96 protein-coding genes, 1 pseudogene and 1 riboswitch (2 of these 98 only partly in view) are annotated in these 115,343 nt (G+C 71.3%); of the genes and pseudogenes, 45 read left to right on the top strand and 52 right to left on the bottom strand.

Going from position 1 to position 115,343, the window contains the following annotated elements; all coding sequences use genetic code 11:
• Positions 1-632: the 3' portion of a nitroreductase family protein gene (locus tag OCT49_RS25850; RefSeq protein ID WP_283854208.1), read on the top strand. Its footprint begins 91 nt before the window's first position; only the last 632 of its 723 coding nucleotides appear in the window; its start codon lies beyond the left edge, outside the window; the stop codon is at positions 630-632.
• Between the two features lie 186 nt (positions 633-818).
• Here the strand turns inward: OCT49_RS25850 and pruA are convergent, their stop codons facing one another.
• Positions 819-2,450 carry an L-glutamate gamma-semialdehyde dehydrogenase gene (pruA, locus tag OCT49_RS25845; RefSeq protein ID WP_283854207.1) on the bottom strand — a complete coding sequence of 544 codons (1,632 nt, stop codon included), beginning with the start codon at positions 2,448-2,450 and terminating at the stop codon, positions 819-821.
• A 52-nt stretch (positions 2,451-2,502) separates the two neighbouring features.
• Positions 2,503-3,429 (bottom strand): proline dehydrogenase family protein, encoded by a 927-nt coding sequence (locus OCT49_RS25840; protein ID WP_283854206.1) that lies wholly within the window; start codon positions 3,427-3,429, stop codon positions 2,503-2,505.
• A 178-nt stretch (positions 3,430-3,607) separates the two neighbouring features.
• Here OCT49_RS25840 and OCT49_RS25835 point away from each other — a divergent pair, with 178 nt between their 5' ends.
• Positions 3,608-4,783, top strand: a complete 1,176-nt coding sequence (locus OCT49_RS25835) for a PucR family transcriptional regulator (protein ID WP_283854205.1) — start codon at positions 3,608-3,610, stop codon at positions 4,781-4,783.
• 26 nt (positions 4,784-4,809) lie between these two features.
• Here the strand turns inward: OCT49_RS25835 and OCT49_RS25830 are convergent, their stop codons facing one another.
• The 8 genes from OCT49_RS25830 to OCT49_RS25795 all read right to left on the bottom strand — a co-directional run bounded on the left by OCT49_RS25830 (position 4,810) and on the right by OCT49_RS25795 (position 15,926).
• Positions 4,810-5,334 (bottom strand): hypothetical protein, encoded by a 525-nt coding sequence (locus OCT49_RS25830; RefSeq protein ID WP_283855948.1) that lies wholly within the window; start codon positions 5,332-5,334, stop codon positions 4,810-4,812.
• A gap of 244 nt (positions 5,335-5,578) precedes the next feature.
• Positions 5,579-6,160, bottom strand: coding sequence for a TetR/AcrR family transcriptional regulator (locus tag OCT49_RS25825; RefSeq protein ID WP_283854204.1), 582 nt, complete (start codon positions 6,158-6,160; stop codon positions 5,579-5,581).
• Positions 6,161-6,239: 79 nt separating this feature from the next.
• Positions 6,240-7,832: a phosphoglycerate dehydrogenase gene (gene serA / locus OCT49_RS25820; RefSeq protein ID WP_283854203.1), complete on the bottom strand. Its 1,593-nt coding sequence runs from the start codon at positions 7,830-7,832 to the stop codon at positions 6,240-6,242.
• Between the two features lie 275 nt (positions 7,833-8,107).
• Entirely contained in the window at positions 8,108-9,109 is a 1,002-nt protein-coding gene (gene ilvC, locus OCT49_RS25815; RefSeq protein WP_283854202.1) for a ketol-acid reductoisomerase, read from the bottom strand.
• Positions 9,110-9,223: 114 nt separating this feature from the next.
• On the bottom strand, positions 9,224-9,751 hold the full coding sequence (ilvN, locus tag OCT49_RS25810; RefSeq protein WP_148839397.1) for an acetolactate synthase small subunit: 528 nt from the start codon (positions 9,749-9,751) through the stop codon (positions 9,224-9,226).
• A 22-nt stretch (positions 9,752-9,773) separates the two neighbouring features.
• A complete protein-coding gene (locus OCT49_RS25805) occupies positions 9,774-11,630 on the bottom strand; it encodes an acetolactate synthase large subunit (RefSeq protein WP_283854201.1) in 1,857 nt (618 codons plus the stop codon).
• Positions 11,631-11,849: 219 nt separating this feature from the next.
• On the bottom strand, positions 11,850-14,684 hold the full coding sequence (locus OCT49_RS25800) for a putative bifunctional diguanylate cyclase/phosphodiesterase (protein WP_283854200.1): 2,835 nt from the start codon (positions 14,682-14,684) through the stop codon (positions 11,850-11,852).
• Between the two features lie 273 nt (positions 14,685-14,957).
• Positions 14,958-15,926: a 2-hydroxyacid dehydrogenase gene (locus tag OCT49_RS25795; protein ID WP_283854199.1), complete on the bottom strand. Its 969-nt coding sequence runs from the start codon at positions 15,924-15,926 to the stop codon at positions 14,958-14,960.
• A 309-nt stretch (positions 15,927-16,235) separates the two neighbouring features.
• Here OCT49_RS25795 and OCT49_RS25790 point away from each other — a divergent pair, with 309 nt between their 5' ends.
• The 3 genes from OCT49_RS25790 to OCT49_RS25780 all read left to right on the top strand — a co-directional run bounded on the left by OCT49_RS25790 (position 16,236) and on the right by OCT49_RS25780 (position 19,051).
• The gene (locus OCT49_RS25790; protein WP_283854198.1) at positions 16,236-17,228 is read left to right on the top strand and encodes an aldo/keto reductase; all 993 of its coding nucleotides are present in this window, start codon (positions 16,236-16,238) and stop codon (positions 17,226-17,228) included.
• A 313-nt stretch (positions 17,229-17,541) separates the two neighbouring features.
• Entirely contained in the window at positions 17,542-18,708 is a 1,167-nt protein-coding gene (locus OCT49_RS25785; RefSeq protein ID WP_283855947.1) for a PQQ-dependent sugar dehydrogenase, read from the top strand.
• A gap of 31 nt (positions 18,709-18,739) precedes the next feature.
• Complete coding sequence (locus OCT49_RS25780) at positions 18,740-19,051, top strand: DUF6191 domain-containing protein (protein WP_283855946.1); 312 nt, start codon at positions 18,740-18,742, stop codon at positions 19,049-19,051.
• Positions 19,052-19,153: 102 nt separating this feature from the next.
• Here the strand turns inward: OCT49_RS25780 and OCT49_RS25775 are convergent, their stop codons facing one another.
• From OCT49_RS25775 to OCT49_RS25765, 3 genes are all read right to left on the bottom strand, one after another.
• Positions 19,154-20,257, bottom strand: coding sequence for an alpha/beta hydrolase (locus OCT49_RS25775; protein WP_283854197.1), 1,104 nt, complete (start codon positions 20,255-20,257; stop codon positions 19,154-19,156).
• 130 nt (positions 20,258-20,387) lie between these two features.
• Entirely contained in the window at positions 20,388-21,644 is a 1,257-nt protein-coding gene (locus OCT49_RS25770; RefSeq protein ID WP_283854196.1) for a serine hydrolase domain-containing protein, read from the bottom strand.
• Positions 21,645-21,748: 104 nt separating this feature from the next.
• The gene (locus tag OCT49_RS25765) at positions 21,749-21,973 is read right to left on the bottom strand and encodes a hypothetical protein (RefSeq protein WP_283854195.1); all 225 of its coding nucleotides are present in this window, start codon (positions 21,971-21,973) and stop codon (positions 21,749-21,751) included.
• A 302-nt stretch (positions 21,974-22,275) separates the two neighbouring features.
• Here OCT49_RS25765 and OCT49_RS25760 point away from each other — a divergent pair.
• Both OCT49_RS25760 and OCT49_RS25755 read left to right on the top strand, forming a co-directional pair.
• Positions 22,276-22,464: pseudogene (locus tag OCT49_RS25760) on the top strand (helix-turn-helix transcriptional regulator); the annotation flags it as partial.
• 435 nt (positions 22,465-22,899) lie between these two features.
• Positions 22,900-24,906, top strand: coding sequence for an NACHT domain-containing protein (locus OCT49_RS25755; protein WP_283855945.1), 2,007 nt, complete (start codon positions 22,900-22,902; stop codon positions 24,904-24,906).
• 157 nt (positions 24,907-25,063) lie between these two features.
• Here the strand turns inward: OCT49_RS25755 and OCT49_RS25750 are convergent, their stop codons facing one another.
• The 13 genes from OCT49_RS25750 to OCT49_RS25690 all read right to left on the bottom strand — a co-directional run bounded on the left by OCT49_RS25750 (position 25,064) and on the right by OCT49_RS25690 (position 42,693).
• Entirely contained in the window at positions 25,064-25,618 is a 555-nt protein-coding gene (locus OCT49_RS25750) for a GNAT family N-acetyltransferase (protein ID WP_283854194.1), read from the bottom strand.
• Between the two features lie 74 nt (positions 25,619-25,692).
• Entirely contained in the window at positions 25,693-27,915 is a 2,223-nt protein-coding gene (locus OCT49_RS25745; protein WP_283854193.1) for an MMPL family transporter, read from the bottom strand.
• Between the two features lie 242 nt (positions 27,916-28,157).
• A complete protein-coding gene (locus OCT49_RS25740; RefSeq protein WP_283854192.1) occupies positions 28,158-30,284 on the bottom strand; it encodes a phosphocholine-specific phospholipase C in 2,127 nt (708 codons plus the stop codon).
• Between the two features lie 147 nt (positions 30,285-30,431).
• Positions 30,432-31,679: an SLC13 family permease gene (locus OCT49_RS25735; RefSeq protein WP_283854191.1), complete on the bottom strand. Its 1,248-nt coding sequence runs from the start codon at positions 31,677-31,679 to the stop codon at positions 30,432-30,434.
• 128 nt (positions 31,680-31,807) lie between these two features.
• Positions 31,808-33,316, bottom strand: coding sequence for an Asp-tRNA(Asn)/Glu-tRNA(Gln) amidotransferase subunit GatB (gene gatB / locus OCT49_RS25730; protein ID WP_283854190.1), 1,509 nt, complete (start codon positions 33,314-33,316; stop codon positions 31,808-31,810).
• A gap of 15 nt (positions 33,317-33,331) precedes the next feature.
• Positions 33,332-33,571, bottom strand: coding sequence for a hypothetical protein (locus tag OCT49_RS25725; RefSeq protein WP_283854189.1), 240 nt, complete (start codon positions 33,569-33,571; stop codon positions 33,332-33,334).
• Positions 33,568-35,070, bottom strand: a complete 1,503-nt coding sequence (gene gatA / locus OCT49_RS25720; protein WP_283854188.1) for an Asp-tRNA(Asn)/Glu-tRNA(Gln) amidotransferase subunit GatA — start codon at positions 35,068-35,070, stop codon at positions 33,568-33,570. Before gatA ends, OCT49_RS25725 begins: the two co-directional genes overlap by 4 nt.
• Positions 35,071-35,075: 5 nt before the next feature.
• Entirely contained in the window at positions 35,076-35,372 is a 297-nt protein-coding gene (gatC, locus tag OCT49_RS25715; RefSeq protein WP_015036350.1) for an Asp-tRNA(Asn)/Glu-tRNA(Gln) amidotransferase subunit GatC, read from the bottom strand.
• Positions 35,373-35,667: 295 nt separating this feature from the next.
• The gene (locus OCT49_RS25710; protein ID WP_283854187.1) at positions 35,668-37,827 is read right to left on the bottom strand and encodes a putative bifunctional diguanylate cyclase/phosphodiesterase; all 2,160 of its coding nucleotides are present in this window, start codon (positions 37,825-37,827) and stop codon (positions 35,668-35,670) included.
• A 318-nt stretch (positions 37,828-38,145) separates the two neighbouring features.
• Positions 38,146-40,338 carry an NAD-dependent DNA ligase LigA gene (gene ligA, locus OCT49_RS25705; protein ID WP_283854186.1) on the bottom strand — a complete coding sequence of 731 codons (2,193 nt, stop codon included), beginning with the start codon at positions 40,336-40,338 and terminating at the stop codon, positions 38,146-38,148.
• Positions 40,339-40,368: 30 nt separating this feature from the next.
• A complete protein-coding gene (locus tag OCT49_RS25700) occupies positions 40,369-41,394 on the bottom strand; it encodes a methionine synthase (protein ID WP_283854185.1) in 1,026 nt (341 codons plus the stop codon).
• A 42-nt stretch (positions 41,395-41,436) separates the two neighbouring features.
• A complete protein-coding gene (locus OCT49_RS25695) occupies positions 41,437-42,126 on the bottom strand; it encodes an SDR family oxidoreductase (protein WP_283854184.1) in 690 nt (229 codons plus the stop codon).
• 27 nt (positions 42,127-42,153) lie between these two features.
• Complete coding sequence (locus OCT49_RS25690; RefSeq protein WP_283854183.1) at positions 42,154-42,693, bottom strand: LOG family protein; 540 nt, start codon at positions 42,691-42,693, stop codon at positions 42,154-42,156.
• Between the two features lie 76 nt (positions 42,694-42,769).
• On the opposite strand from OCT49_RS25690, the gene OCT49_RS25685 reads away from it, so the two are divergent.
• Positions 42,770-43,105: a DUF427 domain-containing protein gene (locus OCT49_RS25685; RefSeq protein ID WP_283854182.1), complete on the top strand. Its 336-nt coding sequence runs from the start codon at positions 42,770-42,772 to the stop codon at positions 43,103-43,105.
• Positions 43,106-43,201: 96 nt separating this feature from the next.
• Entirely contained in the window at positions 43,202-44,002 is an 801-nt protein-coding gene (locus tag OCT49_RS25680; RefSeq protein WP_283854181.1) for an alpha/beta fold hydrolase, read from the top strand.
• A 90-nt stretch (positions 44,003-44,092) separates the two neighbouring features.
• Here the strand turns inward: OCT49_RS25680 and OCT49_RS25675 are convergent, their stop codons facing one another.
• Both OCT49_RS25675 and OCT49_RS25670 read right to left on the bottom strand, forming a co-directional pair.
• Entirely contained in the window at positions 44,093-44,827 is a 735-nt protein-coding gene (locus OCT49_RS25675) for a M48 family metallopeptidase (RefSeq protein WP_283854180.1), read from the bottom strand.
• 183 nt (positions 44,828-45,010) lie between these two features.
• Positions 45,011-45,490 carry an ATP-binding protein gene (locus OCT49_RS25670; RefSeq protein ID WP_283854179.1) on the bottom strand — a complete coding sequence of 160 codons (480 nt, stop codon included), beginning with the start codon at positions 45,488-45,490 and terminating at the stop codon, positions 45,011-45,013.
• A gap of 286 nt (positions 45,491-45,776) precedes the next feature.
• Here OCT49_RS25670 and OCT49_RS25665 point away from each other — a divergent pair, with 286 nt between their 5' ends.
• The 3 genes from OCT49_RS25665 (at position 45,777) to OCT49_RS25655 (ending at position 47,166) form a co-directional block, all read left to right on the top strand.
• Positions 45,777-46,631 (top strand): helix-turn-helix domain-containing protein, encoded by an 855-nt coding sequence (locus tag OCT49_RS25665; protein ID WP_283854178.1) that lies wholly within the window; start codon positions 45,777-45,779, stop codon positions 46,629-46,631.
• A gap of 11 nt (positions 46,632-46,642) precedes the next feature.
• Complete coding sequence (locus OCT49_RS25660; protein WP_283854177.1) at positions 46,643-46,846, top strand: DUF397 domain-containing protein; 204 nt, start codon at positions 46,643-46,645, stop codon at positions 46,844-46,846.
• 119 nt (positions 46,847-46,965) lie between these two features.
• A complete protein-coding gene (locus OCT49_RS25655) occupies positions 46,966-47,166 on the top strand; it encodes a DUF397 domain-containing protein (protein ID WP_283854176.1) in 201 nt (66 codons plus the stop codon).
• 7 nt (positions 47,167-47,173) lie between these two features.
• Here the strand turns inward: OCT49_RS25655 and OCT49_RS25650 are convergent, their stop codons facing one another.
• The 4 genes from OCT49_RS25650 to mnmA form a co-directional block, all read right to left on the bottom strand.
• On the bottom strand, positions 47,174-47,356 hold the full coding sequence (locus OCT49_RS25650; RefSeq protein ID WP_283854175.1) for a restriction endonuclease subunit S domain-containing protein: 183 nt from the start codon (positions 47,354-47,356) through the stop codon (positions 47,174-47,176).
• 257 nt (positions 47,357-47,613) lie between these two features.
• Entirely contained in the window at positions 47,614-48,450 is an 837-nt protein-coding gene (locus tag OCT49_RS25645; protein WP_283854174.1) for an RloB family protein, read from the bottom strand.
• Positions 48,447-49,589 carry an AAA family ATPase gene (locus tag OCT49_RS25640; RefSeq protein ID WP_283854173.1) on the bottom strand — a complete coding sequence of 381 codons (1,143 nt, stop codon included), beginning with the start codon at positions 49,587-49,589 and terminating at the stop codon, positions 48,447-48,449. The genes OCT49_RS25645 and OCT49_RS25640 overlap by 4 nt, the downstream gene beginning before the upstream one ends.
• Before the next feature lie 264 nt (positions 49,590-49,853).
• Positions 49,854-50,984, bottom strand: coding sequence for a tRNA 2-thiouridine(34) synthase MnmA (gene mnmA / locus OCT49_RS25635; protein ID WP_283854172.1), 1,131 nt, complete (start codon positions 50,982-50,984; stop codon positions 49,854-49,856).
• Between the two features lie 61 nt (positions 50,985-51,045).
• Here mnmA and OCT49_RS25630 point away from each other — a divergent pair, with 61 nt between their 5' ends.
• A complete protein-coding gene (locus OCT49_RS25630) occupies positions 51,046-51,726 on the top strand; it encodes an N-acetylmuramoyl-L-alanine amidase (protein WP_283855944.1) in 681 nt (226 codons plus the stop codon).
• A 183-nt stretch (positions 51,727-51,909) separates the two neighbouring features.
• Here the strand turns inward: OCT49_RS25630 and OCT49_RS25625 are convergent, their stop codons facing one another.
• A complete protein-coding gene (locus OCT49_RS25625; protein WP_283854171.1) occupies positions 51,910-53,079 on the bottom strand; it encodes a cysteine desulfurase family protein in 1,170 nt (389 codons plus the stop codon).
• 257 nt (positions 53,080-53,336) lie between these two features.
• Here OCT49_RS25625 and OCT49_RS25620 point away from each other — a divergent pair, with 257 nt between their 5' ends.
• Complete coding sequence (locus tag OCT49_RS25620; RefSeq protein ID WP_283854170.1) at positions 53,337-57,176, top strand: S8 family serine peptidase; 3,840 nt, start codon at positions 53,337-53,339, stop codon at positions 57,174-57,176.
• A gap of 169 nt (positions 57,177-57,345) precedes the next feature.
• On the opposite strand, the gene OCT49_RS25615 is transcribed toward OCT49_RS25620, so the two are convergent.
• The 11 genes from OCT49_RS25615 to OCT49_RS25565 form a co-directional block, all read right to left on the bottom strand.
• A complete protein-coding gene (locus tag OCT49_RS25615; protein ID WP_283854169.1) occupies positions 57,346-58,356 on the bottom strand; it encodes a helix-turn-helix transcriptional regulator in 1,011 nt (336 codons plus the stop codon).
• Between the two features lie 269 nt (positions 58,357-58,625).
• Positions 58,626-59,492, bottom strand: a complete 867-nt coding sequence (locus OCT49_RS25610; RefSeq protein WP_283854168.1) for a thioesterase family protein — start codon at positions 59,490-59,492, stop codon at positions 58,626-58,628.
• A gap of 128 nt (positions 59,493-59,620) precedes the next feature.
• Positions 59,621-60,292, bottom strand: coding sequence for a trimeric intracellular cation channel family protein (locus OCT49_RS25605; RefSeq protein ID WP_283854167.1), 672 nt, complete (start codon positions 60,290-60,292; stop codon positions 59,621-59,623).
• Positions 60,293-60,310: 18 nt separating this feature from the next.
• Positions 60,311-61,552 (bottom strand): ABC transporter ATP-binding protein, encoded by a 1,242-nt coding sequence (locus OCT49_RS25600; RefSeq protein WP_502963487.1) that lies wholly within the window; start codon positions 61,550-61,552, stop codon positions 60,311-60,313.
• 35 nt (positions 61,553-61,587) lie between these two features.
• Entirely contained in the window at positions 61,588-62,688 is a 1,101-nt protein-coding gene (locus OCT49_RS25595; protein ID WP_283854165.1) for an ABC transporter ATP-binding protein, read from the bottom strand.
• Positions 62,685-63,686, bottom strand: a complete 1,002-nt coding sequence (locus OCT49_RS25590; protein ID WP_283855943.1) for an ABC transporter permease — start codon at positions 63,684-63,686, stop codon at positions 62,685-62,687. The genes OCT49_RS25595 and OCT49_RS25590 overlap by 4 nt, the downstream gene beginning before the upstream one ends.
• A gap of 144 nt (positions 63,687-63,830) precedes the next feature.
• Entirely contained in the window at positions 63,831-65,603 is a 1,773-nt protein-coding gene (locus OCT49_RS25585; protein WP_283854164.1) for an ABC transporter substrate-binding protein, read from the bottom strand.
• 95 nt (positions 65,604-65,698) lie between these two features.
• The gene (locus tag OCT49_RS25580) at positions 65,699-66,703 is read right to left on the bottom strand and encodes an ABC transporter permease (protein ID WP_283854163.1); all 1,005 of its coding nucleotides are present in this window, start codon (positions 66,701-66,703) and stop codon (positions 65,699-65,701) included.
• A gap of 578 nt (positions 66,704-67,281) precedes the next feature.
• Positions 67,282-68,061 carry an enhanced serine sensitivity protein SseB C-terminal domain-containing protein gene (locus OCT49_RS25575; protein ID WP_283854162.1) on the bottom strand — a complete coding sequence of 260 codons (780 nt, stop codon included), beginning with the start codon at positions 68,059-68,061 and terminating at the stop codon, positions 67,282-67,284.
• 173 nt (positions 68,062-68,234) lie between these two features.
• A complete protein-coding gene (locus OCT49_RS25570; protein ID WP_283854161.1) occupies positions 68,235-69,017 on the bottom strand; it encodes an enhanced serine sensitivity protein SseB in 783 nt (260 codons plus the stop codon).
• 127 nt (positions 69,018-69,144) lie between these two features.
• Positions 69,145-69,828 carry an AAA family ATPase gene (locus tag OCT49_RS25565; RefSeq protein ID WP_283854160.1) on the bottom strand — a complete coding sequence of 228 codons (684 nt, stop codon included), beginning with the start codon at positions 69,826-69,828 and terminating at the stop codon, positions 69,145-69,147.
• A gap of 160 nt (positions 69,829-69,988) precedes the next feature.
• Positions 69,989-70,086: riboswitch (glycine riboswitch) on the top strand.
• Between the two features lie 141 nt (positions 70,087-70,227).
• Between OCT49_RS25565 and gcvT the strand changes: the two genes are divergently transcribed.
• From gcvT to OCT49_RS25535, 6 genes are all read left to right on the top strand, one after another.
• Complete coding sequence (gene gcvT, locus OCT49_RS25560) at positions 70,228-71,343, top strand: glycine cleavage system aminomethyltransferase GcvT (protein ID WP_283854159.1); 1,116 nt, start codon at positions 70,228-70,230, stop codon at positions 71,341-71,343.
• 92 nt (positions 71,344-71,435) lie between these two features.
• Positions 71,436-71,813: a glycine cleavage system protein GcvH gene (gene gcvH, locus OCT49_RS25555; RefSeq protein ID WP_283854158.1), complete on the top strand. Its 378-nt coding sequence runs from the start codon at positions 71,436-71,438 to the stop codon at positions 71,811-71,813.
• A 22-nt stretch (positions 71,814-71,835) separates the two neighbouring features.
• Positions 71,836-73,095, top strand: coding sequence for a serine hydroxymethyltransferase (glyA, locus tag OCT49_RS25550; protein WP_283854157.1), 1,260 nt, complete (start codon positions 71,836-71,838; stop codon positions 73,093-73,095).
• A 158-nt stretch (positions 73,096-73,253) separates the two neighbouring features.
• Entirely contained in the window at positions 73,254-74,636 is a 1,383-nt protein-coding gene (locus tag OCT49_RS25545; RefSeq protein ID WP_283854156.1) for an L-serine ammonia-lyase, read from the top strand.
• Between the two features lie 109 nt (positions 74,637-74,745).
• Positions 74,746-75,018, top strand: coding sequence for a hypothetical protein (locus tag OCT49_RS25540; RefSeq protein WP_283854155.1), 273 nt, complete (start codon positions 74,746-74,748; stop codon positions 75,016-75,018).
• Complete coding sequence (locus OCT49_RS25535) at positions 75,015-75,407, top strand: type II toxin-antitoxin system VapC family toxin (RefSeq protein ID WP_283854154.1); 393 nt, start codon at positions 75,015-75,017, stop codon at positions 75,405-75,407. The genes OCT49_RS25540 and OCT49_RS25535 overlap by 4 nt, the downstream gene beginning before the upstream one ends.
• Positions 75,408-75,484: 77 nt before the next feature.
• Here OCT49_RS25535 and OCT49_RS25530 read toward each other — a convergent pair whose 3' ends face one another.
• Positions 75,485-76,525: a hypothetical protein gene (locus OCT49_RS25530; RefSeq protein WP_283854153.1), complete on the bottom strand. Its 1,041-nt coding sequence runs from the start codon at positions 76,523-76,525 to the stop codon at positions 75,485-75,487.
• Positions 76,526-76,697: 172 nt separating this feature from the next.
• Between OCT49_RS25530 and OCT49_RS25525 the strand changes: the two genes are divergently transcribed.
• Positions 76,698-78,533 carry a caspase family protein gene (locus tag OCT49_RS25525; protein WP_283854152.1) on the top strand — a complete coding sequence of 612 codons (1,836 nt, stop codon included), beginning with the start codon at positions 76,698-76,700 and terminating at the stop codon, positions 78,531-78,533.
• A gap of 2 nt (positions 78,534-78,535) precedes the next feature.
• Here the strand turns inward: OCT49_RS25525 and OCT49_RS25520 are convergent, their stop codons facing one another.
• From OCT49_RS25520 to OCT49_RS25500, 5 genes are all read right to left on the bottom strand, one after another.
• A complete protein-coding gene (locus OCT49_RS25520; RefSeq protein ID WP_283854151.1) occupies positions 78,536-81,370 on the bottom strand; it encodes a CHAT domain-containing protein in 2,835 nt (944 codons plus the stop codon).
• Between the two features lie 130 nt (positions 81,371-81,500).
• Complete coding sequence (locus OCT49_RS25515; RefSeq protein ID WP_283854150.1) at positions 81,501-82,175, bottom strand: RES family NAD+ phosphorylase; 675 nt, start codon at positions 82,173-82,175, stop codon at positions 81,501-81,503.
• 3 nt (positions 82,176-82,178) lie between these two features.
• Positions 82,179-82,868 (bottom strand): hypothetical protein, encoded by a 690-nt coding sequence (locus OCT49_RS25510; protein ID WP_283854149.1) that lies wholly within the window; start codon positions 82,866-82,868, stop codon positions 82,179-82,181.
• Positions 82,859-83,953, bottom strand: coding sequence for a macro domain-containing protein (locus OCT49_RS25505; protein WP_283854148.1), 1,095 nt, complete (start codon positions 83,951-83,953; stop codon positions 82,859-82,861). Before OCT49_RS25505 ends, OCT49_RS25510 begins: the two co-directional genes overlap by 10 nt.
• Before the next feature lie 266 nt (positions 83,954-84,219).
• On the bottom strand, positions 84,220-85,512 hold the full coding sequence (locus OCT49_RS25500) for a cytochrome P450 (protein WP_502963419.1): 1,293 nt from the start codon (positions 85,510-85,512) through the stop codon (positions 84,220-84,222).
• Positions 85,513-85,938: 426 nt separating this feature from the next.
• On the opposite strand from OCT49_RS25500, the gene OCT49_RS25495 reads away from it, so the two are divergent.
• The 3 genes from OCT49_RS25495 to OCT49_RS25485 all read left to right on the top strand — a co-directional run bounded on the left by OCT49_RS25495 (position 85,939) and on the right by OCT49_RS25485 (position 87,557).
• Positions 85,939-86,271 (top strand): hypothetical protein, encoded by a 333-nt coding sequence (locus tag OCT49_RS25495; RefSeq protein ID WP_283854139.1) that lies wholly within the window; start codon positions 85,939-85,941, stop codon positions 86,269-86,271.
• A 241-nt stretch (positions 86,272-86,512) separates the two neighbouring features.
• The gene (locus OCT49_RS25490; protein ID WP_148835891.1) at positions 86,513-86,824 is read left to right on the top strand and encodes a pore-forming ESAT-6 family protein; all 312 of its coding nucleotides are present in this window, start codon (positions 86,513-86,515) and stop codon (positions 86,822-86,824) included.
• A 358-nt stretch (positions 86,825-87,182) separates the two neighbouring features.
• Positions 87,183-87,557: a DUF6507 family protein gene (locus OCT49_RS25485; protein ID WP_502963418.1), complete on the top strand. Its 375-nt coding sequence runs from the start codon at positions 87,183-87,185 to the stop codon at positions 87,555-87,557.
• 247 nt (positions 87,558-87,804) lie between these two features.
• On the opposite strand, the gene OCT49_RS39865 is transcribed toward OCT49_RS25485, so the two are convergent.
• Positions 87,805-87,996 (bottom strand): hypothetical protein, encoded by a 192-nt coding sequence (locus OCT49_RS39865; RefSeq protein ID WP_349632804.1) that lies wholly within the window; start codon positions 87,994-87,996, stop codon positions 87,805-87,807.
• 33 nt (positions 87,997-88,029) lie between these two features.
• Between OCT49_RS39865 and OCT49_RS39860 the strand changes: the two genes are divergently transcribed.
• From OCT49_RS39860 to OCT49_RS25380, 21 genes are all read left to right on the top strand, one after another.
• Positions 88,030-90,048, top strand: coding sequence for a dermokine domain-containing protein (locus tag OCT49_RS39860; protein WP_349632803.1), 2,019 nt, complete (start codon positions 88,030-88,032; stop codon positions 90,046-90,048).
• Positions 90,029-90,676 carry a pentapeptide repeat-containing protein gene (locus OCT49_RS25475; RefSeq protein WP_283854146.1) on the top strand — a complete coding sequence of 216 codons (648 nt, stop codon included), beginning with the start codon at positions 90,029-90,031 and terminating at the stop codon, positions 90,674-90,676. The genes OCT49_RS39860 and OCT49_RS25475 overlap by 20 nt, the downstream gene beginning before the upstream one ends.
• Positions 90,677-91,279: 603 nt before the next feature.
• Positions 91,280-91,612: a hypothetical protein gene (locus OCT49_RS25470; protein WP_283854139.1), complete on the top strand. Its 333-nt coding sequence runs from the start codon at positions 91,280-91,282 to the stop codon at positions 91,610-91,612.
• Positions 91,613-91,805: 193 nt separating this feature from the next.
• Complete coding sequence (locus tag OCT49_RS25465; protein WP_283854145.1) at positions 91,806-94,466, top strand: YwqJ-related putative deaminase; 2,661 nt, start codon at positions 91,806-91,808, stop codon at positions 94,464-94,466.
• Entirely contained in the window at positions 94,466-94,837 is a 372-nt protein-coding gene (locus tag OCT49_RS25460) for a toxin-antitoxin system YwqK family antitoxin (protein WP_283854144.1), read from the top strand. The genes OCT49_RS25465 and OCT49_RS25460 overlap by 1 nt, the downstream gene beginning before the upstream one ends.
• A 149-nt stretch (positions 94,838-94,986) precedes the next feature.
• A complete protein-coding gene (locus OCT49_RS25455; RefSeq protein WP_283854143.1) occupies positions 94,987-95,757 on the top strand; it encodes a hypothetical protein in 771 nt (256 codons plus the stop codon).
• Positions 95,758-95,844: 87 nt separating this feature from the next.
• Positions 95,845-96,213, top strand: coding sequence for a toxin-antitoxin system YwqK family antitoxin (locus OCT49_RS25450; RefSeq protein ID WP_283854142.1), 369 nt, complete (start codon positions 95,845-95,847; stop codon positions 96,211-96,213).
• Between the two features lie 108 nt (positions 96,214-96,321).
• A complete protein-coding gene (locus OCT49_RS25445; protein ID WP_283854141.1) occupies positions 96,322-96,801 on the top strand; it encodes an SUKH-3 domain-containing protein in 480 nt (159 codons plus the stop codon).
• Positions 96,802-96,927: 126 nt separating this feature from the next.
• Positions 96,928-97,713, top strand: coding sequence for a hypothetical protein (locus OCT49_RS25440; RefSeq protein WP_283854140.1), 786 nt, complete (start codon positions 96,928-96,930; stop codon positions 97,711-97,713).
• 553 nt (positions 97,714-98,266) lie between these two features.
• Positions 98,267-98,599, top strand: a complete 333-nt coding sequence (locus tag OCT49_RS25435) for a hypothetical protein (protein ID WP_283854139.1) — start codon at positions 98,267-98,269, stop codon at positions 98,597-98,599.
• 20 nt (positions 98,600-98,619) lie between these two features.
• Positions 98,620-98,931, top strand: a complete 312-nt coding sequence (locus tag OCT49_RS25430) for a pore-forming ESAT-6 family protein (RefSeq protein ID WP_148835891.1) — start codon at positions 98,620-98,622, stop codon at positions 98,929-98,931.
• 70 nt (positions 98,932-99,001) lie between these two features.
• Positions 99,002-99,415, top strand: coding sequence for a DUF6507 family protein (locus OCT49_RS25425; protein WP_283854138.1), 414 nt, complete (start codon positions 99,002-99,004; stop codon positions 99,413-99,415).
• Positions 99,412-101,889: an ADP-ribosyltransferase gene (locus OCT49_RS25420; protein ID WP_283854137.1), complete on the top strand. Its 2,478-nt coding sequence runs from the start codon at positions 99,412-99,414 to the stop codon at positions 101,887-101,889. The genes OCT49_RS25425 and OCT49_RS25420 overlap by 4 nt, the downstream gene beginning before the upstream one ends.
• Positions 101,889-102,290: a hypothetical protein gene (locus OCT49_RS25415; RefSeq protein WP_283854136.1), complete on the top strand. Its 402-nt coding sequence runs from the start codon at positions 101,889-101,891 to the stop codon at positions 102,288-102,290. The genes OCT49_RS25420 and OCT49_RS25415 overlap by 1 nt, the downstream gene beginning before the upstream one ends.
• Positions 102,291-102,292: 2 nt before the next feature.
• On the top strand, positions 102,293-103,087 hold the full coding sequence (locus OCT49_RS25410; RefSeq protein WP_283854135.1) for a DUF6508 domain-containing protein: 795 nt from the start codon (positions 102,293-102,295) through the stop codon (positions 103,085-103,087).
• Positions 103,088-103,297: 210 nt separating this feature from the next.
• A complete protein-coding gene (locus OCT49_RS25405) occupies positions 103,298-103,609 on the top strand; it encodes a hypothetical protein (RefSeq protein WP_148839336.1) in 312 nt (103 codons plus the stop codon).
• 102 nt (positions 103,610-103,711) lie between these two features.
• Complete coding sequence (gene eccD / locus OCT49_RS25400) at positions 103,712-105,085, top strand: type VII secretion integral membrane protein EccD (RefSeq protein ID WP_283854134.1); 1,374 nt, start codon at positions 103,712-103,714, stop codon at positions 105,083-105,085.
• Between the two features lie 53 nt (positions 105,086-105,138).
• Complete coding sequence (locus tag OCT49_RS40165; RefSeq protein WP_502963417.1) at positions 105,139-106,917, top strand: MinD/ParA family ATP-binding protein; 1,779 nt, start codon at positions 105,139-105,141, stop codon at positions 106,915-106,917.
• Between the two features lie 61 nt (positions 106,918-106,978).
• Entirely contained in the window at positions 106,979-110,950 is a 3,972-nt protein-coding gene (gene eccCa / locus OCT49_RS25390) for a type VII secretion protein EccCa (protein WP_283854133.1), read from the top strand.
• A gap of 85 nt (positions 110,951-111,035) precedes the next feature.
• Positions 111,036-112,454, top strand: coding sequence for a DUF6177 family protein (locus OCT49_RS25385; RefSeq protein WP_283854132.1), 1,419 nt, complete (start codon positions 111,036-111,038; stop codon positions 112,452-112,454).
• A gap of 588 nt (positions 112,455-113,042) precedes the next feature.
• Positions 113,043-114,050: a terpene synthase family protein gene (locus tag OCT49_RS25380; protein ID WP_502963416.1), complete on the top strand. Its 1,008-nt coding sequence runs from the start codon at positions 113,043-113,045 to the stop codon at positions 114,048-114,050.
• Between the two features lie 164 nt (positions 114,051-114,214).
• On the opposite strand, the gene OCT49_RS25375 is transcribed toward OCT49_RS25380, so the two are convergent.
• Positions 114,215-115,343, bottom strand: the 3' portion of a protein-coding gene (locus OCT49_RS25375) for a PucR family transcriptional regulator (RefSeq protein ID WP_283854131.1). Its footprint extends 140 nt past the window's final position; 1,129 of the gene's 1,269 nt are visible here — the last part of the coding sequence; its start codon lies off the right edge, out of view — the gene reads right to left on this strand; its stop codon occupies positions 114,215-114,217.

The raw sequence follows: 115,343 nt of genomic DNA, 5'->3' as shown, positions 1-115,343 counted from the left end.
AGCGGATCGCGGCCGACGAGTCGCTCGCGCGCGCCGCCCGTCTGCGCCTGCGGATGGACGGGCGCAGGACCGTACGCCGGTTCTCGTCCGATCCCGTGCCCGAGCAGGTCGTCCGGGACGCGATCGCCTGCGCCGCGACCGCCCCGTCCGGGGCGCACCAGCAGCCGTGGACCTTCGTCCTGGTCAAGGACCCCGAGGTGCGGCGGCGCATCCGGGAGGCGGCCGAGCACGAGGAGCGGATCAGTTACGACGGGCGGCTCGGCGAGGAGTGGCTGGCGGCGCTGCGCCCGCTGGGCACGGACGCCGTCAAGGCCCACATGACGGACGCCCCGGCCCTGGTCGTGGTGTTCCAGCAGAGGTACTGGGTGGGCGAGGACGGCACGAAGCACAAGCACTACTACGTCGACGAGTCGGTCGGGATCGCCGTCGGGATGCTGCTGACCGCCCTGCACCTGGCAGGTCTGGCGGCGCTGGTCCACACCCCGAGCCCGATGCGGTTCCTGCGCGAGGTGCTCGGCCGCCCGGAGAACGAGAAGGCGTTCGCGGTGATCCCGGTCGGGTATCCGGCCGAGGACTGCCAGGTGCCGGACCTGGTGCGCAAGTCGCTGGACCAGGTGCTCGTGGAAATCTGATCTCCGGTCCCGGAGCCTTCCGGGCCCCTCCGAAAGGTTCCGGCACAAGACGCCGGGACAGGGCTCTGGGAACAAGACTCCGGGAGAAGGCGCCGGAACATGGAAACCGCCTCCCGGCCGGCAGGGGAACCGGTCGGGAGGCGGAGTTCACGGCGGGGCGCCGGGGGTGGCGGCGCCCCGGGGGTGTCAGCCCTGGTGGGGGTAGGTGTAGTCGGTCGGCGGGACCAGCGTCTCCTTGATGGCCCGGGTCAGCGTCCAGCGCTGGAGGTTCTGCGGGGCACCCGCCTTGTCGTTCGTGCCCGAGGCACGGCCGCCGCCGAAGGGTTGCTGGCCGACGACGGCGCCGGTCGACTTGTCGTTGATGTAGAAGTTGCCCGCGGCGTACCGCAGCTTCTCCATCGTGTGCGCGGCCGCGGCGCGGTCGTTCGCGATGACGGAGCCGGTCAGCGCGTAGTCGGAGACCGACTCCATCTGCTCCAGCATCTCGTCGTACTTGTCGTCCTCGTAGACGTGCACGGCGAGGATCGGGCCGAAGTACTCGGTCGTGAAGACCTCGTTGGCCGGGTCGGTGCACTCGATGACGGTCGGGCGGACGAAGTAGCCCACCGAGTCGTCGTACGTGCCGCCCGCGATGATCGTGCAGGACGGGTCCGACTTGGCGCGGTCGATCGCGGCCTTGTTCTTGGCGAAGGAGCGGTCGTCGATGACGGCGCCGATGAAGTTCGACAGGTCGGTGACGTCACCCATGGTGATGGAGTCGACCTCGGCGGCGAACTTCTCCTTGAAACCGGAGTTCCAGATGGAGGCCGGGATGTACGCCCGGGAGGAGGCCGAACACTTCTGGCCCTGGAACTCGAAGGAGCCGCGGGTCAGCGCGGTCTTCAGGACGGCGTGGTCGGCCGACGGGTGGGCGACGACGAAGTCCTTGCCGCCGGTCTCGCCGACGAGCCGCGGGTAGGTGCGGTAGTTGGCGATGTTGTTGCCGACCGTCTTCCACAGGTGCTGGAAGGTGGGGGTCGAGCCGGTGAAGTGGATGCCGGCCAGGTCGCGGTGGTTCAGGGCCACCTCGGAGACGGCGATGCCGTCGCCGGTCACCAGGTTGATGACGCCCTTGGGCAGGCCGGCCTCCTCCAGGAGCTGCATCAGCAGCACGGCGGCGTGGGTCTGCGTCGGGGACGGCTTCCACACCACGACGTTGCCCATGAGGGCGGGGGCGGTGGGCAGGTTGCCCGCGATGGCCGTGAAGTTGAACGGCGTGATCGCGTAGACGAAGCCCTCCAGCGGGCGGTGGTCCATGCGGTTCCACACGCCCGGCGCGTTGGCCGGGGGCTGCTCGGCCAGGATCTGGCGCGCGTAGTGCACGTTGAAGCGCCAGAAGTCGACGAGCTCGCAGGGGGTGTCGATCTCGGCCTGCTGGGCGGTCTTGGACTGGCCGAGCATCGTGGAGGCGGCCATCGTCTCGCGCCACGGGCCGGCCAGCAGCTCGGCGGCGCGCAGGATGATCGCGGCGCGGTCGTCGAAGGACATCGCGCGCCACGCCGGGGCGGCGGCCAGCGCGGCGTCGATCGCGTCCTGCGCGTCCTTCTGCGTGGCGTTGGCGAAGGTGCCGATGACGGCCTTGTGGTTGTGCGGCTGCACGACGTCGAAGCGCTCGCCGCCACCCATCCGCTTCTCGCCGCCGATGGTCATCGGAAGGTCGATCGGGTTCTCGGCGAGCTCCTTGAGCTTCACCTCCAGGCGGGCACGCTCCGGGCTTCCCGGGGCGTAGGAGTGGACCGGCTCGTTGACCGGCGCGGGAACCTGGGTCACAGCGTCCATGAGTGCCTTGTCTCCTTGGTGTCGGCGGGGATGGGGGCGGCCTGGGGCCGGTTCAGCCCTTGGTGAGGATGGAACGGCCGAAGAACATCAGGTTCGCCGGCTTCTCCGCGAGACGGCGCATGAAGTAGCCGTACCAGTCGGTGCCGTACGCGGTGTAGACCCGCATCCGGTGGCCCTCGGCCGCGAGGCGGAGGTGCTCGTCGCTGCGGATGCCGTACAGCATCTGGAACTCGTACTCGTCCAGTTTGCGCCCTGCCTTGCGTCCCAGCTCCTGGGCGATGGCGATCAGACGCGGGTCGTGGGACCCGATCATCGGGTAACCCTCGCCCTCCATCAGGGTCTTGAGGATGCGGACGTACGCCTTGTCGATCTCGGCCTTGTCCTGGTAAGCGACGGAGGCGGGCTCCTTGTAGGCGCCCTTCACTATGCGGACGCGGCTGCCGGCGGCGGCCAGGCGGCGGGCGTCCTCCTCGGTGCGGAACAGGTAGGCCTGGATCACACAGCCGGTCTGCGGGAAGTCCTTCCGCAGCTCCTCGTGGATGGCGAACATCGAGTCGAGGGTGGTGTGGTCCTCGGCGTCCAGGGTGACCGTGGTGCCGATCGCGGCGGCGGCCTCGACGACCGGGCGGACGTTGGCGAGCGCCAGCTCGTGCCCGCCCTCCAGCGCCTGGCCGAACATGGAGAGCTTGACGGACATCTCGGCCCTGGTGCCCAGGTCCAGGCCCTTGAGGCGCTCGATCAGCTCCAGGTAGGCGTCCCGGGCGGCGGCGGCCTGCTCGCGGGTGGTGATGTCCTCGCCCACCACGTCGAGGGTGACCTCGAGGCCCTTGGCGGCGGCGTCCTCGATGACCGGGACGACCTGGTCGACGGTCTCACCGGCGATGAACCGGTCGACGACCTGCTTGGTGCCAGGTGCCGCCGAGACGAAACGACGCATCTTGTCGCTGCGGGACGCGGCGAGAATCACGGGACCCAGCACGGGCACCTCCACGGAAAGTACGAACGAAGGCCATACCGGGACATGGGGAACAGACCGGTACGGCACGGAGAACCACCGTGAAATCTAAGGATCTCCCCGATCGTGTGCCATCGACAGCTGTCACGCATCCGTTCCCCGGTTCTCAGACATTTGTCTGAGGGGGTGCGAGAATGGCCGGGTGAAGGGCGATTACCAGGAGCTGGTGGACGAGATCTCCGGCCTGCTCGGCGCTCCGGCGACGCTGGAGGACCGGGATTTCGCGCTGGTCGCCTTCGGCGCGCACGACAGCGACGACGACAGCGCGATGGACCCGGTCCGCACCCGCTCGATCCTGACCCGCCGCTCCACCCCCGCGGTCCGCGCCTGGTTCGAGGGCTTCGGCATCACGCGCGCCACCGGCCCGGTCCGCATCCCGGCCGCCCCGGAGGCCGGGGTCTTCCGGGACCGGCTCTGTCTTCCCGTACGCCATCGGAGCGCCGTGCTCGGTTACGTGTGGCTGCTCGACGCCGAGCCGGGGCCGACCGACGAGCAGCTGAAGGCGGCGATGGAGGTGGCGGCCCGGATCGGGGCGCTGCTCGCCGCCGAGGCGCGGGCGGGCTCGGACCCGTCCCGCGAGTTCGGCGCGGTCCTGACCGCGGGGCGGGGCTGGCAGCGCGACATGGCGGTGGCCGCGCTGCACGAGGCGCTGGGGCCGGACGCGGAGGGGCTGCACGCGGTGGTGTGCGTGACGCCGTGGCCGGACGAACCGCCGTCGGTCCGTACGGTGCCGTCGGCTGCGGCGCTGGCCTCCGTCCCGCTCCCGGACGCCGGGCTCCCGGCGCTGGCCACGCTGGTCCGGCTGCGCTCGGCCGAGGTCCTCGCACCGGCCCTCACCGCTGCGGAGCGGCTGCGTTCCACCGTCGGCCGGGACGCCACCGCCGGGATCTCCGCCCCCCGCCGGGGCCTCGCGGACCTGGGCGCGGCCTGGCACGAGGCGGCGGGCGCGGCCCGCGCCGCGGCGGCCGAGTCCCGCTTCGGCCCGATCGCCGGTTGGCCCGCGATCGGCCCGTACCGGCTGTTGACCGCGCTTCCGGCGGGGGCGGCCGCGGACTTCGCCGTCCGCGCCCTGCTCACCCCCGCGCACAAGGAGCTGGCCCACACCGCCGAGGTGTTCCTCGACTGCGCGGGCCAGGCCTCCCGGACCGCCGCCGAGCTGGGCGTCCACCGCCAGACGCTGTACTACCGGCTCTCCCGGATCCAGCAGCTCACCGGACTCGACCTGAACGACGGCGAGGACCGGCTGCTGCTCCACATGGCGCTCAAGACCGCGCGCCTGCGGACCGTCCGGGGCCCGGCGGCCCCGCCGACGTCCTGACGTCCTGGATCACCGGCCGGCCCCGGTCACCCGTCGTCGGTGTCCGGGGCGGTGACGGGCCGGAGGCTGACGAGGGCGGCCAGCACCAGCGGCGCGTCCCCGTCGCTGTGGCCCACGCCCAGCGCGACCCAGCGGCCGGTGCCGACGACCGGACCCCAGACCGTCAGGTCCCCGTAGAGGTCCTCGGAGAACAGCGCCTCGAACAGCGGCTCGACCTGGACGCCCCGTTGGCGGCGCAGCATCGGCACGTGCAGGGGCACCACCCGGCGCGGACCCCACTCGCGGTCCAACTCCGCCGCCAGATCGGCGAGATGGGACTCGGACGCGTCCACGGCCTCGTTCCACTCGGGTCCGTGCACGCCGGTCAGCGAGTCGCCCTCCCAGAGCGGGACGATGCGGAATCCCGGGCCGGTGGTGGTGGTCCACTCCCCCGTGCCCGGCTCGCCCTCGGCCACGGTGGGACCGGCCTCCGGCACCGGGCCGGCCAGCAGTTCCCGGACGTCGGCCAGTGCTCGGGCGAGGGCGAAGGTCTCCCCGGCGCGGGCGCTCACGGGGCGGTCCGGCGGGTCGGGGCCGTCGCTCCGGGAAGCGGTTCCGTGAGCCGCACCGGCCTCGGCGACCGGTGTCCGGCGCATGCCGGGCGCCTCCCGCCCCCGCATCCCCCGACCCGCTCCGGCCGGGAGGCCCGAAGGCCCCGCACCCTGTCGTTCATGTCCCTGCTCCCCCTTCGTCGCCCGGAACCGCCGCACGGTTCCGCCGTGCCGCCGGACCGGGGCGCCCCCGCCCCCGGCACGGTCAGGACTCCCACCCCTCCAGTACCGCCTGCAGACCATCCGTCAGATCCTGTGCGGACGGCGCGGATTCGCCGTCCATCAGCCACTGCACCATCACGCCCGTGAGCAGCGCCTGGCAGAACAGCCCGGCCACCCGCGCCTTCTCGGGGTCCTTCTCCGGGTCGATGCCGAGCATGTTCCCGGCAAGACTCCCGCGGCCCTCGCGCTGCGGGCCCAGCAGGGCCTTCCGCAGCTCCGGGTCCTGGTCGATCCGGGAGACGACCTCCATCTGGAGCCGCCAGACAGGCCGGGTCTCCTCGAAGCCGTCGATCACCCGCTGCCAGGTGTCGCGGAACTGGTCGAGCGGCGGCCGGGACGCCCCGTCGCCGTCCGCGTCCCGCTTCTCGGTGAGCGCATCGCCCCACTCCTCCGTCACCTTGAGGAAGGCGAGGTTGAGCAGAGCCTCCTTGGAGCCGTAGTGGTAGCCGATGGAGGCGAGGTTCGTGCCGGAGGCGGCCACGACGTCGCGCGCCGTCGTCCGCGCGTATCCCTTCTCCAGCAGGCAGCGCTTGGCGCCTTCGAGCAGGTCCTCACGGTGTCCCATGACAGCAGCGTACCCGGCGCCCAGACGTCCGTATAAGACGGTTGTCCGGATTCCGGGTACGTGCTGGAGCCGGGACCGGTCAGTCGGTCAGGTTCACCGTGCGGGCCGAGGCGGCACCGATCTCCGAGGAGATCTCGGCGAGCACCGCGGCCGGGACGTCGTCGTCGACGGTGAGCACGACCAGCGCCTCGCCGCCCGCGCCCGTCCGCGAGACCTGCATGCCCGCGATGTTCAGGCCGGCCTCGCCGAGGATCCGGCCGACCGTGCCGACGACGCCGGGGCGGTCCTCGTAGCGCAGCACGACCATGTGGTCGGCCAGCGCCAGGTCCACGTCGTACTCGCCGACGGCGACGATCTTCTGGAGGTGCTTGGGGCCGGCCAGCGTGCCGGAGACCGCGACCTCCTCGCCGCCCGAGAGCGTGCCGCGGACGGTGACCACGTTGCGGTGGTCGGGCGACTCGGAGCTGGTGGTGAGACGGACCTCGACACCGCGCTCCTGCGCGAAGAGCGGGGCGTTCACGTACGACACGGTCTCGTCGACGACGTCCTCGAACACGCCCTTGAGCGCGGAGAGTTCGAGCACCTTGACGTCGTGCTGGGTGATCTCGCCGTACACCTCGACGTCGAGGCGGACCGCGACCTCGCCCGCGAGCGCGGTGAAGATCCGGCCGAGCTTCTCGGCGAGCGGCAGGCCCGGACGCACGTCCTCGGCGATCACGCCGCCCTGGACGTTGACCGCGTCCGGCACGAGCTCGCCGGCGAGGGCCAGGCGCACGGACTTGGCGACCGCGATGCCCGCCTTCTCCTGGGCCTCGTCGGTGGAGGCGCCGAGGTGCGGGGTGCAGACGACCTGGTCGAACGCGAACAGCGGGGAGTCCGTGCAGGGCTCCTTCGCGTACACGTCGAGGCCGGCGCCCGCGACGCGGCCCTCCTTGAGCGCGGAGGCGAGTGCCGCCTCGTCGACGATGCCGCCGCGCGCGGCGTTGACGATGCGCACCGAGGGCTTCACCTTGTGCAGCGCCTCGTCGCCGATCAGGCCGATCGTCTCGGGGGTCTTGGGCAGGTGCACGGTGATGAAGTCGGCGACCTCCAGCAGCTCGTCGAGCGAGAGGAGCTTGACGCCCATCTGCGCGGCCCGCGCGGGCTGCACGTAGGGGTCGTACGCGACGATCTTCATGCCGAAGGCCGACATGCGCTGGGCGACCAGGACGCCGATCCGGCCGAGGCCGACGACGCCGAGGGTCTTCTCGCTCAGCTCGACGCCGGTGTACTTCGAGCGCTTCCACTCGCCGTTCTTGAGGGCGGTGTTGGCCTGCGGGATGTTGCGCGCGGTGGCGACCAGCAGACCGCAGGCCAGCTCGGCGGCGGTGACGATGTTGGAGGTCGGGGCGTTGACGACCATCACGCCCGCCTTGGTGGCGGCGGAGACGTCCACGTTGTCCAGACCGACGCCCGCGCGTGCGACGACCTTCAGCTTCCCGGCGGCGGCGATGGCCTCGGCGTCGACCTTGGTGGCCGAGCGGACCAGGATGGCGTCGACGTCGGCGATCGCCGGGAGGAGCTCGGCGCGGTCCGCGCCGTTGCAGTGCCGGATCTCGAAGTCCGGGCCCAGGGCGTCAACCGTGGCGGGCGACAGCTCTTCAGCGATGAGTACGACAGGTTTCGAGCTCACGTGAGTCCTCACAGTTCCAGTGCGGACGGCCGTCCCGACGGCCGCAGGCGTGGAGGGGCTTGCCGCGTGGAAGACGCACGACACTGTGGGCCTGACGCGTGTATGTGTGGAGCAGTGTAGTCATGTGACCGGAGGCGCACTGCGCCCCCTCGGAAGGATCACCCACACGGGGGTGGACGACTTGTACACACGTACGGCGCGCCGCTTCTTCCGGCGGTGGAACGACGGGAACGCCCCGGGGGCGGGCCGCAGGGCCCGCCCCCGGGGCGCCGGTGTCACGCGTCCTCGTCGTTGACCCAGCTCATGAGCTTGCGCAGCTCGCGGCCCGTGGTCTCCAGGAGGTGGTCGCTGTCGGCCTTCTTGTACTCGTTGTACTTCTTCAGACCGCCGTGGTACTCGTCCATCCAGTTCTTGGCGAAGGTGCCGTCCTGGATCTCCGCGAGGACCTTCTTCATCTCGGCCTTGGTGGCGTCGGTGATGATCCGCGGGCCGGTGACGTAGTCGCCCCACTCGGCGGTCTCCGAGATGGACCAGCGCATCTTCTCCAGGCCGCCCTCGTACATGAGGTCCACGATGAGCTTCAGCTCGTGCAGGCACTCGAAGTACGCGATCTCCGGCTGGTAACCGGCCTCGGTCAGGGTCTCGAAACCGGCCTTGACCAGAGCGGCGGTGCCACCGCAGAGGACGGCCTGCTCACCGAAGAGGTCGGTCTCGGTCTCCTCGGTGAAGGTCGTCTTGATGACGCCGGCGCGGGTGCCGCCGATGCCCTTGGCGTACGACAGGGCGAGCGCCAGGCCGTTGCCCGAGGCGTCCTGCTCGACGGCCACGATGCACGGGACGCCGCGGCCCTCCTCGTACTGGCGGCGGACCAGGTGGCCCGGGCCCTTCGGGGCGACCATGCAGACGTCGACGTCGGCCGGCGGCTTGATGAAGTCGAAGCGGATGTTCAGGCCGTGGCCGAAGAACAGCGCGTCGCCCGCCTTGAGGTTGTCCTTGATGGACTCCTCGTAGACCTGGGCCTGGATCGGGTCCGGGACCAGGATCATGATGACGTCGGCCTCGGCGGCGGCCTCGGACGGGGTCACCACGCGCAGGCCCTGCTCCTCGGCCTTGACCTTGGACTTGGAGCCCTCGTGCAGACCGACACGGACGTCGACACCCGAGTCGCGCAGCGACAGCGCGTGGGCGTGACCCTGGCTGCCGTAGCCGATGACCGCGACCTTGCGGCCCTGGATGATGGACAGGTCGGCGTCGGCGTCGTAGAACAGCTCGGCCACTGGGTTTCTCCTTGGTGTGCAGGTGTTGCGTCCCACCGTACGGCGGGTGCGTCGAATACGTTTCGGGGTCTTGCCATGCGGGCGGCGGATCCGGGACCCGTCCGGCGGAGGGTCCTACGCCGTACGGTCCAGGGCGCGCAGCGAACGGTCGGTGATCGAGCGCGCGCCGCGCCCTATGGCGATGGTGCCCGACTGGACCAGCTCCTTGATGCCGTACTGCTCCAGCATCTTGAGCATGGCCTCCAGCTTGTCGGCGCCGCCGGTCGCCTCGATCGTGACGGCCTCGGGGGAGACGTCCACGGTCTTGGCCCGGAACAGCTTGACGATCTCGACGATCTGGGAGCGGGTCTCGTTGTCGGCGCGGACCTTCACCAGGACGAGCTCGCGCTGGATCGCAGCGGACGGCTCGAGTTCGACGATCTTCAGGACGTTGACCAGCTTGTTGAGCTGCTTGGTCACCTGCTCCAGTGGCAGGTCCTCGACACTCACGACGATGGTGATGCGGGAGATGTCGGGGTGTTCGGTGGTACCGACCGCGAGCGAGTCGATGTTGAAGCCGCGGCGGGAGAACAGGGCGGTGATCCGGGCGAGGACACCGGGCTTGTTCTCGACCAGGACGGAGAGCGTGTGCTTGGTGGACATGGAGTCGGTCTCTCTCTGTCTCTCAGTCGTCTTCGTTGTCGCCGAAGTCGGGGCGGACCCCGCGGGCGGCCATGACCTCGTCGTTCGAGGTACCGGCGGCGACCATCGGCCACACCATGGCGTCCTCGTGGACGATGAAGTCGATCACGACGGGGCGGTCGTTGATGGAGTTGGCCTCTTCGATGACCTTGTCCAGGTCGGCCGGGTCCTCGCAGCGGATCGCGTGGCAGCCCATGGCCTCGGACAGCTTGACGAAGTCCGGGACGCGGGTGCCCTTCGCCGGGGCGCCCTCGGTGTCGGCCCCGGAGTGCAGGACGGTGTTGGAGTACCGCTGGTTGTAGAACAGGGTCTGCCACTGGCGGACCATCCCGAGCGCGCCGTTGTTGATGATCGCGACCTTGATCGGGATGTTGTTGAGCGCGCAGGTGGTGAGTTCCTGGTTGGTCATCTGGAAGCAGCCGTCGCCGTCGATCGCCCAGACGGTGCGGTCGGGCATGCCGGCCTTGGCACCCATCGCGGCCGGGACCGCGTACCCCATCGTTCCGGCGCCGCCGGAGTTCAGCCAGGTGGCGGGCTGCTCGTACTGGATGAAGTGCGAGGCCCACATCTGGTGCTGGCCGACGCCCGCCGCGAAGATCGTGCCCTCGGGGGCGAGCTGTCCGATGCGCTGGATGACCTGCTGCGGCGAGAGGCTGCCGTCCTCGGGCAGGTCGTAGCCGAGCGGGTAGGTGTCGCGCCAGCGGTCGAGGTCCTTCCACCAGGCGTCGTAGTCGCCGACGTGGCCGTCGGTGTGCTCGGCCTGGACGGCCTGGACCAGGTCGGCCAGGACCTCGCGGGCGTCGCCCACGATCGGGACGTCGGCGGCGCGGTTCTTGCCGATCTCGGCCGGGTCGATGTCGGCGTGGACGATCTTGGCGTACGGGGCGAAGCTGTCCAGCTTGCCGGTGACGCGGTCGTCGAAACGGGCTCCGACGGCGACGATCAGGTCGGCCTTCTGCAGCGCGGTGACGGCGGTGACCGCACCGTGCATGCCCGGCATTCCGACGTGCAGCGGGTGGCTGTCGGGGAATGCGCCGAGCGCCATCAGCGTGGTGGTGACGGGCGCTCCGGTGAGCTCGGCGAGGACCTTCAGCTCGGCGGTGGCCCCGGCCTTGATGACGCCGCCGCCGACGTAGAGCACCGGGCGGCGGGCCTGGACGATCAGCTTGGCGGCCTCGCGGATCTGCTTGGCGTGCGGCTTGGTGACCGGGCGGTAGCCGGGCAGGTCCTGGGTGGGCGGCCAGCTGAACGTGGTCTTCGCCTGGAGGGCGTCCTTGGCGATGTCGACGAGGACCGGGCCCGGACGGCCGGTGGAGGCGATGTGGAACGCCTCGGCGATCGTGTGCGGGATGTCCTCGGCCCTGGTGACCAGGAAGTTGTGCTTGGTGACCGGCATCGTGATGCCGCAGATGTCGGCTTCCTGGAAGGCGTCCGTCCCGATGGCGCTGGAGGCGACCTGGCCGGTGATCGCGACCAGCGGGACGGAGTCCATGTGGGCGTCGGCGATCGGCGTGACCAGGTTGGTGGCGCCGGGGCCCGAGGTGGCCATGCAGACGCCGACCCTGCCGGTCGCCTGGGCGTAGCCGGTGGCGGCGTGTCCGGCGCCCTGCTCGTGGCGGACCAGGACGTGGCGGACCCGGGTGGAGTCCATCATCGGGTCGTACGCCGGGAGGATGGCGCCGCCGGGAATGCCGAATACCGTGTCGGCGCCCACTTCCTCCAGGGAGCGGACGAGGGACTGCGCGCCCGTGACGTGCTCGACGGTGGCGGCGGGGGACCCGCCGTTACGGGCCCGCGGCTGGGGGTGGTGGGCCCCGGTGGCCTGCTCGGTCATCGGCATTCTCTTCTCGAAGCTGAGGGTTCTTGCGGGTTTTTTGAGATGTTTTGCCTGGTGTCAGTGCAACAAAAAACCCCTCGTGCCGTGAGGCAAGCGAGGGGAGCGCGTCGGTGGGGTCCTGCAGAGTGTCGAGCGAGGGACTCTGCTTCAGCCGACGCGCTTTCCAAGTACGAGAATTCGGGTGCGCATGGCAATGACCCTCTCTCCGACGCACTCACCATGTCAAGTGGGTGGGACGGTCGTCTCGACATGTGAACCGCCCGAACGGGTGAAACCCCCGGTCAGAACCGGTCTCCCGGTGCCGGTGCCGGGCACCGGGAACTCGCCGCGGGCCAGGGCGCGGCGCAGCCGGTACTCGTCGAGCGGGCCGGAGAACGCCATCCCCTGGCCGTGCGTGCAGCCCATGGCGCGCAGCGCGAGGACCTGCTCCGGCGCATCCACCCCGTCGGCCACGGACTGCATGCCGAGATCGCAGGCGATCCGCAGGAGACCGCTGGTGATCTTGTGCAGCCGGGCGGACTCCACGACGCCGTCGACGAGGCCGCGGTCGAGTTTCAGTACGTCGATGGGGAGCCGGCGCAGGGCGTTGATCGCGGCGTAGCCGCTGCCGAAGCCGTCGAGCGCGATGCGGACACCGAGGCGGCGCAGGGCCACGAGGCGTTGCTCCAGTTCGTCGAAGGAGATCCGGGGGTCGCTGTCGGCGACTTCGATCATGAGGGCTCCGGAGGGCAGGCCGTGCCGGGTGAGCAGCGCCTCGACGGAGCTGAACGGGAGCCCCTTGTCGAGGAGTCTGCGGGCGGGGAGCCGCACGGTCACGGGGACCGGGTGCCCCGCCCTCGCCCGTTCGGCGGCCTGTGCGACGGCCTCCTCCAGGAGCCAGCGGCCGAGTTCGGCGGTGCGGTCGTTGTCCTCGGCGACGCGGAGGAACTCGGCCGGGGTGAACAGGATGCCCTGGGCGGAGCGCCAGCGGGCCTGGGCGGTGACGGCGGCGACCGTGCCACTGGCGAGGTGCACCACGGGCTGGTGGAGCAGGGCGAACTCGCCGTCGCGCAGTGCGGTGCGCAGCCGGGCGGAGAGCTCGGAGCGGCGCACGACCTCGGCCTGCATCTGCGGGGCGTACAGCTCGACGCGGTTCTTGCCGCCCGCCTTGGCGCGGTACATGGCGAGGTCGGCGTTGCGCATGAGGTCGCTGGGGCTGATGCCGGGCTCGGCGAAGGCGACCCCGATGGAGGCGGCGACCCGCACGTCCCCGCCGCCGATCCGGTACGGCTGGGAGAGGGTGACGCGCAGCCGGTCGGCGATCTCGTGGACCTGGCACTCCCGGGCGCCCTGGTCGCGGGTGCCGTCGCCGAGGATGATCGCCGCGAACTCGTCGCCGCCGAGCCGGGCCGCGGTGTCGCCGGACCGGACGGACTGCTGGAGGCGGTGGGCGGCCTGGACGAGGAGTTCGTCGCCCGTCTGGTGGCCGAGGCGGTCGTTGACCGATTTGAAGCCGTCGAGGTCGATGAAGAGCACGGCCGTGCCCTGGTCACCGGCCCGCCGGCCGCCGAGGGCCTGACGGACCCGCTTGGTGAACAGGGCGCGGTTGGGCAGGTCGGTGAGCGGGTCGTGCTCGGCGTTGTGCTGCAACTGGGCCTGCAGCCGCACCCGTTCGGTGACGTCGCGGCTGTTGAGGATCAGGCCGCCCTGATGGCGGTTGACGGTGGACTCGACGTTGAGCCAGTCGCCCGTGCCCGAGCGGAAGCGGCACTCGATGCGGGTGGTGGGTTCCTCGCCCGGCGGGGCGGCGAGGAACCGGCGCACTTCGTGGACCACCCGCCCCAGGTCGTCCGGATGGATGATCGAGGAGAGCTCGGCCCCGACCAGCTCGTCGGCGTCGCGCCCGTACACCCCGGCGGCGGCGGGGCTGACGTAGCGCAGGACGCCGGTGGGGGCGGCGATCATGATGACGTCGCTGGAGCCCTGCACCAGGGAGCGGAAGTGGTTCTCCTTCTGCGCCAGTTCCTGGGTGAGGGCGATGTTGTCGACGAGCATGATGCCCTGCCGGACCACCAGGGCGAGCACCACCGCGCAGCCGGTGAGGACCACGACGCGGTCCACCCGGCGGCCCTCGATGACGTTGTGGAGGATGCCGAGGGTGCAGACGGCGGCCGCGAGGTACGGCGTCAGCGCGGCCAGAGAACTCGCGACGGGGCGGCTGGCGGACTGCGGGGGCTCCGGTGGCGGGACAGCGTTGTCCGCCGCTCTGTTGGCACCCCAGGGGGCGTACGCGAGGAGCAGGGAACCGGCGAACCAGCCCGCGTCCAGCAACTGTCCGGAGTGGTAGCTCTGCCGCAGCAGCGGCGAGGTGAACAGGGCGTCGGACAGGACTGTCACGGCGAGCGCGGCCACGGCGGTGTTCACCGCGGAACGGTCGGCGCCGACCCGCCGGAAGTGCAGGGCGAGCACCATGGAGACCAGCACGATGTCGAGCAGCGGGTAGGCCAGCGAGAGCGCCGCGCGGGCCACGCTCGGGCCCTCGGCGTCCGCCAGGTGGGCGGTGTGGGCGAGGGCGAGGCTCCAGGAGAGCGTGAGGAGCGAGCCGCCGATCAGCCAGGCGTCCAGCGCGAGACAGACCCAGCCGGCTCTGGTGACCGGGCGCTTGGCGAGGACGAGCAGCCCGACGATGGCGGGCGGCGCGAAGCAGAGGAAGAGGGCGTCGGCCGCGGAGGGGGTGGGCACCTCGCGCCCGAGCACGACCTCGTACCAGCCCCAGACCGCGTTGCCCCCGGCGGCCATGAGCGAGGAGAACGAGAACAGCAGCCAGGCCGGCCGGAACCGGCTGCCGACGGCGCGCGCGTAGAGGAAGCAGGAGACGGCGGCGATCAGCGCGGCCGCGCTGAGGCCGAAGTCGCCCATGAAGACCGACAGTTGGCGTGATCCCCAGCCGAGGGCCGCGCCCACGGCATAACCGGCGCAGAGGAAGCCGAGCAGGAGCTGCCAGAACAGGGCGGAGGGGCCGCACGCGGCCGACCGGCGGGAGAGGAGCGCGCCGAGGGCGTCGACCGGCGCGCTCACCGGCGCGACCCCGATACCGCCGGATGTGCCCTCACCCGGCGCCCCGCCGGTCCCCGTCGACTGCCCCGTGGTGTCGGATCGTCCACCCATCGGCCGTGCATCGCCCATCGCCCCCTCGCGTGTCGCGTCCCCCGGCGCCGTCCCTTCCACGACGCAGCGCCCCTTTCGGGACGATACACCAGAGTCGTCACTCAGGGACATAGTTCCTCTACTCTCCGTGACGACCTGGGGCGTTGTCCGCACGCTGCGCAGTCACGGGGATCCGCAGCGTGGTCATTCGGTGGTGCGCACGACGTTCCGCAGCGGCTCGCCCGCGGCGAACCGGCTCAGCTGTCCGGCCATCAGCCGCTTGGCGCGCGGCAGGAACGCCGAGGTGCTGCCGCCGACATGGGGCGTGATCAGGACATGGGGAGCATGCCAGAGGGGGTGCCCGGCGGGCAGCGGTTCCGGGTCGGTGACGTCGAGGGCGGCGCGCAGCCGGCCGGACTCCAGTTCGGCCAGCAGCGCCGCGGTGTCCACGACGCCGCCGCGCGCGACGTTCACGAGCAGCGCCCCGTCCCGCATGGCGGCCAGGAAGCCGGCTCCCACCAGCCCCTGCGTGGACGGGTTCAGCGGGGTGGACAGGACGACGACATCGGCCTCGGGCAGGAGTGCGGGCAGATCGTCGAGTGCGTGCACGGGGCCGCGCGCGGTCGTCCGCGCGGAGCGCGCGACGCGTGCCACCCGCGCGCACTCGAAGGGCGCGAGCCGGTCCTCGATGGCGGAGCCGATCGAACCGTAGCCCACGATCAGCACGGACTTGTCGGCGAGCGCGGGGTAGAAGCCCGACCGCCACTCCTCCTCGTCCTGGCCGTGCACGAAGCGGGGGATGCCGCGCAGGGAGGCCAGGATCAGGGCGAGGGCGAGCTCGGCGGTGGACGCCTCGTGGACCCCCTTGGCGTTGCACAGCCGCACCCCGGCGGGAAGCAGTCCGAGACCGGGTTCGACGTGGTCGATGCCCGCCGAGAGGGTCTGCACCACCCGGACCGACGTCATGCCGCCGAGCGGACGGACCGCGACCTCCTCCCCCTTCATGTACGGCACGACGTAGAAGGCGCAGTCGGCGGGGTCGGCGGGGTAGTCCGGGCCGCCGTCCCAGAAGCGGTAGTTGAGCCCTTCGGGAAGCCCGTCGATCTCGTCGGCGGTGAACGGCAGCCAGACGTCGGGGGTTGTCGTCACGTCGGAAGTCTTCGTCGGAGTCATGATCAGGAGGCTAGGACATGCCTCCCGGGGGCGATCGGTGGAGGCTGCGCGAGGGACGCCGGGCGGCAGAGGTTACTTTGGGTGCGGTGTGGTCCCGTGATCGCGGGACACGAACCCGGTCGTCGAACTGCCGTCGTCGCCCGCAGGGACGCCGTGCGGCGTCCGGCGCGCGCGGTCGCGGGGCGCCGGGGAGTTCCGGGGCCGGGACAGGGGTCCCCCCTGCCCTGACGGAGCCGGGAGCTCGGGGAAGCGCCGGGCGTCCGCGACGGACGGCGGTCCGGTGGCGGGGCCCAGGGAGGGTACGGGGAGTTGGAGCGCAGGAGTCTCGGTGCGGCGGCGCTCGCCGTGGGGGCGGTCGGTCTCGGCTGCATGCCGATGAGCTGGGCGTACAGCGCGTCACAACAACGCGGTGACCGTGCGTTGCGGACGGTGCACGCGGCGCTGGACGCGGGGGTGCAGCTGCTCGACACCGCCGACATGTACGGCCCCTTCACCAATGAGCTGCTGGTGGGGCGGGCGCTGAAGGGCCGTCGGGCCGACGCGTTCGTCTCCACCAAGTGCGGGCTGCTGGTGGGTGATCAGCACATCGTGGCCAATGGCCGTCCCGGTTACGTGCGGCGGGCCTGTGACGCCTCGCTGCGCCGGCTGCAGACCGATGTGATCGACCTGTACCAGTTGCACCGGGCCGATCCCGAGGTGCCGGTCGAGGAGACCTGGGGGGCGATGGCGGAGCTGGTGACCGCCGGCAAGGTGCGGGCGCTCGGGCTCTGCGCGGTCGGGGCGCGGGCCTCGCGGCGGCCGGGGGCGCGGATGTACGACGAAACGATCCGTCAGCTGGAGCGGGTGCAACAGGTCTTCCCGGTGAGCGCGGTGCAGGCGGAGTTCTCGGTCTGGTCCCCGGAGCCGTTGGACGCCCTGCTTCCGTGGTGCTCGGCGCGGGGGGTGGGGCTGCTGGCGGCCATGCCGCTGGGGAGCGGCTACCTGACGGGCACGCTCACGCCGGGGCAGGGCTTCGAGCCGGACGATCTGCGGGCCCGGCATCCCCGGTTCACGGCGGAGATGATGGCGGCGAACCAGCCGGTGGTGGTCGGGCTGCGGCGGGTCGCCGAGCGGCACGGGGCGACCGTCGCGCAGGTGGCGCTGGCCTGGGTGCTGCGGCAGGGACCGCACGTGGTGCCGGTGCCGGGGACGAAGCGGGAGCGCTGGGCGGTGGAGAACGCGGGGGCGGCCGGGCTGGAGCTGACCGCGCGGGACCTGGCGGAGATCGCCCGGCTGCCCGGGGCCCAGGGGTCGTGGGACTGAACCCCGGCGGGTGGCCGCGGGTTTCCCGGCCGGGGGCTTCCGTTTTCGGGCATCGCTTTCGGGCGTCGCTTCCCGACGCCGTTTTCGGGTGTCGCTTCTCAGCACCGTTTCCCGGCGTCGCTTTCGGCGGCGGACGGGGACAATCGACGGGCGCCGGGAACCCCGAAGGGGGCGACGGTGTTTGAGGAGTGGTCAGGTGTCCGTCGAAGGGATCGGTTCTGTGCGCGGTGTTCTGTTCGGATCTGTACGGGGCCCGGCGGGGCCCGGCGGGCGGTGCCGGGGCCCGCGCCGCGGTGCGGTGCGGCGGGGGACGCTGGCCGCGCTGGCCGCAGGTTCGCTGGTGCTGACCGCGGGGTGCTCCGGGGATGGTTCCGGCGGCGCGGCGGGCACCGGCCGGACGCCGACGGCCGCCTCCTCCCCCGCCGCCCCGTCCCCGTCGCCCTCCCCGTCCGCCACGGTCTCCCTGCCGCCCGCGAAGGGCTCGGTGAAGGTGGTCTCCACGCTCACGGAGGGCCTGGAATCGCCCTGGGGCCTGGCGGCGCTGCCCGACGGCGACCTGCTGGTCTCCTCGCGCGACAAGGGCACGATCACCCGGATCGACGCGAAGAGCGGGAAGAAGACCCTGCTGGGCTCCGTGCCCGGGGTGGCCCCGGGCGGTGAGGGCGGGCTGCTGGGGATCGCGGTCTCCCCCACGTACGCCTCGGACCATCTGGTGTACGCGTACTTCACCACCGAGTCCGACAACCGCATCGCGCGCATGCAGTACGACGAGGACGGCACGGTGCCGGGCCGGCTGCTGGGCGCCCCGGACACGATCCTGCGCGGCATCCCCAAGGGCGCGATCCACAACGGCGGCCGGATCGCCTTCGGGCCGGACGGCATGCTGTACGCGGGCACCGGCGAGACGGGGGACGACGGCCTCGCGCAGGACCGGGAGTCGCTGGCAGGCAAGATCCTGCGGATGACGCCGGACGGGCAGCCGCTGCACGGCAACCCCGAGGCCGACTCCGTGGTGTATTCGTCCGGGCACCGCAATGTGCAGGGGCTGGCCTGGGACGGGCACAAGCAGCTGTGGGCGTCGGAGTTCGGGCAGGACAGCCGGGACGAACTGAACCGGATCGTGCCGGCCGGGAACTACGGCTGGCCGGAGGTCGAGGGCGAGGCGGGCCGTAAGGATTTCGTCGACCCCGTGGCCCAGTGGAAGCCGTCCGAGGCGTCCCCCAGCGGGATCGCCTTCGTCAAGGGCTCGATCTGGATGGCGGGCCTGCGCGGTGAGCGGCTCTGGCGCATTCCGCTGTCCGGCAAGGAGACCGGGGAACCCCTGGCGGCCCCGCAGGCGTTCCTGGAGAAGAAGTACGGCCGTCTGCGCACCGTGCTCGCCGCGGGCGGGGACAAGCTCTGGCTCGTCACGAGCAATACGGACGGCCGCGGCACCCCCAAGCCTGGAGACGACAGGATCCTGGTGCTGGAGGTGCGGTAGCGGCCACGACAGGGGAAAGGGCGTGCGGCTGGTGTTCAACTTCTTCGAGGAAATCTTCGCACCGGGCCGCAAGCACACCGTCGAGGAGCAGAAGCGGCTGGAGCTGTCCCGGGTGGACCTCGGCATCGGCGACCCGGGCCGCGGGCCGGTGGACCTTGCCTCGGGCAAGGTCACCATCCGGTCGTCCGGTACCTCCGGAGCACGGGAAGAGGGGTCGTCCGGGGCGAGAACCGCCCCGGACGACCCCGGTTCCGCCCCCGGTGCGGGGCCCGATCCCTCCCCCGATCCCGGATCGGACCCCGCCGCCGGTCCCGGTGCCGTCCCGGGGCCCGGCCCGGGGTGACGGGCCCGCGTGCGTGACGCGGGCCCGCCGCCTCGGCCGGGCCGCCTCGGTCTGGCCGGTTCAGTCGGCCCGGTTCAGCCTGATCGCCTCGGTCTGGCCGGTTCAGCCGGCCCGGTCGAAGGAGTCCTGGAGCCGGGGGACGTAGTCGGCGATGGCGGGTGCCCAACAGCCGTAGTTGTGGCCGCCGTTGCAGGTGGGCGAGAGCGACGAGCCGTTGCCGTAGTCGACGAGGCGGCTGTTCAGGCCGAGCTTGTCCATGCGGGCCTTGACGTTCCTGGAGGCGATCGCGGTGAAGTGGTCGATCAGGTCGTTGTCACCGGTGTAGAGCGTGACGTCGGTGTCGGCGAGCTTGGCCAGGTTGACCGGGGCGGCCGGGTCGATCGCCTTCCAGATCCGGTCCGCGTCGAGGATCGGGTACGGGGAGCCGAAGATCGCGTCGCTGTCGACGACCGGGCCGTACCCCGTGCACTCGCCGGTGCCGGGCGGGGTGGAGCTGCTCAGGGCGCACCAGGCTCCGGGCAGGTTGAGCTCCGTGGCCAGGACCGCCGCGCGGACCTCCGCCATGCCGAAGTCGATGCCGCCGGACAGCGAGGCGACGTGGCCGAAGAGGTCGGGGCGGGCCTCGCCGTAGTGCAGGGCGCCGAAGCCGCCCATCGACAGGCCGACGACGGCCCGGTGGTCCCGGTCGGCGAGGGTGCGCAGGTTCGCGTCGATGAAGGGGACGACCTGCTTCAGGTGGAAGGTCTCCCAGTTCGCCGCGCCCTCGGCGGTGTTCTGCATGAGCCAGTCGGCGTACCAGCCCTTCCGGCCGCCGTCCGGCACGACGGTGATCATCGAGTCCGAGCGCAGGGCCGGGACGGCCGCGGCGTCGTCCGGGTTTCCGGGGCCGCCGTGCAGGAAGTACGTCACCGGCCAGCGCTTGCCGGGCTCGTTGCGGTAGCCGCTGGGCAGGAAGATCCGGATCTTGCGCGGTCCGGCCACCTGCGAGGTGGTCACGGTGATGGTGAAGTCGTTGTCCGAGTGCACCTCGGTGCCCCCGGCGACCTGGGTCAGGCCGAATCCGTCGGACAGCACCGGAGGAGGGGCGGCGCCCTCGGTGCCCTCGGCGTGCGCGAGCGGGGTCGCGAGGGTCGCGGTCATGGCCAGCGCGGCGGCGGCGACGGCCGTCCGGGTCCGGGTCCGCCAGGTGGTCGGCTGCGTTCTCATAGGGTGTCCTCTCCGAGAGCGGATGGCTCTCACGGGTGAGTGGGGGTCGGTCGGGGTCGTTGACGCGGCCCGGCCGCCGGGCCGCGTCAACGACCCGGTCGCGCGGGAAGCGCCCTTCCGGTCGCGGTGCTCAGAGCGCGCAGAACGCATCCGTCATGGCCTTGCCCGTGTGGGCCTGCCCCGGCGTGCCGCCGAGCAGATGGAACTCGTTGTTCGCGTGCGCCACCTGCTCGGTGCCGTCCTCACTGCTCAGCCACGCGCTGAAGTAGCCGAGCACCGCGCCGCTGTGCCCCCAGGCCGACTTCCCGCAGGGCAGCTTCACCTGCCTGATGCCCAGCCCGTACCCCATGTCGCCGCTCACCGGGACGGTGGTCTTGAGCTCGGTCATCTGCGCGGGCGCCAGGAGCTTTCCGGTCAGCAGCGCCCGGGAGAACGCGGCCAGGTCGTCCATGGTCGACACCATGGCCCCGGCGCTCCCGAAGACCTGCACGTTGGAGACCGTTCCATCGCCGATGAGGATCGCCCGGATCACGTAACCATGGAGGTAGTTGCCGTAAAGCGCGGGGTCGGACGTGGGGAAGCTGGTGTCGCGCAGACCGAGCGGTTCGATGATGCGCCGCTGGATCTGGGTGGCCGCGTCCTCACCGGTGACGGCCTTGATCACCATGCCCGCGAGTACGTAGTTGGTGTTGGAGTACTCGAACTTCTCGCCCGGCTCGGCGGTCGGCGCGCGCATGCCGAGGGCGACGTCGACCAGGTTCTGCGGCGGGTAGACCTCCCTCGGGTTGGTGTTGAGGAAGTACGGCCCGTTGATCTGCAGGGACTTGAAGTAGTCGGGCAGGCCCGAGGTGTGGTTGAGCAGCTGACGGATCGTGATCTTCGAGCCGTCGTAGCCGTTGGCGGCGGCCGCACCCGGCAGCCACCGGTCGACGGTGTCGTCCAGCGAGAGCTTCTTCTCGCCCTCCAGTTGGAGCAGCACGGTGGAGACGAACGCCTTGGTGTTGCTGCCGATCCGGAACTTGGCCTTCGGATCCGCGGGCCCCTTGGTGGCGCGGTCGCCGACGCCCGCGTGCACGTACTGGGTGGTGTCGCCCTGCCGGACCATGCCGATCACGCCCGGGTACCCGTCGGCGACCCCCTGCCGGGCCCCGGCCTGCAGGATGTCGGCCGGGGTCTGGGCGGCGGCCGGGGAGCCGGTGGACGAGGTGCCGGTGGACGGGGCGGCGGCGACGGCCGTGCTGGCCCCGGTCATCAGGAGGCAGACCGCGGTGGCCGCCGGCAGCAGCCGGCGCCAGTACCCGCGCGTCGGCGAGGGGCGCCGGGCCGCGCCGTCGCCACCCACGGCCCCGGTGTCCGTCGGGATACGAGCCCCGGAAACATCACGCATGCTCATTTTCTTTTCTGTCCCTCTCAGTCGGTCGGTCATTCCAGCTGTTCGGTGGAAGCCGGATTCGTTCCGGACTCCGGGCGAAAACGGACGGGCCGAAACCCCTATCGCTGACAGGCGGCCGCGATGATCAGCAGAAGGACGACGATTCCCAGCACCTGGAGGCATCCGCCGCCCTCCGGGTTCTTCCGGTTGACCTCCACGTGGCCGCCGGGGGGAATTCCGGGGTGCTGTTTCTCGTAGTGGTCGAGCTGGCGGTCCGCCCCCTGGGACTCACTGACCCACGGCGTCTTGAAACCGCATTCGCCGCACCAGAACCGATATGCCATGTCAACTCCTCATGTGTCGCAGCAGGAGAAATTCATGAGAGGCGATCAGGTCCGGCGCCGGGCCCGTCCGGGCCCTGTGGTCCGCCCCGGCCCGTCGACGATCCGCCGTCGGCCGGCCGCGTGTTCCCTCTGCTTCTCGGAGATCCTGCGAAGTGCACCGCCCCGCGTCGGCGCACCGACCGGGCACCACTGATCGTGGAGTTCACGCTGCTCGGGGAACAGGCCATACGACCGGCCATGCATGACCGGTCGTCACGGTAGGCTCATGACCGGCCGCGCTCGGTGGTGGAGAGGATGTCCAAGTGGCGGATCAGCTGGGCACGTTGTTGCGTCGGCTGCGCACCCGGTCGGGACTGACGCAGGAACAGACGGCGGAACGGTCCGGGGTGAGCGTGCGCACCATCCGCAGACTGGAGACGGGCAGATCCAGCGATCACCGGCTGGGAACGGTGAACCTGCTGGCGGACGCCCTGGAGGCCGGACCCGAGGACCGCCAGAAACTCGTGGCCTTGCTCGCGGGAACGCGGAGCGGGCCGGATTCCGGGGATTCCGAACCGGCTGACGAGTCCCCCTCATCGAGTTCCGCTGAGAATTCTGCTGCGGATTCCTCGACGATTACCGCGACGAGTACCGTGACCGCATCCGTTCCCGCGCAGAATTCCAGGCAGGGCCTTGAGCAGGAATCCGGTCAGGAATCGGCTCGGGAATCGGATCAGGACCCGGCTCAGGAATCCGAACGGGGATCCGGGCCCGGTTCCGGGGCGGCTTCCCGGAGGAAGTCCGGCCCGGGATCCGGGGCCGATCGTTTCGCGTCGCCGTTACGCGGCCCCCTCCTCGCCGCCGCCGACGAACTGGCGCAGGAGATCAGGCGCCGTTGGCAACGCGAGGAGGAACACCGCCGGGTCCACGACCCGTTCCCGTTGCCGGTGCGCTGGCAGGACGCGCCCGATTCCCTGACCGACCATTCGGTGAACATCCAGCGGTTGCCGCCGGGAGCGACGCCGGGCCTGATGGACCTGAGCGGCGACCTCGGCAGTGTGGCGGAGGTCTACCGGCGGATCGGCTCGGAGCGGCTGGTGGTTCTCGGCCGGGCCGGGTCCGGCAAGTCGATCCTGACGATCAGGTTCGTCCTGGACCGGTTGGAGACCCGGGCACCGCACGACCGGGTGCCGGTGATCTTCGGCGTCGGTTCCTGGGACCCCACGGCCGTCGCGCTGCGGGACTGGCTGATCGACCGGCTGGTGCGCGACCACCCCCATCTCACCCGTCGGGCGCCCGACGGGTCGACGCTGGCCACCGCGCTGGTCGACAAGGATCTCGTGCTGCCGGTCCTGGACGGCTTCGACGAGATCGCGGAAGGGCTGCGGAGCACGGCCCTGGAGGAACTCAACTCCACCTCGATCCCGCTCGTCCTGACCAGCCGGCGCGACGAGTTCGCCGAGGCCGTCCGGGAGGCCGGGGCCCCGCTGGTCTGGGCCGCCGGTCTCGAACTGACCGACCTCACCCTCGATGACCTCGACGACTACCTGCCCCGGACGGCCCGGCCGGTCCCCCACGGCGACGGCGGGAGCACGGCGGTCTGGGCCCCCGTGCTGGAGGAACTGCGCGCCCGGGAGGGTGGGGAAACCACCCCTCTGGCCAGGGTCCTGAGCACCCCGCTCATGATCATCCTGGCGCGGACGATGTACAGCGAGGCGCCCGACCGGAATCCCGTCGAGCTGCTGGACACCGAACTCTTCCCCGACGAGAACTCCCTGGAGGAGCATCTGCTGGCGGGCTTCGTGCCGACGGTCTACCGGCGTCGCGTCGCCGAGCGGAGCGCCACCGGTCACCGGGAGCGGCACCGCGATCCGGAGCGCGCCGAGCGCTGGCTCGGCTACCTCGCCCACCACCTGGCCCGGCTCGACCGCGACCAGCAGGACCTCGCGTGGTGGCGGATCGGCGACTCGCTGCGGCTGTCCACGCGGCTGTTGTCGGTGGTGGTGGCGTCGGCGCTCTGCGTCACCCTCTCCGAGTGGCTCATCAACCTGGTCAACCTGCCGTTCCCGATCGGTCAGGGTCTCCTGCTGGGCGGTTTGCTGGGAGTGGCCGCCGGTCTCGCCTTCGGGTGCGTCCACGCGGTCCTGGCCCGGTTCGGCACCACGGCCTTCGAACCGGCCCGGGTACGACTGCGGCTGCGGTTGCCCGGCGCGGGCGCCGGCGTCGGCCGCAGACCGGTCCGTACGTTCGTCGCCCGGTTCGGCGCCGTTCTGCTGGGCGGATCCGTGATGGGCGTCGGATGCGCGTCCGCCTTCACCCTCCAGAGCTGGCTGTTCCACGAAATCCCGCTCACGGACGAGCTGGTGATCAGGAGAACGCTCATCAACATGCTGGTCCTCGGGCTGATCTTCGGGGCGGGCGCCGGACTGGTCTTCGGGCTCCTGGCCGCCCTCGAAGCACCGCTGGACGTGGCCTCCGCGGCGACCCCGGCCGGTCTGCTGGCCTCGAACCGCGCGACGGTGGTCCGGCAGGTTCTCGTACTGGCGCCGATGCTCACCGCGACGATCGCGGTCGGCGGGCATCTGTTCACCGACCTGCTCGACGGAATCCTCGGACCCCTGATCTGGAGGACGGAGGACGGGATCGTCATCGGCGCCGTCGGCGGGCTCGGCGGCACGTGCTCGTACGCGCTCTCGTTCACCGCCTGGGGGCGGTGGCTGGTCCTGGCACGGGTGTGGCTGCCGTTGACCGGCAAGCTGCCCCGGGACACGTCGGCCTTCCTGGACGACGCCTACCGCCGGGGCGTACTGCGCCGGGCCGGCGCGGTGTACCAGTTCCGCCACGTCCGGCTCCAGCACCACCTCGCCCGCTCCTACCGCGAGCACCAGCGCAAGTACGCGCCGGCCAGGTTCGGTGCCGGGGCGCAGCGGGCGCAGACGGTCCGGAGCAGGTGAGCCGGGGAGGCGCGGCACTCGTGGGGCGGGGAGGCGGCCCGGAGCAGATCAGCCGGCAAGACGCCGCGCCCGTGGGACGGCACGCCGGGAAGGCAACCCGGCACAGATGAGCCGGCAAGGCGCGGCGCCCGTTCGACGGTGCGCCGCGCCCCCGCCCTCAGTCCTTCCGCGCCCGCCACTCCGGGGCCAGCACGGACCAGATCTCCGAGTCGTGCCGCTCGCCCCGGTACGGGTAGCTCTCGCGCAGCACCCCGTCGCGCTTCATGCCGAGCCGCTCGGCCACGGCGACGCTGCGCCGGTTCGCGGCGGAGGCGATCCATTCCACCCGGTGCATGCCGCGCTCGTACACCGCCCAGTCGATCAGCTTCCGTGAGGCCCGGGTGATCAGGCCGCGCCCCTGCGCCGCCGGTTCGAGCCAGCAGCCGACCTCGCAGTTCCCCGACTCCGCGTCGAAGATCCGGAACAGGACGCCGCCGACCAGCGTGCCGTCCAGCCAGATGCCGTAGATCCGGCCCGTGTCGGCCGCCTGCTTCTCCGCGTACCTGCCGAGCAGGGCGCGCGCCGACTCCAGGTCGGTGGCGAAGGAAGCGAAGGGGATCCAGGGATCGACGAGTTCCCGGGCCCGGTCCATGTGGGCGAGGAACTCCTGTGCCTGCCAGATCTCCAGCGGACGCAGTTCCGCTCCGTCGTCACCCAGGGATATCGCGAACATCGTGCTCCTTCTCGGACTTCTCGGATCTCTCGGGCCTCTCGGGCCTCTCGGACCTCTCGGACCTCTCGGACCGCTCACATCGTCTTCGCGGCCCCCACCGCCCCATCCTCGGCCGGTTGTGCCGCCTGCGGGATCCTCGCATGCGGCACCGGCCGACCGGGAGGCTCGATGCTGATCCGCGGCAGCAGCCGGTCCAGCCAACGCGGCAGCCACCAGTTCGCCCCGCCCAGCAGATGCATCAGGGCCGGGACCAGCAGCGTGCGCAGGACGAAGGCGTCGAGGGCGACGGCGGCGGCGAGCGCGATGCCGAACATCGCGATGACCCGGTCCCCGCTGAGGACGAACGCGAGGAAGACCGAAATCATGATCACCGCCGCGGAGTTGATCACCCGGCCGGTCTCGGCGAGGCCGACCCGGACCGCCCGGCAGTTGTCGCCGGTCTCCAGCCACTCCTCGTACATCCGCCCCACCAGGAACACCTGGTAGTCCATGGACAGCCCGAAGAGCACGGACACCATGATCACCGGCAGGAACGGTTCGATGGGGCCCGCGCTGCCCAGCCCCAGCAGCTCGCTCCCCCACCCCCACTGGAAGACCGCGACAACCACCCCGAACGAGGAGGCCACGGCGGCCACGTTCATCGCCGCGGCCTTCAGCGGGATGCCGATCGACCGGAAGGCCAGCAGCAGGAGCAGACAGCCGAGCCCCGTGACGACGCCGACGAAGAGCGGGAGCTTGCCGACGATGATCCCGGCGAAGTCGTCGTAGCTCGCGGTCACTCCCCCGACATGGGCCCGGAGCGAGGTGTTCTGCGAGGCCTGGGGCAGCACGTCCGTGCGCAGCCGGTCGACCAGCTCGCTGGTCCGCTCCGACTGCGGCGACGTCTTCGGGACGACGGTGACGAAGGCCGTTTCGCCGTCGGCGCTGTACGTGACCGGGGCGGCCGAGGCCACGCCCTCGGTGGCCCGCAGCGTGGCGGGCAGGCCGTCCATCGCCAGCCGGTCGTCCGCCCCGTCCAGCCGGGCGACGATCGTCAGCGGCCCGTTGACGCCCGGCCCGAAGCCGTCGGCCAGCAGGTCGTACGCCTTCCGGGTGGTGGACGAGGCGGGGTTGTTGCCCTGGTCGGCGCTGCCCAGGTGGAGCGAGAAGGTGGGCAGGGCCAGGACCAGCATCACCACGGCGGCGATCCCGCCGAGCAGCTTGGGGTGACGTTCGACGAAGGCCGACCAGCGGGCGGCGAAGCCGGTGGGGAGTTCGGGCTGCGGCCCGTGCTCGGCGAGTCCGCGCCGCTCGCGCCGGCTCAGGGCCCGCATCCCGATGAAGGACAGCAGGGCGGGGAGCAGGGTCACGGACGCGGCCACGGTCAGGACGACGGTGAGCGAGGCGGCGACGGCCACGCCGTTGAGGAAGCCGAGTCGCAGGATCAGCATGCCGAGCAGGGCGATGCAGACCGTGGCCCCGGCGAAGACCACCGCCCGGCCGGTCGTCGCGACGGCGTCCTGCGCCGCCTCGGTGACCGTCAGACCCCTGCGCAGCCCTCTGCGGTGTCTGGTGACGATGAACAGCGCGTAGTCGATGCCGACGCCGAGCCCGATCAGCATGCCCAGCATGGGGGCGAAGTCGGCGACGGTCATCAGATGGCCGAGCAGCACGATGCCCGCGTAGGCCGTGCCGACGGAGACGAGGGCGGTGGCGATGGGCAGCATGCTGGCGGCGAGCGAGCCGAAGGCGAGGAACAGGACGACCGCCGCGACGACGACGCCGACGGCCTCACCGAGATGGACGGACGGCGCTTCGGTGAGGGCGACCGCCGAGCCGCCCACCTCCACCCGGAGGTCTTCGCCGGCCGCCGCCCTCGCGGTGTCGACGAGGGCCTGTGCCTGGGCCACCGGGATGTCGTCGACCTGCCGGTCGAAGGTGACCGTGGCGTAGGCGGTGCGTCCGTCCTCGCTGATCTGCCCGGCGCCGGCGGCCCCGTAGGGTCCGGTGACCGAGCCGACCCCGGGCAGTTCCTCGACCTCGTGCAGGGTCCGGGTCATCGTCTGGCGGACGTCGTCGGCCCGCACGGTGGAGTCGGTGGTGTGCCAGACGATGGTGTCCGTGTCCCCGCCGAGGTCGGTGAAGCCGTTCGCGAGGAGTTCGGTGGCCCGGCCGGACTCCGTGCCGGGCACCTCGTAGTCGTTGGAGTACGCGGAACCCGCGAATCCCGCCGCGGTGGCTGCTCCGCCGAGGGCGACGAGCCAGATGAGGACGGCGATGAGGCGGTGCCTGATGCACCAGCGGGCGATGGCGGCCACGGACGTGCTCCCTGCCGGTTCGTGGCCCTTCGCCGGGACAAAACATGAATTACCCGCAAAGAGCACATGACCTGAGGACTGTCACTCTGGCAGCCGATCGTGATCCTTTGTCCCTTTCGTGGCCTTATTCACATGGGACTCGTACGGGCTTATACGGAGCACATATCAGCTGATACGGGCTCATATGGGCTCCGGGCGGGGCGCCGAGCCGTCCGTCGGCGCCCCACCGTCGGGCCCCGACGTCAGCCCGAGACGCTCGCCCGGCCGTTCTCGATGTGCCCCATCAGGCGGCGCCGGAAGGCGTCGTCCCCCTCGACGGTGACGGCCAGGTCGTACCAGCCGTGCGCGTCGGCCGCCGAGTGCACCACGGTGCGGCTGCGTCCCGGCTTGACCTTGACGGTCCGGGACCGGCCCCGCAGGTCCGCCTCGTCCACGTACCCCAGGGGGCGCACGACGAAGGTGAGCACCGTGCTGCTTGTGTTGCGCAGGGTGAGGTGCAGGTTCCGCCCGTGGGCGTCGATCCGCGAGGCGACCTCGGCCCCGGCCGCCGCGCCGCCCTTCGCGGGCCCGGCGAACTCGCGCCGGAAACCGTTCGGCCCCGTCACCGTGAAGCGGTACGCGTCGCCGGCGAGCGGCACCGTCCACCGGTCCGTGCCCCGCACGTCCCGGTGCTGCGGCACGGGGAACTCGCCCGCGTACGGGTACAGCGCGAAGTGTGCGGACGAGCGGCCCGTGTTGCTGAGGTCCACCCGTACCGCGCCGTCCGCCAGCTTCGCCTGCGCGTCCGGCTGGTACGGCAGCGGGCGGGCCGGGCGGGTGCCGGGCTCCTGCACCGGCATCTGCTGCACGGCCGGCGGCTTCGGCGACCAGCGCCCGCTGAACGGCGGGATGGCGGCCGGCTGCTCCACGTCGGGCCTGCGCCGCCCGCGCCCGAAGTCGAACGCGGAGGTCAGGTCGCCGGTGACGGTGCGCCGCCACTGGCTGATGTTGGGCTCCGCCACCCCGGTCCAGCGCTCCAGGAAACGGATCACGGAGGTGTGGTCGAAGACCTCGGAGCAGACGTAGCCGCCCACCGTCCACGGCGACACGACCAGCAGCGGCACCCGGATCCCGAGGCCGGTGGGCTTGCCCTCCCACCGCTCCTCGGCCACCTCGGGAGGCGCGACGGGCGGCGGCACGTGGTCGAAGAAGCCGTCGTTCTCGTCGTAGTTGATGAGCACGGCGGTGTGCCGCCACACCTCGGGGTGCTTGCCCAGCGCGTCCAGGACCTTGTAGACGATCGTCGCGCTGTGGATCGGCGAGGAGACGCTCGGGTGCTCGGAGTCGACGGCCGACGGCACCAGGTACGAGACCTCGGGCAGGGTGCCCGCCGCCACGTCCTTGGCGAACTCCTCGGCCAGCTTCCCGGTCTCCACCCGGCGCAGCGCCCGCTCGAAGAGGCTGCGCTCGGTCTTGTCCAGGGTGGCGACGCCCTCCTCCAGCAGCCCGAACAGCCGCTGCCGCTCCGCGTCGTCGGCGGCGCGTATCGCGGCGTAGAAGGACTCCATGTACGTGTGGCCGCCGGTCCTCGCCAGCGCCTTGCGGGCGACCGCCTTGAAGGTGGCGAAGAACTCGATCTGGTTGTCGGTGAAGTTCTCCCACTCGGTGTAGGTGCGCCAGCTGCGCCCGGCCTTCTCCAGCCGTTCCGCGTAGGTGCCCCAGTCGTACCCGGGGTGCGTGCCCTCGGCGTACGCGTCGTTGCCGACGGCCCGCTTGCCGTTCGGCTCGTGGCCGGTCTTCCCGCTCCACAGGTGGTTGCGGTTGGGGCTGGTCGAGGTGTGGATGGAGGAATGGTAGGCGTCGCAGACCGTGAAGGTGTCGGCCAGCTCGTAGTGCAGCGGGATGTCCCGGCGGTCGTAGTACGCCATGGTGGCGGCCGTCTTCGCGCTCACCCAGTTGTTCATCCACCCCCCGGCCCACGCCTTGCCGCCGCCGCTCCAGGAGTGGTCGAGGGCGCCGATGTACTGGAGGTCCTTCTTCTGCGCCTCCGCCGCGTCCCGCACCGGGAACGGCAGCACGGAGCCGCCCAGCGGGGCGGGCTGCTCGAAGACCGGCCTGCCGGAGGGCAGCTCGACGGCGTTGCGGTCGCCGAAGCCCCGCACGCCCCGGAGCGTTCCGAAGTAATGGTCGAAGGAACGGTTCTCCTGCATCAGGATCACCACGTGCTTGATGGCTCCGAGCCCGTCCCGGCCGCCGGCCCCCGCCGGGTGGGCCGGCTGCGCGGCGATCGCGGCCTGCAGCGACGGCGGGAGCAGCGACCCCGCCGCCGCGGCACCGAGTGCGCCGCCGCCGAGCGCGAAGAGCCGGCGCCGTGAAATGTCCGTGGTCAAGATGGGCCTCCCGAGTCCTGATCGTTCAGCCGGGAAGCTAGCCAAGCCCGGTGGCGCGGGGAAGGACTTCGTACGGCTCCGTGGTGAACGTCCAACAGGTCGGCCGGGAAGTCCAACCCCGACCGCCTCCGGTCCCGCCGGGGCCCCTCACACCCCGATCAGTTGCAGCGCGCCCCACAGCGCCACCGTCGACGCGCCCAGGGTCGCCGGTACGGTCAGCAGCCCGAGCCGGGTGAAGTCGCCGAGCTCGGGCGGGGTGCCGTGGGCGTGCAGGATGCGGCGCCAGAGCAGGGTGGCGAGCGAGCCGACGTAGGTGAGGTTCGGGCCGAGGTTCACGCCGATCAGGGCGGCGAGCAGCGGTCCGGGCCCCGCCGCCGCGACGACCGGGAGCAGGGCGAGTATCGCGGGCAGGTTGTTGATCAGGTTGGCGAGGACGGCCGCCACCGCGGCCACCGCCAGCAGTTCGGGCAGCGAGGAGCCGTCCGGCAGGAACGCGTCGATCCCGGCGCCCAGGCCGTTGTCCACCACCGCCCGGACCACGACGCCCAGCGCGAGGACGAACAGGCAGAACAGCGGGTGGGCTGAGCGAACGATTCTGCTGACGGTGGTGTCGCGCCTGGCCAGTGCGCGGACCGCCAGCACCCCGGCGCCCGCCAGCGCCGCCCACAGCGGTTCCGCGCCCGCGAACGAGGTGATGACGAATCCGCCCAGGGTGAGGGCGAGGACGACGAGCGTGAAGACGGGGACGGCCGGGCGGGCCTCCTCCGGTTCCGGCGGGTGCGCGCCCGCGGCCAGGTCGGTGGCGAAGAACCGGCGCAGGACGGCGTACTCGACGGCGATCGCGGCCAGCCACGGCAGGGTCATCAGCGCGGCGAACCGGGTGAAGGAGAGGCCGCTCGCGGTGAACGCCAGCAGGTTCGTGAGGTTGGAGACCGGCAGCAGCAGGGACGCCGAGTTGGCGAGGTGCGCGCAGGCGTGGACGTACGGGCGGGGGCGGGCGCCCACCCGGGCGGCGGTGGCGAGGACGACCGGGGTCAGCAGGACGACGGTCGCGTCCAGGCTGAGCACGGCGGTGATCGCGGAGGCGACGAAGAAGACCCCGCCGAGGAGGGGGCCGGTCCGTCCCCGGCAGGCGCGCGCGACCAGGTCGCCGGCGGCCTTGAACAGCCCCTCGTCCGCGCAGAGCTGCGCCAGCACCAGGATCGCCGCGAGGAACCCGACGACCGGGAGCAGGCTGTCCACCTGGGCGCGGGCCTCCGGCCACGGAACCGCACCGGCCACGACGACCAGCACGGCGGCGGGTACGGCGGCGGTCGCTTCCGGCAGCCCCCGCGGGCGCAGTACGGCGAAGGCCAGCACGCCGAGCAGGAGGGCGACGGAGACGGTCTCGGTCATGACGGTGTTCAACGGGCTCTCCGGACACAGGTGAAGGGGCGGTGCACCGGTGATCGGTGTGCACCGCCCCTCCGGGGACGTGATTCACGGCTTCCCCGGCCGTGCGGGACGGCCGGGGCGCGGGCGGATCAGCCCTCGACGCCGAGCTTCTCCAGGATCAGCTCGCGCACGCGGGCCGCGTCCGCCTGGCCGCGGGTGGCCTTCATGACCGCGCCGACGAGCGCGCCCGCCGCCGCGACCTTGCCGCCGCGGATCTTGTCCGCGATGGCCGCGTTGGCGGCGATGGCCTCGTCCACGGCCGCGGACAGCGCGCCCTCGTCGGAGACGACCTTCAGGCCGCGCTTCTCGACGACGGTGTCCGGGTCGCCCTCGCCCGCGAGGACGCCCTCGATGACCTGGCGGGCCAGCTTGTCGTTGAGGTCGCCCGAGGCGACGAGCTCGGCCACTCTGGCGACCTGCGCCGGGGTGATGGGCAGCTCGTCGAGGCCGCGGCCGGTCTCGTTGGCGTTGCGGGCCAGCTCGCCCATCCACCACTTGCGGGCCTGGTCCGAGGGGGCGCCCGCGTCGGTCGTGGCGACGATCAGGTCAACCGCGCCGGCGTTGAGGATGGACTGCATGTCGTGCTCGGAGACGCCCCACTCCTCCTTGAGCCGGTTGCGGCGCAGCCGGGGCAGCTCGGGCAGCCCCTTGCGGAGCTCCTCGACCCACTCGCGGGCCGGGGCGACCGGCACCAGGTCGGGCTCGGGGAAGTAGCGGTAGTCCTCGGCGTTGTCCTTGATACGGCCGGATGTGGTGGAGCCGTCCTCCTCGTGGAAGTGCCGGGTCTCCTGCACGACCGTGCCGCCGGAGGACAGCACCGCGGCGTGGCGCTGCATCTCGAAGCGGACGGCGCGCTCGACGGAACGCAGCGAGTTCACGTTCTTCGTCTCGGAGCGCGTACCGAACGTCTCGGTGCCGTGCGGGCGCAGCGACAGGTTGACGTCGCAGCGCATCTGGCCCATCTCCATCCGGGCCTCGGAGACGCCGAGCGCCTTGATGAGCTCGCGGAGCTCGGCGACGTACGCCTTGGCGACCTCGGGGGCGCGGGCGCCCGCGCCCTCGATCGGCTTGGTGACGATCTCGATGAGCGGGATGCCCGCGCGGTTGTAGTCGAGCAGGGAGTGGGACGCGCCGTGGATGCGGCCGGTGGCGCCGCCGACGTGGGTCGACTTGCCGGTGTCCTCCTCCATGTGGGCGCGCTCGATGTGGACCCGGAAGACCTCCCCGTCCTCCAGCTGGACGTCCAGGTAGCCGTTGTAGGCGATCGGCTCGTCGTACTGGGAGGTCTGGAAGTTCTTCGGCATGTCCGGATAGAAGTAGTTCTTCCGGGCGAAGCGGCACCACTCGGCGATCTCGCAGTTCAGCGCGAGGCCGATCTTGATGGCGGACTCGACGCCGATCTCGTTGACGACCGGGAGGGCGCCGGGCAGGCCGAGGCAGACCGGGCAGGTCTGGGAGTTGGCGTCCTGCTTGAGCTCGGTGGAGCAGCCGCAGAACATCTTGGTCTTGGTGCCGAGCTCGACATGGACCTCCAGGCCCATGACGGGGTCGTAGGACGCGAGCGCGTCCTCGTACGACACCAGGTCGGTGACAGTCACGGTGAAACTTCCCTCTCAGCCCAGCAGTACGTCGTCGTCGCCGATGCGCTTGAGCTCGCGCAGCAGCAGGGCGACGCCGGTGGCGATGGCGGCGGCGGAGACAACGGCGTCGACCAGTCGGAGCGTGTCGTGCTCGGCACGCGCCTTCCGGGCCTGCTTGAGCACGCTGACCGCCCCGAAGGCGGTGGTGCCGATGGACAGGTAGGTACCGGTCTTGGACTTCTTGAAGCCCTTGGCCTTGGTCAGTGCACTCACAGTGACGGAGCCTCCTCCAGCAGCGGGTGTCCCCACTTTTTCACGAAGGCGGCCTCGACGGCGGCTCCGACCTTGTACAGCCGGTCGTCCTTCATGGCGGGGGCGATGATCTGCAGTCCGACCGGCAGCCCGTCCTCGGGGGCCAGGCCGCAGGGCAGCGACATGGCGGCGTTGCCCGCGAGGTTGGTCGGGATGGTGCACAGGTCCGCGAGGTACATCGCCATCGGGTCGTCGGCGCGCTCGCCGATCGGGAAGGCGGTGGTGGGCGTCGTCGGGGAGACGATGACGTCCACCTGTTCGAAGGCCTTCTCGAACTCCCGGGTGATGAGGGTGCGGACCTTCTGCGCCGAACCGTAGTACGCGTCGTAGTAGCCGGAGCTGAGGGCGTACGTGCCGAGGATGACGCGGCGCTTGACCTCGTCGCCGAAGCCGGCCTCGCGGGTGAGCGCGGTGACCTCCTCGGCGGACTTCGTGCCGTCGTCGCCGACCCGCAGGCCGTAGCGCATGGCGTCGAAGCGGGCCAGGTTGGAGGAACACTCGGACGGCGCGATCAGGTAGTACGCCGACAGGGCCAGGTCGAAGGACGGGCAGTCCAGCTCGACGATCGTGGCGCCGAGCGACTTCAGCAGCTCGACCGACTCGTTGAAGCGCTGGACGACACCGGCCTGGTAGCCCTCGCCGGCGAACTGCTTGACGACGCCGACGCGCATGCCCTCGACGCTGCCGTTGCGGGCGGCCTCGACGACCGGCGGGACCGGGGCGTCGATGGACGTGGAGTCCATCGGGTCGTGCCCGGCGATCGCCTCGTGCAGCAGGGCCGCGTCCAGGACGGTACGGGCGCAGGGCCCGCCCTGGTCCAGGGAGCTGGAGAACGCCACCATGCCGTAGCGGGAGACGCCGCCGTAGGTGGGCTTGACGCCGACGGTGCCGGTGACGGCGGCGGGCTGGCGGATGGAGCCGCCGGTGTCCGTGCCGATGGCGAGCGGGGCCTCGTACGAGGCGAGGGCGGCCGAGGAGCCGCCGCCGGAGCCGCCGGGGATGCGGGTGAGGTCCCACGGGTTGCCGGTCGGGCCGTAGGCGCTGTTCTCGGTGGAGGACCCCATGGCGAACTCGTCCATGTTGGTCTTGCCGAGGATGACGACGTCGGCGGCCTTCAGCTTCTGGGTGAGGGTCGCGTCGTACGGCGGGATCCAGCCCTCGAGGATCTTGGAGCCGACGGTGGTCGGCATGTCCTTCGTGGTGAAGATGTCCTTCAGCGCGAGCGGGACGCCGGCCAGCGGGCCGAGCTTCTCGCCGGCCGCCTTCTTCGCGTCGACGGCGCGGGCCTGCGCGAGGGCGCCCTCGCGGTCGACGTGCAGGAAGGCGTGGACCTTCTCGTCGACCGCGTCGATCCGGGCCAGGTGGGCCTCGGTGACCTGGACGGCCGTCAGCTCGCCGGAGGCGATCCGCGCGGCGATCTCGGCGGCGGTGAGCTTGATGATGGTGCTGTGGTCCGTCATGGCTGTTAGTCCTCCCCCAGGATCTGCGGCACCTTGAAACGCTGCTGCTCCTGGGCCGGGGCGCCGGAGAGCGCCTGCTCGGGGGTGAGCGACGGACGGACCTCGTCCGCGCGCATGACGTTGGTCAGCGGCAGCGGGTGGGAGGTCGGCGGTACGTCTTGGTCGGCGACCTCGGAGACGCGGGCGACCGCGCCGATGATGTCGTCGAGCTGTCCGGCGAAGTGATCGAGCTCTTCGCCCTTCAGCTCCAGACGCGCCAGCCGGGCGAGGTGGGCGACCTCCTCGCGCGTGATGCCAGGCATGCAGCGATCCTCAGGGGTTGGTGTGTGGTTTTGGCCCAATCCTATGGGGTAGCCCGCCGCCGCTCCCGCCACCCGGGCGAACACCCTGATCGGACCAGGATTTCCCCGGCCCCCTGCACCTGGCCACCCGGCCTGCCGCGCCCGGCCGCCCCGGCCCGCCCACCGTGCCCCGGCCCGCCGCATCCGGCCGCCCCGCCCCGCCGCGTCCCGGCCCGCCCTCGTGCCCCGGCCCGGCCCGGCCCGCCGCGCGGGACCGAGCGGGGCGGGACCGGGCGGGGCGAGCCGGGGCACGGCCTCAGGTCGTGGCGGGGCGGGAGTCGATTGCCCGGCCGGAGGGCCGCTGTTCCAGCTCCGGGGGCGCACCGGCGGCTGCGGCGGCGGCCGCGGCCGCAGCGGCCAACTCGGCGGGCCGGCGCCAGCCGTGCTCTCCCCGCGCCCGGAGCCAGGCCGTCGTCTCCTGGGGCGGCATCGCCGCGGCGACCAGCCACCCCTGCACCGCGTCGCAGCGCAGGTCCCGCAGCCGCTCCCAGGTCTCGTCGTCCTCGACGCCCTCCGCGACGACCAGCAGGCCCAGCGAGTGCGCCAGGTCGATGGTGCAGCGGACGATCTCGGCGTCCTCGTTGTCGACGGCCAGCCGGGCCACGAACGACCGGTCGATCTTCAGCTCGCTGACCGGCAGCCGCCGCAGGTGGACCAGCGAGGAGTAGCCGGTGCCGAAGTCGTCGAGGGACATCTTCACGCCGTGTCCGGTCAGTCCGGCGAGCGTGTCGGCGGCGCGCTGCGGGTCCTCCAGCAGCACGTGCTCCGTTATCTCCAGCTGCAGCGCGCCGGCCGGGACGCCGTGCCGGGCGAGCCGAGCCGCGACACCGCCCGCGAAACCGGGGGTGTGGACGTCGCGCGGGGAGACGTTGACCGCGACCGGGACGAACAGGCCCTGCGCCCGCCACCGGGCGACCTGGGCCAGCGCCGTCTCCAGCACGTACTCCGTGAGGTGCGGCATCAGGCCGGACGACTCGGCGATGGCGATGAACTCGTCCGGGGGGACCCGCCCGCGCTCCGGGTGCACCCAGCGCACCAGCGCCTCCAGGCCGGCCACCTGGCCGTCGAAGCGGACCTTCGGCTGGTAGTGCAGCTCGACCTCGCCCGCGTCCAGCGCCCGGCGCAGGTCGCCCAGGAGTCCGAGCCGGTCCGGGGTGTTGCTGTCCCGCTTGGACTCGTACACCTCGACACCCGTACGGTCGCGCTTGGCCTGGTACATCGCCACGTCCGCGCGTCTGAGCAGCCCCTCGGCGTCCAGTGCGTGGTCCGGGTGGACGGCCACCCCGGCGCTGGCCTCCAGCACCAGGGTCAGGCCGTCCAGGTCCAGCGGGGAGGACAGCTCGGCGACCAGGTGGCGGGCGACCCGCTGGGCGCTGGTGATGGAGTCCGCGGTGGGCAGGAGCACGGCGAACTCGTCGCCGCCGAGCCGGGCGGCCTCCGCCCCCCGGGGCAGCGCGAGTCTCAGCCGTTCGGCTATCTGCAGCAGCAGCCGGTCCCCCGCCAGATGGCCGAGAGTGTCGTTGACCGCGCGGAAGCGGTCGAGGTCGATCAGGACGAGGGCGGATCTGGTGCCGGTGGACTCGGCGTCCTCCAGCGCCGTCCAGGTGCGTTCCAGCAGCCACTGCCGGTTGGGCAGGCCGGTCAGGGGGTCGCGCAGTTGTTCCTCGGCCCGGGCCCGGGCGATCCAGAGCGCGGAGTCCAGGGCGATCAGCGGGACCGCGAAGAGCGGCAGGAGCAGGGGGGTGGCCATCGCGACGACGCAGATCAGCGGCGCGATGCCGAACAGGGCGAGGGCGACGAGCCCCTGGCGCAGCAGGGTGCTGCGGGCGATGGTCGGCAGCCCGCCGCCCTGGGGTGTCCTCGCGTACCACAGCAGGACCCGGGTCACCAGAAGATAGGTGGAGGCGGCCAGGAGTACTTCCGGTACCGCGGCGATGCCCCAGTCGAGTGGCTGCCAGGGCGACTCGACGGTCTGCGCCTCGCCGAACGCGGCGAGCACCAGGGCGGCCGCGCCGATGCCGAGGATGTCGACGGCGCCGTGCAGCAGCCCTTGCCACCAGCGGTGTCTGCGGGCGACGCCGACCAGGACGACGACGATCAGGCTGACCAGCCCGGCGGGCACCCAGCCGTAGAGCAGCAGCACGGCCAGGGTGAGCGCGGCGCCGGAGCCGGTCCCTCCCCACCAGCGGTCGCGGCCGAGCGCGACCAGGTGGCCGACGATGATCCCGGTCAGGACGGCGAGCGCCCAGCCGGGCTCGCCGTCGGGGAAGAGCGCGCGCCCCTCGCTCACGGTCCGGTAGAAACCGGTCGCGAGCTGGGCGACGGCGATCACCACGAAGACGGCCCCCACTTTCGGCGTGAGGCCGACGAAACCTTGCAGCCGCGACACCGGTGCGGCGCTCTCGGTCGGTTTCATTCCGTCCCTCTCACAGCCGGCGGTGCCGATGTCACCCGATGGTTCCGCTCCATGCCGCGCTGCCCGGTTTCCCACCCCGCGGCCGAACACGGCAGGTGTACGTCTCAACAGTAGGCCGGGAAGGGCCCCTACGGGCAGCGCTCGGACGCTGTTGCCCGAATGCGAACCGACCATCCGTCAACATCTGGTATGCGCCGATCGGGTGAACCCACCCCCAGGGCGACCTGCTTGTCCAGATTGATGGCGAGACGCCCCTTGTTCACCCTTCTGTTCGTGCGGCCTGTTCCCCCTCCGCCCGGCCTGTCCGGCCTCCGCCGGTCACCCGGCCGGCTCCTCGGCCCGTACGGCCGCCTCGCGCGCCGCGTCGGGCCCCTGTTCGAGGAGGACGGCGAAACCGTCCTCGTCCAGCACCGGCACCTTCAGCTGCATCGCTTTGTCGTACTTCGAGCCGGGGTTGTCGCCGACGACCACGAAGGCGGTCTTCTTCGACACGGATCCCGTCACCTTGGCACCCAGCTTCTGGAGCGCCTCTTTCGCTCCATCCCTGGTGTGCCCGTCCAGCGTGCCGGTGACGACGACGGTGAGTCCGTCGAGCGGGCGCGGCCCCGTGTCCTCCCCCGGCTCCTCGTCCGCCATCCGGACCCCGGCCTCGCGCCACTTGCGGAGGATCTCCCGATGCCAGTCCTCGGCGAACCACTGCTTCACGGAGGCCGCGATGACCGGCCCGACCCCGTCGGCGTCGGACAGCTCCTGCTCGGTCGCCTCCTCGATCCGGTCGATGGAACGGAACTGACGGGCCAGCTCCGCGGCGGCGACCGGGCCCACGTGGCGGACGGAGAGACCGGTGAGGATCCGGGCCAGCGGGGCGTTCTTGGCCGCGGCAATGGCGTCGAGCATGGCGAGGGCGTTCTTCCTCGGTTCGCCCTGCTGGTTGGCGAAGACCAGGGCGGTCTTCTCCTCGCCGGTCTCCGGGTCGCGCTTGGGCAGCCCGCTGACCGGGTCCAGGACGTAGGCGCGGATCGGCAGCAGTTCCTCGATCGTCAGTCCGAACAGATCGCCCTCGTCGTGCAGCGGCGGCTCGTCGGGTTCGAGCGGCCTGGTCAGGGCGGCGGCCACGACGTAGCCGAAGTGGTCGATGTCGAGGGCCTTGCGGCCCGCGAGGTAGGCGACCCGCTCGCGCAACTGGGCGGGGCAGGAGCGGGCGTTGGGGCAGCGGAGGTCGATGTCGGCCTCCTTCATGGGCTTCAGCGCCGTACCGCACTCGGGGCAGTGCGTCGGCATCACGAAGGCCCGCTCGGTGCCGTCGCGCAGGTCGACGACCGGGCCGAGGATCTCCGGGATCACGTCGCCCGCCTTGCGGATCACCACCGTGTCCCCGATGAGGACGCCCTTCGCCTTCACCACGTTCTGGTTGTGCAGGGTGGCGAACTCGACCTCGGAGCCCGCCACTTCCACCGGCTCGACCTGCGCGTACGGCGTGACCCGGCCGGTCCGGCCGACGCCCACCCGGATGTTGACCAGTTTGGTGTTGGCCTCCTCGGGGGCGTACTTCCAGGCGATCGCCCAGCGCGGGGCGCGCGAGGTGGAGCCGAGCCGGCCCTGGAGCGGGATCTCGTCGAGCTTGACGACGACGCCGTCGATCTCGTGCTCCACGGAGTGGCGGTGCTCGCCGAAGTGCGCGATGAACTCCCTTACCCCGTCGAGGGAGTCCACCACCTTGTTGTGCCCGGAGGTGGGCAGGCCCCATTCGTGCAGCAGCTCGTAGGCGTGCGAGAGGCGGTCGATGTCGAAGCCCTCGCGGGCGCCGATGCCGTGCACCACCATGTGCAGCGGCCGGGTGGCGGTGACCTTCGGGTCCTTCTGGCGCAGTGAACCGGCCGCCGCGTTGCGCGGGTTGGCGAAGGGTTTGTCGCCCGCCTCGATGAGCCGGGCGTTGAGCCCGTCGAAGGCCGCCATCGGGAAGAAGACCTCGCCGCGGATCTCGACCAGCTCCGGGATCCGGTCGCCCTTCAGCCGGTGCGGGATGCCGGCGATCGTGCGGATGTTGGGGGTGATGTCCTCGCCGGTGCGGCCGTCGCCCCGGGTCGCGGCCCGGGTCAGCAGGCCGTGTTCGTAGGTGAGGTTGACCGCCAGACCGTCGACCTTCAGCTCGCACAGGAAGTGGTGGTCGGCCGTGCCGACCTCCTTCGCGATCCGCTCGCCCCAGGCGGCCAGCTTCGCGTCGTCGAAGGCGTTGTCCAGCGAGAGCATCCGTTCGCGGTGCTCGACGGAGGTGAATTCCGTGCGGTACGGCCCGGCGACCTTCTGGGTCGGCGAATCCGGCGTGCGCAGCTGGGGGTAGGTGTCCTCCAGGGCCTCCAGCTCGCGCATCAGCCGGTCGAACTCGGCGTCGCTGACGACCGGCTGGTCCTTCACGTAGTACCGGAAGCGGTGCTCCTCGATCTGCTCGGCGAGGAGTGCGTGCTGCTCCTGGGCCCGTGCGGGCACCGCCGTCTGCTGTTCGCCGGCCATCGTCTCGTCCTCCCGTTGCCCGTTGCCCCGTTACTCAGGGTTGTCCGCGAGGGATCTCGCGGCCCGGACGCAGTGGGCGAGCACGGCGCGCGCGTACGCGGGCGAGGCACCCGCGAGCCCGCACGACGGGGTGATGACCACGGACTCCGACAGGGTCCCCGGATTCAGCCCCAGCCTGCGCCACAGCGTCCTGACACCCATGACGCTACCGCCCGGGTCCGACAATCCGCCCGAGGCCGGGTCCGTGCCCGGCACCACCCCGAGGAGGAGCCGGGTGCCGCCCTCGACGGCCTCGCCGATCGCCTCCTCCTCACGCTCGGTGAGCAGCGCGAGGTCGAACGAGATGCCGTCGGCCCCGGCCCGGCGCAGCAGCGCGAACGGTACGCCGGGGGCGCAGGTGTGGACGAGCGTCGCCCCGTCCCCGGCCGCCCCCAGGACGTCGCGCAGGGTGCCCTCCACGATCTGGCGGTCCACGGCCCGGTGGGTGCGGTAGCCGCTCGCCGTCCTGACCTGTCCGCGCAGCACGGCGGTCAGCGACGGTTCGTCGAGCTGGAGGACCACCTGGGCGCCGGGCACCCTGCGCCGTACCTCCGCGAGGTGGGCGCGCAGCCCCTCCGCCAGCGAGGCCGCCAGGTCGCGGCAGGCCCCGGGGTCGCCGAGGACGGCCTCGCCGCCCCGGCGTTCCAGGGCGGCGGCCAGCGTCCAGGGGCCGACGGCCTGGACCTTGAGCGGTCCCTCGTACCCCTGGGTGAACTCCTCCAGGGCGTCCAGGTCCTCGCCGAGCCAGGACCGGGCGCGGCGGGTGTCGCGACCGGGCCGGTCGCTGATCCGCCAGCCGCTGGGCTCGACGTGGCCGTACAGTTCGACGAGCAGCCCGACGGTCCGCCCGATCATGTCCGCCCCGGGGCCGCGGGCGGGCAGTTCCGCCAGGTACGGCAGGCCCTCGCCGCCCGCGAAGGAACCGGTGACGGTCTTCGCCGCCTCCCGGGCGTCTCCCCCGGGCATGGATCCGATCCCGGTGGCCGGGCAACCCCTCAACTCGTTCTTCTCGCTCACAGGGGGAAGCCTAGGGCGTGTTTCGGAGGTCCCGGGTTCCGGTCAGCGGCCGGGGCGCACCGTCAGGTCGTTGACCTCGGCGTCACGCGGCAGGTCGAGGGCCATCAGGATGGTGGTGGCCACCGACTCCGGGTCGATCCAGCGGGAGGCGTCGTACTCCTTGCCCTCCTGCTGGTGGACCTTGGCCTGCATGGGGCTGGCAGTGCGCCCCGGGTAGACGGAGGTCACCCGGACGCCGTGCTCGTGCTCCTCGTGGCGCAGCGAGTCGGCGAGTGCCTTCAGGCCGTGCTTGCTCGCGGCGTACGCGCTCCACTCGGCGTGCGCCACGAGGCCCGCGCCGGAGTTCACGAAGAGCACGTGCCCCTGGGAGACGCGCAGTTGGGGCAGGAGGAGGCGGGTCAGCTCGGCGGGCGCGACCAGGTTGGTGTTGAGCTGGAAGTGCCACGCCTTGGGGGTGAGGTCGCCGACCCTGCCGAGTTCCACGACCCCCGCGACGTGCAGCAGCGAGTCGATCCGCTCCGGCATCGCCTGCTGGGCGAAGGCCCAGGACAGCCGGTCCGGGTTGGAGAGGTCGCCGACGAGCGTGCGGGCCCCGGGGTGGAGCGCGGCCAGTTCCTTGGCGCGGGCCGCGTCCCTGGCCAGCAGCACGGTCTCGTCGCCGCGCTCCAGGAGTCGACGGGCCACGGCTGCGCCGATGCCGGAACCGGCGCCGGTGATGACATGAGTGGGCATTTCCTCATGATCTCACCCGCCGCCGCGTCACTGCAGACCGGACCACTCCTCCAGGTGGGCCAGGGCGCCCACGCCATCCTTCGCGAAGAACACCAGGTCGGTGAGCGGGATCGGCAGGAAGCCCTCGTCCTCCATGCGCTGGAACTGCTGGCGCAGCCCGTCGTAGAAGCCCTCCGTGTTGAGCAGGACCACCGGCTTGTCGTGTTTGCCGTGCTTCTTCAGCTCCAGGATCTCGGTCGCCTCGTCGAGCGTCCCGGTGCCGCCCACCATGATCACGATCGCGTCGGCCTTCTCCAGGAGCAGCGCCTTGCGCTCGGCGAGGTCGCGTGCGATCACCATCTCGTCCGCGTCGGCCCGTGCCTTCGCCGCCAGGAAGTCGACCGACACCCCCACCAGCCGTCCGCCCGCCTCCTGCACCCCGTCGGCGACGACCTTCATCAGTCCGCTCTCCGAACCTCCCCAGACCAGGGTGTGCCCGCCCCTGCCGATCAGTTCGGCGAATTCGCGGGCGGGCCGGGTGTAGCGGTCGTCGAGGTCGGCGGCGGAGAGGAAAACACAGATCTTCATGCAGACACGGTAAGGGCCGCCGCCGACATCTCCGGCGCCGGGGAAGAAACCGGCCGACCGTGTGGCTGAAGCCCGTATGGCTTCCGTATCAGGACACCGCATCACGGTCGAGCCCGGGACCACACACGTACGTGTGGTCCGTGACGGGCTCGTACTCGCCGAGAGCCGCCGTCCGCTCGTGCTGCGCGAGACGGGCTGTCCGGTTCGTTACTACCTGCCGCCCGAGGACGTCCGCACGGACCTCCTGTCCCCTTCGGGGACCCGTACCCACTGCCCGTTCAAGGGGGACGCCTCCTACTGGTCGCTGCCGGGTGCGGCGGATCTCGTCTGGGCCTACCAGGAGCCGAAGGACGAAGTCGCCGCCATCAAGGACCACTTCTGCTTCCACGACACCGGGACCGTTGCCGACTGACCCTCAAAGTACGCCCCTGACCTGGGCAATCGAAGATTCCCAAAAAAACTTCAGCCGGACCGATGAGTTTTTCCGGGGCCGGCGGTCCACCCTCGCATGGACAAGATTCTCTCCCGCGACGGCACCATGATCGCGTACCGGCGGCGGGGCGAAGGACCGCCGGTGGTCCTGGTGGGCGGGGCCCTGGGCACGGCGGAGACCGAGGCTCCGCTGGCACGCCTCCTCGCGCCCCGCTTCCACGTCGTGACCTACGACAGGCGCGGACGCGGCGCCAGCGGTGACAGCGGGCCGTACGCGGTGGAACGCGAGATCGAGGACCTGGCCGCCGTCGTCACCGCGGTGGGCGGCCGGGCGTCGGTGTTCGGCGTGGGCGCGGGCGGGGCGCTGGCCCTGGAGGCGCACGCGGCCGGGCTCCCCGTCGACCTGCTGGCGGTGTACGAGCCCCCGTACACGCCGGGCGCCTCCGGCCTCCAGTACAAGGCGTGCTGCACCTCCCGGCTGCACCGGCTGCTGTCCTCCGGGGACCGCGCCGGGGCCGTCGAGCTGTTCCTGTCCGTGACCGGCGTACCGGCCGACATGATCGCCCGGATGCGGCGCGCCCCGCTGTGGAACGGCCTGGTGTCGATGGCGCACACCCTGGCGTACGACGACGCGCTGCTCGGCGACGGCTCGATCCCGGCCGAGCGCTTCGCCTCCGTCACGGCGCGCACCCTGGTGGTCTGCGGCGGCGCCAGCACCGCCTCGGCCCGACGGTCCACCCGCGCCCTGGCGGACGCGCTGCCCCGGTCCCGCCACCGCACCCTGACCGGCCAGACCCGCGAACTGGCGCCGCAGGCGGTGGCCCCGGTCCTGACGGAGTTCTTCGCCCGGGACGTGTACGCCCACCAGGCGTCCTGATCCCACGACCCGCTCCGCGCGGTCCCGCCCGTACGGGGGTCGGACGCGACCGCGCGGGGCGTCTGCGATGCCGCCTTCACTTGAGATGTTTCACCGCACGGCCCCGCGCCACAGCTCGGGCTCCACCTCGGCGAACTGCTTCTCCCGTGCATCCGCGTCCGGCAGGACGAGCCGCACCTCGCGCCGGAACGCAGCGCCGTGACCGGCCGCGCGCAGGTGGCAGAGTTCATGCACCAGGACGAGGTCGACCAAGGACGGCGGCAGTTGCAGCACCGCCCAGTGGACCGTGATCGCACCGTCCGGGCGCAGGGCCCCCCACCTCGGCCCGAGATCACCTGCCTCGACCTGTGGTGTCGGCAGCCCGACGCGGGACGCGTACGAGGGCAGCCGTCCGGAGAGCCACCGGGTGCCGCACACCTCGTACCACTGGGCGATCCGGTGTGCGCCCTCGTCGGTCGTGCGCGGCCGGGGGAGCTCCAGCCACCCACGGTGGAGTCGCACGCGGCTCGCTTCTTCCGGTGGCAGCAGCCTCAGCCGATGGCGTCGTCCCAGATAGGCGAAGCCGGTGCCACCGATGAGTTCCTTGACCGGCTCGGCCGGCCGGGTCCGCCTTCGCCGGACTTCGCGCGCCAGCCGCGGCAGCCGTGTCCGTACGGCCCGCGCGACCGCGGCCGGATCGGCGTCCGGTGGCACGGCGAACAGCACGTCCCCGTCGTCCGTGACCTCGATGCCCAGGGTGCGGCGCCGGGGCCGTACGACGACCTGCCACGTCCACTCCCCCGGCACGGGGAGCGCCGCGATCGCCCGGTGGACGGGAGTGCTCATGGAGGCATTCCTACCACCCGGCCGACCGGTTTTCCGGCGCCGCCCCTCCCCGCGGTTCAGCGCTCGTTGTGCGCGCCGTACCGCAGGAAGTCGTCCCGCCGCTCGACCGCCGGCTCCATAGCGGGGCGCGGAGCCGACCAGGGCGGGAGCGGGCCCGATAGCCCGGGATGGGACGGGTGGCGGTCAGGTGGCGAGCGCCAGCTCGAACCAGATGGTCTTGCCGCCCGTGCCTAGTTCGCCCTCTCCTATGGCACACCCGCCCCATCGGTCGGCGACGAGTTCGAGAATGGCCATCCCCCGCCCGGCCTCGGCCTCCGGCCCGGCGGCCGGCGTGTACGGCTTGGGCAGATCCGGACTGAGGTCCCAGACGCTGACCCTGAGCACGGTGTGCCGCCACTGGAGCCGAACCCCGGCCGGCCCCAGGGCGTACCGCACGGAGTTGGTGGTCAGCTCGGACGTCAACAACTCGGCGCGGTAGGCGAGTTCGGCCAGCTCGTGAGCTCCGAGGATGGCCCGGAGGGCGGTACGGGCGATGCGGGGGCCGCGCGGGTCGCGGGGGAAGACGAGTTCGTAACTCCAGGGGTCGGCGAACGGAATGGGGGCGGGGTAGTGAGGGGCGTACGAGCTGTCGGGGGCGTGCGGGGCGGGATGGTCGGTCCTCACGGGCACCTCCTGGGGTGCGGGGCGAGTGGGTGAAGTGGGCGGTGCATCAGGGGTGGTTGCGGATGCTGTGCCGCGAGTGACGGTGGCAGTGCCGGTCCGGGCCTGCTTCCCGGGCGGGCAGGGCGGATCGGTGCGCTTCCATCCTGCGGACTGTGGCGCAGCTCATAAGCTAGAGCACAAGAGCTCACATGTGACTAGAAATTCACGAACGAGTGAGTGCAGGGCTCACGTTGGACCGCAGAGCGTGAGCCCTGCAAGACTGTGCAGGCTTGACGAGAGAGGACCCATGGCCCCACGGAACGCACTCACCAACCGCCAGCGTCGCCTGGCCGTCGAAATCCGACGCATGCGTGAGCGCGCAGGCATATCGATCCAGGAAGCGGCGGCGCTGCTCGGTTCGGACCGCACCATGATCTCCAACATCGAAGCAGGGCGCACTGGCCTCAGCGAGGACCGCACGCGCCAGATCGCCTGCCACTACGGGTGCGCGGATTCCCCATTGATTGATGCGCTGGCCGAGATGGCAGGCGGCCGTCGCACCCGCCACTGGTGGGACGAGTACCGGGGCAAGCTTCCGGACGGACACCTGGAAGTCTCTGAGATCGAGCACTTCGCAACCCGCATCCGCACAGCCCAGACGGTGCATCTGCCCGGCCTCTTCCAGACCGAGGAGCACGCCCGAGCAATCTTCGATCTCTCCGTACCTCCGCTACCGAGGCTGGAAGTCGAGCTGCGCGTCGCACACCGCATGAGCCGCCAGACCGTTGTCACTGGCGAGAGTCCGACTCCCTACCTCGGCATCGTTCACGAGGCCGCGCTACGGCTTGAGTTCGGTGGACGCGAAGTCGCCCGTCGGCAACTCGCCTACCTGGCAGATGCATCCGAACTGCCGCATGTAACCTTGCGGGTCATCCCGTTCCGCGCAGGGGCCTTCCACGGTGCTGGCCAGTCGATCCTGTATGCCGAAGGCCCGGTCGGACAGCTCGACACGGTCCAGTTGGACACATCGTTCGGCGGTCACTTCATTGATGCGCCGACGCCCCTGGGGAACTACCGTTCTCTTCTCGACCTGATGGAGGGATCAGCCCTCCCACCCGATGAATCGCGCGATCTCATCCGGTCAATCGCCCGCGAACTGTGAGAGGTTCCACCGTGTCCGAACATGACTGGCAGCGCTCGTCGTTCTGCTCAGGCGGCGGCAACAACTGTGTCGAGGTTGCCGCGGCGCCCCAGAGCAGCCACATCGTTCTGCGCGAGAGCGAGAGCCCGGACATCGTTCTGGCCGCCAGCCGAGGCGCCATGAGTGCGCTTCTGCTCAGCGTGAAGGCTCGTGATGCCGGGCAGGGCCACCGGTAAGAGTCATGGCCTTGGTGTAGTCACCCTGCCAGCGAGCAGATCTTCGCAGGCACCTCGCTGAACCGTACGCAATTTCGCGATCTGGCTATCGTTGAAGAAATTTGAGAGTGGTGTCAGCTTTGTCCGAACTGAAGTGGCTCAAGTCGTCATTCTCCGAGGCGTCAGGCAACAACTGTGTTGAGGTTGCGATGGTGGATGCAAACGACATCGCCCTACGCGAGAGCGAAAGCCCGGCTGTTGTCATATCGACGAACCGAGCTGCGCTGCGCGCGCTGATTCTCGGAGTGAAAACGACAGGGGCAGGTTCTGGCCACCTCTGAGATTCAGTTACGCAGCCATGGCGTGAGCCCCACCGCTCAACAGCCCCTCCACCACACCAGACTGAGCTGCCCGCAGCTTGGCCACCACCGCCCGCTGTGCAGCGATTCGCGCGTCGAGCAAGGCCACCGCCTCGACCGCTTTGCGCTGCTCCTCGATGCTCGGCAGGGGAATCTGCAAGGCCTCGACCACACTCGCACTGATCTTGACCGTGCTTTCGCTGGTCCCCCTCGTCTCCGACTGTACGGCTGTCCGAATGGTCCTGGAAATCAGGGCGCGCTCAAGATACGAGGTGAGGAATACAGGTGCCGTTCGAGCTCGGGCAGGGTGATTCTGGCCACGCGCCATTCCTTCGTACGTACGGTGAGCGGATCGGAGTGCTCAGGGAAGCGTAGACGTCCTGCGGATGCGACGCGGACCGATGGCCGGATCGGGCGGGAACCGCGCGATCAGGCGTCCACGATTTCGAGGCTCACCAGCAGCCGCCAGACATCGGTGGACGGGTCTCGGTCGAGAACCGGGCAGTCGTCGGCGTGGCCCGAGTGCGGGATCAGCGGATCGGGGCGCTCGGGGGCGCCGGGCCACTGGTAGGAGTCCTTCCGGGTGGACTTCGCCCTGCATCTGCCGTGCTCGCACTGGGCGACCATGGACCGGGCGTGACGGACGGCGGTGGACTCCTTCTTCTTCAGCGCTTCGCGGCGCCCGTCCTTGACTCTCTTGTCATTGCGCCGGTCGAAGTTCTTGAAGGCCGGGTCCGCCTGCCGCAGCGCGTCCACCACATCCTTGCTGTCCCCACCGCGGCTGCCGCCGAACGCCTGGAAGTGGAGCAACAGCCACAGGTCGAACGAGGGGTGCGAGAAGCAGATCTGGGTGCCGTGCTCGGCCGCCAGGTCCAGCGCCTCGGGGATGTCGTGGTGCTGGTCGCGGTCGAAGAGGGCCCATGCCTCGTCCTCCGCCGCCTTCTCCTGGACCTTGGCGACCGCCCTGGCGGGGGTCAGCCCGTTCTTGGCATAGACGGGCTGGATACGGAATCGCCGTCCGCCGGTGAGGCTGCCGTCCCCGAAGCGTTCGTTGAGGTGGTTGAGGTAGTCCGGCTCGGTGGACTCGCCCTCGCAGCCGATGTACAGCACCCGTTGCGCCCGCGTATCGGCCGGAGGCGGCGGAGCGGGCGCCTCCAAGGGCTTCTCCTCGCCCTTCCGGCTCTTGCGCTTCGGCCGCCGAGGCGGCTCGTCCGACTGCTCCTGACCGCCGTGCTGTCCTTGCTGCTGCCCGCCCCGCGTACTCACGCTGTCGCCTTCTCCTCCTGCCAGGACAGTTCGCGGGCGATCTCCCCCGCGCTGACTCGGGGCACTCCGCCGTAGCGCCCGCGCAGATAGCCACGTTCCAGGTTCTCGCCGTCCTTCGGATGGGCAGCGGTCACGGGGTAGAGCTCGGTCGCGCCCGACCTGTTCTTGATCGCGATCCACACCTGTTCGCGGCCGAGCGGGCGGTCCAGCACCTCGCTGCCCAGCAGGGTCGCGTCGTGCGTCGTGAAGATCAGCTGTGCGTTGCGCGGGTTGGCCTTCGGGTCCTGGAAGATCCGTACGACCTCCGCCGCCAGGGTCGGGTGCAGGCTGGAGTCCAGTTCGTCCACGAGGAGCACCGCGCCCTTGTCGAGCACCGTGAGCATCGGGCCGAGGAAGGCGAACCAGGCGTGTGTGCCGAACGACTCCTCGGTGAGGAAGTCCAGCGGGGTCTCGTCCCCGTCCGCCGTGCGGTGGCGCAGTCTCACCGCACCGGTTTCCGGGTCGACGTCCATCCCGGTGATACCGAGGTCGGCTGCGGCCAGCAGGTTCATGACGCGCTCGCGGTAGCCGTCCTTCACGTTCTGCTCGATGAGCTCCTGGGTCCATCTGGTCCGGTGCTCGACGTCCGCGCCGGGCGTCACCAGCCACAGGTTGTCCAGGAACCAGCGATGCAACGCGGACAGCTGTGGGTCGTTCAGCGTGGCACCCGTGGACAGGAACAGAGCATCGGGGCGGGTGAGCGCCACCAGGTCGTCACGGCGGCCCTTGAAGCCGTCGCCCTCGAAGACGAACTCGCCGCCTTCCGCTTCGGGGCGTCCCGCCTCCCGGTCGAACCAGATCTCGCGCTCCCCCCGGGGGTAGGCGTGCAGCCATTCCGCCTCGACTCGCTCGTCCGAGAGCTCGAAGCCGTAGGTGAACCGGGTCCGGCTACGGCCGAGGGTGAGGTCCACCTCGTAGAGGCTGGTCTCTTCCGCGGATTCCCGGTCGAGCTTGAAGGGCTTGCGGGGCACCCCTGGTGTCTTCGCCCAGTCGGCGAAGGATGTGCGGACAGCGGCGCGCATGTCGCGCAGCGCGCTGAGCATGTTGCTCTTGCCCGCCGCGTTGGCTCCGAAGACCCCCAGTACCGGCAACGCCGACACTTCGCGTCCTTCATGGCTCAGTCCGGTCGCACGCGCGCGGCTCTCCCCGGATTTCGAGCCGATCAACGACAGCTCGCACTCATCACGGATGGAGCGATGGTTGGCCACCCGGAAACGCAGCAGCACCCTCGGCCTCCCGACAGGACGGGGAGGCTGACCCCGTCCGCACGTACACCACCTGCGGACGATCCGCAGGTGCAGCCTATGCCGCCGCTCCCTGCCGTGCCAGCCCCGTCCCCCTCGGCCTGCGGCGCCTCGGCGGGGTCAGCCGGGCGTCGCCGCGGTCTGCCGCCGGGTCGTCGTCGCGATCGTCGCCGAGCCGACGACGCGGGTGCCGTCGTACAGGACGACCGCCTGGCCGGGGGCCACGCCGCGGACCGGTTCGGTGAAGGCGACGTGCAGGGTGCCGTCGATGAGTTCCGCCGTGACCTCGGTCTCGCCGCCGTGGGCGCGGAGCTGGGCGGTGTACGTGCCGGGGCCGGACGGGGCGGTGCCGCACCAGCGGGGCCTGATCGCGGTGAGGGCGGTGACGTCGAGGGCCTCGGCCGGGCCGACCGTCACCGTGTTGTTCACCGGGGAGATGTCCAGGACGTAGCGCGGCTTGCCGTCGGGGGCGGGGTGGCCGATGCGCAGGCCCTTGCGCTGGCCGATGGTGAAGCCGAAGGCGCCCTCGTGGGTGCCGACCTTCGTGCCCGACTCGTCGACGATGTCGCCCTCGGCCGTGCCGAGCCGGCTCGCGAGGAAGCCCTGGGTGTCGCCGTCGGCGATGAAGCAGATGTCGTGGCTGTCGGGCTTCTTGGCGACGGCGAGCCCGCGCCGCTCGGCCTCGGCCCGGATCTCCTCCTTGGTGGTGAGGGTGTCGCCGAGCGGGAACATCGCGTGGGCGAGCTGCTTCTCGTCCAGGACCCCGAGCACGTACGACTGGTCCTTGGCCATGTCGGAGGCGCGGTGCAGCTCGCGGCTGCCGTCCTCGTTCAGCACGACGGTGGCGTAGTGGCCGGTGCACACGGCGTCGAAGCCGAGCGCGAGGGCCTTGTCGAGCAGCGCCGCGAACTTGATCTTCTCGTTGCAGCGCAGGCACGGGTTGGGGGTGCGCCCCGCCTCGTACTCGGCGATGAAGTCCTCCACGACGTCCTCGCGGAACCGTTCCGCCAGGTCCCAGACGTAGAACGGGATGCCGATGACGTCCGCCGCGCGGCGCGCGTCGCGGGAGTCCTCGATCGTGCAGCAGCCGCGCGCTCCGGTGCGGAAGGACTGCGGGTTCGCGGAGAGGGCGAGGTGCACACCGGTCACGTCGTGGCCCGCCTCGGCGGCGCGGGCGGCGGCGACGGCGGAGTCGACACCGCCCGACATGGCGGCGAGCACGCGGAGGGGGCGCTGGGAAGTCTGAGTCATAGCTCCACCAGGGTACGGGGCCCGGGGAACTCGATGCTCATGGATGAGCGTTGTGGATCACATGGACAGCAAGGGGAGGTCGGGCGCCCGAGGGTCCGCGAAGGCGGGGGCCGGGCGCGGCATCGGCCGGCGCGGGCTGCTGATCGGCGCCGCCGCCACGGCCATGGGCACGGCCGTGCTGGCGCGGGACGAGCTGGAGCGCGCCTGGTGGCGGCTGCCGGGGATCGAGAAGCCCCGCAAGCCGGGCGCCGTGGACTTCGCGCGCGCCGAGTGGATATCGGCCTCCCCGGCGAACTGGCGGCGGGCCGACCGCCCCGACGACTACCGGGTCGACCGGGTCGTCATCCATGTCACCCAGGGCAGCTACCGGAGCGCGGTGAAGGTCTTCCAGGACCCGGGGCACGGGGCCGCGGCGCACTACGTGGTCCGCAAGGACGGCCATGTGGCGCAGATGATCCGTGAACTGGACGTGGCGTTCCACGCGGGGAACAGATCGTTCAACGAACGCAGCGTCGGCATCGAGCACGAGGGCTTCGTGGACCGGCCGCAGGACTTCACGGCGGCGATGTACGGGGCGTCGGCGCGTCTGACGGCCGCGATCTGCGACCGGTACGGAATGCCGGTGGACCGGGAGCACATCGTCGGGCACGTGGAGGTGCCGGGCACGGACCACACCGACCCGGGGAAGCACTGGGACTGGGACCGTTACCTGAAGCTGGTCCGGGCGGCGCGGACGGCCTGAGCGGCGGTGCGGAGGGTCTGACCAGCGGTGTGGACGGCCTGACCGGCGGTCCGGGCCGCGCGGACGGGGCGGCCCACCCACGCCCCGCGCGTCGCCCAGCGCCCGTGCCTGCCGGCGCCCACGCCTGCCCGTGCCAGTCGGCGTCTGCGCCACCGGTGCACGTGTCACCGGTGGCCGTGGCGGTCAGCTGAGTCCGGCCGTGCGGGCCCGTTCCACCGCCGGGCCGATCGCGCGGGCCACCTCGTCCACGTCCTGCCCGGTCGACGTGTGGCCGAGCGAGAAGCGCAGGGTGCCCCGGGCCAGGTCCGGGTCGGTGCCGGTGGCCAGCAGTACGTGGCTGGGCTGGGCGATCCCGGCGGTGCAGGCCGAGCCGGTGGAGCACTCGATGCCCTGCGCGTCCAGCAGCAGGAGCAGGGAGTCGCCCTCGCAGCCGGGAAAGCTGAAGTGCGCGTTGGCGGGCAGCCGGCCACCGGGGGCCGGGTCGCCGCCGAGTACGGCGTCGGGCACGGCCGCCCGCACCGCGGCGACCAGGTCGTCGCGGAGTCCGCCGATCTCCCGGGCGAACTCCTCGCGCCCCTCGGCGGCGAGCCGTCCCGCGAGGGCGAAGGAGGCGATGGCCGGCACGTCCAGGGTGCCCGAGCGGACGTGCCGTTCCTGGCCGCCGCCGTGGAGCACGGGCACGGGCGTGTACTCGCGGCCCAGCAGCAGCGCGCCGATGCCGGACGGGCCGCCGATCTTGTGCCCGCTGACCGTCATCGCGGCCAGCCCGGACCGGGCGAAGTCGACTTCCAGCTGCCCGAACGCCTGCACCGCGTCGGCGTGCATCGGCACGCCGAACTCGCGTGCCGTGTCGGCCAGTTCGCGTACCGGCATGACGGTGCCGATCTCGTTGTTGGCCCACATCACGGTGATCAGCGCGACGTCGTCGGGGTTTTTGAGGAGCGCCTCGCGCAGCACGTCGGGGTGGACGCGCCCGTACGGGTCGACGGGGAGGTACTCGACGTTCGCGCCCTCGTGCTCGGCGAGCCAGTCGACGGCGTCCAGCACCGCGTGGTGCTCGACCGGGCTGGCCAGGACGCGCGTGCGGCGGGGGTCGGCGTCGCGGCGGGCCCAGTACAGGCCCTTCACCGCGAGGTTGTCCGCCTCGGTGCCCCCGGAGGTGAAGACCACCTCGCTGGGGCGTGCGCCGAGGGCGTCGGCGAGGGTCTCCCTCGACTCCTCGACGGTACGGCGGGCCCGGCGCCCGGCGGCGTGCAGTGAGGACGCGTTACCGGTGACGGCGAGCTGGGCGGTCATCGCCTCGATCGCTTCCGGAAGCATCGGCGTGGTCGCGGCGTGGTCGAGGTAAGCCATGGTGGGCTCGATTCTACGAGCCCGTGGCGGGGCGTACGGCGGGCGCATGGCTCCCCGGGGATTCCCCGAGGATTCCCCGGCGATTCCGCGTGATTTCGCGTGATTCCGCCCGTGCGCGCGGTGGGGCGCACCGTGTCGTTTTGGCGACATGTCGCAAGCACGGCACCGAAGAGGTCTGGTGCGGCGATCAATGGGGGCCCCAGTCTTGAGCCGCACCGCGTGTCCGTTTCCTTGCCTCGCCTCCTGGAAAGGTTCCGATGCACATACGGCATCGCTCTGCCGCCGTTCTGGCGACAGGCGTCCTCATCGCCACCCTGTCCCCCGTCTCCTCCGGCGCGAGCGCCGCCCCGGCGCCCGCCGCCGTCGGCGCGAACTCCGCCGACCGCCCCCAGGTCAGCTCCGTCACGCTCGTGACCGGTGACCGGGTGCGGCTGGAGACCTTCCCCGGTGGCCGGAAGGCCGTCTCCGTCGAGCCGGCCGCGGGCGCTTCGCAGGCCGACTTCGCCCAGCTGGAGATCGACAAGCAGTTGTACGTGCTGCCCCGCGCGGCGCTCCCGTACATCTCCTCCGGCAAACTGGACCGGCAGCTGTTCAACATCACCGCCCTGATCGAGCAGGGTTACGACGACGCCCGCACCTCCGCCATCCCGCTGATCGCCCGCTACACCGGCGGCACGGACCCCACGGCCAAGGGGGCGCCCACCGGTTCGCGCAAGGGCCTGGTCATCAAGAGCCTGCGCGGCTCGGCACTGAAGGCGGACAAGAAACAGGCCGGGCGCTTCTGGAAGGCCATCGACGACGACGCGCTCGCCAAGAACGGCGCCAAGAGCGGTGCGAAAAACACCTCCAAGAACTCCGCCTCCAAGGACTCCGCTTTCGAGAACGCGGCCTTCGAGGGCGGCATCGAGAAGCTGTGGCTGGACGCGAAGGTCCACGCCTCCCTCGATCGCAGCACCGCGCAGATCGGTGCGCCCGAGGCGTGGCGGGCCGGCCACGACGGAACCGGCGCGACCGTCGCCGTCCTGGACACCGGCGTCGACGCCACCCATCCCGACCTGGCCGGGAAGCTCGGCGAAGTACGCAACTTCACCGACGAATCCACCGCGAACGACGGCCACGGCCACGGCACCCACGTCGCCTCCACCATCGCCGGCAGCGGCGCCGCCTCGGGCGGCTCGCGCAAGGGCGTGGCCCCGGGGGCACGGCTGCTGATCGGCAAGGTGCTCGACGACAGCGGCTCCGGCCCGTACTCCGCCATCCTGGGCGGCATGGACTGGGCCGCCCGCTCGGGCGCCGACGTCGTCAACATGAGCCTGGGCGGCCCGGCCACCGACGGCACGGACGTGCTCAGCCTCGTCCTCGACGACCTCAGCGAGGAGACCGGCACCCTCTTCGTCGTCGCGGCGGGCAACACCGGCGCTGACTACACGGTGGGCTCCCCAGGCACCGCGGCGAGCGCACTGACCGTGGGCGCCGTCGACCGCGACGACAAGCTGGCCCCCTTCTCCAGCCGCGGCCCGCGCGCCGGGGACAACGGCGCCAAGCCCGACCTCACCGCTCCCGGCGTCGGCATCGTCGCCGCCCGCGCGGCCGGTACGTCCATGGGCAGCCCGGTGGACGCGGATCACACCGCCGCGTCGGGCACGTCCATGGCGACCCCGCACGTGGCGGGTGCGGCGGCGATCCTGGCCGGGCGCCACCCCGACTGGAGCGGCCGGCAGCTCAAGGACGCGTTGATGAGCACGGCGCGCACCGCCCCCGACCAGACGGTCTACGAGCAGGGCACCGGCCGGGTGGACGTGGCCCGCTCGGTGCGCCAGCAGGTGCGCGCCACCGGCACCACCACCTTCGGCTACCTGCAAGCGGACGCGGGCCCGCAGCAGGTGGGCGTCACCTACACCAACGACGGCGACGCACCCGTCACGCTCGCCCTGGACACCACCTTCGACAAGTTCTACGGTTCCCCGGCCCCGGCAGGCGTGGTGAGCGCCCCCGCGCAGGTCACCGTGCCCGCCCACGGCACCGCCGACGTGACCGTGACCCTCGACGCGCCCGCGCTGCCGGAGGGCGTCTACGGCGGTCGCCTCACCGCCACCACGGCCGACGGGCAGACCCTCGCGCACACCGTTCTCTCCGTGACGAAGGACCCGGTCACGCACAAGGTCACCATGCGCGGCGTGGACCGCGCCGGGCAGCCGGCGACCGTCTTCCCGCTGATCCTGCTGGGCCCCACGGGCCGCTTCGACATCGTCCACGAGGTGCCGGCGGGGCAGAGCCTGACGGTGAACGTGCCCGAGGGCATGTACTACCTGCACGGCGTCATCACGAAGAGCACGGTGGACAACGTCACCAACAGCCTGGTGGTCAACCCCCGACTGCGGGTGAGCGGCGCCACGGACCTGGTGCTCGACGCGCGCGAGGCGGTCCCCGTGAAGATCCGGACCCCCCGGCCGGCCGAGCAGCGCGGCCCGGTGGTCTTCTCCACCCACTGGAAGACCGGCGACCGGGAGTTCGCCGGCTTCTTCACCAGCGGCCACAGTGGCGGACAGCTCCTCCACGTCACACCCACCGAGGAGTTCACCGAGGGCACCTTCGAGTTCACCTCCCGCTGGCAGCTGACCGCACCGATGCTCCGCGCCCGCGCGCGCTCCGGCACCGCCGCGACCGACGCCCCCGTCCGGCTGCTCCACAACTCCCCCGCCGTGGAGGGCGTGCGGCGCCTGCGGGTGGTGGACGCCGGGCACGGGCGCCCCGAGGACTACGCGGCGCTGCGCGCACGGGGCATTGACGTCCGCGGAGCGGCGGTGCTCGTGGAACTGGAGGAGGTGGAGTACGACGAGGCGGTGACCTCGGCCGCCCGGGCCGGAGCCGCGGCCGCCATCACCACCGCCGGCGGCAACCGGTACGCGACCGCGTCCTGGCAGCCGGTGAGCCCGCGACTGCCCGCGATCGGGCTGTACGCCTCCCCCGCCACCGCGCAGCGACTGCGCGCGCCGGGCACCGTGCTGGAGCTGAGGGGAACCCCGGCAAGCCCCTACCTCTACGACGTCGTGCAGGTCTCCCGACAGCGCGTCCCCGAGCACGTGGTCCACGAGGTCGGGCCGAAGAACACGGCCACCGTGGTCTCGCGCTACCCGGACACGGGCGGGGCCCGCTACGTCACGGAGAGCCGGCCGTCCTGGCGTCCGTGGGAGGGGGAGGAGGTGTACCTCTCCGTGCAAGCCCGGTACGTCCGCACCGGCCAGGTCCGGACGGAGTACCTGAGCGGCCCCGCCGACACCCGGTGGCTGCACTGGGTCAACCCCCGCACCACCTGGGCGATCCAGGCACTGGGGACCGGCATGTTCGGCCCCCTGCGCACCTACCGGCCCGGTGAGCACGCCACGGAGAGCTGGTACGCCCCCGTGGTGCGCCCGGCGATCCCCCGGGGTGCCGAAGGGCTCGCCCAGCGCAAGGGCGACCAACTGACCATAACGGTGCCCGAGTTCGTCGACACCGCCTCCGGCCACTACGGCTACGCCCTGCCCCGCAAGGACGCCGGCACCCCCCACCCCGACGAGACCCGCGCCGTGCTGCGTCGCGACGGCGAGATCCTCGCCGAAGGCCCCCGGGCGTGGGGCACCTTCCCCGCGGGCGGGGACGACGGCCGCTACCAGCTGGACCTGGACGTGAAGCGCACCGCCCCCGAGGGCACCCTCTCGCGGGCCACCAGCACCCGCTGGTCGTTCACGGCCCCCCGCCCGGCCGGGGGCGAGGAGTCCCTGCTCCCCCTCCTCCAGCTCGACTACGACGTGGCCACCGACCTGCGGGGCTCCGCCCCCGGCTCCAGGTCCTTCGCCTTCGGGGTGAGCGCCCGCCACCAGGAAGGCCTGACGGGCCGTTCCGTGAAGGGCATGGAGGTGTCCGTCTCGTACGACGACGGCGCGCACTGGCGGGCGGCGAGGACCTCCGCCCGGGGCGACGGCGCCTACCGGGTCCGGGTCACCCACCCCGCGACCGCCCGCACCAGCGGGTACGTCACACTGCGGGTCCGCGCCTGGGACGACGCGGGCAATGAGGTGACGCAGGAGATCGAGCGGGCGTACGCGCTGAGGTAGTACGCGGGAGCCGGAAGCCGCGACCGGGACCGGGGCCGGTCGCGGCTTCCGTGCGTCCTGCGACAGCCAGCCGCCACGGCATCCAGTCGCCACGGCAGTCGGGCGCTACGGCAGCCAGGCTCCACGCCGGCCAGTCGTCACGACAGCCAGGCACCACGACAGCCGGCCCCTACGGCAGCCAGTCGCGCCGCGCCGCCTGCCACACCAGCTGCGTACGCGTCTTCGCGCCCGCCCGCTGCATCAGCGCGGTGATCCGGCGCTGCACCGTGCGGTGGCTGACGCGCAGTTGGGTGGCGATCGCCTTGTCCGCCACGCCCGCGACGACCAGGGAGAGCAGATAGCGCTCGTCGTCGGCGAGGCTGCCGCCCGGTCCCGTGCCGCCGGCGAAGCCGGCCAGTTCGCCCGCCTCCGTGACGTGCAGCGGGGTCCCCGCCGCCCACTGGATGTCGAACAGGGCGACGAGGGCGTCCAGGAGGGTGCTGCTGCGGATGATCGCGGCGGTCGGCTCACCGCGGACGCCGGTCGTGCTGCTCGGCATCAGCGGGCAGACGGCGACGGAGCTGTCGACGATGACCATGCGCACGGGGAGGGTGCTGGTGGCGCGGGCCGCTTCCCCGGCGCGGATGCCCTGGGCGACGTTGTCGACCATGCCGGGCTGTTCCAGGCAGGCCCGCTCGTAGATCGCCTCGTAGCGGATGCCCTGGGCGAGCAGCTCGAACTCCTCGTCGTTGTCCTGGGCGCGCAGCGCCACGGGATCGGCCTTGCAGAACCACCGCAGGTCGCTGCGGGCCCCGTAGGCGAGCTGGCGCAGCTGCTGACGGATGGCGCCGGCCCCGGTGATCACCTCGACCAACTGCCCGGCGTCATGGCGCCGGCCGCCCGCCCGGTACTCCTCGGCCAGCTGTTCCACTCCGCGCCGCGCCCACTCCAGCGCTTCCTGGCCGCGCGCCAGCAGAGGTTGTAACGCCACGTCCGGCGGGACGGGGACGTACCGCATGCCGTCGTCGCCCGGCAGCCGCCCGACCAGCCCTTTGTCGTGCAGCGAGGACAGGAGCGACACCGCCTCGCGTTCCGGGATGTGGAGCCGTTGGACGATCTCGTCCACGCCCGCGCCCCGTACCTCCACCAGGTGGCGGTAGACCCGCTCCTCCGCCGCCCCGATCCCCGCTATCTCCAGCAAGCGCTTTCTCCCTCCCCGCGACCCACCCCGGACGGACGCCCCCAACGGGCCGTCCATGATCGAACAGAATGCGGGCGGCCCTGCCGGACGATCAAGAAGGCCGCACGGTTTCCGCGAGCCCGATGCGGGCGTGCGGCGGGGCACATGGCGCCCCGGGGCCCGCGCACCGCGGCGGCGGCCCCGGCCCGTCCGCACGCACGCGCCGGAACCCGTACGCACGCGTCGGGGCCCGCCGGAATCCGGCGGGCCCCGACGGGGATCGTGGTGCTTCAGGAACGCGACGCCCTGGCCAGCTGGCGGGACTGGGCCACCAGCCGGTCCGCGCTGTCCCAGACGTCCGCGTCCTCCTCCAGGAAACCGCCCGCGAGGTTGCGGGTGGTGATGGAGACCCGGAGCGGGCCCGGGGCCGGGCGGCAACGGACGTGGGTGGTCAGTTCGATGGTGGGCGTCCAGCCCTGGAGGCCCAGCTCGAAGGCGGTGGGCGGCAGCGCGTCCACGGTGAGGAGCAGCGAGAGCGGGTCGGCGTCGCGGCCGTCCGCGAGGCCGAACCAGCCGCGCATCTCGCCCTTGCCCGAGGGTGCGCCCACGGCCCAGCCGACCGTCGCCGGGTCCAGCCTGATGTCGATCCGCTCGGTGATGGCGGAGCTGCCGGGGATCGGGGCCGGGCCGTCGCTCGCGCCGAGGCAGTGCTCCAGCGGCGGGATGGCCGGCGGCTTCGCCGAGGTGCGGACCTCGTCGGTCAGGGCGTCCAGGTCGCCGTAGGTGGCGAGGACCCGGATGCGCTCGACCTCGGAGCCGTCCTCCGCGTACTGGAAGAGGGACGCCTGGCCGGTGGAGAGGGTGCGGCCGGTACGGACGGTCTGGGTCCGGATCACCGCGGGGCCGGGGACGGACGCGGTGAGGTAGTGCGCGGAGACGGAGAAGGGGTCCGGGTGCGGCAGGGCCTCGCCGAGCGCGCGGCCCAGCATGGCGAGCAGATAGCCGCCGTTGACGGCGTGGATGATCGTCCAGCCCGCGGAGAGTTCGGCGTCGTAGACGCCCTCTTCCCGGAGGGTGACGGCGGTGTCGCGATCGAACTCGCTGTCCCCGATGGTCGCCTGCGCGGTCCGTGCCGCCTGCTCTGCTGCCTGTGCCATGCGACGCACCGTACACCGATTTCATTACTGAGCGGTAGCTTTTTATGACCGGAAAAGGGCGGCCCGGGCCCGGCACGGTCCGGGTCCGGCTCCGGCACGGTCCTGGTCCGGATCCCGCACGGCCCGCCTCAGGCGGTCGCGGAGCCCTCCTCGGCCCTCGCGGACTTCCGGTTGTAGGCGCGCGGGGCCCGCCAGTGGTAGCGCATCGCCAGCAGCCGCAGCACGAAGGCGACGATCACCGCGGTGCCGCTGGTGAACGCGTTGAGCGCGCCGAAGCGGATGCACAGGACGATCATCATGGCGCCGACCATCGCGGGCACCGCGTACAGGTCGCGGTCCCAGCGCAGCAGCGAGGGCACCTCGTTGGCCAGTACGTCGCGCAGCACCCCGCCGCCGACCGCGGTGGCCAGCCCGAGCGTCGCCGACGCGGTGAGGCCGAGCCCGTAGTCGTACGCCTTGACCGTGCCCGTCACGCAGAACAGCCCGAGGCCCGCCGCGTCGAAGACGTTGACCCCCACCTGGATCCGCTCGACGTGCGGATGCAGGAAGAACACCAGGGCGGCGGCGAGGAGCGGGGTGGTGAAGTAGCCGAGATCCGTGAACGCCGCGGGCGGGATCGCCCCGATGACGATGTCACGGAACAGCCCCCCGCCCAGCGCGGTCACCTCGGCGAGCACCGCGATGCCGAAGACATCGAAGTTCTTGCGTACGGCGAGCAGAGCGCCGGAGATCGCGAAGACGAAGATTCCGGCGATGTCGAGCGCATGCTGGACGGAGGGCGTGAACAGTTCGTTGAGCACCGGGCAATTGTGCCGGTACTACTCCTTGGGGTTGTCCTCCGGCGTATCGGACGATGTGGTACCACTGTCCGCCCCGGTACCGGGATCGGCCTCGTCCGCCGCGGCCCCACCACCGGACTCGGACTCCGACTCCGGCTCGTCCGCCGCGGCCCTGCGCACCTCGACGATCTCGATGGCCTCGCGCGCCTGGGCCGTCACCTCCTCGCCGGGCACCTGGTCGGGCGCGTTCTCCGGGTGGTGGCAGGCCACCTGGTGCCCGGTCTTCAGCGCGGCCAGCGGGGGCTCCTGCGTCTTGCAGACCTCCGTGGCCTTCCAGCACCGGGTGTGGAACCGGCAGCCGCTGGGCGGTGCGATCGGCGACGGCACGTCGCCCTTGAGCAGGATGCGCTCGCTCTTGGCCGACCGCCGCTTGGGGTCCGGGATCGGGACCGCCGAGAGCAGCGCCTTGGTGTACGGGTGCATCGGCGCCTTGTAGAGCGACTCGCGGTCGGCCAGCTCCACGACCTTGCCGAGGTACATCACCGCGATCCGGTCCGAGACGTGCCGGACGACCGACAGGTCGTGGGCGATGATCACGTACGTGAGGCCCAGCTCGCGCTGAAGGTCGTCGAGCAGGTTCACCACCTGTGCCTGGATCGACACGTCCAGCGCCGACACCGGCTCGTCCGCCACGACCAGCTTCGGCTTGAGCGCGAGCGCGCGGGCGATCCCGATGCGCTGGCGCTGACCGCCGGAGAACTCGTGCGGGTAGCGGTTGTAGTGCTCGGGGTTGAGGCCCACCACCTCCAGCAGCCGCTGCACCTCCTTCTTGACGCCGCCCTCGGGCGTGACGCCCTGGAGCTTGAAGGGGGCGCCCACGATCGTGCCGATCGTGTGCCGGGGGTTCAGCGAGGAGTACGGGTCCTGGAAGATCATCTGCATGTCCCGGCGCATCGGACGCATGCCGCCGACGCCGAGGTGCGTGATGTCCCTCCCCTCGAACTCGATCTTCCCCGCGGTGGGTTCGAGCAGCCGGGTGATCAGCCGGCCCATCGTCGACTTGCCGCAGCCGGACTCGCCGACGACGCCCAGGGTCTCGCCCGAGTGCACCTCGAAGTCGATCCCGTCGACGGCCTTCACGGCACCGGTGGTGCGCTGCAGCATCCCCTTCTTGAGGGGGAAGTGCTTCTGCAGCCCGGTCACCTTGAGCAGCACCTCGCGGGAGGCGGCGTCCCCGGCCGGCGTCCCGTTCCCGGCAGACCTCTGCGCCGGAACGTCCACGCCCTTGTCCTCGCTCGTCACGGCCTTTTCCTCGCTCACAGCTTGGGCGCAATCTCTTCGGTCCAGATACGCTCCCGCTGCTCCTGCGACATGTGGCAGGCCGCCCAGTGCCGGCTGCCGACCTCCTGCAGCTCGGGCCGTACGGTGCGGGTGACGTCGTCCTTGGGCACGTCCGCGTACGGGCAGCGCGGGTTGAAGGCGCAGCCCGACGGGATGTTGATGAGCGACGGCGGGGAACCCTTGACCGGGATGAGCCGGTCGGTCTGGTCGCGGTCGAGGCGCGGCATCGAGCCCAGCAGGCCCCAGGTGTAGGGGTGCCGGGGCTCGTAGAACACCTTCTCGGCCGGTCCGCGCTCGACGCAGCGTCCGCCGTACATCACGAGGATGTCATCGGCGAGCTCGGCCACGACGCCCAGGTCGTGGGTGATGATGATGACGGCGGAGCCGAACTCCTTCTGCAGGTCCCGGATCAGGTCGAGGATCTGCGCCTGGACGGTCACGTCCAGGGCGGTCGTCGGCTCGTCGGCGATCAGCAGTTCGGGGTTGTTGACCAGCGACATGGCGATCATCGCGCGCTGGCGCATGCCGCCGGAGAACTCGTGCGGGTAGCTGTCGACGCGCTTGTCGGGCTGCGGGATGCCGACCCGGTCGAGCATCTCCACCGCCCGTTTGCGGGCGGTCTTCTTGTCCACGGGGTGGTGGACCCGGTACGCCTCCACGATCTGCTTGCCGATCGTGTAGTACGGGTGCAGCGCGGACAGCGGGTCCTGGAAGATCATGGCCATCTCGCGGCCGCGGAGCCTGCGCACCTCGTCGGGGTCGGCGGACAGCAGTTCCTTGCCGTCCAGCCAGATCTCGCCGGAGACCTGCGCCTTGCGCTTGCCGTACTGGCCGGCGGTGTGCAGGCCCATGATGCCCAGCGAGGTGACGGACTTCCCGGAGCCGGACTCGCCGACGATGCCGAGGGTCTTGCCCTTCTCCAGCTGGAAGCTGAGCCCGTCGACGGACTTGACCAGTCCGTCGTCGGTCGGGAAGTGCACCCTGAGGTCGCGTACTTCGAGGAAGGCGGAGGGAGCGGACGATCCGGCCCGGGTGGGTTCCCCCAGCGCGGCACCGCTCTTGTTCAGTTCGGTCATCCCAGCCTCACTCGCGGGTCGATGACGGCGTACAGAATGTCGACGAGGAGGTTGGCCACGGCGATCGCGAGAGCCGCGAACAGGGTGACGCCGAGGATCACCGGCAGGTCCTTGTTGCTGATGGCCTGGACCGCCGCGAGCCCGAGCCCCGGCAGGTTGAACGTGGACTCGGTGAGGACGGCGCCACCGAGGAGCACGCCGATGTCGAGGCCGAAGACGGTGAGGATCGGCGTCATCGCGGAACGCAGCGCGTGCCGGGTGATGACGGTGCTCTCGCCCAGGCCCTTGGCGCGGGCGGTGCGGATGTAGTCCTCGCCGAGCACTTCGAGCATGGTGGCCCGGGTGAGGCGGGCGTACATCGCGGCGTTCAGGAACGCGAGCACGATCCACGGCAGGATCAGGGTCTGGAACCAGGTTCCGATGCTGTCGTCCGTGGAGAGGTTGTCGGCGATCTTCACCCAGCCGAAGTTGTGCACGAACAGGCCCATGGCGACCATGCCGGTGAAGAAGATCGGCAGCGAGACGCCGGCCAGGGCCGTGGTCATCGCGGCGCGGTCCCAGATGCTGCCGCGGCGGAGCGCGGACACCACACCGGTGGCGACACCGCCGAGGAGCCACAGGACACAGGCACCGGCGGCGAGGCCCCCGGTGACGGGCAGGGCGTCCTTGAGGGTGGTCCAGACCGGGACCTCCGTGCGGAAGGAGTACCCGAAGCAGGGAGCGGCGCAGTGGGTGACGTCGTCACCGTTCGCGTAGTCGCGCCCCATCGGAATGCCCTTGACGAAGTCCCAGAACTGGACGAGGAGGGGCTCGTCGAGACCCAGTTTGACCCGGATGCCCTGGAGCTGCTCGACACCCGTGGCCTTGCCGGCGAAGAGGACTGCTACGTCCTGGCCCGCCCACTTGGGCAGCATGAAGAAGATGGTGAAGGTCGCGAGCAGTACGACGAGCACCATGATGACTACGGCGAACAGGCGCCGGATGAGATAAGCAAGCACTGTGTGCGGCCCGGCGGTGGCCGGGAACCCCTTGTGGGGGCTCCCGGCCACCGCCCCGGCCATCACCTGCCCTTCGGACTGGCGGGTTTCGGCGGCAGTGGAACAGTCAACCGGGTTGACTGCAGATGCTGTTGGCTCCAGCGATTACTTGACGACGCCGAGCGAGACGTAGTCGTAACGGCCGTTGTAGGCGTCGGACATGTAGGCGTTCGTCAGACGGCTGCCGCGCCAGGTGATGTTCTTCTCGTAGATGAAGGGCATCCAGTCGGCCTGGTCGAGGATCCGCTTGTCGAGCTCCTTGTAGATCTCACCGGCCTTGACCGGGTCGGTCTCCGCGATCGCCTTGTCGAACAGCCCGTCGATCTTCGGGTCGTTCAGCTGCGACTCGTTGTAGTTGCCGGTGTCCGCGAGGAAGCGGCTGTCCCACAGCGGCTGGCCGAAGCCCTGGCCGGACGGGAAGTCCGGGCCCCAGCCGCTCATCGTCATGCCGTAGCCGCGCTTCTTCACGACGGACGGGGAGCCGGTGATGCTGGACGCCTCGGCGCCGTCGATCGGGTCGACCTCGACCTTGATGCCGACCTTGCCGAGCTGCTCCTGGAGCGCCTCGGCGGTGTCGACCTCGCCCGGGTTGTTGGTGCGGGCGGTGAGCTTGGTGGTGAAGCCGTTCGGCTGGCCGCACTGCTTCAGCTCGTCCTTGGCCTTGACCAGGTCCGGCTTGCCCTTGCGGGCGAGGACGCCGTACGGGTCGTAGTCGCTGTGGCCCTTGATGGAGGCCGGCAGGGTGCTGTTGGCGATCGCGCCACCGGCGATCTCGCCGCCGCGGGTCTGCTGGAGACCGGCGAAGTCCGTGGCGTAGAAGACGGCCTTGCGGCAGTGGACGTCGTCGAACGGCTTGGCCGTGTGGACGAGCGCCACGTAGCGGACGAAGGACGTCTGCATGTTGTCGACGCTGTCGCGGTGCTTCTGGACGGCGGTGACGCGGCCGGACTGGGTCATGCCGGTGCCGTTGAGGTCGACGTCGTAGTCGCCCTCCATCAGCTTCTTGTCGTTCTCCTCCAGGTTGGCGGAGATCGTGACGGTGATCTTGTCCGGGAGCGCGGCGCGAACCGGGTCCGAGGACTTCTGCCACTTGTCGTTGCGGACGAGCACGATGCTCTTGCCCGGCTTGTACGTCTCGAACTTGTACGGGCCGTTGGAGAACGGGCGCTGGGTGTACTTCGCGCCGGTGTCCTTCTCGGCCTTCACGGGCGAGCCGGACGGCATGGCGAGGAACTGCTCGAAGTCACCGTTGGGCTTGGGCAGCTTGAAGACGATGGTGTTGTCGTCCGGGGTCTCGATCGCCTTGAGGCCGAGCTTGTCCGGGGACTTGTCCTTGTACGGGCCCTTGTACTCGCCCTTGGGGTCCAGCGTCTGCATCAGGTACTGCGGGCCACCGGTGATGGTGTCCGTCGCCCAGATGCGCTCGATGCCGTACTTGACGTCCTTGGAGGTCAGCTTGGAGCCGTCCTCCCAGGTCAGGCCGTCACGCAGCTTGTACGTGTAGGTCTTGCCGCCGTCGCTGATCTCACCGGGGCCGGTGGCCAGGTCGCCGACCAGCTTGGTGGACGCCGCGCCCGGCTTGGTGTCGTACGTGACCAGCTGGCGGGTGTAGAAGCGCATGAAGTCCCAGGCCATGCCGTAGTAGGCACGCTGGGGGTCGGCGGAGTCGAGGTCCTGCTTGCCGACGAACTTGAGCGTTCCGCCCTTCTTGGTGGACGGGTTGGCGACCTTGTTGAACGCCGCGTTGAAGCCGGCGCCCTTCGACTTGCCGCCGCTCTCGCCGTCGTCGCCGCCGCCGCACGCCGTGGTGGTCATCAGCGCCGCGACCACGAGGGCCGCACCAGCGGTGAGCCGTCGTTTCGAGGTAACTGTGGACATTTTCTCGCAACCTCCGAGATCGCGGTCCCAGGCCGTTGTTTGCCGGAGAACCATGGGAAAAGCCACCTGACGATGCGGCAGGGGCAAGTCGTGGGTTATCGGGTCCCCTTGGGGTCCAGGGCGTCGCGCAGCCCGTCCCCGAAGAGGTTGAAGGCCAGTACGGTGATGAAGATCGTCACACCGGGGAAGACCATGAACATCGGGTCGTGCTCGTACGTCTCCAGGGCGTCCCGCAGCATTCCGCCCCAGGAGGCGGTGGGCGGCCGGACACCGGCGCCGAGGAAGCTGAGGGCCGCTTCGGTGAGGATGTTGGTGGGGATCATGAGCGTCGCGTAGACGGTGATCGGCGCCACCAGGTTCGGCAGCAGTTCGCGGAAGAGGATGTGCACCCGTCCGCCGCCGAGGCTGCGCGCGGCTTCCACGTACTCGCGTTCGCGCAGCGAGAGCGTCTGGCCCCGGACGATGCGTCCCACGTACGGCCAGCCGAAGAAGCCGATGACGGCGACGAGGACGGCGATGCGCACGCCGCTGCCGGTCAGTCCGAGCAGGTCGTCGGGAAGGACCGAGACCAGGGAGATGATGAAGAGGAGCTGCGGGAAGGACAGCAGCACGTCCATGACCCGGCTGATCGTCGCGTCCACCCAGCCGCCGAAGTAGCCGGCGATGATCCCGAAGAGCGTGCCGAGGGCGACGGCGACCATGGCCGCCAGGAACGCCACGAGCAGCGAGATCCGGGCGCCGTAGACGATCCGGCTGAAGACGTCGCGCCCCTTGTTGGGTTCGACGCCGAACAGGAAGTCGCCGCTCACCCCGCCGAAACTGCCCATGGGGAGGTTGGTCAGCGGGTCGAGCTTCTCCTGGTGGAACTCGTTCGGCGGGTGCCCGAGCAGGCTCACGATCAGCGGTGCGAAGACCGCCACCAGGACCAGGAGGAGCACGGTGATGCCGCCCGCCAGCGCGACCTTGTCCTGCTTCAGTCGGTTCCAGGCGATCTGCTTGAGAGAGCGGCCCTCGACCTTCTTCGCCCCGGAGTCGGCCGCGGGACCGCCGGCCGCGACCGGATCCGCTTCCGTGGTCGGCTCTTGCAGTGGTGCCGTCATCGTGGCAAGGACCCCTCTCAACCGGCGGTGGCCGGGCCGAACTGGCCGCTGTGGCGGCGCGATCAGTCAGTCGTACGCAGAGGCGGCAAGACGCCCTTGCTGCGGGAGTCTTCATTGCCGTCACTACAGGTAGCCAGAGCGTCAGGCGAATGGATGCCTAACCGTGATGCGGTCTGGGGGGTTCCGTTATCCGGACGGAGGTGAACGCCCCTCGAACACGGGCCAGTTGAAACAGACCGGGGCACGCGGGGGAATTGGCCCCGCTTTCGTCACCAGTCGCACCCAGGCATGACCAGTGGGTAAATCCCGGACATGACGGGCGAGATGACCAGGAAAGCTGCGAACTCATCAGGCCGGAAAGGCACTTGGACACGCATGCACACATCTCGGCAATACCGGACGTACGGGGATCGATGCGGCGGGAGGCGGCGGAGGGCGGGGCGGCGCCCGGGGAACGGGGCGGCGCCCCGCGGGCGCGCGGGCCCGGGGGCCTGCGGAGTCAGGGACAGGTGGGCTCAGGGTCGGCGGGGTCAGAGGCCGACGGAGTCAGGGACAGGTGGGCTCAGGGACCGGCGTGGTCAGTACGTGCGCTGGGGCGGGTAGCCGTAGCCTGCGGCGGGGGCGGCCGGGGCGTGGGCCTCGCGGTCGTAGAACGGCCGGGCGTTGGCGCGCAGCCACATCGCGACCGGGTCGTACTCGTCGGACATCGCGACGGTGGAGACGGGCAGGCCGTCCGGGACCGCGGCGATCGACTGCTGCATCATCGCGCGCACCGCGTCCACCGAGAGGGGGCTGGTGTCGTAGAGGTCGAGGCCGATGGCGAGGTACGGAGCGCCGAGCGCGGGCTGCACCCAGGCGCGGCGCAGCGAGCGGATCGCGGGGGTGCGGTGGGCGTTCTGCGCGAGCTGGGCGTAGAACTGCGGGATCTCGATGGCCGGCTCGGTGAGCCGGAGCGGGCCCGCGGGCATCCGGTCGAGGCCGGTGGCGATGCGGCGCAGGTCCAGCCAGGGGATGCCGACACCGCCGCCCGGGGCGTGCGGGTTGAGCCAGATGCCCCAGCGGTCCGGGAAGAGGGCGCGGGCGATGTCGCCGCCGGTGACCACCTCGTGGGCGCGGTTCCAGCCGCTGGCCGAGAGCTCCTGCGCGGAGGTCACGCAGGGGGCGTAGCCGAGGCCGTCGACCTCCATGTTCCCGTACTGGGCGTCGGGCGAGCCCGGCGCACCGTGCCACAGGAGCATCCAGACCCGGTCGTTCGCGAGGGCCTGCAGCAGCGCCTCGTACGCGTCGTAGCGCCCGGGCGTCACTTGGCGCAGCATGTGCTCGACCTGCCCGGCCGCCGCGGTGCCTGACGCACTCACCTGGTCCCGCCCCTCTTCGACTCCACTGTGTCGGCCCACCGCGCCCCGGGCCTCCGGGCGCGGCCCGATGCCGAGGCACCAGCCATGAAACCAGCTTATGCGCCGGTCCTGACACCGGCTTGACACCGCGGGCCGGAGGCGCGCGGTCCGGTCCGGGGCCCTGGAACCCCGTCCTAGCGGTCTGCCCGCTGGTAGAACGGCCGGATCCTCTCCCGCATCCAGTCGCCCACCGGGTCCTGCGCCACGTCGAGCAGGACGAGATTGACCGGCCAGGGCACCTCGACCCGGCCGAGGGCGCGGCCGAGGGCGGCCATCGGGGCGTCCATCGGGGCGTTGAGGTCCGCGCCCTCCCCGCCGGAGAGCTCCACGCCGATGAACAGGACGGGGTCCTCGCCCTCGATGCTGGCCAGGGTCCGGCGCGCGGTGAGCACCACGCCGCTCTCCTCGAACTCGCCGGCCGCCGCGGAGAGGAAGTCGACGGGCTCCTCCTTCCAGTCCGGCTCGTACAGCCGGACCCGGCCGCCACTGGCCGGGCCGTCCAGCGGGGTGCGTCCGGTCCGGCAGAGCTCGGCCACGGCGGGCGGCGGCAGCGGCATCCCGACCGCGCCGCCCGGGTTCACGGCGATGCCGAGCTGCGGGGGCAGGCCGCGGGCGAATTCGCGGGCGGGCGCGACGGCGAAGGACATGTGGGCGCCGACGCAGGCGAGGAACTGCTGCTCGGAGCTGAACACGGGGACGTACGGGGCGCCGTCGATCTCCATCGTCGGCAGGTCGAGGTCCGGGGAGTCGGGTCCGCCGCCGTTGGGCAGGGGCACCCAGACCTGGTTGCGTCCGAGCACCTCGACGAGCCGTCCGCCCGCCTCCGGGCTGCCCACCGAGGCCATCAGCACCTCTTCGAGCTCGTTGGCCGGCCATCCGCCCTGCGGATGGGACTGGACCTGCGCCGGAATGTCCACTGCTTCCCCTTCTTGCCCGAGCCTTCCGGCAGAAGGTTAACGCCCGCCGCCGCGACCGCCCCGATCCCTCGAACCCCCGGTCGACCGGCCCCTCGGCGCCCCGCCCGGCCGACTGCGCCCCGGCCGCTCAGCTCCCGGGCTCGGTGAATCCGATCCGGTCCAGTCTTCCCGCCGCCTCCCGGTCCAGCAGCACCGCCGAGGCGCAGCCGGGCGGCAGCAGGCCGGTCTCGGTGGCCCGCAGCAGCCGGGCCACGGCCCTGCGGTGCCGGGCGAACGCGTAGCCGGACACCCCGCGCCCGCGCTCCCGCTGGCCCTCCCTCGCCGTCTGCGGCGTGACGTCGAGCAGGATCAGGTGCAGGCCGCGGCCCCGGCGCCGGGCGTCCCGGGCCAGCCAGCCGCGCACCCACGCCTGGGTGCCGCAGTCGTGGACGACGACGGATCCCCCCGAGCGCAGCGCCCGCCGCAGCCCCCAGTAGTGGGCGGCGCGGACGAGCGGGCGGTAGAGGGCGTACGGGAGTAAGCGGGGCATCATCCCCGCCCAGCGTTCGCGGGTGTCCTGCGAGTCGATCGCGTGCGCCGTCGTCACCGTCCGCCGGATGAGCGTCGACTTGCCGCTGCCCGGCAGCCCGGAGACCACCACCACGTCGCCCGGCGCGAAGTCCAGGGCGCGCGGACCGCCCCCCGTCCGCTCCCGCAGGTCCCGCACGACGGGCGCGTGCGGGCCGAGCGCCTCCCTGGCCGGAGCTCCCGGCTGTGCGGGCATCGCTCCGTGCGCGATGCCCGCGGTCGTCGCGTATCGCCGCAACGTCATCACCCTCCCCCTGTACGGGTCACCCCACGTATGCCCCTGAAGTGTAAAGAAAAGGTAATGCGAGACAATGGTCCGCACCGCCGAATCCCGCAGGGGGACCGACGCCCCACTCCGGCCCGATGCGTGCGATGATGACCCGGCCAACTACATACAGGCCGTTTGAATCCGCGCGGGAGAGTTCCGGTGACCGCGCGTGCCGGGCGCCGAAGGAGCAAGTTCCTCCCTTGAATCTCTCAGGCCCCGTACCGTGCGGATGAGGCAGATCTGAAAAGCGGGCCGCCCTGCGGCTCCACCCAAGGTGCAAGCCGACCCCGTTCAGGGGCTCCCGGCGAACCTCTCAGGTTCCGATGACAGATGGGGAGGGATCGTCCTCGTCGTCATGCCCCGGGAGTCACGTCCATGAGCACCGCCCCCCGTCTCACCGCCCTCGATGCCCTGCACCGTTCGCTGGGTGCGACCATGACCGATTTCGCCGGCTGGGACATGCCCCTGCGCTACGGCAGCGAGCGCGACGAGCACCACGCGGTCCGCACCCGGGCCGGCCTCTTCGACCTGTCGCACATGGGTGAGATCACCGTCACCGGCCCCGAGGCCGCGGCCTTCCTGAACTTCGCGCTGGTCGGCAACATCGGCACCGTCGCCACCGGCCGCGCCCGCTACACGATGATCTGCGCCGAGGACGGCGGCATCCTGGACGACCTGATCGTCTACCGGCTCGGGGAGACCGAATACATGGTCGTCGCCAACGCCGGCAACGCCCAGATCGTGCTGGACGCGCTGGCCGCGCGGGTCGGGGGCTTCGACGCCGAGGTGCGCGACGACCGCGACGCGTACGCGCTGCTCGCCGTCCAGGGCCCCGAGTCCCCCGCCATCCTGGCCTCCGTCACCGATGCCGACCTGGACAACCTGAAGTACTACGCCGGTCTGCCCGGCACCGTCGCCGGTGTCCCCGCGCTGATCGCCCGCACCGGCTACACCGGCGAGGACGGCTTCGAGCTGTTCGTCGCCCCCGAGCACGCCGAGCAGCTGTGGAAGGCGCTGACCGAGGCGGGCGCCTCCCGCGGCCTGATCCCGTGCGGGCTCTCCTGCCGCGACACGCTGCGCCTGGAGGCCGGCATGCCGCTGTACGGGCACGAGCTGACCACGGCGCTGACCCCGTTCGACGCCGGTCTCGGCCGGGTCGTGAAGTTCGAGAAGGAGGGCGACTTCGTGGGCCGCAAGGCCCTGGAGGCCGCCGCCGAGCGCGCCGAGACCGCCCCGCCGCGCAAGCTGGTCGGGCTGATCGCCGAGGGCCGCCGGGTGCCCCGCGCCGGCTTCTCCGTCGTCGCCGAGGGCCAGGTCATCGGCGAGGTCACCTCGGGCGCCCCCTCGCCCACCCTCGGCAAGCCGATCGCCATGGCGTACGTGGACGCCGCACACGCCACGCCCGGCACCACGGGCGTCGCCGTGGACATCCGGGGCACCCACGAACCGTACGAGGTCGTGGCCCTGCCGTTCTACAAGCGCCAGAAGTGACCCCCGCGCCTCCCCAAAAGTGACGTATTCGCGTCTCACGCCTTAAGACCACCGTTCATCAGCACTCCCCCGCGTACAGGAGAATTCAGGTCATGAGCAACCCCCAGCAGCTGCGTTACAGCAAGGAGCACGAGTGGCTGTCGGCCGTCGAGGACGGTGTGGCCACGATCGGCATCACCGAGTTCGCCGCCAACGCGCTCGGCGACGTCGTCTACGCCCAGCTCCCCGAGGTCGGTGACACGGTGACCGCGGGCGAGACCTGTGGCGAGCTGGAGTCGACCAAGTCGGTCAGCGACCTGTACTCGCCGGTGACCGGCGAGGTCACCGAGGCGAACCAGAGCGTCGTGGACGACCCGTCGCTGGTGAACTCCGCTCCCTTCGAGGGCGGCTGGCTGTTCAAGGTACGCATCGCGGAGGAGCCCGAGAACCTGCTCTCCGCCGACGAGTACACCGAGTTCTCCGGCAACTAAAGAGACCCCAAGGGACCACCTGATGTCGCTTCTCAACTCCTCCCTCCACGAGCTGGATCCGGACGTCGCCGCCGCCGTCGACGCCGAGCTCCACCGACAGCAGTCCACCCTCGAGATGATCGCCTCGGAGAACTTCGCTCCGGTCGCGGTCATGGAGGCCCAGGGCTCCGTCCTCACCAACAAGTACGCCGAGGGCTACCCCGGCCGCCGCTACTACGGCGGCTGCGAGCACGTCGACGTCGTCGAGCAGATCGCCATCGACCGGATCAAGGCGCTGTTCGGCGCCGAGGCGGCGAACGTCCAGCCGCACTCCGGCGCGCAGGCCAACGCCGCCGCGATGTTCGCGCTGCTGAAGCCGGGCGACACGATCATGGGCCTGAACCTGGCCCACGGCGGTCACCTGACCCACGGCATGAAGATCAACTTCTCCGGCAAGCTCTACAACGTGGTCCCGTACCACGTCGACGAGACCGGCGTCGTGGACATGACCGAGGTCGAGCGGCTGGCCAAGGAGTCCAAGCCGAAGCTGATCGTGGCCGGCTGGTCCGCGTACCCCCGTCAGCTGGACTTCGCCGCGTTCCGCCGGATCGCGGACGAGGTCGGCGCGTACCTGATGGTCGACATGGCGCACTTCGCCGGTCTGGTGGCCGCGGGCCTGCACCCCAACCCGGTGCCGCACGCCCACGTCGTCACCACCACCACGCACAAGACCCTCGGCGGTCCGCGCGGCGGTGTCATCCTGTCGACGCAGGAGCTGGCCAAGAAGATCAACTCCGCGGTCTTCCCGGGTCAGCAGGGCGGCCCGCTGGAGCACGTGATCGCGGCCAAGGCGGTCTCCTTCAAGGTCGCGGCCTCCGAGGAGTTCAAGGAGCGCCAGCAGCGCACCCTGGAGGGTGCCCGCATCCTCGCCGAGCGTCTGGTGCAGCCGGACGTCACCGAGGTCGGCGTCTCCGTGCTGTCCGGCGGCACGGACGTGCACCTGGTCCTCGTCGACCTGCGCAACTCCGAGCTGGACGGCCAGCAGGCCGAGGACCGGCTGCACGAGATCGGCATCACGGTCAACCGGAACGCCATCCCGAACGACCCGCGCCCGCCGATGGTCACCTCGGGTCTGCGGATCGGCACGCCGGCCCTGGCCACCCGTGGCTTCGGGGCCGAGGACTTCACCGAGGTCGCGGAGATCATCGCGGCCGCGCTCAAGCCGTCCTACGACGCGGACGCGCTGAAGGCCCGGGTCGTCGCGCTGGCCGAGAAGTTCCCGCTGTACTCCGGCCTGAAGTAGTCCGGACAAGTTCTGGTAAGACGCCGGAACGGGGCATCGCGCACACTGGTCGGTGAGCGCGGTGCCCCATCCCGTGCCCCGCCGCTCCCCGGACCGGCCGGCCCGTAACCCGCACCACCCGGCAGACAACGACGTCTACCAACCCTGAGGAGTCACCCGTGGCCATCTCGGTCTTCGACCTGTTCTCGATCGGCATCGGCCCGTCCAGCTCCCATACGGTCGGCCCGATGCGCGCCGCCCGCATGTTCGCGCGCCGGCTGAAGAACGACGGTCTGATCGCCCACACCGCCTCGATACGGGCCGAGCTCTACGGTTCGCTCGGAGCGACCGGGCACGGCCACGGCACGCCCAAGGCCGTCCTGCTCGGCCTGGAGGGCGAGTCGCCCCGCACCGTCGACGTGGAGAGTGCCGACGAGCGGGTGGAGCACATCCGCGCCACCGGCCGGATCAACCTCCTCGGCATGCACGAGATCGCCTTCGACGCCGACGAACAGCTGGTCCTGCACCGTCGCAAGGCACTGCCGTACCACGCCAACGGCATGACGGTCACCGCCTTCGACCAGGACGGCGGGACGCTGCTGCACAAGACGTACTACTCGGTCGGCGGCGGCTTCGTCGTCGACGAGGACGCGGTGGGCGAGGACCGGATCGTCCTCGACGACACCGTGCTGAAGCACCCCTTCCGCACCGGCGACGAACTGCTGCGGCTCTCCCGGGACACCGGCCTGTCCATCTCCTCGCTGATGCTGGAGAACGAGAAGGCCTGGCGCACCGAGGACGAGATCCGCTCGGGCCTGCTGGACATCTGGCGCGTCATGCAGGCCTGCGTCTCGCGCGGCATGTCCCGCGAGGGCATCCTGCCCGGCGGTCTCAAGGTCCGCCGCCGCGCCGCGACCACCGCCCGCCAGCTGCGCGCCGAGGGCGACCCGCAGACCCACGCGATGGAGTGGATCACCCTCTACGCGATGGCGGTCAACGAGGAGAACGCGGCGGGCGGCCGGGTCGTCACCGCGCCGACCAACGGCGCCGCGGGCATCATCCCGGCCGTGCTGCACTACTACATGAACTTCGCGGCCGGCGGCGCCACCGAGGCGGAGAAGGAGGACGGCGTCGTCCGCTTCCTCCTCGCCGCCGGGGCCATCGGCATGCTCTTCAAGGAGAACGCCTCCATCTCCGGCGCCGAGGTCGGCTGCCAGGGCGAGGTCGGCTCCGCCTGCTCCATGGCCGCGGGCGCCCTCGCCGAGGTCCTCGGCGGCACCCCCGAGCAGGTCGAGAACGCCGCCGAGATCGGCATGGAGCACAACCTCGGCCTGACCTGCGACCCGGTCGGCGGTCTCGTCCAGATCCCCTGCATCGAGCGCAACGGCATGGCTGCGGTCAAGGCCGTCACGGCGGCGAAGATGGCGCTGCGCGGCGACGGCAGCCACAAGGTCTCCCTCGACAAGGTCATCAAGACCATGAAGGAGACGGGCGCGGACATGAGCGTGAAGTACAAGGAGACGGCGCGGGGCGGGCTCGCGGTGAACATCATCGAGTGCTGACGGGGACGGGCCCGGCCGCACGCTTCATCCCTTCGGTGCGGTCGGGCCCTCCGTTCCCACGCGGAACGATCACCCACTCAATAACAAGAGTCTTGTTAAGCTCGGCTCCATGGATACCTCCCCGGCTCCCGGCGAAGGGCCCGTCCGGCCCGTATCGGTCTCGCTCCACGAAGGCACCATCGCCGCCCTCAAGGCACGTACGGGCAAGCGAGGCATGTCCGCCTACGTCGAGTCCCTCATCCAGCGCCAGCTGGAACGGGACCGGCTGCGCGAGCTCATCGAGGACGCGGAAGCCGAGCACGGCCCGGTCGACCGGTCGGCCGTCGACGCCAAACGAGCGGTCCTCCGCGGCGAGACGGCCGACTCGGCGGACGCCGCGTGAGCGGCACGCTCGTCCTGGACTGCGAAGGCCTGTCCGGACTGGTACGACGCACACCCGAGATCACCGAGTGGCTGGCCGCGGCCGAGGCCGAGGACCTCCGCGTCGTCACCAGCTCCGTCACACTCGTCGAAGCCCGCGACCCCAAGGTCAACCAGGCCCGCTTCGACTACGCCGTCTCCCGTGTGAACGTCATTCCGCCCGACGAATCCATCGCCCGCCGCGCGAGCAAGCTCCTGGCCACGGCCGGACTGCACGGCCACAAGTACGCCCTCGACGCCATCGTGGCCGCCACCGCGCTCACCTCACCGGCCCCGGTGACCGTCCTGACATCGGACCCCGAAGACCTCCTGATGCTCTGCGGGCCCGGCGTCCGCATCATCAGGATCTGAATCATCGGGATCTGATCCGCGAGGCCGCGCCCCGGTCCGCTCAAAGCCTTTCCGGCCCGCCGCGCGGGCGTCCGCGGTCACGGCACCGGGCGGCCCCGCAGGGTCACGCCGTACCTCGTGCGCAGCCGGTCGATCTCCCACCACGCCACCGCCGACACGGACGCCGGGCCGCCGATCAGGGCGCAGATCCGGATGAGCGGCGGGCCCGGCGGCATTCCGCCCATGACCAGGTTGACGGCCGCCAGTTCCCACACCAGCACGCCCGTCAGCAGGGCCGGGAGCGCGGCATGCACCTCGGAGGTGCCGAACACGGTGCGGACCACCGTCGCGGAGGCGAACAGGACGAAGAAGAACGCCCAGATCACCAGGGCGAACAGGGAGAACCCGACGAGCGGGGCGAACCAGTGGCCCTCCATGCTCTGGCCGACGAACACCATGACCGCGAAGAGCAGCGGCACGGCCGTGAACGCACCGAAGTACTGGAGGGCCAGGCGCATGGAGGGGCGCAGCCGGGCCCGCATGCCCGCCCGGGCGGTCACGGGCACCATCCGGAACAGGATCGTGATCACCAGGGGCGCGGTGAACAGCAGCAGCCACGGGGTGACGGCGAGCCGGAGCACGTACTGCTCCTGGACCTCCTCGAAGTCCGCCGCGGTGCCGTAGACGACGAGGATCAGCAGGGACATGGCCAGCGCGGTCCAGGCCCTGGCCTTCTGCACCCGGATCACCTGCGGGTCCACGATGCGGCGGTGGGCGTGCGGGGGGAACCTCAGACGTGCCTGCCGACGGGCCGAGCGGGCCAGCGGATAGGACACCAGCAGGACCACGACGAAGGGCAGGAAGCAGAGGACGAGCACCGCCCACACGCACCCGTGGACGGGCAGCCGGCGCAACAGCTCCGCCAGCGAGGGCCAGTCGCCGTCGCGGAACTCCTGCCACAGCGAACGGGGCGGTGCGTACGGGCCGTACGGCGGCCGGCCCGGGGGCGGGTACGGCCCCGGGTAGGGGTAGGGGTACGGAGGAGGGCCGGGCTGCGGCGGCACGCCGGGCGGCGGGGGCGGCTGTCCCCCGTTCGGCTGCCATGCCGGGCCGTACGGGTTGTGTCCCCCGAAAGTCACGCCGTTTTCCTTCCTGAGCCGTGGGAAGCATGGGGTGCGGAACGATCCTGGTGGTTCTTCACCCCCAGTCAACATTCCACGCGACGGCCGGACACGCGGTTGCACGCGGCTGCCCGGCAGCCGCCCCGAAAACGCCCCGACCGTGCCCCGACGGCCCTGGCAGGATCACCGTATGCGAACCGTGTACGCACTTCTGGTGGGCATCGACGACTATCCGGACAAGCCGCTGAGCGGCTGTGTCAACGACGTGGTGGAGGCGGAGAGTTGGCTGCGCGAACAGGGCGGCCCGAGGGTCTCGGTCCGGCGGCTGCGCGACGCGGAGGCGACCAGGGCGGCCATGGTCGACGCCATCGGGACGCACCTGGGGCGCAGCGGTCCGGGTGACACCGCGCTGTTGTGGTTCAGCGGGCACGGCAGCGAGCACGAGAGCGACGGTCCCCGTACGGCGACCGGCATGAGCCAGGCGCTGGTGTGCGCCGACAGCCTCGACGAGGGCGGGCAGCCGCTGCTCCGGGACACCGAACTCGGCGCCCTCCTCGACGGGATCGCGGCGGGCGGCGCCCATGTCGTGGCCGTCCTCGACTGCTGCCACGCCGGCGGGGCGAGCCGCAAGCCCCCGCCCGGTACGCGCTCGCGGGGGGTGGTCTGGCGGCCGTGGTGGCGCACGGCCGGTACGCGGGCCGCGGGGGCGTCGGGGACCGGCCCCCGTCGGCATGTGCTGCTCGCCGCGTGCCGGGAGCAGGAGTCCGCGTACGAGGCGCTGGTCGACGGCGAGCCCCGCGGGTACTTCAGTCATTCGCTGGTGCACGCGCTGCGCCGGCTCGGCCCGGCCGCCGCGTACGGGAAGGTGCACTCCCTCGCCGAGGAGCGGGTGCGCAGCCGGCAACCCGCGCAGCATCCCGAACTGCGCGGCCCGGACCACCTGCGTTTCCTGCACGGCGACGCGCTGCCCGTACCGCCGTTCCTGCTCCGGCACACGGTGGCGGGGTGGGAGGTCAACTGCGGTTCCGTGCACGGGCTCCGGTCCGCGGGGGCCGAGTTCACCCTGGCCGACGAGTACGGCGACCGGCGGGCCGCCGGGCCCCGGACGGTGGTCGTGCGGACGGTGCGCCCCGAGTCGTCGCTGGTGGAACCGGTCGGTTGGGTGCCGGGACCGGACGATCTCACCACGGTGTACGGGGTGAGGCCGTCGGCGCTGGCGTTCCCCCCGGCCGCAGTGACGGTCGTCGGGGATCCCGCCGCCGTCGACATGATGACGGCGGTCGTGGAGGGCACGCCGCTGCTGTCCACCGGCGGGCACGGGCTGCCGCTGCGGCTGGAGGTCGGGGCGGGCACGGCCCGGGTGACCGGGGGCGACGGACATCCGGTCGCCCCGCTGCCGCTGCGGTCACCGGCCGACGCCGCCCGGGTGGCCGACTGCCTGTGCCACATCACGCATTGGCACCTGCTGAAGGACCTGACGAACCCCGACCCGTGGCTGTCGTCGCTGGTGCGGGTGACGGTCGAGCCGCTGGTCGGCGACCTGCGGCACACGGCGACGGGCGAGATCGTGTGCGCGTACACGCCGGACGGCCGGGAACCGCAGGTGATGGTGCGGATCCACAACAACTCCCCGCTCATGCTGTGGGGCGTGCTGCTCGATCTGACGGACGACTACGAATCGTCGCCCGGCCTGTTCGAGGGCGACTTCGTGGCGCCCGGGCACGCGGGGACGGCGCGGCGCGGAGAACCGGTGTGGCTGCGGCTGCCGCCCGGCCGTTCCCTGGTGCGGGGCTCGTTCGCCCGGGACTGGCTGCGGCTGGTCGTCGCCGAGAACGAGCTGAATGTCGCTCCGTTCCGGTTGCCGGCCTGGTCCCCGGGTGGCATGGCGGGGCGCGGCGGCGCGGCCCCGGAGGGCGGGTTGCTGCGGCTGGCCCAGCCGCCCGGTCCCCGGACCGCGGGCGGACCGGCCCACGACGTGGGCCGGTGGGGCACCACGGCGGTGGCGATCCGCACCGAGCTGCCCTGACGTCACCGGCCGAGGTGGGTGAACCCGGCCCAGCCGGTCGGGTCGACGGCGTCGATCATCGGGACCCGTGCCGCCATGTCCGCGGGCATCCCGGCCGGTGCCCTGCGGCCCTCGTCGAGCATCCACAACTGGGCGTCGCGCAGGGCCTGTCCGGGGGTCCGGCCCTCGCGGCGCATGTAGTGGTGGGTCATGTACATCAGTACGGACGTGGCCTCGTCCGGCACCGGCCACAGGGAGCCGAGCACCGAGCGCGCGCCCGCGACGAGGAACGCGGTGGACAGGCTGTACGCCTCGTCGTGGCCGTGCCCGGACACGTTGGTGCTGCACGCCGCGAGCACCACGAGTTCCAGGTGGCGATAGCGGGCGGTGCCCTCGGTCAGTTCCTCGGCGTTCAGGTTGCCGCCGGACAGTTTGAGGTACGCGCTGTTGCGCCGTCCCCGGCGCACCTCGCCGTGGCAGGCCAGGTGCAGCATTCCGCCGTGCTGTCGGCCCAGCCGGTCGGTCACGGCGGCGGGCGTGGCGGTGCCGGGGCCGAGGAACTCGCCGTCCGGGTAGAACGTGCGGAAGATGGCCCCGGCCTCCTTGCCCGCGTGGTACAGGTCGCGGGTCGGGTCGCCGACGACGAGGGCCTGCCGGATGCCGGCGGAGGGCCGGCCGGCCACCTCGCACAGCAGGCGGGCGGAGGGGGTGTACGAGATCTCCGCCTCGTGGCACGCGTAGCGCGGTGCGCCGCGACGGCCGGGCAGGCGCGCGGCGTGCCAGGGCACGGCGCCCAGTTCCGCCATCGGTACCAGCACCACGGCCGGGGTCCGGCCCGCCCCACCGGGCAGCGCCTTGAGCAGGGGGCCCATCACCGCCCGCCCCGCCCACGCGCACAGCCGCTCCAGCGCGGTGCGGCCCTCGTCCGGGGTGGGAGGCTGCGGCCTGGGCGCGCTCGCGACGGGCGGTCCGCCCGCGGTGCGACCGGGTGCCCCGGCTGCTTGGTATTCCGTCAGCTCGCTTGCGGAGAGGGTGAGTTCGGGTAGCCGGAGGGCCTTGGTGGTGCCGTCGGCGAGGACGATCAGCGCCGTTCCGGGCACGCCGTCGCCGCCGGGCACCAGATAGACCAGCGCGGCACGGCCCATGGTGCGCAGCGCCCGGCCGATGTCCGCGAGTCCGGGGACGTCCAGCAGTTGCCGGCGGTGCGGGGACGCGGCGAGGGCCTGGAGCACCCGGCGCCGCAGCCGGCTGGAGGGGCCCGGGGCGGTGCGCGGGGCGGGCATGACGGCCCCCGGCTCCGGGTCGGGCGCGGCGCCGCCCGCGGTCCGCCACTCGGCGGCCAGGTCGTCCTGGCCGAGGGCGTGCAGCATGTCGGGGACGGTCGTGGCGACGGTCGCCGCGTGCAGGACGAGGCCGCGCCCGGCGTCCAGGGCGCGTACGGCCTCGTCGTGGACGCGGTCGGTCAGGCACCAGCGGGCCACGTCGAGCGCCTGTTCACCGGCCCGGCGGCCGGTCTCGGCGGCGTGCGCGGTACCGGACTGGAGCAGGACGTTCCAGGTGGCGGCGCGCAGGGCGTCGAGGCCGACGCGGCGGGATTCGGCGTGGTTGAGGCGGGTGGCCCGGGCCCCGAGCACCTGGTTGTCGGCGCGGACCCGATAGCCCGAGGCCAGGGTCATCCCGAGGGAGTTCCCCATCGGGTGTGCCGGGCCGCCGGCCAGGCGCAGGGTGTGTTTCAGCCAGGAGATGCCCTGGTCGATGTGGGCGGGGCGGTCGGGGCCGGGGACCGACGCCATTCCGCCGAGCATGAGGTGGGCGGAGCCGAGCGCCTGGGCGTTGCGGATCCAGCGCTCGTCGTCGGGTTCGAGGAGGTCCAGGGCGTCGTGGAGCAGTTCCATGGCCTCGAGGGCGCCCCTGGCGTTGCCCGCGAACAGGGCTCTGGCGGCACTGCTCATGCCCGCCTCGCCGAGCCGGTCGGCCTGCCCCTCGCGCGGCAGCAGCGCGACCTGCCGCCGTACCTCGTCCAGGTCGGGGGTGGCCACCATGCCGGAGGCGTCGGGCAGGAACCGTCCGGTGCGCCGGCCGCGCAGGAGCTCCAGGTTGGCCCGGGCGACGTCGAGGTTGGACTCCATCCCGAGCCGGTCCATGTGGTCGGGAGGCAACTGTGCGACGACCTCCTCCAACTCGCCGATGTGCCGGGCGAGTGCGGTCTCGTCCTCGCGCCGGGTGGCCTGGTGCGAGCGGAACACGGCGAGTTGCCCGTCGATGCCGAGGCGTGTCCCGGCGTCGAAGGCCGGCGAGTCCCTCAGCCGGGCCATGTCCTCCACGGCCGAGTCGAAGTCGTCCTCGCCGCCGCCGTTCTGGGCGAGGTGGGCGCGGATTCCGGCATGGGCCAGGTCGAGCGCGTCCTGTTGCGGGCTGTCGGGCGGGAAGGCGGCGCGGGACTGCTCGATCCGGACGAGCGCCGCCTCCATGTCGGCGGGGTCCTCGATCCGTTGCAGCCCGGACGTGCTGCCGATGGTCGTGACCGTGGCCCGCCACTGGCCGTCCGGCCCGTGGGCCCCGGCCTCGGCCATGAGTTCGTCCAGCTGTTGCTGGTCGCCGACGTGCCGGTGGTACCGCAGCATCGGCAGGACGGCGAGGATCTGCCCGGCGCGCATGCCCGACATCGCGGTGCCGCGCGGAAGGTTCCTCCAGTCGGTGTGCAGCCGCTCCCAGGCCTCGTCGGCGGTGGCGCAGCCGAGCCTGTCGAGGACCAGGTCGGTGGCCCGGGTGAGGTCCTGGGCGTCGGTCCTGCCCCCGGTCAGCGACTGCTGGATCTCGTACAGGATCGACTGGAGGTCGTACGGCTTCGCCTGCATGTCCAGGGCCTTTCGTGTGGGTCTTGCCGGGCTCGATCCGAAGAAAAAGGTCCCGGGGCGTGTTCCGGAAGTCCCGGCCGGCCGGGAAACGCCCTGGAGCATCCGTAGTCCCGTCCGGCCGGGAAACGCCCTAGAGCATCCGTCCCCGCTGTCGTGGCGCGGCCTGGGTGCGGTACGGGGCGAGGACCCCGTTCAGCCATCGCTCGCCGTCCTCGGTGCCGAAGTCGATCCGGGCGGCGCCGGTGGGTTCGAGGGGCGGTTCGCCGCACCGGTCCTGGAACAGGACCGCCACGCGGTCGGCGGGCTCCCGTTTGGAGGGCCAGACGAAGCCCTGGGCCCAGGGGGCGGTCCTGCGGCGGATCCAGTGGCCCCAGTCGCGGGTCTGCGGGTAGTCCGCGCCCTCGGCGTGCACCAGCCACGAGTCCTGCGCGACCGCCGCCAGGTCCCTGCCGGACATCAACGGCACCACGTCCACGTCGGTGGCCAGGCGCAGGAAGGACAGGCTGCGGTGCTCGAAGGAGGCACGCGGGAGCAGGCGCGTGCCGCCGTCGCCGTCAAAGGGGATCGAGCGCAGCAGCACCTCGCACACGGCGGCCCCGGTGCCGAACCCGATGTAGAGGAAGCCGTACTTCTCGTACGGGGTGCTGTCGAAGCGTCCGCCGTGGTAGAAGGCGTGCGCGGGCCGGGGGTTGAAGGCGAGCGCGTCGCGGTGGGTGGCGTGGACGCGGTAGGCGGGGGTGCCGGCGGGCAGGGTGACGCGTTCCGGCTCGCCGGGCAGTTGTTCGGGGGGCGGGTACTTGGGCACGGTCTACCACTCCCCGCCCGTGACGGTGAGCGTGCGTGCCGCGCCCAGGAGTTCGGGGTCCCGGCCCTGCCCGAGGAGGCCGGCGGGCGCGGTGCCCGTCCACGCGTTCGCGGAGAGCCACCAGTCGGCGGCGCCCCAGGGGTCCCTCTCGGGGTGCAGTACGTCGGCCACCTCCAGGACGACCTCCCACGGCATGGTTCCGGTCTCGAACTGGAAGGTGGGGAGCTGTCGTTCGCCGTTCTCGCGGGTCAGGACGATCAGCCGGGGATCGACGGGCCCCGGCCCCTGCGGGCTCGACGCCGGTGCCCGCAGCAGGCGTTCGCGGACCGGGCCCAGGAGCGGGCCGACCATCGGGTTGTCGTCGATCACGAGCATGCAGAGGTCCAGGGCGTCGAAACCCTGGTGGACGGCGGACGGTGAGGTGCCCACGAACCGTCCCGGGCCGCCGACACCGCGGAGCCGGGCCGCCTCGGCGTCCGGAAGCGCGGCGAGCACGGCCCGTACCGCCCGGTCCGCCGCGCCGTGACCGGCCCCTTCATGATCACGGACGTCCGGGGCGTGTGTCCGCAGAGCGATGCGTACGTCGACCAGCAGGGCGCGTAACTCCTGGTGCGCGCCGGGGGCGAGCAGCGGTCCGAGCCGGGGCCAGTCCGCCGCGACGACGGCGAGCATCGCGAAGGGGTTCACCCGCATCCGTGTCCTTCCCGTTCCTCGGGCCCGGCCGGTGGGCCGGGGTCGGTCCGGCCGCCGAGCACCTCCGTCACCAGGTCCGCCACCAGTGGTCTGCGGACGACCAGGTGCAGTTCGCGGTCCCGGTCGGCGTCCGCCGCCAGCGCCGTCCACAGGGCGCTGACGCTGCTCTCCGGTGCCAGCCCGCCGCGTCCCGCGCCGAGGAGGGGGAAGCAGACGGATCGCAGCGGCGGGGTGTGGGCGTCGCGTTCCCCGGACATCAGGGCGAGTGCGCGGGCGGCCGCGGCGGCGACGTTCTGCGGGGTGACCTCGTAGTCGTTGGTGCCGGGTCTCGGGACGGCGACCACCGCGTGGTAGATGCGGCGGACGCCCTGTTCCGCCAGGGCGCCCGGCCCGGTGGGCGCGACGGTCCCGGGCAGGACGGGGCGGTGCAGCACGCCGTGCTTCCCTCGCCATTCGGCCAGGTCGTCGTGGACGGGGTCCTCGACCACGTCGCCCGCCGCGTCGCGCACCGCCCCCGCCCGGCGCAGCGACGCCGACACGGACGCCTTGTACATCTCCGGAAGCCCCAGATGCGTATTGCTCGGGGAGACGATCACGTCGACGTTGCGCAGGAGTTCGGCGGGGTGGATGTGCAGGGTGATGGTCAGCGGTCTCCCGGACCGGGTCAGGCGCAGGGTGCGGTGCTGCAGGTGCGGGGCCGGCATGACGCCGGTCCGGGCTGCGTCCCGGTTCCCGGTGTCGGCGATGTTCCCGGTGTCGGCGATCCAGCACACCCACTCGGCGACCTGACCGAGGACCATCTCCTCCTGGCTCTTGCGGAAGCGCTCCACACTGAGGCCGTACACCTGGGCGGCGAGGCGGCGCCGGTCGGCAGCCGCGCGGTCGCGCAGGCCGGGCGCCAGTCCGAGCGTGCGCCCGGCCGCCTCCCGGAGATCGCCGTCCAGCCGCGAGACGGCCGCCCGCAGCAGGTTCTCGACCTCGACGGGCCAGGCATCGGTCACGGCGCCCGGCACCGACGCGGCGGCCCGGCGCAACAGGGGCAGGTCGAGCCCTCGGAGCCGTACCAGCCCCTCCAGGCGGACCATCTTCACCTCCTGCAAAACCGACGCAACGTCAAATGGTCCGGCACGAGTTGACATGGGCCCATGATCGTGCGGCGGCAACGGCACCACAAGCTCGTGCCGGGCCGCCCGTTCACGTCAGGCGTCGGCGGGGTGCCCGCCGGGCCGGCCGCGGGTCGGCTTCGGGGCGTCATCGGGTCGGCGGCGAATCCCCGGGACCGGGACCGGCGGGAGCCCAGCGCGCGAGGGGACCGGGGCACGACGGAGGCGAGCACCGCTCCGGCTCGGTCTCAGCGCAGGTGCACCGGCAGCGACTCGATCCCGTACACGATCGACACCTTGCGGAAGGAGAGGTCCTGCGGCGGGACGGCGAGCCTCATCCCGGGGAACCGCCGCACCAGGGCCGGGTAGGCCGCGCGCAGTTCCATGCGGGCCAGTTCGGCGCCCACGCAGCGGTGGATGCCGTGGCCGAAGGCGAGGTGGCTCGCGGAGGGGATGCGGTCCAGGTCGAAGCGGCCGTCGTCCTCGACGTACGAGGCGTCGCGGTTGGCGCCGCTCAGCGAGCAGAGCACCATGTCGCCCCGGGGAATGGTCACGCCGCCTATCTCCATGTCCCGGCGGGCGAACCGGGGGAAGGCGATCTGCACGGCGGACAGGTAACGCAGCGCCTCCTCGACGAAGGGCGCGATCACGGTGTCGTCCGTGCGTATTCGCTCGAAGACGTCCCGGTCCCGGAGCAGGACGAGGGAGCCGAGGGCGATCGTGCTGGCGGTCGTCTCGAATCCGCCGGTGAGCACCCCGTCGGCGAGGCCCGCGAGTTCCTCGTCGTCGACGTCGTCACCGTGCTCCCGCACGATCATGCCGAGCAGGCCGTCGCCCGGGTTCTTCCGCTGTGCCCGGACGACACCCCTGAAGTACTCCAGCGACTCCGACATCGCTCCGAACGGCGCGGTCGCGTCGCCGAAGAGGTCGAACCGGTCCATGGCCAGTTTCTGGAAGTCGTGACGGTCCTCGTACGGCACGCCGAGCAGTTCGCAGATCGTGAGGGAGGGGATCGGCAGCGCGAACCCCTGCACCAGGTCGACCGGGCCGCGCGAGGCCGCCATCGCGTCCAGGCGCTCCTCGATGATGGCGTCGATCCGGGGCGTCAGGCGCCGCAGCCGGCGCATCGTGAACTCCGGGGTGAGGATGCGGCGCAGCCGGGTGTGCACCGGGGGGTCGTTGAACCCGAGCCCGCCGGGACTCTGCTCGGCCGCCACCCCGGCGTTCGTCGCGAGGTGGGCGAAGTCGGTGCTGAACCCGTCGGCCGAGCCGAGGACGGCCTTCGACTCCTCGTATCCGCTGACCACCCAGGCGTCCATGCCGAACGGCAACGACACTTTGGACACCGGCCTCTTCGCCCGGGTCCTGGCCAGTTTCTCCACCGGGTCTAGGCCGTCCCTGCGCATCATCATCAGCAGGTCGTCGGGCAGCAGCCTGATCGTGGAGGGTCCGATTCCGTACTTCTGGATCCTGGACAGATAGGCGCGCCCGATGCGGGCGGTGAGGCGGGAGCGGAATGTCGTGGTCAATCTGCACTCCATGAGTCGTCGCGCGATCCGCACCCACGGTGCGGACAGGAGAGGGTTGTGCAGCAGGCGCGGATGTGAATACTGGCCGGCGGCGACACGGCTTGTGCCGGACCGCATTCTGTCGCAGATCGGGAGCAAGCAGAGCCCCCGAGGCACCCGATGACGCGGTATGCGCCACCATGGCCCCACCCACGGTGGCCGTGATCATGATCACGGCACCAGGGCCGAACGGGCCCCCGGGAGGGTGTTGTCGTCGAGGGAGCCGCTCCGCCCGGCGCCCCGGCCAAGTACCGCACACCCGACCCGCATTGCGCATACCGGACGACTGTCTGCTCTGTCACAGCCCGTCCACAGCTCCGGGATCCCGATTGCCTCCGACCCCGTCGAATTGATAGGCATGATGAAACATGTGTTCACGCAGCCTGGCAGGGGGATCGAATGAAGTTCGACATGGGGGCGCAGGTTCTGACGACTCTGTCGTCGAAGTCTCGTGGGTCGAGTGACGACCTGGGGCTGCTGATCCGTCAGCTGCTGCAGGCGGCGGCCCCGCTGGAGGGGAAGTTCCACGGTTCGGGGCGGGTGGCGTTCGACTCGTTCAAGAACCGGTCGGACGAGATCACGGCGGCGCTGAACGGTTCGCTGGCGGCTCTCCTGGGCGGTCAGTCCGGGATGGAGTCCGCGTTCAGCTCGGGCGACCAGGAGCAGGGCGACAACGCGCGGCAGCAGATGTCGACCGCGAACTTCGACGCGGCACGCTTCGGCGCCCGCTGACGACGACGGCCGGGCTCCGTTCCACCCTGGTTCGCTCCGTTCCGGTTCGCTCCGTTCCGGTTCGTTCCGCGCCGGTTCGTTCCGCGCCGGTTCGCTCCGTCCCAGTTCGTTCCATTCCGGTTCGCTCCGTCCCGTTCCGCAGCAGCCCGTTTCATCGCGGCCTGTTCCGTTCCGGCTCGTTTCGGCTCGTTCCATTCCATTGCGTTCTTTTCTGACAGGTTTTCACGGGGAGTGATTGTTGATGGCCGGTGGCACTGACCGTCGTGCGTACGACACGGGCGCGTCCGCGGACGCGCAGGGCAACATCCAGGTGGTGATCGCGCGGCTGGAGGAGGTCATCACGGCGCGCGACGGCCAGGTCAAGGCGGCGATGGCGGACTTCGCGGCCGACGGCGTGGCGGACGAGTACCACGGCAAGGAACTGCGGTGGAACCGTTCCTCGCAGGAGGTCAAGAACATCATCCAGCTGCTCAAGACGACGCTGGAGAAGAACGACGGCACCGCGCAGCACACGATCACGCGCGCCAAGGCCGCGGTCGACAACATCGGCTGAGTCCTTCGGTCGCTCTTCCCGGCCGATCCGGTCGTTCCTCTCGGCCGGTTCGGCCGTCCTTCCTGGCCGGGCTCTTCGGCTGTTCTTCCCGGTCGAACTCTTCGGCGGCCCTCCCGGCCGTTTCCGTCGGCCGACGGGGTCCGGTCGATTCCGTCGGACGACGGGGCCCCGGCCGGGCGGTTCCTCTGGTCGGGGTCTTTGCCGGGATCGCCCGCCGGGTCGGTTGCCGTCCGGTGGGTTCTCTCTTCGTCTCCGCGCCAGACCTTTTGGCCGGAGTCGTCCGGTTCGATGTTTTCAGGTAGTTCACGGGGGTGTTGTGGTGACTGGGTGGGATCTGAAGCCGCAGGGTATTCAGGGTGTGCTGAAGACGACGGGTGAGACGGCGTCGAAGATTCAGACGCATGTGACGTCGTACGGTGATCATCTGACGTCGGCGGCGTCGAGTGCGGGCACGATCAGTGCCGATGCCGGCGCCGGTGGCGGGGGTGGCGGGGACGGCAAGGGTGAGGAGGCCGTGGGCGGTCTGGTCGCGCTGGCCCTGTCGCAGTTCGCCGAGCACACCACCGGGGACCTGAAGTTCATCGCGGCCCGGGCCGGGAAGTCGCTGACCGGCGCGGTCGACGCCACGACCGCCTACCTCAACGGCGACCTGGAAATGGCCGCCGAGGCCCAGCGCAAGGCCCTGGGCGCGGTCGACCTGGACCCGAAGAAGCCCGGGGTGCAGACCCGATGATCAAGCCCGAGGCGATCCCCCAGTACACCGGTGACCTGGGCCGGCTGGAGAAGGACCACGCGTCCCTGACGAAGGACGCCGGCCACATCCGCGAGACCGGCTCCTCCGTCCACACCCAGTTCCAGGCCCTGTCCGCCTACTACAAGGCCCCCGAGGCCGAGCAGCTGTTCGCCTCGACGAAACCCGTCAGGGACCGGGCCGACACCTTCGCCGACGACCTCGAGAAGGTCGCCACCTCCCTGTCCGACTACGCCACCGAGATCCGCCCCTCGTCACCAAACTCGCCCGCCTCAAGACCGAGGCCACCACCTTCGTCAACGAGAACAAGGACGACGACGAGTGGGAGTACGACGGCGACAAGGTCGAGGAGCACAACCAGCTCCGTGACGACATCACCGCGACCGTCGCCGCGTTCTGGGCCGCCGAACGCACCTGCCACAACAAGATCACCGCCCTGTTCGGCGGCACCCAGATGGTCGCCGGGGACGGCTCCGAACGCAAGGACCAGTACGGCTTCAACGCCGAGGACCTCAAGAACGCCAAACTCCCCTGGGGCGACCCCGTCGAGGAGAAACACCACTGGTACGAGGTCGGCCACTGGGTCAAGTCCTTCGTCTGGGACGGCCTGATCGTCGACGGCGTCTGGGGCACCATCAAGGGCCTGGGCACCCTCGTCGGCTTCGGCGGCTGGGAAGCCATGGGACAGGCCTGGAAGGGCCTGGCCCAGCTCGCCACCGGCCTCGTCATCACCGCCGTCCCCGGCGCCGGCGCCCTGTTCTGGACCCTGCCCGACGACAAACTCCCCTCCTGGCTCCGCGACTCACGCACCGCCATGAAGGAAACCGGCAAGGCCCTGGTCGCCTGGGACCAATGGGGCAAGAACCCCGCCCGCGCCGCCGGCGCGGTCACCTTCAACGTCCTGACCACCGTCTTCACCGGCGGCGCCGGCGCCGCCGCCTCCGGCGCCGGCAAGGCCGGAGCCGTCGCCAAGGCCCTCTCCGTCGCCGGCAAGACCGGCAAGTTCATCGACCCGATGACCTACATCGCCAAGGGCGCCGGCTCCGGCCTCTCCAAGATCGGCGACATCACCCAGGGCCTCAAGGGCATCGGCACCATCGACATCCCCAACCTCCCCGACAACGCCATCACCCTGCCCAACGGGTCGACGATGCTGCCCGACGGCACCTTCCACCTCCCCGACGGCGCCAAGGTTCCCGACGGCGGGATCGAACTCCCGAACGGGAACGTCAAGTTCCCCGACGACGCCCCCGTCCTGCCCGAGGGCACCACCAAGCTCCCCACCGCCGCCGACGACCCCATCCAGTACGTCGACCGCGACGGCAACCTCCTCGACAAGAACGGCGACATCGTCCAGCACGCCAAGGACGCCCCCACGGAGAACACCCCCAACCCCACCACCCCGCACACCGACACCAACAGCCCCGCCCCGCACACCAGCACCCCCGTGCGGGAACCCGCCCTGGCCGGTGTCGGCGCCCGCAACGGCGACGACGCCATCCGCCTGGGCAGCGACCCCACCGGCCTCGGCGACCTCGGCCGCACCGGCGACAACCTCCCCGGCGGCAACGTCGGTGACAACATCCCCACCGGACAGGTCGGCGACAACCTCCCCGGCGGACGCACCGACGACCTCGGCCACGGACCCACCAACAGCCACGAACCGCCCAACACCCACACCAACGGCAACGGCCACACCGACGGACCCGGCCCCAACCCCCACCCCAACGACGGCGGACACAGCAACAGCGGCGGACACCAGGACCCGCCCCCCACCGGCGGCCACAACAACGACGGCCCCGGCGGAAACGGACACAACGACGGCCCCGACAATGGCGGACCCGGCAACGGCGGCGGCGACCACACCCCGGACAACACCGGCAACCACGGCGACGAGCCCAACAACGGTGGCGGGAACGGGACTCCGGACGGCGAGCCGGCCGGTGGCGTTCCCGGGGACCGTGTGAACGAACCCCTTCCGGAACTCACACCGCAGGAACGGGCCGACCACTGGGGTCACCTCGACGAGGTGGAACAGCGCAGCCCCGAGGACTTCGACGAATTGCAGCGCGACCCGGACAAGAACGGCGGCATCTCGGAACCCTCGAAGGACGAGGCCCGGGTGGGTCTGGACCTCCGTGAAACCGGACGGCTTCCCGACGACATCCAGCGTCCCACCCAGGCCGACCGCGGTGAGTTCTACTCCCCGAGCGCGGACAAGTATTACGACATCAAGGGTGTGCATTCCGACTGGCCGCCGTTCAACAACGTCCGCGACAAGTCGCAGCCTTTCAAGGGCGCGTACGACCCCGCCAACAATGGCAAATGGGTCAAGAAGCTCTCCGAACAGATCGTCGACAAGCACCGTATTGTTATTCTCGACATGCGCAACGCAAGCCAGGCAGCGATCGATGATGTCAAGGGCATCGTCCAAAGGAACGGTTGGGAAGACGATGTCATCTGGTACCCGTAAAGGCTGGGCACCGCGCCAGTACCCCGTCGACCGAGCTGCCGCCGATCGCCTGCGCGAATGGCTGGAGGGCCCGGAGGACCGCGGGCTGGACGGTGTGGGGCTCGACTTCAGTGGCGCGGATCTGTCGGGCGGCGACTTCTCCGAGTCCTGGTTCACCGAAGCCAAGCTGGTCGGTACGAACCTGGCGGGTGCGGAGTTCTACCGCGCGGATCTCGAGGGCGCCGACCTTTCCGGCGCGACCCTGACCAACGGCTCGCTGGTACGGGCGAACCTGGACGACGCCACGCTCCGGGGCGCGACCCTCGACGGTGTCGACTTCGTCAAGGCCTCGCTCTACGACGTGGACGCCTCGGGGGCGAGCTTCCGCGGCGCCCGCCTGATGGGAGCCTCCCTGCTGGACGTCGACCTCCGCGGCGCGGACCTGACGAACGCGGTGGCGGACGAGAACTCGTTCAAGGTGAAGCTCGACGAGAACACCGTTCTCGACGGTTTCTCCGGGACAGTTTTCGGCCCGGTCGAACTCGTCACCGCGGACGGCGTCGAGGAGCTGGGCGGACCGGATCTCGAGGAGTGGATTCGTCGGCGGGGAGGCGGCGTGAGCGTCATTCCTCCGCGCTCCGCACGCTGACAGGAATCACGAAGGGCGATCCCTCCGGGGAATCGCGGGCGCCACTGCTGCCGTCGCCGGCCGGTGGTGGCGCCCGCGACAGAGCGCTGATTCCGCGAATCATCCCTGGGCCCGACCCCGGGATGATTCCGCCCCTGAAACGGAATGGACAACAAGCGGGTCTCGAGGAACCCCCTGGTGCCCGTGCCGAATTCGGTGCGCGCCATCTACGCATACGGCCTGCTGCACCTTTTCCATCCCACGGCACAGGAAGTTTTCCTGGGCCATGGAGTGGAACTTCCCGAGGAGTTCCTCGCCCGGATCCGGCAGCACGACTACCTGGTGCCTGCCGAGGACGAACCCCGGGTGAAGGAGAGGCGCGCGAGCGAGAGACAGAACATCCCGATCGGCCGGAGGTTCCCGGGAGGCCCGTCTGCACCGAGGGGCCCTCGGCCCTCCACCCCCCGGTCAAGTTGTACGTTTTCACGCCTGATTGTCCACATCGGTCCCTGGCGACTCCGTCACAGTCCGTCCACAGCCCGGCGGCCCTCGATTGCTTCGTTCCCCCGGACTTGATAGGGATGGTCAGTACATTTGTTTGCTCAGTTCGGCAGGGGGGCCGGAATGAAGTTCGACATGGGGGCGCAGGTTCTGACGACTCTGTCGTCGAAGTCTCGTGGGTCGAGTGACGACCTGGGGCTGCTGATCCGTCAGCTGCTGCAGGCGGCGGCCCCGCTGGAGGGGAAGTTCCACGGTTCGGGGCGGGTGGCGTTCGACTCGTTCAAGAACCGGTCGGACGAGATCACGGCGGCGCTGAACGGTTCGCTGGCGGCTCTCCTGGGCGGTCAGTCCGGGATGGAGTCCGCGTTCAGCTCGGGCGACCAGGAGCAGGGCGACAACGCGCGGCAGCAGATGTCGACCGCGAACTTCGACGCGGCACGCTTCGGCGCCCGCTGACGACGGCGGGACTCCTCGCCCGGTTCCCTTCGGCCGTTCTCTTTCTGCTTTCTTCTCTGTCTCTTCCTGACCAAGGTTTGTCCGGCCGGTGCGGCTGGCTGTTTCACGGGGGTGTCATGGTGACTGGGCGGAGCCCGAAGACACGGGGTGTCCGGGACGTACTGAAGGCTGAGAAGGCCGGGGTGCAGACCCGATGATCAAGCCCGAGGCGATCCCGCAGTACACCGGTGATCTGGGCCGGCTGGAGAAGGACCACGCGTCCCTGACGAAGGACGCCGGCCACATCCGCGAGACCGGCTCCTCCGTCCACACCCAGTTCCAGGCCCTGTCCGCCTACTACAAGGCCCCCGAGGCCGAGCAGCTGTTCGCCTCGACGAAACCCGTCAGGGACCGGGCCGACGCCTTCGCCGACGACCTCGAGAAGGTCGCCGCCTCCCTGTCCGACTACGCCACCGAGATCCGCCCCCTGGTCACCAAACTCGCGCAGCTCAAGACGGACGCCGCGACGTTCGTCAACGAGAACAAGGACGACGACGAGTGGGAGTACGACGGGGACAAGGTCGAGGAGCACAACCAGCTCCGTGACGACATCACCGCGACCGTCGCCGCGTTCTGGGCCGCGGAGCGCACCTGCCACAACAAGATCACCGCCCTGTTCGGCGGGACGCAGATGGTCGCCGGGGACGGCTCCGAACGCAAGGACCAGTACGGCTTCAACGCCGAGGACCTCAAGAACGCCAAACTCCCCTGGGGCGACCCCGTCGAGGAGAAACACCACTGGTACGAGGTCGGCCACTGGGTCAAGTCCTTCGTCTGGGACGGCCTGATCGTCGACGGCGTCTGGGGCACCATCAAGGGCCTGGGCACCCTCGTCGGCTTCGGCGGCTGGGAAGCCATGGGACAGGCCTGGAAGGGCCTGGCCCAGCTCGCCACCGGCCTCGTCATCACCGCCGTCCCCGGCGCCGGCGCCCTGTTCTGGACCCTGCCCGACGACAAACTCCCCTCCTGGCTGCGCGACTCACGCACCGCCATGAAGGAGACCGGCAAGGCCCTGGTCGCCTGGGACCAATGGGGCAAGAACCCCGCCCGCGCCGCCGGCGCGGTCACCTTCAACGTCCTGACCACCGTCTTCACCGGCGGCGCCGGCACCGCGGCCTCCGGCGCCGGCAAGGCCGGAGCCGTCGCCAAGGCCCTCTCCGTCGCCGGCAAGACCGGCAAGTTCATCGACCCGATGACCTACATCGCCAAGGGCGCCGGCTCCGGCCTCTCCAAGATCGGCGACATCACCCAGGGCCTCAAGGGCATCGGCACCATCGACATCCCCAACCTCCCCGACAACGCCATCACCCTGCCCAACGGGTCGACGATGCTGCCCGACGGCACCTTCCACCTCCCCGACGGCGCCAAGGTTCCCGACGGCGGGATCGAACTCCCGAACGGGAACGTCAAGTTCCCCGACGACGCCCCGGTGCTGCCCGAGGGCACCACCAAGCTCCCCACCGCCGCCGACGACCCCATCCAGTACGTCGACCGCGACGGCAACCTCCTGGACAAGAACGGCGACGTCGTCCAGCACGCCAAGGACGCCCCCAAGGAGGGCTCCCCCGACATCGGCAACCCGCGCACCGACACCGACAACCCCGCCCCGCACACCAACAGCCCGGTCCGGGAACCCGTCCTGGCCGGTGTCGGCGCCCGCAACGGCGACGACGTCATCCGCCTGGGCAGCGACCCCACCGGCCTCGGCGACCTCGGCCGCATCGGCGACGACATCCCCACCGGACAGATCGGCGACAACCTTCCCGGCGGCCACGCCGACGACCTCGGCCACGGCCCCTCCAACAGCCACGAGCCCCCCACCGGCGGACGCGGCAACGACGGACCCGGCGGCAACGGCAACAGCAACGGTCCGAGTGGGCCTCACGACCCGACCCCGCCGCACCACAACGACCCGACCCCGCCCCGCGACGGCGACCACGGCCCCAACGGTCACGCCGACGACGGCGCGCACCACGGGGCGGACGAGGGTGTCCCGCCCCGCGGGTCCGACGACGGTGCACCCCATGGCGACCGTGACCCCAACGAGTCCGGTCCGGGCGGGCACGACCCCGAGGGGACGTCCCCCCACGACCACACGAACGAGGGCGCGCCGCACGCCGACCGGGACGTACGGGAACCCAGTGGTTCGCTCGCCGACGACGCCGCTCGGCGCGAAGCCGCCCCGATCACCCAGATCGGGGACACCCCCATGCCGCCTCCCGGTCCCGGCAACAAGTTCCTCGGCCAGTTGCCGGAGAGTCGCCTGACACGCGATGCGGACGGTCTGATCACCCACATCGACGGTCGCAATTTCGAGCACTTCCTGAAGGATCTCTCCTTCCAGCGCAGCGCCGCGTACAAGGAGGCCAAGGAGCTCGGCACCTTCCCCAGGAAGCAGGTCGGCGCCTGTGTGGGAGCGGTCATGGACCTGCGCACGGGCATGATCTTCGAAGGGATCAACGGAAAGTTCGACAACATCATCCCCGCCGACCGGGTCCACCCGACCATCGGGGCGAGGCACAACTCGATCGGCGACCCCCCGCCGGCGCCGGATCACCCGCTCGGTCACGCCGAGGTCAAGGCGGTGAACGAACTGCTCTGGGAGCGGGAGAAGCTGGGATTGCCCACGGATGAAGCGGCACTCGCCGAACTCCGCGCGTCGATCGAGTTCCCGTACCTGTCGCACAGGAAGACCGAGCTCCCCGGGCGGCCTGCGGCTTTCTGCGCGAACTGCGACTCTATGCTGAAGGGCGTGGACAGCCTGCACGGCAGGTTCACCGGCAATCCTCCGACCGACGAACTCTGGATTCCCTGATGCCCGACGTGACACGAATCGACATCGACGACCCCGAAGTCGACATGGATCAGGGGCAGCGCCTGCTGTACCGGGGGGAACTCTTCACCGGCGAGGTCGAGGAGCACCTGGGCGATGCCCTGGTCAGCCTGGACTCCTACGTGGAAGGGGTGCAGCACGGCCCCAGTCGCGAGTGGTACAAGGACGGCACGCTCCGCTCCGAGGCGACGGCCCGCACGGGGCTCCCGGTCGGGACGTCCAGGGAATGGCATCCGAACGGTGTGCTCGCCGCCGAGGTGGAGTTCTCCGAGAACGGCATGACCATGGTGGCGGAACGTCGATGGGACGAAGAGGGCCGACCGACGAAGAACTGGCACGCGGACAAGAAGTAACACCCCGCCAGTAACGGAGCGGTGCCGACCCGGGGCGGTTCGCCGGTGATTGGCGAACTGTCCGGGGCCGACCGACGAAGAACCGGCATGCGAGCCGGGGGAAGCATCCCGCCGACCGCGGAGTGGCGCCGGCCCGGAGAGGATCGCGAATGAACGTCGAACCGTCTCGGTCCGTCCTCCGACGATTGCGGGCCGTCGACTGGTCCGACGAGGGCGGTGCCTGGCGCCACGAGAACTCCCGCGCATGCCTGATGCGGGAGTATCTGCGCCGGGCGGCTCTCTGGGCGGACCACTGCGGCGCCGAGCGGTCCTGGCCGTTCTTCGACCTGGCCGAGCATGTCGACGCCGCCGTCCGGATCCCCGCCGGCATCGCCGCCGAGCTCGACGAGGTCCTGCGGGGTGTCGGCCCCTCCTCGGTCAGGACGACCTGCCGGGCGGCTGTCCGCTGGGCCGTGCTCCGTACCGAGAGCCCGGCCGGCCCGCTGCCGGATCTCCCGGATCCCTACGAACCACTGCTGGCCCTGTACGAACGCGGCGGCGGGTTCTTCGTCGAGGAGTTCATCGACCTGGGCGGTGCGATGGTCCGGCTCGGAACGGTGGAGAGCAACCTCGCCGCCCGCCCCTTCCTCACACTCGCACCGGCCACTCTCGACGCCCTGGACGCCGAGGGCGAGATCACGTACTACGCGAAGATCAGCGAGGGCTACCCGCGAAGCAGCCCGCGCGGCATTGTCCGCCGCCGGGTCGACGACGGCCGGACGTACGACGAGGTGTTCACGCGCAACCTCCGCTGGGAGCCGACCGAGTACCTCAGGCTGTACGAACTCGGCCACAACGAGGTCGACCACGTCGCGATCACCGAGATCGAAGCCGCCGCGTTCATCGAGTCGACGACGAAGAGGCTCACCGGATCCCGATGAACCGAGTACCGGGCGGCTGGAAGGCGTGTCCAGCAGCTTCGGGCGCTTCCTCAAGGACCCGCCCGGACCTGAGAACTGGATTCCGTGATGACACTTCCCAGAATCGACATCGACGACCCCGAATTCGAAATGGACGAAGGTGAGGTCGTCTTCTACCAAGGAGAACGCTTCACCGGCGAGGTGGTCGAATACCAACAGGGTGCGCTCGTCAGTCTCGTCACTTACAAGGAAGGGATCGAGGACGGTCCCTCCAAGGAGTGGTACATGGACGGAACCCTGCGGGCCGAGGGAGTACTGCGGGGCGGATTCCCGGTCGGCGAGTCCAGGACATGGCACCCCAACGGGAGGCTGGCCTCGCGCGTACTCATGAGTGCGAACGGACTGCGTCAGCTGGAGATCACCGAGTGGAACGAAGAAGGCAACCTGACGAAGGAGTGGCGCGCCGAGCGCGGTTGATCCGGATCTCCCGGATCCCTACGAACCACTGCCGGCCCCGTGCGAACGGGGCGGCGGGTTCTTCGTCGAGGAGTTCATCGACCTGAGCGGTGCATGGAACGGAAGGCGATGACGGGCCCTGGAAAGCTGATGCCCGAAGTGCACGACTGGCTCGTCACGAACGGCTGGTACCCCGGCCGTGACATCGGGGAACGCGCTGACGAACTCATCCGCGTGCGGGTGCAGGACGCCCGGCGGCAAGGGATCCCCCTGACGCCCGTACCGGCCGCGGTGCGCATCATCCATGCCTACGGCTTGCTGCACCTGGCCCACCCCACCGTGCAGGGCATCTCCTGGGTCATGGGCCCGACGCTCGGGCACGAGGGCGACGCAGAAGCCATCCGGGAGCTGGCGTCCGGACTCGGGACAGAACTTTTTCCCATCGGTTACGAGTCCTCCGAGCACGGAATTCTCCTGGCCGACGAGAAGGAGCGCTTCTTCCACCTCCATCACACCGGCGGCTACTACTTGGGAGAGAACGCGCTGGACGCCTTCTCCCGGTTCCTGACCGGTGTGCCCGACCCCGACGCAGAGGATTTCTTCGTCTGAGCGGTTGCGGACCGTCGTCCGGGGGATGGAACCGCCGAAGGTCCAGCTCGCCGAGGATTTGTCCAACATTGACGACGTGGTGAAGGCTATTCGTCAGGAGATGCGCCTGAAGGGATGGGGTCTGAAGTGGGTACTGGGTTGCCACGCGCGGCCCTGGAGCGGTTGCGTTCGGTCGACTGGTACGGCGACTGGGACGCGGCCAGCAGTCACTCGCGTTCCCGCGCCCTGCTGATGCGGGAGTACATGCGTCGCGCGGCGCTGTGGGCTCAGGCGTACGGCGCCGAGGAGAAGTGGCCCTTCTTCGACGTCACCGAGTTCGTCGACCCGACGTTCCGGATGGACCCGGAGGTCGAGTCCGAGCTGGAGGACTACGTGGCGCACCACGTCGGCACACCGTCCACGGCGAGGACGTGCCGGGGTGCCGTGCGCTGGGCCGCGCTGCGGGAGCGGGGCGGGGTCGCTCTTCCGGACCTGCCGGACCCGTACGAGCCGTTGCTGATCATGTACGAGCGGGGCGGCGGCTACTCGATCGAGGAGTTCATCGACCTGTACGGAGTGATGATCCCGTACGGGAACTTCGAGTCCAACCTCAACGCCGAGCCGTTCCTCACCCTGGCCCCGAGCACGCTCGACGCCCTCGATGCCGGAGCGGCGGGCAGGATCGCGTACTACGCGAAGATCAGTGAGGGGTGTCCGCGCAGCAGCCCACGCGGCATCCTGCGGCGGCGTCTCGTCGGCCGGGAGGCGGAGACGCACGACGAGTCCTTCACCCGTAATCTCCGCTGGGAGCCGACGGAGTGCCTCAGGCTCTACGAACTCGGACACAACGACATCGACCACGTACGGATCTCCGAGCGGGAGGCTGCCGCCTTCATCGAATCGACGGTGGAGAAGCTCACCGGGCGCCGATGAGCCGACGGCCTGCCGGTGACACGGCCGGGGCCGGTGAAGGGGGCGTATGGTCCGGGAGGCGGAGGGAGGCCGAGGAACTCGGCGCCTTCCCCAGGGGACAGGTGGGCGCCTGTGCCGGGGTGGACAGCCTGCACGGCAGGTTCACCAGCACCCCTCCGACCGACGAACTCCGGATTCCTTGATGCCCGACGTGACACGAATCGACATCGACGACCCCGACGACGGCAAAATGGCACCGGAATCGAGTCGCTGACGAAGCGCCTTGCCGGGTCCTGACCGGCCACCGTGCCCGGTCGAACGGGCGCCACCCGCAGGTCGTGTGCACGGGGTGAAGAAGGTCCGGAGATTCTCGGGAGACCCGTTTGCGCCGAGGGGCCCTCGGCCCTCCGCCGCCCGGTCAAGTGTTCCGTTTTCACACCTGATTGCCCGCGTCGGTCCCCAACGCTCCTGTCACAGTCCGTCCACAGTCCGGGAACCCTCGATTGCTTCGCTCCCCCCGGACTTGATAGGGATGGTCAGCACATTTGTTTGCTCAGTTCGGCAGGGGGATCGAATGAAGTTCGACATGGGGGCGCAGGTTCTGACGACTCTGTCGTCGAAGTCTCGTGGGTCGAGTGATGACCTGGGGCTGCTGATCCGTCAGCTGCTGCAGGCGGCGGCCCCGCTGGAGGGGAAGTTCCACGGTTCGGGGCGGGTGGCGTTCGACTCGTTCAAGAACCGGTCGGACGAGATCACGGCGGCGCTGAACGGTTCGCTGGCGGCTCTCCTGGGCGGTCAGTCCGGGATGGAGTCCGCGTTCAGCTCGGGCGACCAGGAGCAGGGCGACAACGCGCGGCAGCAGATGTCGACCGCGAACTTCGACGCGGCACGCTTCGGCGCCCGCTGACGACGGGATTGGGGTTTCTGATGGCTGGTGGCACCGATCGTCGTGCGTACGACACGGGCGCGTCCGCGGACGCGCAGGGCAACATCCAGGTGGTGATCGCGCGGCTGGAGGAGGTCATCACGGCGCGCGACGGCCAGGTCAAGGCGGCGATGGCGGACTTCGCGGCCGACGGCGTGGCGGACGAGTACCACGGCAAGGAACTGCGGTGGAACCGTTCCTCGCAGGAGGTCAAGAACATCATCCAGCTGCTCAAGACGACGCTGGAGAAGAACGACGGCACCGCGCAGCACACGATCACGCGCGCCAAGGCCGCGGTCGACAACATCGGCTGACTCTCCCCGGAGACCCGCTCCAGTGGGCGGGTCCGGGGCGGGACGGCAACGGGGAGCATGAGGTAGGCGCATGACTGGGTGGGATCTGAAGCCGCAGGGTATTCAGGGTGTGCTGAAGACGACGGGTGAGACGGCGTCGAAGATTCAGACGCATGTGACGTCGTACGGTGATCATCTGACGTCGGCGGCGTCGAGTGCGGGCACGATCAGTGCCGATGCCGGCGCCGGTGGCGGGGGTGGCGGGGACGGCAAGGGTGAGGAGGCCGTGGGCGGTCTGGTCGCGCTGGCCCTGTCGCAGTTCGCCGAGCACACCACCGGGGACCTGAAGTTCATCGCGGCCCGGGCCGGGAAGTCGCTGACCGGCGCGGTCGACGCCACGACCGCCTACCTCAACGGCGACCTGGAAATGGCCGCCGAGGCCCAGCGCAAGGCCCTGGGCGCGGTCGACCTGGACCCGAAGAAGCCCGGGGTGCAGACCCGATGATCAAGCCCGAGGCGATCCCCCAGTACACCGGTGACCTGGGCCGGCTGGAGAAGGACCACGCGTCCCTGACGAAGGACGCCGGCCACATCCGCGAGACCGGCTCCTCCGTCCACACCCAGTTCCAGGCCCTGTCCGCCTACTACAAGGCCCCCGAGGCCGAGCAGCTGTTCGCCTCGACGAAACCCGTCAGGGACCGGGCCGACACCTTCGCCGACGACCTCGAGAAGGTCGCCACCTCCCTGTCCGACTACGCCACCGAGATCCGCCCCCTCGTCACCAAACTCGCCCGCCTCAAGACCGAGGCCACCACCTTCGTCAACGAGAACAAGGACGACGACGAGTGGGAGTACGACGGCGACAAGGTCGAGGAGCACAACCAGCTCCGTGACGACATCACCGCGACCGTCGCCGCGTTCTGGGCCGCCGAACGCACCTGCCACAACAAGATCACCGCCCTGTTCGGCGGCACCCAGATGGTCGCCGGGGACGGCTCCGAACGCAAGGACCAGTACGGCTTCAACGCCGAGGACCTCAAGAACGCCAAACTCCCCTGGGGCGACCCCGTCGAGGAGAAACACCACTGGTACGAGGTCGGCCACTGGGTCAAGTCCTTCGTCTGGGACGGCCTGATCGTCGACGGCGTCTGGGGCACCATCAAGGGCCTGGGCACCCTCGTCGGCTTCGGCGGCTGGGAAGCCATGGGACAGGCCTGGAAGGGCCTCGCCCAGCTCGCCACCGGCCTCGTCATCACCGCCGTCCCCGGCGCCGGCGCCCTGTTCTGGACCCTCCCCGACGACAAACTCCCCTCCTGGCTCCGCGACTCACGCACCGCCATGAAGGAAACCGGCAAGGCCCTGGTCGCCTGGGACCAATGGGGCAAGAACCCCGCCCGCGCCGCCGGCGCGGTCACCTTCAACGTCCTGACCACCGTCTTCACCGGCGGCGCCGGCGCCGCCGCCTCCGGCGCCGGCAAGGCCGGAGCCGTCGCCAAGGCCCTCTCCGTCGCCGGCAAGACCGGCAAGTTCATCGACCCGATGACCTACATCGCCAAGGGCGCCGGCACCGGCCTCTCCAAGATCGGCGACATCACCCAGGGCCTCAAGGGCATCGGCACCATCGACATCCCCAAACTCCCCGATGGTTCGGTGCAGTTGCCCGACGGCCGCATCCTGGATCCCAACGGGAACCTGGTCGCCCCGAACGGCGTGGTCGACCCGACTCCGATCCCGCACGACACCGTCCCCGGCACCACCCTGCCGACGGCTTGGCAGATCCAGCAGCCGGTACCGGCGGGCGTGCACGCGGGGAACGGCATCCCCGACATGCCGTCGTACCCGCCCGGCGGGGGCTTCGACAACGTGTCGTACGGTCCGGGGAACCACGTCCCGGGCGGCAACCAGGTTCCCGGCGTCAGCAGCCACGTTCCCACCGACCACTTCCCCACCACCCCGGGGCACAACCTGCCGCCCAGCGGGTTCCACGGCCCCGGCCACGACCTGCCCGGCACCAACCCGCACGCGCCGGACGCCCCGCACACCCCGTCCCACGACGGTCCCGGCACCCCGCACAACGACGGTCCGCACAACGGCGGGCCCGACAACCCGTACGGCGGGCACACCGACGACGCGGTCACGCACACCGACGACGCCTTGCACACCGGTGACGGCGTCCCCGGCAACGGCGACCCCTTCGCCCCGACCGGCAGCACCGACGACATCGTGCACGGTGCCGACGACGGCACGCCGCCCGGCGGCCACCCCGACCCGGACGGGACGGGCAACGGCGGTTCGGGGAGCGACTTCACGTACAAGCCGCACATGTCGGCCGACGACTTCGACGACCTCACGGCGGCCGAGAAGCACCGGGTCGCCGCGGCCGAACTCACCGAGGGAACGGTCCCGTTCGCCGACGACATGGCGGCGATCCAGTACGGCCGGGACTACTGGAACGACTACGTGGACAACCTGGACCCGTCCGCGAAGCAGGCCCTCTGGGACTACACCGGTGAGACGTTCCCGTCGTACCACGACATGAACGGCTACCTGCGCGGCACTTCGGGATACGGTCCGCGGCCCGAGGTGCTGCACGACATCGCCGAGATGGACCGGGTCATGTCGACCCGCCCCGTGCCCGACGACATCATGGTCGTCCGGGGTACCGGTCTGGGGCACCTGGATCTGGACTCCCCGCTCGACATGCTGGGCCAGACGTATCCGGACAAGGGCTACACCTCCACCTCCCTCGGCAACCACCCGGTGTCCGGCTTCGCCGGCAAGGAGGCGATCCTGCACCTCCGTGTGCCGAAGGGAACGCCCGCCCTGTGGCTGGAGAAGGTCTCCAAGTTCGACGTGTCGGAACGGGAGCTGCTCCTGGCCCGCGGTTCCGAGTTCAAGGTGACCCGCGTCTTTATGGAGAATGGCCAGGTCCAGGTCTACGGCGAGGTTCTGCCGCCGAACAAGGGAGTGGCGCACTGATGAGCAGCGAACAGCGGCCGAATCCGCGACTGAACGAGGATCTGAGGTTCGACGCGGCGCCCGGGGGGCCGCCGCGCTACGGCTCCCGGTCCGACAAGCCCGTCCAGTACCTGACGGTGGCGGACCGGTCCGGCGAGGTGATCGGCTACGTGTGGGCGAACGACGAGGACGACGCCGCCGGGTGGCTGGTCCGCAAGGCGGGCGGCGACGAGGCGTTCAACAAGGGTGGCCGGTGGGCCCGGAAGCTCCACGACGCGAAGGCCCGGGGGCTGGCCCCGACCGCTGCCCTGGCGGAGATGATCGCGCAGTCGGACCCGGCGGCCGGCAGCCACGTCGTGCCCGGCTCCCTGACCGAGGCGCCCAACGCCGACGCGGTCAGGAGCCTCGCCGCCACGAGCTGACCATGCCGTACACATCCGGTGCGCCGCGCTACCGCGGCACGACCGACAAGCCGGTCCGTCACCTCACCGTCGCCGACGCCCGAGGCGTGGCCATGGGGTATCTGTGGGCCAACGACGAGGATGACGCGGCCGGTTGGTGTCTGCGGCCGGCCGGTGACTCGGCCGGCTTCGAGGACGGACTCACGTGGTCCGGGAAACTGAACGAGGCCAAGGCGCGGGGGCTCGCTCCCACGGCCGCCCTCGCCGAGCTGGCGGGCGGTGCGGGGCCGGGGACCGTCGGCCGGGTCGTGCCGGGTTCCCTGGCCACGGCTCCCTCCCTGGAGGCGCTGAAGGAGCTGGCCCGTGTCGTGACCGGGGCCGACGACCGGCGCCTGGTGGAGCAGCTCGACCGCGGGAACGCCGACGCGTGGCGCGAGCTGCGGGAGGCGTACGCCGCGCTCACGGACGAGGACCGCGACGTGCGGTGGTCCGAGGGCGGGAAGCAGCCCGACGGCACCTGGCGGATGAGTTACCCGCTGCACGACGAGCGGCTCCGGCGCCTGGTGGGCGCGCTGTCCGCCGTCGGCGCGGTGACGCCCGCCTACCTGTGGCAGGACAACCCGCCGCCGGTCGCGCCCGCCGACGGCCGGCTGAGCCCGGCCGACGCGGCGCGCGCGGCCACGGCCGTGGTGCGCGGGGAGCGGTTCTGCGACGGGACGATCGCACGGGCGGCGGGCGACGGTCTGCTCGACGCCGTGGCCGCGTCGTTGTGCGCCTGGTACGAGGCGGCGGGCGACGGTTCCTTCGTCGTTCCGTGACGAACGCGTAGTTCCGTGACGAACGCGTAATGCCCGTTCACCGGGCCCGCTCGCGCTCCGACCCGGGCTGTACTGCCCAATCGCACATGCTCTATGTTTCAGGAGTTAATCAGGGGGATTCCCGTATGGTGCGCCGTCGGCCGAGCGACCGGGACCGACGCGACGTATGACCGACGCAACGTACGACTGAGGCAACGGACGACGAGACGAATGGCACGGGATTACGACAGCCAGCTCCTGGAGTCGGTGGCGGTCCGCCGGCGCAGGATGCGGGACGCGCTGCTGTTCGGCGCGCAGCGGGCACGACGCACGGCCGACGAGCGGCTCGGGAAGGTGTTCGCGGGGATCGCCATCACCGCCGTGCTGTGCGCGGGGTGCGTGGGATGGTCCTTCATCCAGAACATGATGGAGAAACAGAAGGCCGAGCAGCAGAAGCAGCAGCGCCAGGAACAGCAGTACCAGCAGCCGACGAAAACGGCGCAACCGGATAAAACCGGGGAATCGACGAAGAATCCCCAGTGAATCTCTAATTCCGGAAAATAGAGAAAGAGTTCCCCGCAAAGGGGACGGAGAAGGCGCTAGTAGCATGGGCACGCCAAGCTGCCCGACTCCTCAAACGTCGCGATGATAGGTTCCCGTCAAGTGGTGAGCACAGCAACGACTTCCCGAGCGCAGCTCAGCCGGGTGACCCTGGTCGGTGAGCGACGCCGGGCCGATATCGTCCTGCCGTCCGATACCCCGATCGGGCAGCTGCTGCCGGACATTCTGCAGTTGCTGGACGACCGGGCGGCGGCACGCCCGATGACACGGCAGTTGATCACTTCGGACGGTTCCGCGCTGCCGCACGACAGCACGCTGTCCTCGGTGGGGATCGCGGACGGTGCCGTGCTCCGGCTCGTCCGGGCCCACTCCGCACCCCCCGCCCCGGTCGTGCACGACGTCACCGACCTGGTGGCCGACGACCTCGATCTGCAGACCTGGCGCTGGCGCCCCTCCGCGCGCCGGACCAGTGCGGGCGTGGCCTCCGTGGCCTTCGCGGTGGTCGCCGCCCTGCTCGCCCGTCGCGAGTTCGCCCTGGACGCGCTGAGCAGCGTCCTCGCGGCCGTCACGTTCGTCCTGCTGGCGGCCGGTGCGCTGATCGCCCGGATCGGCCGGGGGAACCGGGGGCTGGCGACCGCGCTCCTGCTCGCCTCGGGCAGCCTCGGCATCCTCACCGCCTGGACCGCCGCGGACGCCTACGACTGGTCGGGCACCGCCCGACTGGCCGCCGTGGCGGGGGCGCTGGCCCTGACGCTGGTGCTCCTCGGCTACTTCTCGCCGCTCGGCCGGGGCGGGCTCATCGGGGCCGCCGCCACTGCCGTGATCACCGTGGTGTGGGAGGTCGTCGCCGCGGTCCAGGGCGATCCGGCCCGGCTCGGCGCGGTGATGGCCGTCTTCTCCGTCGTCCTGCTCGGTCTGCTCCCCCGGCTCGCCCTGGCGGCGTCCGGGCTCACCGCGCTCGACGACCGCCGCTCCGGCGGCACCTCCGTCAGCCGGCACCAGGTGGGCAACGCGCTGGCGGCCACCCACCGCGGCCTCGCCCTCGCGACCGTGGTCACCGCGGTCTCCGCCGTGGCCGGCGGATGGCTGCTGACGCTGGCCGACAAGCCGTCCGTATGGACCGTGGCGCTCCCCTCGCTGGTGGCCCTCGTGCTGCTCTCGCGGGCGCGGGCCTTCCCGCTGGTCGCCGAGGTCGTGGCGCTCTTCGCCGCCGCGGCGGTCCTGATCGTGCGTCTGGTCATGCTGTGGATGCAGCACGCCGGGGGCGCCGGACCGCTCGCCCTGCTGTGCGTGGCCGCGGTGCTGCCGCTGCTCGTCCTGGCGGTGCAGCCGCCCGAGCACGTGCAGGTCCGGCTGCGGCGCGTGGCCGATCTGGTCGAATCCATCGGTGTGGTGGGGCTGTTCCCGCTCGCCGTCGGGGTGTTCGGCGTGTACGGACAGCTGCTCAACAAGTTCTGAGTCGACTCGCAGGTGCTCCCGGCGGGGCAGCAGGGCGAAAAAGAAGGGCAGACATGCCGAACGAAGACAACTGGCAGGGCGATGTGCTGCGCGCCATGAGGAGCAACTCCGCCCAGGAGGGCGCGCAGGACTCCGGCGGCCAGGCGCAGGGTGCCGACGGCCAGGGGTACGGCACCCCCGCGCAGGCGTACGGCACTCCCGCACAGGGGCAGGCCCAGGCCCAGGGGCAGCAGGCGTACGGCACCCCCGCGCAGGGCCAGGTCCAGGGGCAGTCCGCGTACGGCGCTGCCGCACAGAACCAGGCGTACGGCGTTCCCGCTCAGGACCAGGCGTACGGTCAGCAGGACCAGGCGTACGGCCAGGGTGGTCAGGCGTACAGCACGCCCCAACAGCCCCAGCAGGCCCAACAGCACGCCGGATACCAGGAACAGCAGGCGCCCCAGCAGCCCCAGCAGTACGCCGGGTACCAGGAACAGCAACAGGCCCAGCAGCCCCAGCACTCCCAGCAGTACGCCGGGTACCAGGAACAGCAACAGGCCCAGCAGCCCCAGCACTCCCAGCAGCACCCCGGGTACCAGGGACAGCAGCAGGCCGCGTACGCCGGGTACCAGGAGCAGCCGCAGGCCGTCCCGTACGCGGGTCACCAGGAACAGCAGGCTCCCCAGCAGGCCCCCCAACAGCCTCAGCAACCTCAGCAGTACGCCGGGTACCAGGAACAGCAACAGGCCCAGAAACCCCAGCAGCACCCCGGCTATCAAGAACAGCAGCAGGCGGTGGCGGCAGCCGCGCCCGCCGTCGGGCAGCAGCAGAGCCAGGCCCCGGCTCAGACCCCGGCCCAGACCCAGGCCCCGGCCCAGACTCCGGCCCAGGAGCAGGCCGCCGCGTACACGCCGGGCACCCGCTCGCACCGCACCCCCGACTCCCGGCCCGTCGTGGACCGGAGTCTGGCCGCCGTCGGGCTCAAGGCCCGGCGCGGGGAGCCGTTCGCCACGCGGGCCGCGCGCGCCCTGCGGGTGAGCGTGTCCTCGTCGGCCGCGCGCGAGGTGGCCAGGACCACCGCCACCGCCGAGACGCTCCAGCAGCCCGTGACCACCGGCCGGCAGATCGCCGTCACCTCCATCCGGGGCGGCGCGGGCAAGTCCACCGTCGCCGCGCTGCTCGGCACCACCTACGCGCACTACCGCCAGGACCCGGTCCTCCTCGTCGAGGCCGACCCGGCGCTCGGCTCGCTGCCGCTGCGGCTCGGCGCCGAGACGCTGCGCTGGACCACCGGTGACCTCGCGGGCATCATCGAGCCGCAGATGTCGCTGCTCGACATCACCGGTTACCTCGTCCAGCTCCCCGGCAACGCCTGGCTGCTGCCCGGCAGCCAGGGCCAGATCGGCGCGATGCTGGACAGCCGGGCGTACGAGCGGGTCATGGTGTCGCTGCGCCGCTACTTCGGCGTCACCGTCGTCGACTGCGAGACGCTGCCCGCCGAGGTCGCCCGCGTCGCGCTGTCCGCCGCCCAGGCCCGGGTGCTGGCCGCTCCCGCCACGCTGGAGGGCATCACCAGCACGTACGCGGTGCTCCAGTGGATGCAGTCGCTGCCCCGGCACGTGATCACCGGCACGGTCGTCGTGCTCAGCGAACTGGTGCCGCACCCCGGGCTCGACCTCGCCGAGGCGGCGAAGAAGCTGGAGGCCACCGGGGCGAGCGTCCGGGTCCTGCCGTACGACCGGCACCTGGCGGCCGGCGGCGAGATCCGCACCGAACTCCTGGCGCACGCGACCAGGGAGGCCGCCACCCGGCTCGCCGCGGACGTGTTCCGGCTCTCCCAGCAGCAGCACTGATCACCGACCGGCAACACCACCGCTCCCCGATGCCGAGCCCGACCCCGAGTGACGGACGACGATGAGTACCCGACTGATCCACCGCCCGGCCAGGACCACCCGGCCGCCGGCCGCCTCCGAGGCGCGCACCATCGAGGCGCCGCCGAACCTTCCCGAGGGCAAGTCGGGCAACATCGCGATGTCGTTGTTGCCCGTGGCCGGAGTGATGTCCTCCGTCGTGATGATGACGGTCGTGCGCAACAGCCAGTTCGCCGGGCTCGGGGCGATCATCCTGCTCGTCACCGTCATCGGCTCCCTGGTGCTCGTCTTCTCGCAGCGCGGCAAGGCCCAGCGCACCCGCCGCACCCAGCGCGAGGCCTACCTCGCCTATCTGGAGGACCTGCGCGAGGAGCTGTCGGTCGAGGAGCGCGAGCGGGCGGAGCGGGCCGAGGTGCTCAACCCGCCGCCGCACGCCCTGTACGACATAGTCCGCGACCCGGCCCGGCTCTGGGAGCGCCGCCGGCTCGACGACGACTTCCTGCGGGTGCGCGTCGGCACGGGCGAGATGCCGGTGCGTGACCTGAAGGTCGCCCAGCAGGGTTCCTCGGTCCTCTCGCCGCCCGACACCTTCATGCTCAACGAGGCGTCGGCGCTGATGGACCGCTTCCGCACCGGCACCGAACTCCCGCTCACCGTCCCGCTCGACCGGGTCGGCAACATCAGCGTCATCGGTCCGCGCGAGGACTGTCTGCGCGTCGCGCGCGCCCTGCTCGTCCAGACCGCCGCCACCCACGCCCCCGACGACGTCGCGATGGCGCTCGCCGTGCCCGGGGACCGGCTGGCGGACTGGGAGTGGGCCAAGTGGATGCCGCACCTGCTCGACCCCGAGCAGTTCGACGGGCCGGTCGCCGCCCGCCGGATCGCCCCGTCCGCACCCCAGCTCGCCCGCCAGATCAGTCCGGAGCTGCGCCGCCGCGCCTCGTACGCGGCCGAGGTGCGGCGCGGTCTGTCGGGCAAGGACGCGCTGTCCATGACGTCCCGGCTGCTCGTCGTGACCGACGGGCACGGCGAGGACGCGGTCGAGCTGCCGCGGCCGGACGACGCGGTGGGGCTGCGCGAGATGGGCGTCAGCGTGCTGCACCTGCTCGAACAGCGCATCCAGGAGCCGGGGCACGTCAGCGTCCGGATCACCGTCGACGGCGACGGGGTGGTCATCGAGGACCTGCGCGAGCGGGAGCCGATCAGCGCCCACGGCATCGTGGACGAGGTCGGCATCCCGTTCGCGGAGGGTCTGGCCCGGATGCTGGCGCCGATGCGGCTGTCCGCCGAGTCGCTGGTGGACGCCCCGCTGTCCGGCCCCGTGGACTTCGCCGATCTGCTCGGCATCGACGACGTGGCGCGGCTCGACCTGTCGCGGCTGTGGGCGCCGCGCGGCGAACGCGCCTTCCTGCGCGTGCCGATCGGCATCAGCGACTCCCACCAGCCGGTGCTCCTGGACCTGAAGGAGTCCTCCGAGCTGGGCATGGGCCCGCACGGGCTGTGCGTCGGTGCCACCGGTTCCGGCAAGTCGGAGCTGCTGCGCACCCTGGTCCTGGCCCTGGTGGCCACGCACCCGCCGGAGGACCTCGCCCTGGTCCTCGTCGACTACAAGGGCGGTGCGACCTTCGCCCCGTTCGCGGAGCTGCCGCACGTGGCCGGCGTCATCACCAACCTGGAGAACCAGGCGGGCCTCGTCGAGCGGGTGCACGCCTCGCTCGCCGGCGAGGTCAAGCGCCGCCAGCAGGTGCTCAAGGACGCGGGCAACGTCGCCGACATCGGTGACTACGCGGCGCTGCGCGCGGACCGGCGGCCCGACCTGGACCCGCTGCCGCACCTGTTCGTGGTGATCGACGAGTTCGGTGAACTGCTCACCGCGAAGCCGGACTTCATCGACCTGTTCCTCTCCATCGGCCGCATCGGCCGCTCCATCGGGGTGCACCTGCTGCTGTCCAGCCAGCGCATCGAGGGCGGCAAGCTGAAGGGCCTGGACACCTACCTCTCGTACCGGCTCGGGCTGCGCACCTTCTCCGCCGACGAGTCCCGCACCGTCCTGGACACCACGGACGCCTTCCACCTGCCGCCGCTGCCCGGCTTCGGTTACCTCAAGGTGGACACCAGCCACTACGAGCGCTTCAAGGCGAGCTACGTCTCGGGCGCCTACCGGGGCCCCGTGCAGCGGGACGAGGAGCAGGACACCGGGCCGCTGGCCCTGGAGTACGAGGCGTTCAACACGCTGGCCGAGCCGGAGACCGTGGCCGAGGAGCCGAAGGTGCGGCGCCGGGAGACCGGGCCGACCGAGATGGGCGTCGTCGTCGACCAGCTGCGGGAGGCGGCCGGTCCGGTGCGCCGGATCTGGCTGCCGCCGCTGCCCGGCGCCATCGCCCTGGACAAGGTCGCGGGGCCGCTGGACGTGGGGCCGCGCGGGATGCAACTGGCCCGGCGCAAGGGCCCGTTGCAGGTGCCGCTCGGTCTGCTCGACGACCCGACGAAGCAGTGGCAGGGCCAGTGGTACCTGGACCTGACGGTGGCGGGCGGTCACGTCGCGATCATCGGCGGTCCGCAGTCCGGCAAGACCACGCTGCTGCGTACCCTCGCCCTCTCGCTCGCACTCACCCACACCCCGCAGGAGGTCGGCGTCTACGGCCTCGACCTGGTCGGTGGCGGGCTCCAGGCGATCTCCGGGCTGCCGCACGTCGGCGGGGTCGCCGGCCGTGCGGACCGGGAACGCGCGGGCCGCACCGTCGAGGAGGTGCGGGGCATGCTCGCGGTGCGCGAGGAGCTCTTCCGCGAGCACAACATCGACTCCGTGGAGCAGTTGCGTTCCCTGCACACGGCGGGCCGGCTGCCGCAGCTGGCCTCGGCCGAGATCGTGCTGGTCATCGACGGTTTCGGGGCGCTGCGCGACGACTTCGACGAGCTGGACGACGCGGTCGTCGACATCCTCAAGCGCGGTGGCGGCTACGGCATCCACGTGGTCGCGGGCATGCTCCGCTGGAACGACGTGCGCATCGCCACCCAGTCGAACTTCGGCACCCGGGTCGAGCTGCGGCTGAACGACCCCAGCGAGTCGAGCGTCGACCGCAAGCTCGCCCAGACCCTGTCGCCCGACGAGCCGGGCCGCATCCTCACCGACGGCAAGCTCTTCGCGCAGGTGGCGCTGCCCCGTACGGACGGTCTGGCGGACGTCTCGGACCTGGGTGCCGTGCTGGAGCACACCGCCCGCACGATCCGGGCCACCTGGAGCGGCGAGGTCGCCCAGCCGGTGCGGATCCTGCCGCACGTCCTGGAACCGCACCTGCTGCCGGGGCCGGTCGCCGAGCCCAAGCGGGTGCCGATCGGCCTGGACCAGACGGCGCTCGCGCCCGCCCTGCTCGACCTGTTCCACCACGACCAGCACCTGCTGGTCCTGGGCGACAGCGAGTGCGGCAAGACGAACCTGCTGAAGACCATCGCCCACGGCCTCATCGAGCGCTACGGCGAGGAGGAGCTGGTCTTCGCCGTCATGGACCCGCGGCGCGGACTGCGCGGCGCGATCCCCGAGGAGTTCCGCGGCGGCTACGCGTACAACCCCAAGATGTGCGCGGGGCTGGCCGCCGGGATCGCCACCGAGCTGGAGAAGCGGCTGCCGGACGACCGGGCGGACACCGAGGACCTGGAGCCCGGCAGCTGGGGCAGCGGTCCGCGGATCGTGATCCTCGTGGACGACTACGACGTGCTGACCACCGCGGGCCAGGCGCCGCTCGACCCGTTCCTGCCGTACATCCCGTCCGCCGTGGACATCGGGCTGCACTTCGTCCTGACCCGCCGGGTCGCGGGTGCCTCGCGCGGCATGTACGACCCGCTGATGCTGGGGCTGCGCGAGTCGGGGGCCTCGGCGCTCCTGATGGCGGGCGACCGCAGCGAGGGGCAGCTGTTCCCCGGTGTGTACGCGACCCAGCAGCCGCCGGGACGCGGCGTGTTCATCCGCAGGGGCCAGCCCAACCGCCTCATCCAGACCGTGTACACCGCGGAGTGACGCGCCGGGCGGCGGCCCCGTACCGACGGAGCCGCCGCCTCCCGCGCGCCCTCGCACCCCGGAAGAAGAAGGAACGGCCGACCACATGACCAAGGACGTCATCGCCCTCACGCCGCGCATGCCCGACCCGTTGACCGTGCTCGCCGGTCTGCTCTCGGGCGGCCCCGACAAGCTGGTGGGGACGACGGGCGAGGACGCCGTCGTGCAGCTCTGCGACGAGGAGGGCCGGCCGCTCGTCTCCGTCGAGGCGCCGATGCTGGTGCAGGTCGCGGGCGAGGCCGAGCGGCTGCTCGGGACGACCGCGCCCCCGGTCCCGTACTGGTGGACGGAGGCCCGGGCCACCACCGGCGTCCAGGAGGCCGAGCTGCTCGCGGGGACCTTCGGGGCCCGGGTCGCCACCATGGCCGGGGGCCACGCCTGGCCGCCGGAGGCCACGCGTTCCCTGGCGGTGGTGAAGAGCGAGGGCGTGCGCGCGGTGCCCACGCCCGCCGCCGCGCAGCCCGCCGTCGACGCCCTCACCGACAAGGTGGCCGTCATCATCCAGGACCGTCCGGTGATCGCCATGACGGCCTGGCTGGCAGACGCGTTCCGGGCGGCGGCCAATGCCGAGCTGGGCATCCAGATCGTCACGTCGCCGGGCGCCATGCTCTCCCCCGCCGTGCGCAACAGTCTGAGCGGCTGGCCTTCGCGGTGGGTGGTGCAGGACGAGAAGGACGGTTACTACGACGGCCTGTCCGGTGCCGTACTGCGCTGGCAGCACGGCATGTTCGCGCCGGTCGAGTCGCCCGACGCGGGCCCCGACGACCTGCGCACGCCGGTGGCCGCCTCCTACGGGGAGGTCTCGGACACCGGTGAGCGCCAGCTGGCCCTCACGTTCCGCACGGTCCACCCGGCGGACGACCGGCTGGTGCTGGGCGGGGCCCTGGAGGCGGTGTGGCAGGAGCTGACCGGCACGGACCCGGCCGGCTGGGGCACCGCGGAGCCCGCCTCCCTGCCCTGGTCGCTGCGGCGGCTGACCGATGTCGCCTTCGAGCGGTCGCCCGAGCCGACCTGGTTCGTGGTGGTCGGCGGTCCGGACCGGCCGGGCCTGGCCACGCTCCGCGTCAGCCGCACGAAGGGCGGGGTGGAGGAGGAGGTCACGCTGGCGTTCGGCTACGGACCCGGCGAGGAGCCGCCGTTGGAGGCCCTGCCCCGGGCGGCCGAGGTGCTGGCGACCCGCCACCACCTCCAGTCGATGCTGGTCCAGATCCGCAAGGCCCGCCGCGACCTGGCCGTTCCTCCGCGCTTCGAGGGGCCGGGCGTCCCGGTGGCGTTCGTGCTCGGCGCGGAGGAGGTCCGCGAGATGCCCGGTGACCGCGCCCGGCGCACCCCGCTGGCCGAACCCCCGGTCCAGCTCGGCCCGAAGACCCGTCCCGCGCTGTACTACCCGCTGCCCGGCGACCCGTCGGACCTGTCGGGCTGGCAGGACTTCGAACGTCTGATGCGGCACCTGAAGGGCGCCTGAGGACTCCGGGCACGCGGCCGGGTGAACTGCCGGGCAGGGTACGCGGCCCGGCGGACTGCCGGGACGAGCGCGCGGCCGGGCGGACTGCCGGACCGGACATGTGGCCGGGGAAGCCGCCGAGCCGGGCACGAAGGACCTTCGGTGGGGGTTTGTCCCGTTCTGGGGGCCCTTCGACACGCCCCTTTGAGCCAAATATGAGAGCCCCGGCCCGACCGTCGGATGCCCGCCCCGGGAAGACAGGAACCGCTCAAAGCCGTTCACCGCATCCTGACGATCAAACAATTTCGGTCACAAACGACTTCCCTCCCTCGCCCACACCGGGTTGACTGGGAGTCACGCATGGTGATGCCGCCGTCCTGCACCGAGGGCGATTGCCACCACGGGCCCCCGCGGGCCCGGCCCCGATGCCCAGGAATCCGGCGGAGGAGAGTGAGCAGGGATGACTGCCGCGTCTCGCACGGCACGTCTCCGGCCGCGGTCGCCGGGGGCGGGCGGCCCGGCTCCGCGGCACTTGTCCGGCACAGGCTCCGAATTCGGCCGGACAGCAGCCCGCACCCTTCATCCGTACCGTTTCCACGAGGGGCACCAATGAGCCAGATCGCGCTGCCGACGTTTCATATGCCGTTCCAGAGCACCGGATGCAACCCAGGTATCGAGAGGACCAGGGAGGCCGTGTGGGAATGGGCCGAATCGAACGGTCTCGTGCTCTCCCCCACGGCCCGGAAGAAGATGATCCGGACCAGGCCCGAGCTATGGATCTCCCTCATCTTCCCCAAGGTCTCGCAGCAGCACCTCGACCTCTTCTGCCAGTGGCTCTTCTGGGCCTTCCTCGTCGACGACGAGTTCGACGACGGGCCCGCCGGACGTGATCCGCGCATGTGCGAGGCGGCGATCGACCGGCTGGTCTCCGTACTGGACGGCGCACCGCCGCACGGGGCCATGGAACACGCCCTGATCGGGCTCAGGGACCGGACGTACCGGGACCGTTCGGCGCGCTGGATCCGGCAGTTCCGGCGGGACACGGTCGCCTGGCTGTGGACCTACTACGCCGAGGCCGTGCAGCGGGCCGCCGGACAGGTGCCGGGCCGGGACGAGTTCGTGAGGCACCGCCGGGACTCGGTGGCCATGCAGCCCTTCCTCGACCTGCACGAGATCGCCGCCGGGATCGACCTCCCGGAATCGGCCCGGAGCCTGCCCGCGTACATCGCCCTGCGCAACGCCGTGACCGACCACTCGGGGCTGTGCAACGACATCTGCTCCTTCGAGAAGGAGGCGGTGCTCGGCTACGAGCACAACGCGGTGGCCCTCATCCGGCGCGAGCGGGGGCTGACCCTCCAGGAGGCCGTCGACGAGGCCGGCACGCAACTCGCGGGAATAGCGGAACGGGTACGGCGCGCCGAGCGGGAGCTGGCCGAGCAGATCGCGGCGGCCGGCATCGAGGGCCCCGTCCGGATCGCGCTGGAGCGGTGCGTGCGGGACTACCGAGGCCTGGTCCGGGGCGACTTCGACTACCACGCCCGCGCGGAGCGCTACACCCGTCCCGACCTGACGGAGGTCGACGAACGGGACTCCCTGTCGGGGTTCTTCGCCGCTTGACGCCCCCTGACGACCCCCTGACGGCCGCCTGGCCGTCGCCCGACCAGCTGCTGCCCCGGGCCGCCCGGCCCGGGGCGTGATCCGGGAGCGCCCTCGACGGCCCGGCACCCCGGACCACGCCCTCGGATCACCCCCGGGTCACGCCCTCGGATCACGCCTTCGGATCATGCCCGTGGCGGCAATGCCCTGAGGGCCAGCGCCCAGCCCAGCCGGGACTCGCCCGACTCCGCGGAACGGCCGGTGAGTTCGGCGATCCGGCCGATGCGGTTGAGGACGGTGTTGCGGTGGCAGTAGAGCCGCTCGGCGGCCCGCGCCGCCGAGCAGCCGCTGTCGAGCCAGACCCGGAGCGTGCCGAGCAGCGTGTCGCGTTCGGCCGCCGTTTCCAGGACGGCGCCCAGGTACGTGGTGACGATGCGCCCGGCGATCTCCGGGCGGTCGACGAGGAGGATCTCCGCCAGCCGGTCGTCGAACGCCACCGCCTCGCCGCTCCCGGCGGGGAGGGTGCGCAGGGCCTGTTCGGCCAGGCGCAGGGCCCGGCCCGCGCGGGCGAGCCGGGCGAACTCCGGCGACACGCCCGCGGTGGCGCCGGTGTGCTCGCGCAGCAGGTCGAGCAGGACGTCGTACTCCTCCGCGGCCAGCCGCACGATCCCCTCGTACCGGCCCGATCTCGGCCGCCAGAAGGACCAGATGCCGTGGCTCTCCAGGGCGGCCCCCGGGTTGGGCGCCGCCGCCGGGTCCTGGGCCGCCGCGACGACGACGTACCGGTCCCGGACCGGCACCCCGAGCGCGGCGGAGGCCGCCGAGGCGACCGCCGGGTCGTCCCCGCGCCCGTCGAGCAGCGCCTCGAAGAGGGCGGCGCGGCGGGTGTCCTGACGGCCCTGCATCTCCAGCCGGGTCAGCCGGTACGACTCCGCCATCGCGAGCGAGTAGCGGTCGATGGTCTCCCACAGGGCGCCCGCCACGTCGAGCTCGGTGTCCCGGCCGGCCGCCGCCGCGGCGGCCACGACGCCCCCCTCGGCGTCCCCCGGCCGTCCGGCCCGCGCCGCCCGCAGGTGCTCGGCCATCACCTGCCACATCACCCGGCCCCCGCGCCGGTAGGCCTGGAGCACGGTGTCCAGCGGCACGTCCTGCTCCGCGCGCCGCCGCCCCGTCTCGCGCGCCGCGTGCTCGAAGTCCTCCCGGCCGGGAGGCAGTCCGCCGAAGTCCTCCAGGGCCCGTCGCAGGTTGTCGCGGCAGATCTCCCGCAGGTCGTCCCGGCTGACGGGCGTGCCCGACGCGTACGTGCCGCTGTGC

The sequence above is a fragment of the Streptomyces sp. ML-6 genome, assembly GCF_030116705.1.
GTDB lineage: Bacteria > Actinomycetota > Actinomycetes > Streptomycetales > Streptomycetaceae > Streptomyces.
The sequence above is the reverse complement of the archived record's forward strand: the minus strand, read 5'-3'. Positions and strand labels throughout refer to the sequence as shown.

Bases quoted from the DNA above. Each gene is read 5' to 3' on its own strand.
- pruA (WP_283854207.1), bottom strand. From the start codon at position 2,450: ATGGACGCTGTGACCCAGGTTCCCGCGCCGGTCAACGAGCCGGTCCAC.
- OCT49_RS25825 (WP_283854204.1), bottom strand. From the start codon at position 6,160: ATGGGACACCGTGAGGACCTGCTCGAAGGCGCCAAGCGCTGCCTGCTG.
- ilvN (WP_148839397.1), bottom strand. From the start codon at position 9,751: ATGTCCACCAAGCACACGCTCTCCGTCCTGGTCGAGAACAAGCCCGGT.
- OCT49_RS25805 (WP_283854201.1), bottom strand. From the start codon at position 11,630: ATGCCGATGACCGAGCAGGCCACCGGGGCCCACCACCCCCAGCCGCGG.
- OCT49_RS25795 (WP_283854199.1), bottom strand. From the start codon at position 15,926: ATGACTCCGACGAAGACTTCCGACGTGACGACAACCCCCGACGTCTGG.
- OCT49_RS25775 (WP_283854197.1), bottom strand. From the start codon at position 20,257: ATGAGAACGCAGCCGACCACCTGGCGGACCCGGACCCGGACGGCCGTC.
- OCT49_RS25770 (WP_283854196.1), bottom strand. From the start codon at position 21,644: ATGCGTGATGTTTCCGGGGCTCGTATCCCGACGGACACCGGGGCCGTG.
- OCT49_RS25765 (WP_283854195.1), bottom strand. From the start codon at position 21,973: ATGGCATATCGGTTCTGGTGCGGCGAATGCGGTTTCAAGACGCCGTGG.
- OCT49_RS25750 (WP_283854194.1), bottom strand. From the start codon at position 25,618: ATGTTCGCGATATCCCTGGGTGACGACGGAGCGGAACTGCGTCCGCTG.
- OCT49_RS25735 (WP_283854191.1), bottom strand. From the start codon at position 31,679: ATGACCGAGACCGTCTCCGTCGCCCTCCTGCTCGGCGTGCTGGCCTTC.
- gatA (WP_283854188.1), bottom strand. From the start codon at position 35,070: ATGACGGACCACAGCACCATCATCAAGCTCACCGCCGCCGAGATCGCC.
- gatC (WP_015036350.1), bottom strand. From the start codon at position 35,372: ATGCCTGGCATCACGCGCGAGGAGGTCGCCCACCTCGCCCGGCTGGCG.
- OCT49_RS25710 (WP_283854187.1), bottom strand. From the start codon at position 37,827: ATGAAACCGACCGAGAGCGCCGCACCGGTGTCGCGGCTGCAAGGTTTC.
- ligA (WP_283854186.1), bottom strand. From the start codon at position 40,338: ATGGCCGGCGAACAGCAGACGGCGGTGCCCGCACGGGCCCAGGAGCAG.
- OCT49_RS25695 (WP_283854184.1), bottom strand. From the start codon at position 42,126: ATGCCCACTCATGTCATCACCGGCGCCGGTTCCGGCATCGGCGCAGCC.
- OCT49_RS25690 (WP_283854183.1), bottom strand. From the start codon at position 42,693: ATGAAGATCTGTGTTTTCCTCTCCGCCGCCGACCTCGACGACCGCTAC.
- OCT49_RS25685 (WP_283854182.1), top strand. From the start codon at position 42,770: ATGGCTTCCGTATCAGGACACCGCATCACGGTCGAGCCCGGGACCACA.
- OCT49_RS25680 (WP_283854181.1), top strand. From the start codon at position 43,202: ATGGACAAGATTCTCTCCCGCGACGGCACCATGATCGCGTACCGGCGG.
- OCT49_RS25675 (WP_283854180.1), bottom strand. From the start codon at position 44,827: ATGAGCACTCCCGTCCACCGGGCGATCGCGGCGCTCCCCGTGCCGGGG.
- OCT49_RS25665 (WP_283854178.1), top strand. From the start codon at position 45,777: ATGGCCCCACGGAACGCACTCACCAACCGCCAGCGTCGCCTGGCCGTC.
- mnmA (WP_283854172.1), bottom strand. From the start codon at position 50,984: ATGACTCAGACTTCCCAGCGCCCCCTCCGCGTGCTCGCCGCCATGTCG.
- OCT49_RS25630 (WP_283855944.1), top strand. From the start codon at position 51,046: ATGGACAGCAAGGGGAGGTCGGGCGCCCGAGGGTCCGCGAAGGCGGGG.
- OCT49_RS25625 (WP_283854171.1), bottom strand. From the start codon at position 53,079: ATGGCTTACCTCGACCACGCCGCGACCACGCCGATGCTTCCGGAAGCG.
- OCT49_RS25620 (WP_283854170.1), top strand. From the start codon at position 53,337: ATGCACATACGGCATCGCTCTGCCGCCGTTCTGGCGACAGGCGTCCTC.
- OCT49_RS25610 (WP_283854168.1), bottom strand. From the start codon at position 59,492: ATGGCACAGGCAGCAGAGCAGGCGGCACGGACCGCGCAGGCGACCATC.
- OCT49_RS25595 (WP_283854165.1), bottom strand. From the start codon at position 62,688: ATGACCGAACTGAACAAGAGCGGTGCCGCGCTGGGGGAACCCACCCGG.
- OCT49_RS25585 (WP_283854164.1), bottom strand. From the start codon at position 65,603: ATGTCCACAGTTACCTCGAAACGACGGCTCACCGCTGGTGCGGCCCTC.
- OCT49_RS25580 (WP_283854163.1), bottom strand. From the start codon at position 66,703: ATGACGGCACCACTGCAAGAGCCGACCACGGAAGCGGATCCGGTCGCG.
- OCT49_RS25565 (WP_283854160.1), bottom strand. From the start codon at position 69,828: ATGACGTTGCGGCGATACGCGACGACCGCGGGCATCGCGCACGGAGCG.
- gcvT (WP_283854159.1), top strand. From the start codon at position 70,228: ATGAGCACCGCCCCCCGTCTCACCGCCCTCGATGCCCTGCACCGTTCG.
- gcvH (WP_283854158.1), top strand. From the start codon at position 71,436: ATGAGCAACCCCCAGCAGCTGCGTTACAGCAAGGAGCACGAGTGGCTG.
- glyA (WP_283854157.1), top strand. From the start codon at position 71,836: ATGTCGCTTCTCAACTCCTCCCTCCACGAGCTGGATCCGGACGTCGCC.
- OCT49_RS25540 (WP_283854155.1), top strand. From the start codon at position 74,746: ATGGATACCTCCCCGGCTCCCGGCGAAGGGCCCGTCCGGCCCGTATCG.
- OCT49_RS25525 (WP_283854152.1), top strand. From the start codon at position 76,698: ATGCGAACCGTGTACGCACTTCTGGTGGGCATCGACGACTATCCGGAC.
- OCT49_RS25520 (WP_283854151.1), bottom strand. From the start codon at position 81,370: ATGCAGGCGAAGCCGTACGACCTCCAGTCGATCCTGTACGAGATCCAG.
- OCT49_RS25510 (WP_283854149.1), bottom strand. From the start codon at position 82,868: ATGCGGGTGAACCCCTTCGCGATGCTCGCCGTCGTCGCGGCGGACTGG.
- OCT49_RS25505 (WP_283854148.1), bottom strand. From the start codon at position 83,953: ATGGTCCGCCTGGAGGGGCTGGTACGGCTCCGAGGGCTCGACCTGCCC.
- OCT49_RS25500 (WP_502963419.1), bottom strand. From the start codon at position 85,512: ATGGAGTGCAGATTGACCACGACATTCCGCTCCCGCCTCACCGCCCGC.
- OCT49_RS25495 (WP_283854139.1), top strand. From the start codon at position 85,939: ATGAAGTTCGACATGGGGGCGCAGGTTCTGACGACTCTGTCGTCGAAG.
- OCT49_RS25490 (WP_148835891.1), top strand. From the start codon at position 86,513: ATGGCCGGTGGCACTGACCGTCGTGCGTACGACACGGGCGCGTCCGCG.
- OCT49_RS39860 (WP_349632803.1), top strand. From the start codon at position 88,030: ATGGTCGCCGGGGACGGCTCCGAACGCAAGGACCAGTACGGCTTCAAC.
- OCT49_RS25475 (WP_283854146.1), top strand. From the start codon at position 90,029: ATGTCATCTGGTACCCGTAAAGGCTGGGCACCGCGCCAGTACCCCGTC.
- OCT49_RS25470 (WP_283854139.1), top strand. From the start codon at position 91,280: ATGAAGTTCGACATGGGGGCGCAGGTTCTGACGACTCTGTCGTCGAAG.
- OCT49_RS25465 (WP_283854145.1), top strand. From the start codon at position 91,806: ATGATCAAGCCCGAGGCGATCCCGCAGTACACCGGTGATCTGGGCCGG.
- OCT49_RS25460 (WP_283854144.1), top strand. From the start codon at position 94,466: ATGCCCGACGTGACACGAATCGACATCGACGACCCCGAAGTCGACATG.
- OCT49_RS25455 (WP_283854143.1), top strand. From the start codon at position 94,987: ATGAACGTCGAACCGTCTCGGTCCGTCCTCCGACGATTGCGGGCCGTC.
- OCT49_RS25450 (WP_283854142.1), top strand. From the start codon at position 95,845: ATGACACTTCCCAGAATCGACATCGACGACCCCGAATTCGAAATGGAC.
- OCT49_RS25445 (WP_283854141.1), top strand. From the start codon at position 96,322: ATGACGGGCCCTGGAAAGCTGATGCCCGAAGTGCACGACTGGCTCGTC.
- OCT49_RS25435 (WP_283854139.1), top strand. From the start codon at position 98,267: ATGAAGTTCGACATGGGGGCGCAGGTTCTGACGACTCTGTCGTCGAAG.
- OCT49_RS25430 (WP_148835891.1), top strand. From the start codon at position 98,620: ATGGCTGGTGGCACCGATCGTCGTGCGTACGACACGGGCGCGTCCGCG.
- OCT49_RS25425 (WP_283854138.1), top strand. From the start codon at position 99,002: ATGACTGGGTGGGATCTGAAGCCGCAGGGTATTCAGGGTGTGCTGAAG.
- OCT49_RS25420 (WP_283854137.1), top strand. From the start codon at position 99,412: ATGATCAAGCCCGAGGCGATCCCCCAGTACACCGGTGACCTGGGCCGG.
- OCT49_RS25415 (WP_283854136.1), top strand. From the start codon at position 101,889: ATGAGCAGCGAACAGCGGCCGAATCCGCGACTGAACGAGGATCTGAGG.
- OCT49_RS25410 (WP_283854135.1), top strand. From the start codon at position 102,293: ATGCCGTACACATCCGGTGCGCCGCGCTACCGCGGCACGACCGACAAG.
- OCT49_RS25405 (WP_148839336.1), top strand. From the start codon at position 103,298: ATGGCACGGGATTACGACAGCCAGCTCCTGGAGTCGGTGGCGGTCCGC.
- eccD (WP_283854134.1), top strand. From the start codon at position 103,712: ATGATAGGTTCCCGTCAAGTGGTGAGCACAGCAACGACTTCCCGAGCG.
- OCT49_RS40165 (WP_502963417.1), top strand. From the start codon at position 105,139: ATGCCGAACGAAGACAACTGGCAGGGCGATGTGCTGCGCGCCATGAGG.
- eccCa (WP_283854133.1), top strand. From the start codon at position 106,979: ATGAGTACCCGACTGATCCACCGCCCGGCCAGGACCACCCGGCCGCCG.
- OCT49_RS25385 (WP_283854132.1), top strand. From the start codon at position 111,036: ATGACCAAGGACGTCATCGCCCTCACGCCGCGCATGCCCGACCCGTTG.
- OCT49_RS25380 (WP_502963416.1), top strand. From the start codon at position 113,043: ATGAGCCAGATCGCGCTGCCGACGTTTCATATGCCGTTCCAGAGCACC.